At 31.4% G+C, this 92,160-nt stretch carries 89 protein-coding genes, 2 pseudogenes, 1 riboswitch and 3 other annotated features; of the genes and pseudogenes, 19 read left to right on the top strand and 72 right to left on the bottom strand.

Annotation, left to right across the window (positions count from 1 at the left end):
• The 17 genes from B5E75_RS02240 to B5E75_RS02320 form a co-directional block, all read right to left on the bottom strand.
• The coding region (locus B5E75_RS02240) for a DUF1848 family protein (protein ID WP_143746935.1) at positions 1-225 on the bottom strand (225 nt) is incomplete at its 3' end.
• Positions 226-228: 3 nt separating this feature from the next.
• On the bottom strand, positions 229-903 hold the full coding sequence (locus tag B5E75_RS02245) for a TIGR00266 family protein (RefSeq protein ID WP_087357170.1): 675 nt from the start codon (positions 901-903) through the stop codon (positions 229-231).
• Position 904: 1 nt separating this feature from the next.
• Complete coding sequence (gene mgsA, locus B5E75_RS02250; protein ID WP_087357171.1) at positions 905-1,279, bottom strand: methylglyoxal synthase; 375 nt, start codon at positions 1,277-1,279, stop codon at positions 905-907.
• Between the two features lie 57 nt (positions 1,280-1,336).
• The gene (locus tag B5E75_RS02255; RefSeq protein ID WP_087357172.1) at positions 1,337-2,143 is read right to left on the bottom strand and encodes a Cof-type HAD-IIB family hydrolase; all 807 of its coding nucleotides are present in this window, start codon (positions 2,141-2,143) and stop codon (positions 1,337-1,339) included.
• A gap of 11 nt (positions 2,144-2,154) precedes the next feature.
• Positions 2,155-2,907 (bottom strand): MurR/RpiR family transcriptional regulator, encoded by a 753-nt coding sequence (locus B5E75_RS02260; RefSeq protein ID WP_087357173.1) that lies wholly within the window; start codon positions 2,905-2,907, stop codon positions 2,155-2,157.
• A 226-nt stretch (positions 2,908-3,133) separates the two neighbouring features.
• A complete protein-coding gene (locus B5E75_RS02265; RefSeq protein WP_087357174.1) occupies positions 3,134-3,976 on the bottom strand; it encodes a Cof-type HAD-IIB family hydrolase in 843 nt (280 codons plus the stop codon).
• A gap of 72 nt (positions 3,977-4,048) precedes the next feature.
• Positions 4,049-5,350: a pyrimidine-nucleoside phosphorylase gene (locus B5E75_RS02270; protein ID WP_087357175.1), complete on the bottom strand. Its 1,302-nt coding sequence runs from the start codon at positions 5,348-5,350 to the stop codon at positions 4,049-4,051.
• Positions 5,351-5,353: 3 nt separating this feature from the next.
• Complete coding sequence (locus tag B5E75_RS02275; RefSeq protein WP_087357176.1) at positions 5,354-5,995, bottom strand: helix-turn-helix domain-containing protein; 642 nt, start codon at positions 5,993-5,995, stop codon at positions 5,354-5,356.
• Between the two features lie 118 nt (positions 5,996-6,113).
• Positions 6,114-6,611: a GyrI-like domain-containing protein gene (locus B5E75_RS02280; protein ID WP_087357177.1), complete on the bottom strand. Its 498-nt coding sequence runs from the start codon at positions 6,609-6,611 to the stop codon at positions 6,114-6,116.
• A 251-nt stretch (positions 6,612-6,862) separates the two neighbouring features.
• Positions 6,863-7,813, bottom strand: a complete 951-nt coding sequence (gene fmt, locus B5E75_RS02285) for a methionyl-tRNA formyltransferase (protein WP_087357178.1) — start codon at positions 7,811-7,813, stop codon at positions 6,863-6,865.
• Positions 7,814-7,875: 62 nt separating this feature from the next.
• Entirely contained in the window at positions 7,876-9,288 is a 1,413-nt protein-coding gene (locus B5E75_RS02290) for an ROK family protein (protein ID WP_087357179.1), read from the bottom strand.
• A gap of 256 nt (positions 9,289-9,544) precedes the next feature.
• Positions 9,545-10,372 carry an Abi family protein gene (locus B5E75_RS02295; RefSeq protein ID WP_087357180.1) on the bottom strand — a complete coding sequence of 276 codons (828 nt, stop codon included), beginning with the start codon at positions 10,370-10,372 and terminating at the stop codon, positions 9,545-9,547.
• 211 nt (positions 10,373-10,583) lie between these two features.
• Entirely contained in the window at positions 10,584-11,594 is a 1,011-nt protein-coding gene (locus tag B5E75_RS02300) for a CapA family protein (RefSeq protein WP_087357181.1), read from the bottom strand.
• Positions 11,595-11,605: 11 nt separating this feature from the next.
• Entirely contained in the window at positions 11,606-12,367 is a 762-nt protein-coding gene (locus B5E75_RS02305; RefSeq protein WP_087357182.1) for a MurR/RpiR family transcriptional regulator, read from the bottom strand.
• 106 nt (positions 12,368-12,473) lie between these two features.
• Positions 12,474-14,417, bottom strand: coding sequence for an NAD(P)/FAD-dependent oxidoreductase (locus B5E75_RS02310; protein ID WP_241146606.1), 1,944 nt, complete (start codon positions 14,415-14,417; stop codon positions 12,474-12,476).
• A gap of 13 nt (positions 14,418-14,430) precedes the next feature.
• Entirely contained in the window at positions 14,431-16,365 is a 1,935-nt protein-coding gene (bilR, locus tag B5E75_RS02315; RefSeq protein WP_087357184.1) for a bilirubin reductase, long form, read from the bottom strand.
• A 100-nt stretch (positions 16,366-16,465) separates the two neighbouring features.
• Positions 16,466-17,353, bottom strand: a complete 888-nt coding sequence (locus B5E75_RS02320) for a helix-turn-helix domain-containing protein (protein WP_241146607.1) — start codon at positions 17,351-17,353, stop codon at positions 16,466-16,468.
• A gap of 171 nt (positions 17,354-17,524) precedes the next feature.
• Here B5E75_RS02320 and B5E75_RS02325 point away from each other — a divergent pair.
• From B5E75_RS02325 to B5E75_RS02335, 3 genes and pseudogenes are all read left to right on the top strand, one after another.
• Positions 17,525-18,373: pseudogene (locus tag B5E75_RS02325) on the top strand (HAD family hydrolase).
• Between the two features lie 139 nt (positions 18,374-18,512).
• Complete coding sequence (locus B5E75_RS02330) at positions 18,513-18,956, top strand: HTH domain-containing protein (protein ID WP_087357186.1); 444 nt, start codon at positions 18,513-18,515, stop codon at positions 18,954-18,956.
• Positions 18,914-19,846 carry an IS3 family transposase gene (locus tag B5E75_RS02335; RefSeq protein WP_087357187.1) on the top strand — a complete coding sequence of 311 codons (933 nt, stop codon included), beginning with the start codon at positions 18,914-18,916 and terminating at the stop codon, positions 19,844-19,846. Before B5E75_RS02330 ends, B5E75_RS02335 begins: the two co-directional genes overlap by 43 nt.
• A gap of 2 nt (positions 19,847-19,848) precedes the next feature.
• On the opposite strand, the gene B5E75_RS02340 is transcribed toward B5E75_RS02335, so the two are convergent.
• From B5E75_RS02340 to ppk1, 3 genes are all read right to left on the bottom strand, one after another.
• A complete protein-coding gene (locus B5E75_RS02340) occupies positions 19,849-20,358 on the bottom strand; it encodes a DUF6618 family protein (RefSeq protein ID WP_087357188.1) in 510 nt (169 codons plus the stop codon).
• 149 nt (positions 20,359-20,507) lie between these two features.
• Complete coding sequence (locus tag B5E75_RS02345; protein WP_206413953.1) at positions 20,508-21,578, bottom strand: 6-phosphofructokinase; 1,071 nt, start codon at positions 21,576-21,578, stop codon at positions 20,508-20,510.
• A 4-nt stretch (positions 21,579-21,582) separates the two neighbouring features.
• Positions 21,583-23,634 carry a polyphosphate kinase 1 gene (gene ppk1 / locus B5E75_RS02350; RefSeq protein ID WP_087357190.1) on the bottom strand — a complete coding sequence of 684 codons (2,052 nt, stop codon included), beginning with the start codon at positions 23,632-23,634 and terminating at the stop codon, positions 21,583-21,585.
• A 221-nt stretch (positions 23,635-23,855) separates the two neighbouring features.
• Here ppk1 and B5E75_RS02355 point away from each other — a divergent pair, with 221 nt between their 5' ends.
• Positions 23,856-25,646 carry a flavin reductase gene (locus B5E75_RS02355; protein WP_087357191.1) on the top strand — a complete coding sequence of 597 codons (1,791 nt, stop codon included), beginning with the start codon at positions 23,856-23,858 and terminating at the stop codon, positions 25,644-25,646.
• A 99-nt stretch (positions 25,647-25,745) separates the two neighbouring features.
• Here B5E75_RS02355 and B5E75_RS02360 read toward each other — a convergent pair whose 3' ends face one another.
• From B5E75_RS02360 to B5E75_RS02400, 9 genes are all read right to left on the bottom strand, one after another.
• On the bottom strand, positions 25,746-26,066 hold the full coding sequence (locus tag B5E75_RS02360) for a transcriptional regulator (protein WP_087357192.1): 321 nt from the start codon (positions 26,064-26,066) through the stop codon (positions 25,746-25,748).
• Between the two features lie 772 nt (positions 26,067-26,838).
• The gene (locus tag B5E75_RS14515) at positions 26,839-26,988 is read right to left on the bottom strand and encodes a hypothetical protein (protein WP_162607620.1); all 150 of its coding nucleotides are present in this window, start codon (positions 26,986-26,988) and stop codon (positions 26,839-26,841) included.
• Between the two features lie 764 nt (positions 26,989-27,752).
• A complete protein-coding gene (locus B5E75_RS02370; protein WP_087357194.1) occupies positions 27,753-28,019 on the bottom strand; it encodes a type II toxin-antitoxin system RelE family toxin in 267 nt (88 codons plus the stop codon).
• Positions 28,016-28,234: a type II toxin-antitoxin system RelB family antitoxin gene (relB, locus tag B5E75_RS02375; RefSeq protein WP_087357195.1), complete on the bottom strand. Its 219-nt coding sequence runs from the start codon at positions 28,232-28,234 to the stop codon at positions 28,016-28,018. Before relB ends, B5E75_RS02370 begins: the two co-directional genes overlap by 4 nt.
• Positions 28,235-28,420: 186 nt before the next feature.
• Entirely contained in the window at positions 28,421-29,233 is an 813-nt protein-coding gene (locus tag B5E75_RS02380; protein ID WP_087357196.1) for a MetQ/NlpA family ABC transporter substrate-binding protein, read from the bottom strand.
• 12 nt (positions 29,234-29,245) lie between these two features.
• Positions 29,246-29,911 carry a methionine ABC transporter permease gene (locus tag B5E75_RS02385; RefSeq protein WP_087357197.1) on the bottom strand — a complete coding sequence of 222 codons (666 nt, stop codon included), beginning with the start codon at positions 29,909-29,911 and terminating at the stop codon, positions 29,246-29,248.
• 1 nt (position 29,912) lies between these two features.
• Complete coding sequence (locus B5E75_RS02390; RefSeq protein WP_087357198.1) at positions 29,913-30,932, bottom strand: methionine ABC transporter ATP-binding protein; 1,020 nt, start codon at positions 30,930-30,932, stop codon at positions 29,913-29,915.
• 33 nt (positions 30,933-30,965) lie between these two features.
• Positions 30,966-31,197, bottom strand: a binding site (T-box leader).
• Positions 31,198-31,237: 40 nt separating this feature from the next.
• Positions 31,238-32,404: a cation diffusion facilitator family transporter gene (locus B5E75_RS02395; RefSeq protein WP_087357199.1), complete on the bottom strand. Its 1,167-nt coding sequence runs from the start codon at positions 32,402-32,404 to the stop codon at positions 31,238-31,240.
• A gap of 9 nt (positions 32,405-32,413) precedes the next feature.
• Complete coding sequence (locus B5E75_RS02400) at positions 32,414-32,764, bottom strand: hypothetical protein (protein ID WP_087357200.1); 351 nt, start codon at positions 32,762-32,764, stop codon at positions 32,414-32,416.
• Between the two features lie 150 nt (positions 32,765-32,914).
• Between B5E75_RS02400 and cysK the strand changes: the two genes are divergently transcribed.
• Positions 32,915-33,841, top strand: a complete 927-nt coding sequence (gene cysK, locus B5E75_RS02405; protein WP_087357201.1) for a cysteine synthase A — start codon at positions 32,915-32,917, stop codon at positions 33,839-33,841.
• Positions 33,842-33,914: 73 nt separating this feature from the next.
• Here cysK and thrS read toward each other — a convergent pair whose 3' ends face one another.
• The 32 genes from thrS to B5E75_RS02570 form a co-directional block, all read right to left on the bottom strand.
• The gene (gene thrS / locus B5E75_RS02410) at positions 33,915-35,648 is read right to left on the bottom strand and encodes a threonine--tRNA ligase (protein WP_087357202.1); all 1,734 of its coding nucleotides are present in this window, start codon (positions 35,646-35,648) and stop codon (positions 33,915-33,917) included.
• Complete coding sequence (locus B5E75_RS02415) at positions 35,635-36,162, bottom strand: GNAT family N-acetyltransferase (protein WP_087357203.1); 528 nt, start codon at positions 36,160-36,162, stop codon at positions 35,635-35,637. The genes thrS and B5E75_RS02415 overlap by 14 nt, the downstream gene beginning before the upstream one ends.
• Before the next feature lie 229 nt (positions 36,163-36,391).
• A complete protein-coding gene (locus B5E75_RS02420) occupies positions 36,392-36,670 on the bottom strand; it encodes a hypothetical protein (RefSeq protein ID WP_087357204.1) in 279 nt (92 codons plus the stop codon).
• 35 nt (positions 36,671-36,705) lie between these two features.
• Entirely contained in the window at positions 36,706-36,921 is a 216-nt protein-coding gene (locus B5E75_RS02425) for a hypothetical protein (RefSeq protein WP_087357205.1), read from the bottom strand.
• Positions 36,922-37,093: 172 nt separating this feature from the next.
• Entirely contained in the window at positions 37,094-38,518 is a 1,425-nt protein-coding gene (pyk, locus tag B5E75_RS02430) for a pyruvate kinase (protein ID WP_087357206.1), read from the bottom strand.
• A 32-nt stretch (positions 38,519-38,550) separates the two neighbouring features.
• Positions 38,551-39,510 carry a 6-phosphofructokinase gene (pfkA, locus tag B5E75_RS02435; RefSeq protein WP_087357207.1) on the bottom strand — a complete coding sequence of 320 codons (960 nt, stop codon included), beginning with the start codon at positions 39,508-39,510 and terminating at the stop codon, positions 38,551-38,553.
• 93 nt (positions 39,511-39,603) lie between these two features.
• Positions 39,604-40,500, bottom strand: coding sequence for an ATP-binding protein (locus tag B5E75_RS02440; protein ID WP_087357208.1), 897 nt, complete (start codon positions 40,498-40,500; stop codon positions 39,604-39,606).
• Positions 40,497-41,732 carry a DnaD domain protein gene (locus tag B5E75_RS02445; protein ID WP_087357209.1) on the bottom strand — a complete coding sequence of 412 codons (1,236 nt, stop codon included), beginning with the start codon at positions 41,730-41,732 and terminating at the stop codon, positions 40,497-40,499. Before B5E75_RS02445 ends, B5E75_RS02440 begins: the two co-directional genes overlap by 4 nt.
• Positions 41,713-42,309, bottom strand: a complete 597-nt coding sequence (gene coaE, locus B5E75_RS02450; RefSeq protein ID WP_087357210.1) for a dephospho-CoA kinase — start codon at positions 42,307-42,309, stop codon at positions 41,713-41,715. Before coaE ends, B5E75_RS02445 begins: the two co-directional genes overlap by 20 nt.
• An 11-nt stretch (positions 42,310-42,320) precedes the next feature.
• Complete coding sequence (gene mutM / locus B5E75_RS02455; RefSeq protein WP_087357211.1) at positions 42,321-43,133, bottom strand: bifunctional DNA-formamidopyrimidine glycosylase/DNA-(apurinic or apyrimidinic site) lyase; 813 nt, start codon at positions 43,131-43,133, stop codon at positions 42,321-42,323.
• Positions 43,134-43,140: 7 nt separating this feature from the next.
• Positions 43,141-45,750 carry a DNA polymerase I gene (gene polA, locus B5E75_RS02460; RefSeq protein ID WP_087357212.1) on the bottom strand — a complete coding sequence of 870 codons (2,610 nt, stop codon included), beginning with the start codon at positions 45,748-45,750 and terminating at the stop codon, positions 43,141-43,143.
• Between the two features lie 2 nt (positions 45,751-45,752).
• Positions 45,753-48,809 carry a DNA polymerase III subunit alpha gene (gene dnaE, locus B5E75_RS02465; RefSeq protein ID WP_087357213.1) on the bottom strand — a complete coding sequence of 1,019 codons (3,057 nt, stop codon included), beginning with the start codon at positions 48,807-48,809 and terminating at the stop codon, positions 45,753-45,755.
• A 43-nt stretch (positions 48,810-48,852) separates the two neighbouring features.
• Positions 48,853-49,161 (bottom strand): hypothetical protein, encoded by a 309-nt coding sequence (locus B5E75_RS02470; RefSeq protein ID WP_087357214.1) that lies wholly within the window; start codon positions 49,159-49,161, stop codon positions 48,853-48,855.
• A gap of 68 nt (positions 49,162-49,229) precedes the next feature.
• Positions 49,230-49,469, bottom strand: coding sequence for a TIGR03905 family TSCPD domain-containing protein (locus tag B5E75_RS02475; protein ID WP_087357215.1), 240 nt, complete (start codon positions 49,467-49,469; stop codon positions 49,230-49,232).
• Between the two features lie 11 nt (positions 49,470-49,480).
• Positions 49,481-50,611, bottom strand: coding sequence for an FAD:protein FMN transferase (locus B5E75_RS02480; protein WP_087357216.1), 1,131 nt, complete (start codon positions 50,609-50,611; stop codon positions 49,481-49,483).
• Positions 50,612-50,678: 67 nt separating this feature from the next.
• Positions 50,679-51,614 (bottom strand): hypothetical protein, encoded by a 936-nt coding sequence (locus B5E75_RS02485; protein ID WP_087357217.1) that lies wholly within the window; start codon positions 51,612-51,614, stop codon positions 50,679-50,681.
• A 188-nt stretch (positions 51,615-51,802) separates the two neighbouring features.
• Positions 51,803-52,522, bottom strand: coding sequence for a lysophospholipid acyltransferase family protein (locus B5E75_RS02490; protein WP_087357218.1), 720 nt, complete (start codon positions 52,520-52,522; stop codon positions 51,803-51,805).
• Positions 52,519-52,995 (bottom strand): dihydrofolate reductase, encoded by a 477-nt coding sequence (locus B5E75_RS02495; protein ID WP_087357219.1) that lies wholly within the window; start codon positions 52,993-52,995, stop codon positions 52,519-52,521. Before B5E75_RS02495 ends, B5E75_RS02490 begins: the two co-directional genes overlap by 4 nt.
• Positions 52,995-53,882 (bottom strand): thymidylate synthase, encoded by an 888-nt coding sequence (gene thyA / locus B5E75_RS02500; protein ID WP_087357220.1) that lies wholly within the window; start codon positions 53,880-53,882, stop codon positions 52,995-52,997. The genes B5E75_RS02495 and thyA overlap by 1 nt, the downstream gene beginning before the upstream one ends.
• 913 nt (positions 53,883-54,795) lie before the next feature.
• Positions 54,796-55,476, bottom strand: a complete 681-nt coding sequence (locus B5E75_RS02510; RefSeq protein ID WP_087357221.1) for a hydrolase — start codon at positions 55,474-55,476, stop codon at positions 54,796-54,798.
• Positions 55,477-55,508: 32 nt separating this feature from the next.
• A complete protein-coding gene (locus B5E75_RS02515) occupies positions 55,509-56,396 on the bottom strand; it encodes an ROK family protein (RefSeq protein WP_087357222.1) in 888 nt (295 codons plus the stop codon).
• Between the two features lie 562 nt (positions 56,397-56,958).
• The gene (locus tag B5E75_RS02520; protein ID WP_087357223.1) at positions 56,959-57,465 is read right to left on the bottom strand and encodes a shikimate kinase; all 507 of its coding nucleotides are present in this window, start codon (positions 57,463-57,465) and stop codon (positions 56,959-56,961) included.
• Positions 57,452-58,567, bottom strand: coding sequence for a chorismate mutase (locus B5E75_RS02525; protein ID WP_087357224.1), 1,116 nt, complete (start codon positions 58,565-58,567; stop codon positions 57,452-57,454). Before B5E75_RS02525 ends, B5E75_RS02520 begins: the two co-directional genes overlap by 14 nt.
• A 1-nt stretch (position 58,568) precedes the next feature.
• Positions 58,569-59,636, bottom strand: coding sequence for a chorismate synthase (gene aroC, locus B5E75_RS02530; RefSeq protein ID WP_087357225.1), 1,068 nt, complete (start codon positions 59,634-59,636; stop codon positions 58,569-58,571).
• Positions 59,614-60,891: a 3-phosphoshikimate 1-carboxyvinyltransferase gene (gene aroA / locus B5E75_RS02535; RefSeq protein ID WP_087357226.1), complete on the bottom strand. Its 1,278-nt coding sequence runs from the start codon at positions 60,889-60,891 to the stop codon at positions 59,614-59,616. The genes aroC and aroA overlap by 23 nt, the downstream gene beginning before the upstream one ends.
• 1 nt (position 60,892) lies before the next feature.
• Positions 60,893-61,951 (bottom strand): 3-dehydroquinate synthase, encoded by a 1,059-nt coding sequence (gene aroB / locus B5E75_RS02540; RefSeq protein ID WP_087357227.1) that lies wholly within the window; start codon positions 61,949-61,951, stop codon positions 60,893-60,895.
• A 10-nt stretch (positions 61,952-61,961) separates the two neighbouring features.
• Positions 61,962-62,978, bottom strand: coding sequence for a 3-deoxy-7-phosphoheptulonate synthase (gene aroF / locus B5E75_RS02545; protein WP_087357228.1), 1,017 nt, complete (start codon positions 62,976-62,978; stop codon positions 61,962-61,964).
• 45 nt (positions 62,979-63,023) lie between these two features.
• Positions 63,024-63,272: a binding site (T-box leader), on the bottom strand.
• 89 nt (positions 63,273-63,361) lie between these two features.
• Complete coding sequence (aroF, locus tag B5E75_RS02550) at positions 63,362-64,381, bottom strand: 3-deoxy-7-phosphoheptulonate synthase (RefSeq protein WP_087357229.1); 1,020 nt, start codon at positions 64,379-64,381, stop codon at positions 63,362-63,364.
• A gap of 36 nt (positions 64,382-64,417) precedes the next feature.
• Positions 64,418-64,665: a binding site (T-box leader), on the bottom strand.
• 29 nt (positions 64,666-64,694) lie between these two features.
• A complete protein-coding gene (locus B5E75_RS02555) occupies positions 64,695-66,242 on the bottom strand; it encodes an LCP family protein (RefSeq protein WP_087357230.1) in 1,548 nt (515 codons plus the stop codon).
• Positions 66,243-66,366: 124 nt separating this feature from the next.
• Complete coding sequence (locus B5E75_RS02560; RefSeq protein ID WP_087357231.1) at positions 66,367-66,843, bottom strand: pyridoxamine 5'-phosphate oxidase family protein; 477 nt, start codon at positions 66,841-66,843, stop codon at positions 66,367-66,369.
• Positions 66,844-66,853: 10 nt separating this feature from the next.
• Positions 66,854-67,495: an ECF transporter S component gene (locus tag B5E75_RS02565; protein ID WP_087357232.1), complete on the bottom strand. Its 642-nt coding sequence runs from the start codon at positions 67,493-67,495 to the stop codon at positions 66,854-66,856.
• 10 nt (positions 67,496-67,505) lie between these two features.
• A complete protein-coding gene (locus B5E75_RS02570; RefSeq protein WP_087357233.1) occupies positions 67,506-68,114 on the bottom strand; it encodes an ECF transporter S component in 609 nt (202 codons plus the stop codon).
• A gap of 63 nt (positions 68,115-68,177) precedes the next feature.
• Positions 68,178-68,298, bottom strand: a riboswitch (FMN riboswitch).
• A gap of 144 nt (positions 68,299-68,442) precedes the next feature.
• On the opposite strand from B5E75_RS02570, the gene B5E75_RS02575 reads away from it, so the two are divergent.
• Positions 68,443-68,943: a DNA-deoxyinosine glycosylase gene (locus B5E75_RS02575; RefSeq protein ID WP_087357234.1), complete on the top strand. Its 501-nt coding sequence runs from the start codon at positions 68,443-68,445 to the stop codon at positions 68,941-68,943.
• On the top strand, positions 68,940-69,641 hold the full coding sequence (locus B5E75_RS02580; protein WP_087357235.1) for a DUF2238 domain-containing protein: 702 nt from the start codon (positions 68,940-68,942) through the stop codon (positions 69,639-69,641). The genes B5E75_RS02575 and B5E75_RS02580 overlap by 4 nt, the downstream gene beginning before the upstream one ends.
• Positions 69,642-69,649: 8 nt before the next feature.
• Here B5E75_RS02580 and B5E75_RS14520 read toward each other — a convergent pair whose 3' ends face one another.
• The 4 genes from B5E75_RS14520 to B5E75_RS02595 form a co-directional block, all read right to left on the bottom strand.
• A complete protein-coding gene (locus B5E75_RS14520) occupies positions 69,650-69,826 on the bottom strand; it encodes a hypothetical protein (protein ID WP_162607621.1) in 177 nt (58 codons plus the stop codon).
• A gap of 72 nt (positions 69,827-69,898) precedes the next feature.
• The gene (locus B5E75_RS02585; protein ID WP_087357236.1) at positions 69,899-71,503 is read right to left on the bottom strand and encodes an FAD-dependent oxidoreductase; all 1,605 of its coding nucleotides are present in this window, start codon (positions 71,501-71,503) and stop codon (positions 69,899-69,901) included.
• A complete protein-coding gene (gene ahpC / locus B5E75_RS02590) occupies positions 71,503-72,066 on the bottom strand; it encodes an alkyl hydroperoxide reductase subunit C (protein WP_087357237.1) in 564 nt (187 codons plus the stop codon). The genes B5E75_RS02585 and ahpC overlap by 1 nt, the downstream gene beginning before the upstream one ends.
• A gap of 148 nt (positions 72,067-72,214) precedes the next feature.
• The gene (locus B5E75_RS02595) at positions 72,215-73,066 is read right to left on the bottom strand and encodes a YitT family protein (protein ID WP_087357238.1); all 852 of its coding nucleotides are present in this window, start codon (positions 73,064-73,066) and stop codon (positions 72,215-72,217) included.
• Positions 73,067-73,153: 87 nt separating this feature from the next.
• Between B5E75_RS02595 and B5E75_RS02600 the strand changes: the two genes are divergently transcribed.
• Positions 73,154-73,777, top strand: coding sequence for a Crp/Fnr family transcriptional regulator (locus B5E75_RS02600; protein ID WP_087357239.1), 624 nt, complete (start codon positions 73,154-73,156; stop codon positions 73,775-73,777).
• Between the two features lie 6 nt (positions 73,778-73,783).
• Here B5E75_RS02600 and B5E75_RS02605 read toward each other — a convergent pair whose 3' ends face one another.
• The 7 genes from B5E75_RS02605 to B5E75_RS02635 form a co-directional block, all read right to left on the bottom strand.
• Complete coding sequence (locus B5E75_RS02605; RefSeq protein ID WP_087357240.1) at positions 73,784-75,379, bottom strand: ABC1 kinase family protein; 1,596 nt, start codon at positions 75,377-75,379, stop codon at positions 73,784-73,786.
• Complete coding sequence (locus B5E75_RS02610) at positions 75,363-75,662, bottom strand: phasin family protein (RefSeq protein WP_087357241.1); 300 nt, start codon at positions 75,660-75,662, stop codon at positions 75,363-75,365. The genes B5E75_RS02605 and B5E75_RS02610 overlap by 17 nt, the downstream gene beginning before the upstream one ends.
• A gap of 126 nt (positions 75,663-75,788) precedes the next feature.
• A complete protein-coding gene (locus B5E75_RS02615; RefSeq protein ID WP_087357242.1) occupies positions 75,789-77,645 on the bottom strand; it encodes a hypothetical protein in 1,857 nt (618 codons plus the stop codon).
• A gap of 229 nt (positions 77,646-77,874) precedes the next feature.
• Positions 77,875-78,288: an IS1096 element passenger TnpR family protein gene (locus B5E75_RS02620; protein ID WP_087357243.1), complete on the bottom strand. Its 414-nt coding sequence runs from the start codon at positions 78,286-78,288 to the stop codon at positions 77,875-77,877.
• A 38-nt stretch (positions 78,289-78,326) separates the two neighbouring features.
• On the bottom strand, positions 78,327-79,223 hold the full coding sequence (locus tag B5E75_RS02625) for a nucleotidyltransferase family protein (protein ID WP_087357244.1): 897 nt from the start codon (positions 79,221-79,223) through the stop codon (positions 78,327-78,329).
• Between the two features lie 130 nt (positions 79,224-79,353).
• Positions 79,354-80,844: an LCP family protein gene (locus B5E75_RS02630; RefSeq protein WP_087357245.1), complete on the bottom strand. Its 1,491-nt coding sequence runs from the start codon at positions 80,842-80,844 to the stop codon at positions 79,354-79,356.
• A 70-nt stretch (positions 80,845-80,914) separates the two neighbouring features.
• The gene (locus B5E75_RS02635; RefSeq protein WP_162607622.1) at positions 80,915-81,802 is read right to left on the bottom strand and encodes a site-specific integrase; all 888 of its coding nucleotides are present in this window, start codon (positions 81,800-81,802) and stop codon (positions 80,915-80,917) included.
• A 75-nt stretch (positions 81,803-81,877) separates the two neighbouring features.
• Between B5E75_RS02635 and cps2T the strand changes: the two genes are divergently transcribed.
• The 11 genes and pseudogenes from cps2T (at position 81,878) to B5E75_RS02690 (ending at position 92,081) form a co-directional block, all read left to right on the top strand.
• Positions 81,878-83,032 carry a beta 1-4 rhamnosyltransferase Cps2T gene (gene cps2T, locus B5E75_RS02640; protein ID WP_087357247.1) on the top strand — a complete coding sequence of 385 codons (1,155 nt, stop codon included), beginning with the start codon at positions 81,878-81,880 and terminating at the stop codon, positions 83,030-83,032.
• Positions 83,025-84,005 carry a glycosyltransferase family 2 protein gene (locus B5E75_RS02645; protein WP_162607623.1) on the top strand — a complete coding sequence of 327 codons (981 nt, stop codon included), beginning with the start codon at positions 83,025-83,027 and terminating at the stop codon, positions 84,003-84,005. Before cps2T ends, B5E75_RS02645 begins: the two co-directional genes overlap by 8 nt.
• A 4-nt stretch (positions 84,006-84,009) precedes the next feature.
• Positions 84,010-85,188, top strand: a complete 1,179-nt coding sequence (locus B5E75_RS02650) for a hypothetical protein (RefSeq protein ID WP_087357249.1) — start codon at positions 84,010-84,012, stop codon at positions 85,186-85,188.
• Positions 85,185-86,099 (top strand): glycosyltransferase family 2 protein, encoded by a 915-nt coding sequence (locus B5E75_RS02655; protein ID WP_087357250.1) that lies wholly within the window; start codon positions 85,185-85,187, stop codon positions 86,097-86,099. Before B5E75_RS02650 ends, B5E75_RS02655 begins: the two co-directional genes overlap by 4 nt.
• A 3-nt stretch (positions 86,100-86,102) precedes the next feature.
• Positions 86,103-86,954 (top strand): beta-1,6-N-acetylglucosaminyltransferase, encoded by an 852-nt coding sequence (locus B5E75_RS02660; RefSeq protein ID WP_087357251.1) that lies wholly within the window; start codon positions 86,103-86,105, stop codon positions 86,952-86,954.
• Positions 86,951-87,820 (top strand): glycosyltransferase family 2 protein, encoded by an 870-nt coding sequence (locus B5E75_RS02665; protein ID WP_087357252.1) that lies wholly within the window; start codon positions 86,951-86,953, stop codon positions 87,818-87,820. The genes B5E75_RS02660 and B5E75_RS02665 overlap by 4 nt, the downstream gene beginning before the upstream one ends.
• Complete coding sequence (locus tag B5E75_RS02670) at positions 87,820-89,292, top strand: flippase (protein WP_087357253.1); 1,473 nt, start codon at positions 87,820-87,822, stop codon at positions 89,290-89,292. Before B5E75_RS02665 ends, B5E75_RS02670 begins: the two co-directional genes overlap by 1 nt.
• A gap of 686 nt (positions 89,293-89,978) precedes the next feature.
• Positions 89,979-90,299: pseudogene (locus B5E75_RS02675) on the top strand (ATP-binding protein); the annotation flags it as partial.
• A 353-nt stretch (positions 90,300-90,652) separates the two neighbouring features.
• A complete protein-coding gene (gene tnpA / locus B5E75_RS02680; RefSeq protein WP_087357255.1) occupies positions 90,653-90,988 on the top strand; it encodes an IS66 family insertion sequence element accessory protein TnpA in 336 nt (111 codons plus the stop codon).
• Positions 90,985-91,161, top strand: a complete 177-nt coding sequence (gene tnpB, locus B5E75_RS15035) for an IS66 family insertion sequence element accessory protein TnpB (protein ID WP_087357256.1) — start codon at positions 90,985-90,987, stop codon at positions 91,159-91,161. Before tnpA ends, tnpB begins: the two co-directional genes overlap by 4 nt.
• A 155-nt stretch (positions 91,162-91,316) precedes the next feature.
• Complete coding sequence (locus B5E75_RS02690; RefSeq protein ID WP_241146608.1) at positions 91,317-92,081, top strand: hypothetical protein; 765 nt, start codon at positions 91,317-91,319, stop codon at positions 92,079-92,081.
• The last annotated feature ends 79 nt before the right edge of the window (positions 92,082-92,160 follow it).

The raw sequence follows: 92,160 nt of genomic DNA on the forward strand, positions 1-92,160 counted from the left end.
AAAAGAAGGATATGGTTTGAGTTCATCTAAACGTGATAATATGGGGCGAGGATTCTTTGTACAGAATACAAAACAATCTACAACATCTTCATTGATCAAATATTTAGTAATCTGTGTCGGATAATAAGGATTTCTGACATAGACATATCCTTCTTTTAAACGATGAAAAAACCAGTCACTATAAAAAGCAATGATATCGCTACGGCCACTGATATTGAAGATCATAATTTATTTTCCTGTTGGAATAAAAGGAATAATACTTTGAGCAATTGTTGAAATCGGCATCGTTTGTAAAACAACACGACCTGGTCCTGTAATGACTGTATGAAATAAACCTTCGCCACCTAATAATTTATTCTTCATACCTGGTACACTTTGTGTTGTCAATTGACAAGTCGCATCCATTAAAGCCAAATTACCTGAATCAACAATGAGCTTTTGCCCAGCTTCTAGCTGATATTCCACAGTTGCACCATCAATTTCAATAAAAGCAACACCATGTCCAGATAAACGGCTCATGACAAAACCTTCACCACCAAAAAGTCCTGTTGATATCTTTTTATGAAAGAAAACACTTCTTTCAACCGTTTCTTCACAAGCTAAAACAGATGATTTTTGAACAACAATTTCCTTACCAGGTGCTATATCATATTTTTTGATTTCACCAGGAAATGAAGAACCAAAAGCAATTTTACCAGTTTCTCTTGCCTGATAGACATTTAAAAACATTGTTTCTCCTGAAAACATTCTCCCAAAGGCTTTACCAATACCACCACTCGTTGTTTCCATTGTCATACATGGATCCATCCAAGCCATGGCACCACTATCACTCACCATTTTTTCACCTTTTTCTAATTCACAAATGACAACTGGAAAAGGTGTTCCCTGAATTTCATACTGCATTTTACTTTCCCTCACTTTCTAAAGTTTTTATAATGAATTCTGCTGTTTTTTGATGTGATGCCAAAGGAACTTGATGCACATCACAAACACGCATTAAAGCATTGATATCTGGCTCGTGGGGTTGGGCTGTCAAAGGATCTCTAAAGAAAATCACAAAATCCATTTTTCCCTCACCAACATATCCCCCTATCTGCTGATCACCACCATAAGGTCCAGACAAACAACGATGAATCATCAAATCTGTATTTTCCATAATTTTTAATCCTGTTGTCCCTGTCGCAAACAATGTATGTTGTTTAAAAAATTCTTCATGCTTTTTCACAAAAGCAATCATTTCTTGTTTTTTAGAATCATGAGCTATCAAAGCTATATTCATATCCACCACTCCTTTGTTTTATTATACATGAAAAAAAGCTCTCATCAAAATGAAAGCTTACAAAATATATTTTTCAATAAATTTTCCAATACCATCATGGTCATGATCATCTGTAATATAATCAGCCACACTCTTTGTTTTTTCACTACCATTAGCCATCACAACACCAATACCTGCATGAAGGGTCATATCATAATCATTATCAGCATCACCAAATGTACAAAGCTGTTTCATATCAATGCCATGCATATCCATGACTTCCTGTAAGCCATGTGTTTTTGTAACTCTTGGATCCATATATTCAAACAGTTCACTGGATGTTTTCAAAGAAGCTGATTTATATTTTTCATTAGAAAAAGTCTGACTTCTTTCTACAACTGAATCCATATCTTCAGGATGACAAATAATAATTAATTTTGCGCGTGGTTCTTTTAAAAATTCATCAAAATTGGCCACTTGATAAGGGACTTTATCTGCCTTTGATAACATTTGAATATGTTCATCATCTTTAGGAGCATATAAAATTCCTTGATCAGGAATCGCAAAATTGACATTCATATCTTCAAAATGACGAATCACATCTTGAATCAAAGCACCATCTAATGGAAAGCTTGATTTTTCAACCTGCAATGTATAATCATTAATTTCTGCTCCACCAGTTCCTACAATTGCATCAACCAATCCATCAATTCCCCATGATTTTAAAAGGGTTTTGACACTATGCACATCTCTACCTGTGGATAAACCAAATAAAATTCCTTTTTCTCTTGCTTTTTTTATCATTTCTACTGTCATTGGTGAAACAATTCCTTGACTATTTAATAATGTTCCATCAACATCACACATAATTGCTTTTACATCCATTTTAAAACTCCTTAAATATAATATTTTGTATAATAATAAATACGTAAAATATCAAAGACCATCATGATCTGATAGTTAAATTGGATCCCATCAAAACGTCCCGGTACCTGTACCACATAATCTGCACCTAAATCATTTTTCTTTTTATATTTCACATTCTGTGTTAATAAAACAATCTTAGCATCATGAATGTTTTGATCGGCACTTTCTTTTAAATAATCATGCAAAGTTCTTCCTGTTGCACTAATAAAGATCACAACATCATCTTTTTGAAATTGAAAATCTTTCACAAAATGGTGATATTGAATCACTTCTTTACCAAAAGTAATAAAGTCTGTTTGAAATTCAACCGCAATACTTGTTGGATATAATGCTCCAATGATAATGACACGTTTCTTTTTAAAAATCAATTCACAAATTTGTTCAAGTTCTTTGATAAATGTGTCTTTATCATAAGAAGCATCCAGCTGTTCAATCAACTGTGAAGCAGAGATTCCTAACATACGTGCACGAATCTGTGATACACGTAACATATAATCGGCTACTAATTCGCTTTGAAATTCTTCATAAGTCTGAAAACCTAAATGTTGACAAAAATCTAAAATCTCATCTTCTTGAAAACCACCTTCATCCATCACTCTTTGTAAAGAATAATCTTCCATCTCAACATAATGATGAACAATAAACAATCCAATACGATACATATGATCATCATCTAAACAACCATTTAAATATTTTAAAATTCTTGATAAAACAATGTCCATAAAGAAGCCTCCTTATCTGATAATTTTATTATAATCCTTTTTTATCAAAAAACATGTTTTTTCTCAAATAGATAGAAGACATAATGATTGTATCAAAAATAATAATCAAATACTTATTTTTCTATGAAATAAATCATTTTTATCATCAAAAAGCTTCTTTTAAAGAAAAGAATGACAAATTTTTTTCATTGAAAAAGGCTTGATTCCATTCAAGCCTGATATTGTATTATCCTATTAAATCCATTTCTTTCATAACCTTATAAATACCATCTTGATCTGGATCAGTAAAGAAATATTTTCCTAACGCTTTTAAATTATCTGATGCTCCTTCATAAACAACACCTGTTTCGACTTCTTGAAGCATCTGATAATCATTCATACTATCACCAAAACCAATAGTATCTTTCATTTGACCATGAAAATGATTAACAACTTTTAAAATACCATCTGCTTTTGTACAATATTTTAATATAATTTCTCCATTAATAAAATCATCCTCTTCTTTAGAAAAAGTCACAATATTAAAGAATTCTTCTAAAAATGGTACACAATCATAAAAGCTTTGTTTATTTGGTGCAATAAAACAAACCTTTGTAACACCTGTAGTTAAAATATTAAAATCTTTGATAGGTAAACGATTTTCCCCCATACGTCTTAACTGGAAAAAACGCATTAATTCTAAGTTATTTTCACAGTCTTTTTGATGTTTTTGATCAAAGAACTCATTGACACCAGGTGTCTGATATAAAGCTTTTTTCGTTTCCAATGTAAACAAAATATGATTATTGATAAATAAAGTCATGACTTCTGATAAGATATACTGATTCATAAAATTTTCAAATATATACTCACCATCAACAATCACAAATCCACCAGCACTACAAATTGCCCCATCAAACTCAATATTCTTGATATCTCCTACAATAGAAGTAGGAGCACGACCCGTACATAAAAATGCACGATGTCCATTTTGTCTTGCCTGTTGAATAGCCATTTTTGTTTTCTCTGTGACCATTTTAGATTTGCCTACTAATGTCCCATCAATATCAAAAAATAAAAATTTTCCCATAATTTCACCACCGATTATCATTATACATCAAATTTTGATATCAGATATAAAAATATCATTTTTTGAAAATAATTATGATAAAACTTCATCAATCAATATAGGTTTATTTACAAATTCATTTGAAAACTCATAGGCATCCAAAATATCTTTTTGTAATTCTTTAGAAAGTCCAGTATTTGTATGAACTTCAACTAATACATCTCCTTTTTTGACAAAGTCACCTATTTTTTTATGCAAGATCAAACCAACACTATAATCAATCTCATCATCCGTTGTTTCACGTCCTCCACCTAATTTCATACTGACAATTCCCAGTGGTTTTGCCTTTAAATCCTTAACATATCCGGTTGTCTGACTGTAAACAGGAATGACTTCTTTAGCTTTTGGAAACATTTCTGGATGACGAACGTAAGCATCATCTCCTCCTTGTGCTTTCACCATTGCACAAAAAGTTCTCAATGCCTGTTTACTATCAATAGCCTCCTGCAACATCTTTCTGGCTGAAAGTAATGAATCTGCCTTTTGAGCTTGAATTAACATATGACTTCCGGCCTGTAAACAAAGCTCTAATAAATCTTCTGGCCCATGCCCATTTAAAGTATCAATAGCTTCTTTAACTTCCAGACTATTTCCAATAGCATAACCTAACGGCTGACTCATATTAGAAATGGTTGCTCTGGTATCTTTGCCAAGCGAATCACCAATTTCAATCATTGTACGTGCCAATTCTTTTGCTTCTTCAATGGTATTCATAAAGGCACCATCACCATATTTGACATCTAACAATATCGCATCACTGCCGGCCGCCAGTTTTTTTGACATAATAGAAGATGCAATTAATGGAATACAGGAAACAGTTGCGGTAACATCACGTAAAGCATACATTTTTTTATCAGCTGGATCTAAATGACCACTCTGTCCAATAATCGCCAATCCACAATCATTAACCTGCTTCACAAAATCTTCTTCATCAATCATAATATGAAGTCCTGGTATAGATTCTAATTTATCCAATGTTCCACCAGTATGTCCTAATCCTCTTCCGCTCATTTTAGCTACTGGTACTCCACAGGCTGCCACAATCGGTCCTAAAACCAAAGATGTTTTATCACCAACACCGCCAGTGCTATGTTTATCAACTTTGATTCCTTGAATACGACTTAAATCAATGACATCACCACTATGCATCATTTCTTTGGTTAAAATAGCTGTTTCTTCTTTATCTAAGCCTTGAAAACAAACGGCCATCAACCATGCACTCATCTGATAATCAGGTATATCACCTTTTGTATAACCTGCTACAATAAAGTGAATCTCTTCTGGAGTATGTTTGAATCCATCTTTTTTCTTTTCAATCAAATCAACCATTCGCATATTTTATTCCTCACTTTTCTTTTTTAAAAGATTACGAAATCTTATATCTCCATTATACACTCCCCAGATTGTGAATGCACTATTTATCCAAAAATCAATATGATTTAACATAACATCAAAAGCATATCCCCAGTTTGCTATAATACCACTTACTAAAATCAAATAAATGATCCACATCAAAACATATCCAAACTTTTTTCTTCTAAATATAAGATAATAAGCCAACCAATATCCATATGACAAATAATACATATTCGTAAATGGAGCCAAATGTTCTTCCAACATTAACCATCCTAAATCCCAGTGCCACGTAAAAGATATCCAAAATACACTAAGCATTGATACGATAAATAAAACCATATTCCATCTTTCATTGCGTTGCATCTTATGATAATCTTCTTTTAAAACTTGTGGAACAACTTCATGATGTTCTGTTTCATATTCTCCTAAGAAAAATTCACTTATAGTTATTCCTAATATTTCACATAAAGGGATATAAAGCGAAGCATCAGGAAGATGAATGCCCCTTTCCCATTTAGATACGGATTTATCTGTAACAGAAAGTTTTTCAGCCAATTGTTTTTGAGTCAATCCTTTTTTCTTACGACAAGTTGCTATGAATAATCCTATTTTCTTTTGATCCATAATGATTCCTCCTGCCTTCATTATAACGAAAACAGATAAAAAGGACACCACGTAAAAGTAGAATCATATAAAAAAGCAGTTCATCATTCCAATAAACTGCTTAAACTTTTCTATTTTCTTATTTTTTCAATTGAACAGGAATCCAAACCTCACTGTAGGCATAATGATCTTGATGTTCATCCATTTTTGTAAAAGAAAATGATAATGAATATGCTAGTTCATAATCAGAAGTTGGAAGCCACTTAGCATAAATACTTGCCATTGTGTTTTGTAAAGTTGATGGGAATGGTCCTTCATTTGGAAATACTGCCCATGTAAGTGGAGGAACTGAAAGTTGATCAAATTGATCACTAATATCAACACATGTCGTTAAGACACCAATCATATGTGTCAGTTGTCCTTTTTCTTCCAGAAAATCAGTATCAGAATCATAAGATACATTCACGATTTCATACGGTTCCATACTTTGTAGTTGATGCAACTCTCTTTTTTGTTCCTCTGTTATTTCACTTGCTAATTGTACAATTTCATTATTCACACCTTCAAATTGAAGTGATACACGTTTACTGACTCCTACAAAACGAAATGCTTCTTTTTGAATGATTTTATAATCCATATGTTAGCTCCTTGAATGATTATTATTAAAACATTGTTACCTTCTTATGCAATAACTTCTCTTAAAAAGAGAATATCATAAAAATGGAATAAAAAATAGAAAGTTCACTATTGATTTAAAAAGTTTACTACTATTGAATCACACAGCTATGAAAAATCTACATATGGATATATTTTAAATCAAAATAATCTCCGTTTCCTTTTTATGATTTTTATTAATATACAAGCTCTTTATAAAGAAAATACAAAGTTTTATTCAAACTTTGTATCGACTTCAAAAATGCAATGTCCATTTAAATAATCTTTAACAGACATTCTTTTTTTACCTTCTAATTGTAATTCTGTAATCAGATAAACGCCATCATTCACTTTAACTCCAATAGCATCTTTAAAAATCTTGACAATTGTTCCATTGTCCTGATGAGCATGATGTTTCATCGCATTTTCACATTGATGAACCTGTCCTGCCCAGATTTTAACAGTCTTTCCCTGATAAGTTGTATAACTTCCTGGCCATGGATTTGTTCCACGAACTTTATTATAAACTTGTCGAGCAGACATATTCCAGTCAAGACGTTCATCTTCTCTAGAAAGAGTGGGCGCATAAGTCACTAGATTTTCATCTTGAGGTATACGTTGATTTATTCCCTTTAAAATATCTGGTAATGTTTCTTTTAATAATTCTGCACCTAAATCACTTAAACGATCATATAAAATACCTACTGTATCTTCTTCTAAGATAGGTGTTTCTTTTTGGGCAATCATATCTCCAGCATCCATTTTTTTGACCATATACATAATTGTGACACCTGTTTTCTCTTGTCCATCAATAATAGCCTGATGTACTGGTGCACCCCCACGATATAATGGTAACAATGATGCATGAACATTAATACATCCTAAACGAGGAATATCCAAAACAGCCTGTGGTACAATCTGACCATACGCTGCTGTAATAATCAAATCAGGTTTTAAATCTGCAACTGCCTGGTAATCTTCTTTAATACGTGCAGGTTGAATAACAGGAATATCATATTTTAAAGCTTCTACTTTTACATCTGGCATTGTCAAAACTTTTTTTCTACCCACATAACGATCAGGCTGAGTGACAACACCAACAATATTGTAATCCTCTTCTATCAGCATTTTCAAAACAGCCAACGAAAATGATGCTGTTCCCATAAATACAATTCTTTCTTTCATTTTATTCACTCACTTTCACTATCTTATAATATTAGGCTATTTTTCCATTTTATACAATCTTTTTAATTCTTTTTTAAATCATTGACACATAGTTTTGTAAGACCATCTAGCATATATGGACTCATTTCTTTAATTGAATAAAGCTCTGGCATATAATCTTCAGGAATAAATGATAAGAGTTTATTTCTGACTTCATTCATATCATTTGTCATAGGCGAGTACACGGCAATTGCTTCAGGTCCCATAATACATATTGAAGGTAATAATGATTTTGTTACAAGCTCTAATACACCTTCTTGCGTCCATGCCAGTTTTGCACATTCATCAGAAAATTGCATACGATGAATAAAATAACGAACTTCTCCAGCAACCCCATTTCTTCCTGTCACAATCTGACCATGAGAAATAATACCTTGTCCTCCTACACCAAAACCAAATGGTTGTGAGTGAAAGATAATATTTTGATATTCAGGATGTTCTAATGCAAATCCCACAACTGCAGCATTGGCATTATTACATACTAAAACTTTAATTCCATATTTCTTTTCAAATTCATTTTTTATATCCAGAATTTTTTCATCAGGTGAATTTCTTAACTGTTGATCATCTTTAACAATCCCTGGTGTTGCAATACCAATCATATCCACATATTGATGTTTTAATAAAACAGTATCAATAATATCATAAAGATCATAAACATTTAAAGAAGGTTTGATAATCATATTATGATCAATAATTTCACAATGATCACTCAAACGATAATAAATTCTTGTTTGTGCCTTATTATTAGAAATCACAATAGATAAAATACGATTTTCATATTCTATACAATGCGTATGATGTTTTTGCGCTTCCTGTGTTTTGTTAGTATAATACTCTTCAAGTTCATTTTGTAGAAATCTTAAAGCCCCTGGCGCATCATATGAAGCAAAAACAGTTGTGGGAATCTGAAGGACTAATTTATCTGTTAAACTTTCTTTTAAACGATTCAACATATAACCAATCTGTGGTGCAATGAATACAACATCATATTTATCAACTTCTTCATAAATACTTAAATAAGAAACAGCATCAAAATGATAATCCAACCCTAACATTCCTGCCACACTATTTAAGTTCTCTGCAAACATAGACGTTGTCAAACCAGATGAGCATGATAAAAGAACTTGTAAAGTTTTTTCATTTTTTAAGCCAACTAATGTTTCTACCATTTCATCAAATAATTGTTTTGCATGATCTTCATCATTCAACTCAAAATGAAGATAGAATTTCACTGAATCATCTTTTTTAGAAACAATAGAGAACTCTACAATTGTGCTTTGTTCAATAACAGTAAAACGAATAGAAGCCTCTCCATAATCCGTAACTAATCTGATTAAAGATTCATTATCTTCTACAATCTGATAATCATCATTATATTGTTCTTTAATCCATGATTGAAAATCAAAATCCAATTCCTTTTTCTTAGTATCCATATATTTTCCTCACTTTGATATTTGTTAATCATATTGTATCATTCACCATTATCAAATAAAACCCTTAAATAAAAAAAGTAGAACAATGCTGGCATTGTTCTACATAAAACTTTCGTTTTTGTCCTTCTACTTATTATATGCATTTTTCGTATAAATAATCAACTATTTTTTTTACAAATTCATAATGAGATACGAGTATATTGTCTTTAATAAAATAATCCCTATGTTTAATAAATCTGACATGAATTAAATCTTTTCATCTGTTAAATTGTTTTTCTTTTAAGACAGAACTAGTACAAACTTCATTAAATAAAAATAAAGTTGCTATAAAATCATGGATTACTGGATTCATAATTTTTTTTCGTCTAGAATTTTTACTGATGTTTGGTATTTTTGTTAATAAAAGAACTAATTCTTTGCTTGGTTCAATTATATTTTTTGTATTATTGTATAAATGTGTGTGAGTATAGGGCTTTCTTAAAGTGTTTAATAAGCAATTATTATGAGCTGATGCATTTCTAATAAATTTTAAAGGCCATAACAAATGATTGATTGTTCTGGACTTATTTTCTGGATAAAGTTCGTAATATAATTCAAAAAGTTTAATAAAATCACCAAATGAAAGGACTTCTACAATGTTCCATATAGCCCAATTATTTTGGTATTTATGAATCAAATCAGCACATGCAGAATCATTCTTTTTATGATTTATATTTTGTTTAATATATGGATATTTTATAAAAAGTTTATCAATAATATGATATCCATCTTCTTGATCATTGTGAGTTAAATCATTAATTAATTTTACTTTTAAAAAATGCTCTGTATCTAAAGATAGTTTGATAATATATTCCCTTAAATACATATCAAGTTTTGATAATTCCACTAAATAGGCAAAATCTAAGTTAATATATACATTTTTTACTTCATTGTATTCAAAAGATTTAGCGAAAGATTTTAACTTAAAGTAATATGTATGGTGTGTCAAATATTGTATAGCAGATTGCTCATTGATAATATTAAACTTAATATTTTTACTCTTTAGATTTATAATTTGTTGTGAAACTGAACACTTTGTGCGCATGATTATTCACCTCCAATTTATTTTAGCATTATTCCATCAGATAATGTCAATGAAAGAATTATCTCATTCTTCAAAAAAATAAAATCTTATACCTTTACAAAACATAAAATTGACTTTTTCAATTGACTAAATTTATATATCTTAAACATCATATAAAAAAGCTGTTGACTCTATATACTTTATCAACAGCTTAAAGCAGCATGAATTCATGCTATTTGATTTCATTCACTTTTTCTAAAACACGTGATGCATCTTCTCCCTCAACAGGAGTTGGCTGATAATTATTACGTGATGCTGTCGAAGAAATCATACATGGAATGATTTGATTATCTTCTTTTACCAATTGATCATTTTCAAAAGAAAATGTGTGCTGATAAATCATTGTATCCTTATCACTAGGATTCTTATTACCACCAAAACAGAAATTACCTAAACTATAAACAATCTTCTTTCCTTTATATGTTTCAATTCCCTGTAAAACATGAGGATGTGAACCTATAATCAAATCTGCCCCTGCATCAATGCTTTCCTTTGCAATACGACGTTGTGAATCCATAGGTGCTTCATCACGCTCAATTCCCCAATGATAATAAATAATAACTAAATCACTTTTTGTTTTTAAATCTGTAATTGCTTTTTTCATTTCTGCAGTAAATTCATATGGAAAAGAATATCCTAAAAAACCAATCTTGATACCTTTGACATCTACAATACAACTTTCATCATAACCAAAATGCTTAATATTCTTTTGATCCAAGACCTCTTTTGTGTCTTCCATTCCTTGTTCAAAATGATCACGAGAATGATTATTAGCTAAAGTAACAGCTTCCACACTTCCCTCTGTTAAAATATCAACATATTCTGGTTTTCCTTTAAAAGCAAAAGTCTTTTCAGCATAATCTTGACTTGTTGTTAGAGGACCTTCTAAATTGGCTATAGTTAAATCATCTTTTTCAAAAACTGATTTTACATTCTTTAAAAAATAACGACAATCCTTTCCCTGCTTTTCATATTCCTGATCAAAAGACCCCTCATAGCCTTGACCAGCATAATTACCTAAAGTAATATCTCCTACAAAAGATAACGTGATTTCTGTTTTTTTCACTTCTGGTTCTTTTTCAACTTGTTTTTCTTCTTTCACTTCTTCTTTCTTTTCACTTTGACATCCCATCAATGTCAAAGCAAAACACATCACCAATAAAAACTGTATTCCCTTCTTCATATAACCACCTATTATTCTTCTTCTAAATAAAACTTTTCATAATAACGAATTCTCATTAAATCTAAAATCATCATCGTCTGATAACTAAATTCCAAGCCATCAAATGTTCCTAAAACATGAACAACATAATCCGGACAAACATTTTCAAATTGAATATATTTCATATTTTGTGTAACCAATACAACATAAGCATCACAAAGATTTTGTTTCACCATCTTTTTGGCATTATATTCCATTGTACGACCTGTAGCTGTAATAAATAAAACAACATCATCCTCATTAAATTGAAATGATTTATCAAAATGATGATACTCAATAACTTCTTTTCCTAGAGTAATTAAATCTGTCTGAAAATCAACAGCAATACTACTTGGATAAAGTGCTCCCACAATAACAACTCTTTTCTTTTGAAAAATCAAATCACAAATTTCATCAATTGTGTTTAAAAATTCTTCTTTTGAAAATTTAATATTTAAATGTGATAAAAACTTATCTACATGTGTATGTAACATTCTGGCTTTGATTTGATCTAAACGTAATTGTTTATCTAAATTCATTTGTTCATGAAATTCTTCATAAGAATGAAGTCCTAAATGTTTAAAAAATGATAATGCTTCTTCTTGTGTACAATGGGCTTTGGCTATAAACTTTGAAAAATCATAACAACAAATCTGATGATAATTTTTCACAACAAAACTTCCAATACGATACATATAATCGTCATCTAAACATCCATTTAAATATTTTAAAATACGCGATATTAATATTTCCATCATTGACCCTCCTTTATTACCATTATATCGCAAAACATCAAAGAAAACGAATATTTTCCTCATCTATACAAAAACTGTAACGAAAACATTTCGCTACAGTCCTTATTTAAATACTCTTTGTGACTTGATATCCTTCACTGATGGTATCTTTGATATTTCCTACCTGATGGGCATCGCCAATGATATGATAAGTTATATTCGCTTGTTTCAACATATCTTCTATAGATGAATCTGGTCGATAGCCACAGGCAAAAACCAATGTATCTGCATCATCAATTGTATAAGATTGTTGATTTTGTACATAAATGATTTGATTATTTGTCACTTGTTCCACTTTCGCATTCACAATCATCTTGACACCTTTTTTCATGAGTCTTTGGACAAGCAATGAACGACCTGGTCCAGATTCATTCAACATGACCTCCTGTCCCATTTCAATGATTGTTATATCACGATTTCGAGGGAAATGATCATTCACTAATGGTGCCAGATAGTCTGCCAGTTCACAGCCTACTGAACCACCACCGACAATGACAATTTTACGTCCTGGAAAAGCACGTCCATTCAAGATATCATCACCTGTCATCCACTGTTTAAATGATGTCATAGATTGAGGGATAATAGCTTTGGCTCCCGTTGATGCGATGACTTCATAATCATGGAATTCATTTTGTAACATCTCTAAAGTCACCATTGTTTTTGTTCGTATATCAACACCTGATTGAACAAGGCGATGACGCATCCATTTGATCACTTGGCATAAATCTTGCTTTCCAATAGGAACACTGGCAGCTTTTAAAGCACCACCAACATCATCTTCTTTTTCACAGAGGACAACATCATGTCCTCGTTTTTTCGCAACATAGGCAGCTTCCATTCCAGCTGGACCAGCACCAATAACTAAGATTTTCTTTTTCATCAAAGATGGTTGTAATGTATCTTCGTTTTCTAAAGCAAATGAAGGATTCATTGTACAGGCAACAGGCTTACCAAACATAATGCCATTTAAACAACGTAAGCACCCAATACATGGACGAATATCTTCAATGCGTCCATCTTTTGCTTTATTAGCAAATTCAGGATCACAGAGATTGGCACGTCCAATCATACAGGCATCAGCTTTACCATTGGCAATAATTTCTTCTGCCACCCAAGGTTCAACAATACGTCCCACTGTCGCAACAGGAATAGAAACATGTTTTTTAATTTCAGCTGCCAGGGCGACATGTGAACCCATTGGTGTTCCCGGTGCTGGAATAGAACTTCCTCTGGCAATCGTTGTTCCCCCAGATACATGAAGCATATCGACACCATGAGCTTCTAATTGTTTGGCAACATAAACCATATCCGTTAAATTTAACCCACCATCACTATATTCATCACCAGAAATACGTACATCAATAATAAAGTCTTTTCCACAGGCATTTCTAATGGCTTCAATAACTTCTAAAGTCAATTTCAAACGTGCATCAATATTGCCACCATATTCATCAGTTCGTTTATTATACAGTGGTGATAAGAAACCACCTAACAATCCATGCGCATGAGCCGCATGAACTTCAACACCATCTCCACCAGCCTTTTGTACTCTCAAAGCTGCATCAGCAAATTGTTGAATAATCACTTTCAGTTCTTCTTTTGTGACAGGACGAGGTGCTTCTTTGGCATAATAAGGCCCAACATGCGATGGGGCAATCAACTGTGGTGTTCCCGGAATAGGAAAGGCCATATAGGCAGGATGAAATAATTGAGGTAAGATTTTAGCACCATATTCATGAACACCTTCAACCAGCTTTTTCCATCCTGCAATAAAGGAATCATCATGAATCGACATATCACCAGGCAAATAAACATAGGTTGGTTCCACTGTCACAACTTCCGTTACAAATAATCCAACACCACCCTTTGCTCGAGCTTTATAATGTTCAACAAGTTCATCTGTCACATAACCCTTATCACCTAAATTAGTTGATAAAGGTGGCATAAATAAACGATTCTTGACTGTTTGCGTTCCTATTTGAATAGGTTCAAATAAATGGGGATATTTCACTTCATTCAACTCCTTAAATTTGATTAGCAGCTAAATAGCCTTCTTCAATCGCACGATTAATATCTGCTGCTTTTTCATGGCAGTCACCCACAACATAAACTGGGATACCTTTTTCTTCTAATAGTGATGTATCAAAAGTATTTGGTTTGGCTCCAACAGCTAAAACAACATAATCACAATCTAATGATATTGTTCCATTTTCATTTTGGGCTTCCACTGTTGAAGATGTAATGGCAGTGACTTTCGTATTAACATATTGTTGTACACCATGTTTTTCAAAATCAGCCATCATTGTTGGTCGAACAGTTGTTGATTCTTCTTTAGCAATCGTATCCATCATTTCAACAATAGACACCTGAGCACCCATTTGTGCTAACATTTCAGCTGTTTCTGCACCAACTAAACCTCCACCAATCACAACAACACGACCATTAGCTAATTGTTCATGATTTAAGACTTTCCATGCATCATAGACATGTGGTAAATCACTTCCTGGAATAGCTGGAATCACATTAGAAGCACCTACTGCCACAATCACTGCATCAGGATTTTCATCTAAAATACATTGAGCACAGACTGTATGTCCTAATCTTAAATCAACATCTAATTCTTTCATTTCATTTGTTAAATAATGGATACCACGATTCATTTCATATTTTCTAGGTGGTACAGCTGCAATATTCAGTTGTCCTCCTAATGTTGTTTCTTTTTCAAATAACACAACATCATGTCCTTTTGTTTTCGCAACTCTGGCAGCTTCCATACCTGCTGGTCCACCGCCCACAACAACAACTTTTTTCTTATCTTTAGCTGGTGTAATCACACGTTCATATTCATAACCATTTTCAGCATTTAATACACAGCTTAAGAACTTTCTGTTTTGAATAGAATCTGTACACCCTTTATTACACATCATACAATGACGAATACGAGAACCTTGCCCTGCTTCTAATTTTTTCACATAGTCTGGATCTGTCAATAAAGAACGTCCTAGACCGATTATATCACAAACACCATTTTCAATAAGGGCTTCACCATTCTCTGGAGTAATAATTCGTCCAACTGCAGAAACTGGAATAGACACAGCATCCTTAATCTGTTTTGTATAAGAAGCCATGAAACAATATGGTGTTGTTCCCATTGCTGGAATTGTATCATTCATATTTCCTGTATGATTGGCTTGTCCTACATGAATCATATCTACGCCTTTTTCTTCCAAGATTTTCGCAAACTTCACAGCTTCTTCAATGAGTAAGCCACCTTTTCCTCTTAAACTTCCATCTGGATTGACAGTCACAACTGGTAACTTATAGTCAATACAAATATCTGGAGCGTATTCTTTAATTGTTTTCACAACATCTAATGCAAAACGAATTCTATTTTCAAAAGAACCACCATATTGATCTTGACGATGATTTAAAATTGTTGAACATAAAGACCCAACCAATCGATCTCCATGAACCTCAATCACATCCACACCTGCCTGATAGGCACGTTTAACACAATCACCCATTTTTCTTAAAATATCATTTAATTGTTCTTCTGTTACTTCATCAATATAATGTAACATATCATGATGCAATTTCGCACGTGCTCCCTGCATATCTCCCTTTTTAAATAATTCAGCCAAAGCATCAACATCATATTCTGGATGAAATAACTGAATCCCTAGTTTACAGTCATAAACATGTAAAGCCTCTGCCAGTTTTTGATAAGCTTCAATTTGTCCATCATGAAATAATTTAGGTGTTGGTGATACAGTATTGACGGGTGCTACATCACCAAGAACAATATAAGCCACTCCCCCTTGAGCAATTCTTTTATAAAAATTGTAACTTTGTTGTCCAATGCTTCCATCTCTTTCTTCATATCCTGTCGTCATTGGTGGAAACATAATCCTATTTTTTAATGTGATTTTTCCAACTTGAATTGGTTCTAATAATTTCATCTTTTTTCCTCCTATTCATAACTACGCATATGATAGCACTTACACATATATAAAACATACTCTTTTAGAATAAAAACATATACTTTTTCGTATATGTTTTTTATTTCACAAAGTTTTTATTCAAAATCATTTTCTTTTTATAATCACGAGGACTCATGCCTGTGATTTTTTTAAAAGCTTTTGACAGATGATAAGCCGAAGAATATCCCAGTTCCTGTGCCAATATATTTACATTTTTTCCCAACAGTAACTGCTTTTGAACATAAGCTATTTTTTGTTGTTGAATATAAGAGGCTGGTGGTACCTGTAAAATTTGCATAAACGCCTTATATAATACACTTGTTGACACCCCTAAAGATTGTGCCATGACCTGTAAACGAATAGGCTCATAGAGATGATCTTGGATATAATGAATACTTTCGTTCATTAAACTCGTATATGAGGATTGATGAATCTTATAATGTAAGTCACTGCCTCTTTTCATCTGGGCTCTTATTATAGCAACAATGATTCGCATTAAAGCGGAAGTAATCACACTTGAATAACCAATTTCTTTTTCCTTAGCTTCTATTAATAATCTTTCCAGCATCACCTGAAAATCAATCACTTCATCTGGATAAATCAAATGACCATGATCTGTCAACAAAGATAAAAACTGAGGTTTTAAATAAAGTGGTTCAATATCAAAGTGAAAATAATAATAAGCATAATGATCATATCCATGATTAATGGATGTATTTAACTGAAAAGGCTCTAAAATCAAAAAACTTCCTTGTGGGCATTCATATTGACGATTACCAATAATGGTTGTAGAACCCCCTTCTCGATAATAAACAATTTCTATATCGTCTGAAATATAACTGGCTTTTGTATCATGATCACTTTGCCATAATCCAAAATTATTGATTTGAAATGTCATTTGCCCTAATAAATCTGTTAATTCATCACCTTCAAATTGTGAATACTGTTGCTTTGTTTCAATATACATACACATCACCTATCTCTATTGTATTAAAATTTTCTCTTGAATAAAATGACAAATTTTTTTCATTCATGTCTTCTTTTTAATCTTTCTTTTGACTATTTTGTTCTTATTTTATACAACATCATCCATTCTTTTCATTATGTCTTATAATATAAACAAAGGAGAGTGAAAAGGATGAGTAAAATTATATTTATTGATGTGGATGGAACACTATTAGATTATGAAAACAAGTTACCTCAATCAGCTGTCATAGCGATTCAACAAGCACGTGCCAATGGTCATAAGGTTTATATCTGTACTGGAAGAAGTAAGGCAGAAGTTTATGATTATATCTGGGATATTGGATGAGATGGAATGATTGGTGGAAATGGCAGCTATGTTGAACATCAAGGGCAAGTGATCATGCATCAACTCATCACAAAAGAACAATGTCGTCATATCGTGGATTGGTTAAAAGAAAGACATTTAGAATTTTATTTAGAGAGTAATAGTGGGCTATTTGCAAGTGAAAATTTTGAAGAAAAAGGAAATCCTGTGATTAAAGAATATTGTAAAAGAAAAGGAAAAAATCATGCTGAACAATTCACTGTTCGTGATGTTTTTCCAGAGATGATTTATGGTGGAGAATTATATCGTGATGATGTTAATAAGGTCAGTTTTATTTTAAACAGTTATCAAGATCATTTAGATTCCATTCAAGAATTTCCTGATTTAAAAGCAGGAACTTGGGGTGGCAAAGGTGAAATTGCTTTATTTGGTGATTTAGGTGTAAAAGATATAACGAAAGCTCATGCGATTGATGTATTGTTAAATCATCTTGGGGCAAAGATTGAAGACACTTTTGCCTTTGGTGATGCGAAAGTTGATATTCCGATGTTAGAATACTGCCATGTTGGTGTCGCTATGAAAAGTGGTGGAGATGAAATCAAAGCAATGGCTGATTATGTCACTGATGATGTTGATCAGGATGGATTATATAAGGCCTTTGTCCATTTTGGAATCATTAATGAAAAAGACTCTTAAAAATAAACTGTACCCTGTAAAATGGACAGTTAAATAAAAAGGTATCACTCTAAAATGTGATGCTGAATATTTAACCGACTCTGTTTTACAGGGTCTTTTATTTTGCTTATAATATGATTTGATGAAAGGATTGATTGGAATGGGTGTAAACTATTTTACTGATGAACAAATTAAAATACTCAAGGATAATCCATATATTGAAAAAATATCTTACAAAAGCATTAAATACTCCCAAAAGTTTAAAATGGAGTTCTGGTCACGCTATTCACAAGGAGAAGCCCCTTCTTCCATACTTTCTTCCTTTGATATTGATCCACATATTCTTGGACCAAAACGCATAAGTAATATTGTTCAACGAATAAAGAAGGAAGCAGAACGCTTAGAAGGATTTGAAGATACCAGAAAACACAATGCAGGTCGCCCTAGAACAAGAGACATGTCCCCCGAAGAAAAGATTGCTTATCTTGAACATAAGATTGCCTATCAAAAACAGGAAATAGAGTTTCTAAAAAAAATAAGATCACTGGAGAGGGAAGCCTATTGGAAACTGCAGAAGAAAAATACAAAATCATCGAAGAAATGATTTCTCGAGATGACAATCTTCTCAACATTACCAGATTATGTGAAATTGCAGAAGTTTCCAGAAGTGGCTTCTACAACTGGAAAAATAACTGCAATAAGCGTCAGCAGAAAGAACAGCGGGACAAGAACGATTTTGAACTCATATTGAAGGCATATCAGTACAGAGGATATGATAAAGGAGCAAGAAGCATTCACATGCATCTGCTGCACATGGGAGTAAGGATGAATATCAAAAAAATAAGGAGGCTCATGAAAAAATATGGACTTTTCTGCAAAATAAGAAAAGCCAATCCATATAGAAGAATGGCAAAAGCAATAAAAACAAATAATATTGCCCCCAATGTTGTCAATCGTGATTTCATACAGGAGCCAAGAATAGTCATATTAACCGATATTACATATCTCTTTTATGGGAAAGAAAAAAGAAAAGCATATCTATCGGTCATGAAGGATGCATTTACCAATGAGATACTATCATATGTTGTCAGCGAATCATTGGAGATTGACTTTGTGTTAATGACTGTAAAACAACTGTTTGAAAAGCATGGAGCGACAATCAAAACAAACAAGACGATATGCCATAGCGACCAGGGCATTCATTACACCAGTATAGATTTTCAAAAGCTGCTCAAGGACAAAGGATTGAGGCAATCAATGTCAAGAAGGGGCAACTGCTGGGATAATGCACCACAGGAATCCTTTTTTGGTCATATGAAAGATGAAATAGATATAAGCAGGTGCAACACTTTCAATGACCTTAAAGCAGTTATAGATGATTATATAGATTACTACAATAACGAAAGGTATCAGTGGGACCTGGCAAAACTGTCACCTTCAGAATATTATCAGTACTGGCTGTCAGATATATATCCAATAGATATAAAAAAATGATACTATTCAAAAATAGTATCATCATATTGAAAACGCATCATATCATGATATTGGTTTCTTTCATCCAAGAGTTCTTCTTCAAGGTCAATATTAAGCTGAGATTCAAAACGGGTCTGCATATCAATCATCTGATAGGATAAGACTTCACATTGATTTTCAAGCCAGAAGATATATTCGCGAGTGGACATGAACTTATAACCATCAGTGTAGGACTGATAGTCCTGACTGAAAAGATCCTTAAGCTCACTAATGGTCATAAGCACAGTTGACACATCGAAATCATTGTGGAAAACATTGAAAAGCTGTTCCTCGTTCCAAAAGGAATCTGAGAAATCGGCGAGTTGACAGGACGTGTTAAGTGAAGGAAAAGCAATCCAGTTATAATAGACACCTTTAGAAAGGATTCCTTCAATAACATTACCATTTCTGTTGACCTTAAATTCAATACAGTTGTCATACTTGACACAAACAAGTTTAAACTTTTTAGAATCATTAAAAATATACATAATCATCTTAAACACAAAGCCACTGATCTTGACCAGTGGCTTAAGACTGTGTCATTCCTCCTTGACACAATCATATAAGATAATATTCGTTAAAAATATACCTTTTTATTTAATTGTCCTTGACATAGGGTACACTTTAAAACAAGAGTCTTTTTTTATTCATCACCAAATGAAATTCCCATTAAACGGGCATTTTGCACAGTATCTCCATGAACATCCACATATTTTAATTTTCCTGCTGTTTCTTCTAATGGAATAGCTGTTAAATGATGATCTACAAAAACAACCAATTGCCCATAGTTTTTATCAAGAATCAATTTTGCGCCTTCGACCCCCATTAATGTCGCCATTTCACGATCATAGGCACATGGACTTCCCCCACGTTGGGCATGTCCAGCAAGTGAAACGCGAATTTCTTTATCAATATAATGTGATAATTTTTGAGCAATTTCATAAACAACAGAATGACCTTCACGACTGGCAACTTTTAATTTGTATTGTTTTTTAGAAAGCATGGATTCTTCTTTAGATAAAGCTCCCTCTGCACAGGCAATCAAAATAGATTTTTGTCCTGCTTGTACTTTCTTTTGAATATCTTGAGCTATAACTTCGATATCATAAGGAATTTCTGGTAAAAGAATGATATCTGCCCCAGCCGCAATTCCTGCTGATAAACAAATATGTCCAACCTTATGTCCCATAATTTCAACAATAAAGACACGACTATGACTATAAGCCGTTGTTTGAATTTCATCTAAATATCTTGATGCAATATCAACAGCTGATTGAAATCCAAAAGTATAATCCGTTCCCCATGTATCATTATCAATGGTTTTAGGTAAACCAATGACATTCATTCCTTCCTGTGATAACAAATGTGCTGTTTTTAATGAACCATTTCCACCAAGAACAGCTAAACAATCTAGCTTTAATTTTTGATATGTTTTTTTCATGGCAGCCACTTTATCAAAACCATTTTCAATCACACGCATTTTTTTAAAAGGACATCGAGAAGTTCCTAAAATCGTTCCCCCTAAATTTAAAATGCCTTCAAAATCAGATGGTTGCATGATACGATAATTTTCATACATAAGTCCTTTATAACCATCTATAAACCCAATAATTTCAATATCTTTTCTTTGTTGATAGAGTGTTTTCGCAATGCCACGCATTGTCGCATTCAATGCCTGACAATCACCTCCACTTGTTAAAAAGCCAACCCTCACAATCTCACTCCTTTACATCAATTCCCTTTTTGAAAAAATATTCCTGACTATTCATAGGGGTCTGTTTATTTTTAATATGCTTATAACTTCCATCACCTAATAATTCACAAGCCTTGACATTATCATTCAACATCGTATGGAACATTGAACAAATGATTCTTTGAATCTTCTTATCATAGATAGGTGTTGCAACTTCCACACGTCTTTCCAAATTTCTTGTCATTAAATCAGCTGAAGAAATATAAACCTTTTTATCTTCACCCGTTCCAAAAATATAAATACGTGAGTGTTCCAGATAACGTCCAACAATAGAAATTACTCGAATATTATCAGTATAACCTTCAACATGAGGAATAATACAACAAATACCTCTGACAATCATATCTATCTTGACTCCAGCCTGACTGGCTTCAATCAGTTTATTAATCATTGTTTTTGATGTCACAGAATTACACTTAAATCCAACATAAGCTTCTTTCCCTTGTTTAGCTAAAGCAATCTGTTCATCAATATATTCACAGATTTTTGATAACATACAATGAGGTGCAACCATTAAATGCTCTGTATGTGACATTGTTTCACCTAAACTCAAATGATTAAAAACATCATTAATTTCTTCACCTAATTCATGATTATGTGTCATTAAAGATAAATCTGTATAAAGCTTCGCTGTGTTTTCATTATAATTTCCAGTTCCAATCTGAGAAACATATTGAACACCTTGATTATTTTTATAAGTAATTAAACACAATTTAGAATGAACCTTATAACCATCCAATCCATAAATCACACGACATCCAGCTGCCTCTAAACGTTTTGACCAATCAATATTATTTTCCTCATCAAAACGAGCTCTTAATTCCACTAAAACGACAACTTCTTTACCATTATCGGCAGCTCTAATTAATGATTTGACAATCTTTGAATTTTTAGCCACACGATAAAGTGTCATCTTGATACTAGCCACATGAGGATCACGACTGGCTTCATCTAAAAGTCTTAAAAATGGTGACATAGATTCAAAAGGATAAGCCAGTAAAATATCTTTTTTACTGATTTGTTTAATCATTGGCACAGCATTTTCTACCATTGGGCTATTTCTTGGTTCTAATCGTTTATAAAACAATTGTGGATGTAACATACGTAAATGATCACGCAAAGTTCCAATGAATCCTAAATCCAATGGTGCTTGAGATAAGAACACTTGATTTTTCTTTAAATTCAAGAAATTCATCAACATCATAATTTCCAGTTCTTCCAATCCTTCAGATATTTCCAGACGGATTGGACATAATTTACGACGCTGTTTGATTAATGTTTCCATCATTTCACGATAATCTTCATGCCCTTCTAAAGAATGATCATCTTCATCAATATCAGCACTTCTTGTCACACGAATAAATCCTTTATTTTTAATCGTATACTTACTAAACACTTTTGATACAAAATGTAAAATAATATCTTCAACCAAAATAAATTGTCCCTGCATACTTGGTACTGCCAGCATTCTTTCATCAATCGCATTCCCACAAGAAACAATCCCCATTTTGCGTTTTCCTTTTTTTGATTCTAATTGAACAATAATGTATAACTCCTTATTATTCAAAAAAGGAAATGGCTGTCTTTTAGATACCACCTGTGGTGAAATCAATGGTAAGATTTCTGAATCAAAGTATTTTTCAAAATACTTACGATCTTCTTTATTTTTTAATTGATGATATTTCACAATGCCCCAACCGTATTCTTTTAAATCATCCATAATACGTGCATAAATACGATCTTTTTTACGATTTAAAAATCCTACTCTCATTAAACAGGCTTTTAATTGTTCTTCTCCTGTCATTTGTGTTTTATTATCTTTAGATGATGGATAAAATAACATTTGATCATACAATGTTCCAATGCGAACCATAAAAAATTCATCCATATTAGATTGAAAGATAGACACAAAATTCAACTGTTCTCCTAACGGTACTTTTTTATCCTTTGCCTGCATTAAAACACGATCATTAAACTTTAACCACGATAACTCTCTATTTTCTCTACAACCTTTCATATTAACCTCCTCTATTTATTACTAAAAAAATAATATGTCTTGTATAGATTATCAAGACTATTTTCTTTGTTTTACAAAAACTTAAGGTTTTCTTTACATGAGCTTCATATATTTATTTTACACTTTTTTGACTTGAAAATAAACCATTTTATGTTGAAGTCATTAGATTGATTTTTTATAGAGATATGTCTATAATTATAAAGGAAATGGAGGAATAAAAAATGTTAATAACAAACGATATCAAATACGTTGGTGTCAATGATCATCAAGTTGATTTATTTGAAGGACAATATCATGTCCCTCATGGTATGTCTTATAACTCATATGTCATTTTAGATGAAAAGATTGCAGTTATGGATACAGTTGATATTCATTTTACTCATGAATGGTTAGATCAGATTGCTGAAGTGTTAGATGGAAAACAGCCAGATTATTTAATTATTCAGCATATGGAACCTGATCATTCAGCAAATATTTTAAACTTCATGAAAGTTTATCCTCAAACAACAATTGTCGGTAATGCAAAAACATTTATGATGATGGATCAGTTCTTTTCTTTAGATCCAAATTATCAACGATTAGTTGTCAAAAATGGTGAAGAACTATGTTTAGGAAAACATACTTTATCATTTGTCTTTGCTCCAATGGTACACTGGCCAGAAGTTATGATGACTTATGATCAAAAAGAAAAAGTTTTGTTCTCTGCTGATGGTTTTGGTAAATTTGGGGCTAATGATGTAAATGAAGATTGGGATGATGAAGCACGTCGTTATTATATTGGTATTGTTGGAAAATATGGAGCACAGGTACAGGCAGTGCTTAAAAAAGCTGCTGGTTTAGACATTCAAACGATTTGTCCATTACATGGACCTGTTCTTAAAGATAATCTTTCACACTATATCAACTTATACCAGACTTGGTCATCATATAGTGTAGAAACTGATGGTATTATGATTGCTTACAGTTCTATTTATGGTCATACCAAAAAAGCTGTTGATTTACTGGCATCAAAATTAACTGAAAAAGGATGTCCAAAAGTTGTTGTTCATGATTTAGCACGTGAGGATATGGCATTATGTGTCAGTGATGCTTTTCGCTATGGTAAACTTGTTTTAGCTTCTGTCACATATAATGCTGATGTTTTCCCATTCATGAAAGACTTTATTCATCATTTAACAGAAAGAAACTTCCAGAATCGTACTGTTGCCTTAATGGAAAATGGTTCATGGGCACCAATGGCATGTAAAGTCATGAAAGCCATGTTAGAAAACTGTAAGAATATCACTTGGGCAGAAAATCATATCACTGTTAAATCTGCATTAAATAGTGAAAGCAGTGAAGCAATTGAAAAATTAAGCGATGAATTATGTCGTGATTACATTGCGAAATCTAATGATAAAGCAAATAAACATGACATGACTGCTTTATTTAAGATTGGTTATGGATTATATGTTGTGACAAGCAATGATGGAAAACAAGATAATGGTTTAATTGTCAATACTGTGACACAATTAACAGATAATCCAAATAGAGTTGCGGTCAATATCAATAAACAAAACTATTCTCATCATGTCATTAAACAAACAGGAAAATTAAATGTGAACTGTCTATCAGTAGATGCTCCATTTAGTATCTTTGAAAGATTTGGTTTCCAAAGTGGTCGTACTGTTAATAAATTTGAAGGTTTTGAACCATTACATTCTGATAATGGTCTTGCATTCTTACCTCGTTATATTAATGCATTTATGTCTTTAGAAGTTGAAGATTATGTAGATTTACAAACACATGGTATGTTCATTTGTAAAGTCACTGAAGCCCGTGTGATTTCTGATTTAGATACAATGACTTATACATATTATCAAAATCATGTCAAACCAAAACCTCAAACAGAAGGTAAAAAAGGTTATGTATGTAAAATCTGTGGTTATATCTACGAAGGTGATGTTCTTCCAGAAGATTTCATCTGTCCATTATGTAAACATGGTGTTGTAGATTTTGAACCTATTCAATAAAGAAAGAGGCATCAACCAAAATAGAGTCATTTCACTCTATAGAGGTTACAGCCTCTTTTTATTGACAAAAAATCATTAAATTGAAAATGGATTAGCAGCTCACTGATCATGGTTGGTATTCTCTTCTTCCGTCACTGGTTCAATAGCTTTTTGCAATACAGCAACATATTTTTGAAACTCATCTTTACCAAAATTAGTTAAATGATATGTCGTTAAAGGTTTGTCATTATATATGACTTTATGCTTTAAAATAAATTGATTTTGAATAAGTTTATTTAAATGCGTTGCCATATTTCCATCAGTACAATGACAAATTTCTTTTAATTTTTTATAGGAAAGATCTCCTTGATATAAACTAGCAATAATTTGTAATCTTATATTTGATTCAAACATCTTTGATAAATGAGTTATGTTATTCATCGTTATCGCCTCCTATACAACTCAAGACATAAAAATTGTTGTGTTTTTTCTCATTTAAAAGATCATCTGCATCATTTTATGATTGTTCTATCAATAACCATTTTTCTAAGACTTTCATCAATGTATTTCTCTTTATTATTTAAATTCTTACTTTATTTTAGCATAATATAACTATTATAAGAACTTTTTTATTATTATATAATCTCAATTATTCATGAGTTTATAATATAATTATGAAATTTCTTTATTTCATGGACATTTTCTTGTCTTATTTACCCATTGAGTGAATCGTTTTTTATATACAATAAAAGCTCCTGTATAATATAGGTGTTCAAACTATAATACAATGAGCACTAATGTGCTACTATCTATTTTCAATTTTGATACCATAAATTTTAACGGTGACGACATTTCCTATGATAGTGACAATATCTTACTTCTTTCTGCTTTTAAAAAGTGCAATCTCTTTTTTTAACTAGATTCCATTTCTTTCCATGATACAAGAAGATTGCTTAAATATTCCAATTATGACACTGTAAGCTAAATTTTTTAGGTTATTTCAATCAAGTTAATCAAAGTCCGATATAAAAATCATCCTTTCTAAAAAAACAATCTTTAAAATGAATTAACTCTATGATATCATTTCAATAATCAAATTATGTTTTATATATTTTTTATCATTAACCCTCAACGTCATGATTATCTGTTTTTTCATTTATATCTGACTCACCAATAATTCTATTTTTAAAATATAAGTCCCAGCTTCTTTTCTTCACTTTATAGAGATTGTTGTTGGAAAAGCTAAAAATAAATCTTTATCAATAGTATTTACTAAAACACAATAATATTTCATTCCAAATTCAGGATTAACATTACCTTTTAAATCAATTAAATAAATACCCCCATTTCTTATTTTATTCACAATACATTTCTTCCCATAAAAAAAGGATACCTTTGTATCCATGTCTTCGTAAATCATATCAAATATGATTTATATTTGCAGAATGTGACCACTTCAAGCAGTAATCATACTTAATGTATGATCACTAGGTGTTGTTCTAGACAACTCTTCAAGAGATATATTTCTCTTTCTACTAAAACTTTACATTAGGTATCCAATTTTGTCAATAAATGATTAACAATATATTGTAGATCATATCTACACTTCATAATATGATCATCATCTTATGAAATATACCAGAAAACAAGAAAATGTTATTATATAGTTTATAAATATATTTCATCTCTAATTATGTATGAGCTTGTAATATAATCATGAAATATCTTTATGTTATGGATACTTTCTTCTTTTATTCATTCTTTTTCTATTTACCTATCAGATGAATAGTTTTTTATATACAATTATAACGAGTAATAAAATCAGTAATATAGGTTGGCCATGTCAAGGCATGTTAAACCTAACATATCAATAATATCATTGACATACTTTTCACCTACCATCTTCTTAAAAGTATTAAGCATTTATCATTCATATCCTATAATAACCTTCTTGTAAATAACTTTTTCAGGTATCATTAAAACAGCTATAATATGTAATAATTTACTTTTTCCACTACTAACTGATAGATTTCTACGTTAATCTATTTTATGTTCGGCTTTTGTTATGCTCCTTTTAATTTTCCTCTATCTCTTTTGATTTTTTTTAATCAAAACAAAAGAGAGATTCTATTTGTAAATCTCTCTTCTATGTCCAACATTAATAACAAGAATAATAAGCTTATCATCTTCTATGTCACATAAAATACGATAATGACCTACTCTATATCTCCATTGGTTTTTTAGATTTCCTTTTAACCCCTTTCCATGTACTCGTGGATCAGTGCAGCCAACAAGATTTTTTGTTATCCACCTCATAATCATGACTTGCGTATATCGATCCATTTTCTTAATTTGCTTTTGAGCAGCTTTTGAATATTCAACTTTGTAGCTCATAAACCAAGTTCCTTCATGAAATTTTCATGTGATATTGTTTCAGGATCTTTTAAATATTCCTCATGTGCCTGCTGGGCAATCACTATATCATATTCTTCCTCAATTTTTTCTAATAATGCAGTTTTCATTGCTTCACTTAAAGAAATTCCATGAAAATTAGCATAGTTCTTAAACAGTTTCTCTTCCTCTGCATTAAGTCTGATTGAAAAACTCATAAAACCACCTCTTTCGTAATACATTGTACTACATAAATAATATACTGTCAACTTTATTATATACATTTTTATGGATTTCATTGCATATCTTAATGATAATTTCACCTAAAATATTCAATAATTAAAAAAAGCATAAACCTAAGATTATATCTTAAATTTATGCTATGAAATGAGATTTCTCCACTATTAATCTACCATCACAACAGCACCTTTATATTCATCTTCTACAAATTGCTTGATTTCATCAGATTTTAAAACTTCAATAAGTGCTTGAATCTTTTCATCTTTTTCATGTCCTTCTTGAACAGCCACGATATTGACATATGGATTACTTGCATCAACTTCTTCAATAATTAAAGCATCATTCATTGGATTTAATCCAGCTTGAAGGGCATAATTCCCATTAATCGCAACCAAATCTCCTTCGCCATTTTGGAAAGTTGTTCCTAATAATTCTGGTTTAATTTCTGTAAATTTTAAGTTCTTAGGATTAGAAACAATATCTTTTGTTGTGGCTTCAAGACGATCTACATCATTGCTTAATTCAATCACTCCAGCATCTTCTAAGATACCTAAAATTCTTCCATGATCAGCAACAGAATTAGAAATAATGACTTCTGCATTGTCTGGAATATTTTGAATACTATCAATTGTCTTTGAATAGAATCCAAATGGTTCTAAATGAATACCTGCAGCTTCTACAATTTTATAGCCATGTTCTTCAACTTCTCCTTCAAAGAAAGGACGATGTTGGAAGTAATTGGCATCCACTTCTCCTGCATCTAATGCTTTATTAAAAATATAATAATCATCCAATACTTTAATTTCTAAATCAATATCATATTTTTCTTTTAAAATCGGTTTTGCTTCCTCTAAAATTTTAGAATGAGGATCTAATGTAGCTGAAACAGTTAAAGTGTTTTCACTCTCTGTTGATCCACAACCTGTTAATCCAATAGCTAAAAATAATGCGAAAATTCCAGTTAATAATCTTTTCATATGTTTTCCTCCCTATCTCTTATCTATTTTTTTCACAATCAGATCACCTATAATCTGAATCATAAACACAATCACCAAAACAAAGAATGTTGCTGTATACATGACTGGCATATTCTGTCTGACATAACCATACATATAGGCTAAGTTTCCAAGTCCTCCAGCACCAATACATCCTGCCATAGCAGTATAACCAACCAGTGATATTCCCATCACTGTAATACTTGATACCAAAGCAGGTTTGGCTTCAGGAATTAAGACTTTCATAATAATCTGCCAGTTACTGGCTCCCATAGCTTTACTGGCTTCAATCGTTCCTTTATCAATTTCACTTAAGGCAATCATACACATTCTGGCATAGAATGGGGCACTGGAAACAATCAATGCTGGTAAAGCCCCTTTCACACCTAACATTGTTCCCATTGTCATCAAAGTGACTTCCAAAAGTAAGAAAATCAGAATAATGAATGGAATTGCTCTAAATAAATTGACAATAAAATCAAGGATACGATGTACAATTTTTTGAGGATAAAGTCCATCTTCTTTTGTGATATAGAGAATAATTCCTAATATAAAACCTAATATAACTGCAATGACCAAAGAAATAATAGTCATGATGAATGTTTCTTGAATCGCAACAAGCATAGCCTCCCAATCAATTTGACTGAAAAATTCACTCATCTTATATCACCTCCACAATCACATGATAGTCTTGAAATTTTTGAATAATGTTTTCATAATCCTGTTTTGTTCCTCCTAAAACATTGACAATCAATACGCCAAAAGAACTATCAATTGTATTTGTGAGATTTCCAGAAACAATACTGATATCTAATGTTGTTTCTTTCATCACACGAGAAACAATCGGCTGTCTAGAAATATCTTCATCAAATGTTAATCTTAATAAAATACCATTTGGATAAATCTTTTTTAAGTTTTCATTTTGTTTATCATCATCAATCTTACTTGATATATCTCTCACAAAACGTTTTGTCACAGTATGTTGAGGATGTTCAAAGATATCTTTGACACGTCCTACTTCAACAACTTTTCCTTCACTCATCACAGCGACACGATGACAGATTTTTTGTACGACTTCCATTTGATGGGTAATCATAATAATGGTAATTCCTAACTTATGATTAATATCTTTTAATAAATCTAAAATCTGTTCCGTTGTATCTGGATCTAATGCACTCGTGGCTTCATCACACAACAAAAGACTGGGATCATTAGCCAATGCTCTGGCAATACCTACACGTTGTTTCTGTCCTCCAGACAATTCACTTGGATATGCATTTTCACGTCCCTGTAAACCAACCAGTTCAATCAATTCTCTCGTTTTCTTTTTTCTAATCTCTTTATCAACACCAGCAATTTCTAATGGCAATTCAATATTCTTTTGAACAGTTCTTGACCACAATAAATTAAAATGCTGAAAAATCATTCCCATCTTTGTTCTTTTCTTTCTTAAATCCTTTGGATTCAATAAAGAAATATCTTCTCCATCAATCATCACTTCACCACTTGTCTGCTTTTCAAGCTGATTGATTATACGAACAAGTGTTGATTTTCCTGCTCCACTATAACCAATGACACCAAAGATTTCCCCTGTTTGAATGGTTAAATTCACATCCTGACAGGCATGAATATCTCCTTTAGGTGTATGGAAAACTTTTTGTATATGTCTTAATTCAATCATCCAATCCCTCCTATCAACAAAAAAACTCGTCCTACTAAGGACGAGTTATAACCCGTGTTACCACCTTAATTCATTGTTATATCACTACAACAACCTTTTCGAGTACCAACATACTCTAGTACGATAACGGGTACACCCGCCATTAGCTAACGATTCACTAATGAAACTCCAAGACCATCTTCATTTATGCCTCATCATTCTTTTCCACCAGCCAAGAACTCTCTATTGAATCATCATAAACTACTCTTCTTTTCACTGTTGTTAATAATATCTTATCGTGTTTATAAAGATTTGTCAAATATTTTTTATAAAAATGCATGATCAATTTGAATTACACAAAAATAATGTTTATTCATTTTTTGCACAGCTTCAATAATCTGCTTTTTAATATCATGATGTGAAACCTCATCATCAGCTGGTAATAACACATCAAAAATAAGATTGATATGTGTTGGTCCTTTCACTAGACGAAAATCATGAATACTATATTGTTCATTGATATTTTTTACAATCTTTTCTACCTGTTGTTTTAAATCATTCGTTAAAGCATCATGAGTATCAATAGGATCCATATGGATTGTTGTTAAAATATTGTACTTCTCTAATAAAGATCTTTCAATCACATCAATTTGATCATGAACTTCCATCATATTTTCATGACTATCCACTTCAGCATGAAAAGTCATATATTGACGACCAGGGCCATAATCATGTAACATAAAATCATGAATACCTAAAACCTTATCAAAAGACAAAACATATTGATAAATATCATCAACTAAATCCTTATCCGGTGCCTTTCCAAGCAAAGGATCAACCGTATCTTTAAAGATTTCAATTCCAGATTTAAACACAACCACTGAAACAATGACACCAATCACACCATCCACAGGTAAATCAGTGACTAAGCTTAAACATAATGAAATCAATGTAGCGAGTGTAGCACATACATCATTTAAACTATCTTGAGAAGCAGCTTTTAATGATGTTGAATCAATCAAATGTCCCGCTTTTTTATTAAAGCTTGCCATCCATAATTTCATCATGATAGATACAATCAAAACAATCACTGCACCCCATGTAAAAGACAATGTTTCTGGTTCAAAAATTTTCATCACAGATTCTTTCAAGGAAGAAAAAGCCACTAAAAGAATCAAAAAAGAAATAATTAAACCCGCAATATATTCATAACGTCCATGTCCATAAGGATGGTCACTATCTGGGTGTTTTCCTGCCAGTTTAAAACCAAATAACGTCGCTAAATTACTTCCCATATCAGAAAGATTATTCAATCCATCAGCCTGAATGGCCACCGAATGTGTTATCCAGCCAAACAATAATTTAAAGATAACCATAATACAGTTACATATAATAGAAAGAACACTGCAAAGTGTTCCATATTTTTCTCTAACTTCTGGTGTTTGTGTTGATTGATAATTAGGAATCGTTTTTTTCACTATCAACTGAAACATAACAACCTCCTAGAAAATGTTTGAAATTTTTTTCAAATAAATATTTTTACCTTCTTTTTGAAGCAATCCACAATCTTCTAATTCTTGAAGATATCCATCAATTTTGGCTTGATCAACATTTTTATGTGCCAAATCTTTTAAAACTTCAATAACTTGAGGATGATCATCACGAATATAAGCATTTCCATTATTATCATATAATGGACTTTTCAACATGACATTTAAACAGGCAACATAAGCCCATTTTACTTCTAAACGTACCATTTTATACTGCATTGTATCAAATAATGCACTTGGCATGTAGTATTGATCTTCATGATTTCTTAAATCCTTGATATCATTTTTATCATAACAAATCATTTTTATTCCTCCCTCTATGTTTTTTCATTATAACATAGAATAATCTCTTTTGGTAAAGAATATTCCATTTTCCATGATAAAACTTTTATCATATTCTTTGCTTTTTTTGACTATACTTTTTATAATGAAACAAAATAAAGGAGTGATCTCATGAAAATTTATCATAGTATTCAAGATATGGTTGGACAAACACCTATCTTACAATTACATCATATTGAAAAGTTAGAAGATACACAGGCTCATCTTTTCGCAAAACTAGAATATTATAATCCAGCCGGCAGTGTGAAAGATCGTGTTGCTAAAAGAATGTTATTGGATGCGTTAGAAGCGGGTCAAATTCATTTAGACTCAACAATTATTGAGCCTACAAGTGGAAATACAGGCATTGGTTTATGCGCTATTGGTAGTGCTTTAGGTTTAAAAGTGATCATCGTTATGCCTGATACCATGAGTGAAGAAAGAAGAAAATTAATGAAAGCTTATGGAGCAAAGCTTGTTTTAACACCGGGTAAAGAGGGAATGAGTGGGGCGATTGCGAAGGCTGAAGCATTAGCAAAAGATATTCCTCACAGTTTTATTCCAAGCCAATTTACCAATTTAAGCAATCCTAAAGCCCATTATCTTTCTACTGGTCCAGAAATCGATCAGCAGATGGATGGCCAGATTGATATCTTTGTGGCAGGTATAGGAACTGGTGGTACAATCAGTGGTGTTGGTCACTATTTAAAAGAAAAATATCCTCAAGTTCAGATTGTTGCTGTAGAACCGGCTGATTCCCCACTTCTTTCCAAAGGACAAGCTGGACCTCATCAAATTCAAGGTATTGGTGCTAATTTTGTTCCAGAAACATTAGATACGCATATTTATGATCAAATTATCACAGTATCTACTGATGAAGCTTTTCAAGCTGCTCGTCAACTCGCAAAAAAAGAAGGTATACTGACAGGTATTTCTTCTGGTGCAGCTTTATTTGCAGCACAAAAACTGGCAAAAGAACCTCAAAACAAAGATAAAAATATTGTTGTTTTATTACCTGATGGTGGCGATCGTTATTTATCAACAGCTTTATATGAATAAAAAATGAAAGTTATTTCATATTGTCATGAAATAACTTTTTCTTTTCAATCAAAAAGCGAGTCATTCCACTCGCTTATCTTGATTTGTCTTCAATTTGTTTTAAAACCATATCAACAAATTCATCTAATGATATAGTTGTCTGTTTTTGTTCTCCATACTGACGATAAGTCACTGTTCTTTCATCACGTTCATTATTTCCTAATACTAACTGATATGGAATCTTTTTCATTTGTGCTTCACGAATACGATAACCTAATTTTTCTTCACGATCATCTAATTCCACACGAATACCTTTAGCTTCTAAAAGTTGATAAACTTCTTTTGCATAATCTAAATGATATTCATTTTTAACTGGAATCACTTTGACTTGTGTAGGTGCTAACCATAATGGGAATGCTCCTGCAAAGTGTTCAATTAAAATACCAATAAATCTTTCAATAGATCCAAAGATGACACGGTGCAACATAACTGGTCTGACTTTTTCACCATGATGATCAACATAAGTTAAATCAAATCTTTCTGGTAAATTCATATCCAATTGGATTGTTCCACATTGCCAGACTCTACCTAAAGAATCTCTGACATGGAAATCAAGTTTTGGACCATAGAAAGCTCCATCTCCAGGATTAACTTTAAAATCTTTCCCAGCTGCTTTACATGCAGCTGCTAAAGCAGCTTCACTCTTTTCCCAAATTTCTAAATCTCCAATATATTTTTCTTCTGGACGAGTTGATAATTCAATATCATATGGTAAGCCTAAATTTGAATAAACACGATCAATAAATGAAATCAAACGTACGACTTCACTTTCAATCTGATCAGGTGTCATAAAGATATGGGCATCATCTTGTGTAAATGTACGCACTCTAAATAAACCATTTAAAGCTCCACTGGCTTCATGTCTATGCACTTGTCCAAGTTCTCCCATACGTAACGGTAAATCTTTATACGAATGTAAACTATTTTTATAAACAAGCATACTTCCCGGACAGTTCATTGGTTTAATCGCAAATTCACGTTCATCAACTTCACTTGTATACATGTTTTCTTTATAGTTATCCCAATGTCCAGAAACTTCCCATAATTCTCTTGACATCATGATTGGTGTTTTAATGAACTGATATCCTTCTTTGGCATGTTCTTCATACCAGTACTGTTCCAATGTATTTCTTAATAACATACCATGTGGTAAGAAAAATGGCATTCCAGGAGCATATTCACTCATCATAAATAAATCAAGTTCTTTTCCTAATTTTTTATGATCTCTTTTTTTCGCTTCTTCTAAGAAATCCAGATGTTCCTGTAATTCTTCAGCAGTAGGGAAACAAACACCATAAATTCTTTGTAAGACTTTGTTATTCTTGTCACCTTTCCAATAAGCTCCAGAATGTTTTAATAATTTAAAATTCTTACAAAGCTTCACTGTTTCTACATGTGGTCCTCTACATAAGTCAACAAAATCTCCTTGACGATAACAGCTAATTTGTCCATCTTCTAATCCTTCAATAAGATCTAATTTATAAGGATCATCTTTAAACATTTCTAAAGCTTCAGCTTTAGAAATATCTTCTCTGACAATTCTTTTTCCGTCTTTACAGATTTTTTTCATTTCTTTTTCAATTTTAGGTAAATCTTCATCCGTAATCACCTGATCTCCTAAATCCATATCATAATAAAATCCTTCACTCACAACTGGCCCTACCCAGAATTTTGCCTGTGGATATAAATGTTTAACAGCCTGTGCTAAAACATGAGCACAAGAGTGATTTAATGTATTGAGTGCTTCTTCGTTTTTAAAATCTCTCATTTTCTTTTCCTCCAATCCAAAATCTTAATATATCATCACACTGATTTTCAAACTGTCCACCACATTTTTCAATTGTTTTTCGAGATGCTATGTTATCTTTATGGCAGGTGACTAAAACTGGGAAAATATCCCATTGCTTACAATACTTTAAAGCTTCCTGCAACATCATTGTCGCATGTCCTTGACAACGATAAGAGGGATGAATGGAGTAACCAATATGCCCTCCATGACGCAAGAGTTCTTCATTTAAACAATGCCGAATATTGATACATCCCACTACCACACCATCAACAATATAAAGAAACTCTGTTGCCGGGACATAACCATTTTGCAGTTCAATCCCTAAATGATTCTTTTTCTCTCTGGCAATCCATTGTTGATAAGTGTTCTCCATTCCATAAGAACCAGCACCATTGATACCAAAGGGATTGTTTTCATCTTTCATCGCTTGAATGAAATCCTTCATAGATACTTCATGTTTAATAGCAGGAAATTCTAAATGCCCCTTCATCATATTGTCACCTCCTCATAAAAAAGAGATTTCATCCAAAGGACGAAATCTCGTGGTACCACCTTTATTCATTATCGACAGATAACCTCAAAACTTTAACGCAGTTATACGACCATCTCTTTCGAGCGTAGCTATTAGGGAGTATTTTTATAAGCTATCCAAGATTTTCACCAGCCATCTTCTCTCTAACCAATCACTTATAAAAACATATCCTAAATCATCGCTTGTAAAATTATTTTACATCATTATTCTGATTTGTCAAGACATCTGTTTCTTTTGTTTTCATGAGTTCATAATATTCTACAATTTCAGCAAATCCATAAATAACAAACGAAAGCAATAGAGAGATAAAACAAGACCACAACATCATTAACATTGATTGAACTCCCATCAATTGTCCTGTATTTAAATAAGATGTATTTGCCGCTATCGAATATCCTTGTTGAACAATACTTCCAATCAAAAAGATATAAGCACATATTTTCAAAATTTTAGATACTTTACAAGTCACGATTTTTACCCCCCTCCCCGTCAATTTTGACACTTTTATAAAACCTTTCGATTTTCAAATAACTGAATAACCAATCCACAGCCATAAATAACCAAAGCAATCACTACAGCAAAAATAAAATCAAAAAACAAAACCATCATACTTTGTAATGACCACATAAACTGGAATTGAAAACATATGGATTTAAAAACATAAAAAACGATGAATATATAAGCACAAATCTTTAATTTTTTTCCAACATCATGAAACATGATTATCATACCTTTCTTTTGATGAAAGAATATCTTTTTTCTCAAAAAGAAAATATTCTTTCCTCAATATTTAAAATAGCATAAAATTGTGTATAAATGATGACTATTTTTATATTTTGAAAAAAAAGTATCACTTTCAAAGTGATACTTTCAATAGAAATTGATTGAAAATTTATTTAACAGTGATTAATTGTAAGTAGCTTGTTGTTCCACGAACACCAGGAGTTCCTCCTGTCACAAGGATTGTTTCCCCAGCATTTACACCATTTTCTTTAGCAATCACTTCAGCTAAGTTTAATAAACCTTCAGTCGTATCCATGTGTTTACATGTTACTGATTTAACACCCCAGTTGATTGCTAATTTCTTAGTTGTTTTTTCATATGGAGTTGCCGCAATGATTGGACATTCTGGTCTATATCTAGACATTTTCTTTGCTGTAAATCCAGATTCAGTGAAAGCTACAATAGCAGCCACATTGAATTTTGTTGCGATTTCAGCAACTGACATACAGATAGCTTCTGAAGTATCATTAGAAGCTGTTCTGATTGCTTTTCTATGTAATGAAGCATAATCTAATGTAGATTCTGTTTTAATAGCAATTTTATTCATAACCATAACGGCTTCTTCTGGATATTTTCCTTGTGCAGATTCCCCAGATAACATGATTGCATCTGTTCCATCATAGATGGCATTGGCAACATCACTCACTTCAGCACGAGTTGGTCTTGGGTTTTCTTGCATAGATTCAAGCATTTGTGTTGCTGTAATAACAACTTTACCAGCTGCTTTACATTTTCTGATTAATTCTTTTTGAATTAATGGTACATCTTCAGCAGGAACTTCAACACCTAAATCCCCACGTGCAACCATGATACCATCAGCAACTTTGATAATATCATCCATTTTTTCAACACCTTCGCTATTTTCAATTTTAGCGATGATTTGAATATCAGGTTTTCCATTTTCAACTAATATTTTTTTAACATCTAAAACGTCTTGAGGACGACGCACAAATGATGCAGCAATGTAATCTACATCTTGTTGACATCCAAATTCTAAGTCAGCTCTATCTTTTTCAGAAATGAAATCAAATCCAAGTTCGATACCAGGAACATTGATTCCACGTTTATTTTTTACTTTACCATCATTTGCACAAACACAAACGATATCAGTTCCTTCAACATGATCAACTAATAATTCCACTTGACCATCATTAACTAAGATAAATCCACCAGGTTTAACATCTTTATACAAATCTTTATATGTGATTGTAAAACGATCAGCAGTCCCTACAATATCTTCTACACAGATTGTAGACACTTGTCCTTTTTTAAATTCAGTAAATCCACCTTCAAAATCACCAGTTCTAATTTCTGGACCTTTTGTGTCTAATAAAATAGCACAATTTGTTCCAAGTTCAGCATTGACATCACGCATTGTCTGCATCTTTTTACCATGTTCTTCATGATCTCCATGAGAGAAGTTACAACGCATAACATTCATACCTGCTAAAACTAATTTTTTTAACATTTTTGGATCTTCAGAAGCAGGTCCAATTGTACAAATAATCTTTGTTTTCTTCATCTTATCTTTCATTCTCAATTAATCTCCTATAGCTTAGTTTATATTTAACGAAGTTTTAATACATCTTCGTAAATACCTTGATTGACTTGACGTTTATGTCCTAAGACTTCTTGAATTGGTAGTCCAACAATTTCACCTTTAACATCACTAATACAAAGTCCACCTTTACCTTCTTCAAGTAATTCAACAGCTTTAATTCCCATACGTGTAGCTAAAACACGATCTCTGGCAGATGGACGTCCACCTCTTTGCATATGTCCTAAAACATTGGCACGTGTTTCAAATCCTGTGGCTTCTTCAACACGTTTTGCAAGTTCATGAACATCTGTAATATGTTCAGTAATAACAACCAACGCATGTTTTTTATCAGAAGCTTTAGAACGTTTTAATGTTTCAATGACTTCTTCTTCATCAAAACCACTTTCACTTGTGACAATCATTTCAGCACCACATGCAAGTCCAGCATGAACAGCTAAATCACCACATCTTCTTCCCATAACTTCCAAGATTGTACATCTTTGATGAGAACTAGATGTATCTCTTAGTTTATCCAATGCATCAACAATTGTATTTAAAGCTGTATCAAAACCAATTGTAAAATCAGTATCAGGGATATCATTATCTATTGTTCCAGGAATACCAATACAGTTAATTCCCATTTCTGTTAATTTCAAAGCACCATTATAGCTTCCATCTCCCCCAATAACAACCAAAGCTTCCATTCCAACTTTTTTCATTTGTTCAATGGCTTCTTCTCTGACTTTAGGGTCTTTAAATTCTGGGAAACGAGCAGATTTTAAGAATGTTCCACCAATATTAATAATATTACGTGTACTATGACTATCAAATTCAATAAATTCCCCATCATGAAGTCCTTTATATCCAAGTCTAACTCCATAAATTTTAATTCCTCTGTTTAAACAAGTTCTTGTGACAGCACGAATCGCTGCGTTCATTCCTGGTGCATCTCCACCAGAAGTTAATACTCCAATGCATTTAACCATAACTTTTCTCCTCTCGCTTTATTACTTATTATTTTATCATAAAATGGTGTTGTGTTCTACACTTTCGAGTACATTCTATATCGTCAAATTCGTTCAGTCAAGCATTATTTCAATGCTTAACGCTTTCAATTTTGAAATAATTGTATTTGCACGAATTTCATCACCTTTTTTTAAAGTATACACCTTTTTTAGTTCGTTATAACCATATAAACTTGTAAAAAAAGTAGGCAAATGATTCAATAAACGATATGATAAAATCGTTAATAAAATTTCATCTCTAGACCACGCTGTAATATTTTCTTCACCAATTTCATCCAACAATAAATAATCCACTTTCAATAATTTATCCATTGCATAAGCATTATCCCCCGAAGAAAAACTCGCCTTTAAATCAATCAGATAAGTTGGAAAATGAATAAATCCAATCTGTTTATCCTTTTTAGCTAATGAATTCATTAATCCAGCCAATAATGTTGTTTTCCCACTTCCCATAGGTCCATGTAAAAACAAACCTTGTGAAGTTGGTGTTTGCGAATATTTTAAGATTTGTACCAAAGCATCTTGACAGGCTGGTGTAAGATGCTGTGTATCTTGAACCAGCTTTAAAGAAGATAAATCCGTCAACATTAACTCTTGAGAAACATTGCTCATCACAAAATGATCTAACAGTTGTCTTTTGGCTTCAATCGCTTTTCCATAAGGGCAACTCTGTAATTCTAAAATGATTTGTCCATCATTGTAAGAAAGCATCTTTTGCATACCTATTGTTTCTTTAGGACAATAGTCTAATCCCTGACAGGATTGGCAAATATGAAAATCATCATTGTAATCTAAAAACTCCACCCAGTAATCTTCCATCACTGAAGCATCTAAATGGTTCTGTTTTAAGAAATGCTGAATATTTTTTTCTTTGAGTAAAGCATATTGACTTTCTGATTTGATTTTTTGAATATCATCATTTTGAAAAATCATATCTGCTACGCTTTTCATAATTGTCCCTCCTTCAATTGATTCAATAAGTCCTGTAATTCCTCAGAAGATACTTGTCTTGCAGGTTCTTTTTTATCTTCCACTACTTCTTCATCTGGTGCATCCATTAATTCACGATAAGCATCCATAGCTGTCATAATTTTTTTACGGGCCCATGAAGCTCCAATCGCCTCACAATAACGCTTTGATAAACGATTATTATTTTTCCCTAATACATACTCAATCAAGACATTAACAACTGCTGGTTTTAAACCCAACTGCACCATCAATGTTTCCACAATCATTAAATCATGATAGACTGGCTCTTTTCCACCCTGTTTTTCCTTCAACAATTCATAAGGTGTAATCGTATCCAGATATTTCATATGTAAGATGAGAGGTGAAACACTGGCTTCCTGTGTTTGAAACTGCAAGGGTTGTTTATGATAGATTTCCTGTAACGAAGATGATTGTTGGATATCAAAGTACTTTTGTATAGATTGTTTTATGCGTTGACGATTCAATCCCTGTGATTCCATTGCATCTTTTATCAAACCAGCCAGAGTCAAAGCATCCACACTATAAACATATCCTAACTCCACAGCATAGTCCAAATCTTCTTGACTTAATAAAGAACGATTAACCTGATAATCTGCTAAACTTTGATACAACAAATCACGATCATATTGAACTTTTACATTTTGTGATTCCTGTTGTACAAATTCTTCTTGATACTTTAATAAACGTGTTCCTTTATGGAGATGTTCAATTGTAAACACATCTTGAAATTTAGCTGTCACATCTTCATAACCCTCTAAATTTTCTAAAGATATTTTAAAATATTGTAATGTTTTTTGAAAATCTTCTTGTGATAATGAAAACTGAAGCAATGATGATAAAATCTGATTCTTAAAGAAAGCCTTCAATGATAAAGGAGCATAGATACGATATATATATTGGGTGATATCCTGTTCATGTTTAACATAGCTTTTTAATAAGCCAATCGCTTCAAGTGAACGCAAAGCTTTTTCCAGTTCCATAATATTGATAGATACAAAAGATAGTAAGCGAGAAAGAGGACAAGGTGCAATAAAACGTCGCATACGTTTTCCTTCCATCACCAGCATCATATAAACCTGCAAGGCTGTTGAACCAATGAAAGGCTGATACAAATAATAAAGTGTATCTATTTGGACTTCATCCAATGGATAACGCATTTCTACACGATAAAGATCAGTGACGTACAATTTCATTTTTTAAAACCTCTAAAACTCTTTCTATTTGAACATATAAATCTTCAAAATTCTGACGATTATCAATAATATAATCCCCCATCTCTTTTTTCTTTTCAATTGAAATCTGTTGACTCATCAACAATCTTGCCTGTTTTTCATCTATCTGATTACGTTTCATTAAACGCTTTAACTGTGTTTTTTCATCAACATAAACAACCATCACATCATCACACATCGTATCCATATGTGTTTCATATAACAAAGGAACATCTAAAAAAACAAGCGGTTCTTGACATTGTTCGATTCCTTTTTTTAACATTTCTTGAACATAGGGATGAATAATACTTTCTAATAAGGCTTTTTGTTGAGGATCATGAAAAACAATTTGTCCTAATTTTTGACGAGAAATATTTTGATTGTCATCCAGACAATCAAAACATTCTACAATTTGATGATAACAGTGACTTTCTTTTTCTAAAGCCTGATGAGAAATCTCATCAGCATCCAAGACACAATAACCATGTGTTTTTAAATATTGTGTCACTGTACTTTTTCCAACTGCAATAGACCCTGTAATTCCAATAACTCGACTCATTAATAACACCTCTAATAACGTTTCTTTTGACAATGGGGACAAAAATAAGTTCCACGCTGATGTACCATCACTTTCTTAATAGGATGATGACAAACAGAACATTCTTTTTGTCCATGTACCTTTAATTGAACTTGAAATAGTCCATGAATCCCATTAGCATCAAAGGAATGAATTGTTGTTCCTCCTTGACGAATGGCATCATTTAAAACATTGATAGCCACCTCTTTTAATTCAGCGACTCTTTTTTTCGATAAGCGTGAAGCACGTGTACGTGGATCCATATGCATATAAAAACAAATCTCATTAGCATAAATGTTTCCAATACCACACATAATACTTTGATCTAATAAAGCTGTTTTGATAGGTAAGGAACAATGATGTAAACGTTGATACAAATCTTCAACTGTAATATCAAAAGGTTCTGGACCTAATTTCTTTAAAGGCATCTGTTCACGATAATGATGCAAATCGACACATTCCATGCGACCAAACTTTCTGGTATCAATATATCTTAAATCTTGATGATGATCCATATGAAACACAACATGGGTATGTTTATTAACTGGTTCATCCGAATCAACGATATGAAACTTTCCTTCCATACGCAAATGGGAAACAAAGGCATGTTCTTGACATTGAAAGATCAGATACTTTCCAACACGGTCAATATCACAAAAAACTTCCCCTGTGAAAGCTTCAATAAATTGTTTGACATCGCCCACTATTATACGTGAGTAATAAACATCTATTCCTAGAATTGGACGTCCTATAATAAAATTCTTTAATGTTCGTCTGACAGTTTCAACTTCTGGTAGTTCTGGCATAAGTCACCTATTTTAAATCATACCAATTGGATGCATAAGCTCCATCGACCTTTAAAGGGACTTCCATTTGAAAAGCATTTTCCATCGCTGTTTTAATCATTGTCATCATATCTTCTAATTCATCTTTATACACATCAAAAATCAATTCATCGTGAACCTGTAAAATCATTTGAGATTTCATATGTTTTTCTTTCATTAAACGATCGACTTGAATCATCGCCAGTTTTAAAATATCAGCACCACTTCCTTGAATTGGTGAATTCATCGCAAAACGCTTCGCCTGTTCACGAACCATAAAGTTTTTATCATGAATTGTAGGAATATAACGTTTACGATTTAAAACTGTGGAAACATAACCATCACGTTTACAATCTTCTACAACACGTTCCATATATTGTTTGATTTCTGGATATTCTTCAAAATAACGACGAATAAATTCTCTCGCTTCACTGAGTGTCACACCAATTTGCTTAGATAATCTAAATTCACCCATACCATAAATAATACCAAAATTCACAGCTTTTGCCTGACGACGCATTTGTGGTGTCACATCTTCATCTTTCACTTTAAATACCAAAGCTGCCGTATGGGTATGAATATCTTTATTTTGATGGAAAGCTTCAATCAATGATTTAACCTTCGCCAGATGAGCTAAAATACGTAACTCAATTTGTGAATAATCAAAGGAAACCAAATAATCATGACTAGCAACAAAAGCCTGTCGAATCAGTTTACCTTCTTCCTGACGTACAGGAATATTTTGTAAATTTGGATCAATAGAAGATAAACGACCCGTCTGTGTTAAAGCCTGATTAAAAATTGTATGTATTTTTCCATCCGCAAAAACCTGTTCCTGTAAACCTTTAACATAAGTAGATGATAATTTTGTTAACATACGATATTGTTGAATCAAAGGAACAATGGGATGTAAATCTTCAATCTTTTCTAAAATATCCTGTGATGTGGAATAACCACTCTTAGTTTTTTTACCATTTGGTAAACCCAGTTTACCAAATAAAATATCTCCTAACTGTTTAGGTGAAGCAATATTAAATTTTTCATCAGCCAAAGTATAAATATCTTCTTCAATCTCTTTAATTTGAGCATCAAAAGTCTGTTCCAGCTTCTTTAAAACATTGACATCAACCTTCGCTCCAACATATTCCATATCCGCCAATATATAAGTAACAGGTAATTCTAAATTCTGATACAAATCATATTGATCTTCCTGTTTCAATTTTTCAATAGCTAAATCTTTCAATTCATAAATCGCTTTAGCTTTAGAAATTGTATGTTTCGCAAGTAAATCCATCTCTGGAATATGTTTCTTCGTATTTTTACCAAAAACTTCTTCTTCATATTGTAAAGATGTATAACCATAATAATCTCCAATATATTTCATCTCATCTTTTAGACTTGGATTTAAAATATATGAAGCTAACTGTAAATCAAAATCCATACCTTGAATTTCAATCCCATTCCATTTTGCTGATAAAATCTGTGCTTTGATATTATAGCTATATTTATGATATTGAGGATTTTTTAAATAATCCAAGAATTGCTGATCTTTTAAAGCATCTTCATAACTTATAAAATAAGCTTGATGAGCATTATAAAGAGCATAACCTAAGACAATAGATTTATGATAATTTTGATCATAGATAGCACCTAATATACTGCTGTCTTCTTGAATCAATGGCATCGTATGAACCACTTCATATTGAAAATCTGTCTTTTGTTCTTTTCTTGATTCTACGGAAATCTTTTTTAAAAGTGAATTCATATCATAATGAGTATAAAAAGCTTTTAATTTTTCAAAATCATAACCATTATATCTGGCTTGATTTAAATCGAGTGTCATAGGAATATCACGAAGAATTGTCGCAATCTTTTTTGATTGAAGACCTAAGTCAATATTTTCACGAATTTTTTCTCCCATCTTTCCTTTGATTTCATTCATATGTTCCTTTAAATTTTCAATTGTTCCATACTCATGAAGCAGTTTTAAAGCGGTCTTTTCACCAACCCCCTTAATACCAGGAATATTATCAGCACTATCACCCATTAAACCAAGAAAATCACGAATCTGATCAGGCTTTAAACCATATTTTTCATCCAATGTGGCAGGAGTATACACATCTAATTGCGTCACTCCTTTAACCGTTCGATAAACTGTTGTCTGATTGGAAACAAGCTGAAAAGCATCTTTATCTCCTGTAAAGATAGAAACTGTTAATCCCTGTTCTTCCCCTAATTTGGATAATGTTCCAATCAAATCATCACCCTCATATCCTTCCATTTCATAGTAAGGAATCTGATAAGCTTCTAAAAACTCACGCACCATCGCAAATTGACATTTTAATTCATCCGGTGTTTCCTTTCGTGTCGCTTTATACTGATCTAATAAATCATTTCTAAAAGTCTTTTTCCCATAATCAAAAGCGACCACAACATAAGCACTTTCACGCTCTAATATCTTTTGTAACATATTGGCAAAACCAAACACAGCATTCGTTGGAATTCCATCTTTATTCACCATTAAATTTCCCATTGATGCTGTTGCATAATAGGCTTTAAATAACAATGAATTTCCATCAATCAAAACTAATTCTTCCATATCTATTCAATCACCCTTGCCTTATCCACAATAAAAGACAATTTATCTTTCATATCCACTCTTCCTTGAATAAGACAAATATTTCCTTTCTTTAACATCATTCCTATGTCCTTATACCTTGAAGCAAAAACAACACCATCCAAACTTCCTGTTTCATCCATTGCTTCAATAAAACACATTTCCTGACCTTTACGATCTGTTATATTTTTCACACGTTGTAATTGTACGACAACATTCACTGTCCTATGCACATATTCATCTAAACTGGACACATTAACATAGGACACTTTGATTTTTTGTTTTTTTAACTCTAAAGGATGCATGGATAAATAAACACCTAATACAGCCTTTTCACGATTTAATTTTTCTTCAAGCTGATCTTGATAAATCGTTAAAACAGGTTTTTCTTCAATCCCCAGATTTTCTTTTAAATGACCATAATCCCTAATCGCATCGAGATTCTTTAAAATCGTCTGACGTGATAAACCAAATTCATCCAAAGCCCCTGCATCTACTAACGATTCTAACATTTTTTTAGAAAGATGTGAATTTTCCATACGCATCATAAAATCATAAATATCTTTAAACAAACCTTTTTGACGTTCTTCAATAATAGCCTTATAACCAGCATATCCCACATTTTTAATTGCCAATAAGGAATAACGAATATGCCCATCTTCCACCATAAAACGTGCCTGTGACTGATTCACAGAAGGTGGTAAGAGGCGAACATGATAAGCTTTACACTCTTGAATACAATGCACTTTTGTATTTTCACTTGATAATTCATTCGATAAAATCGATGCAAAGAAATACAAAGGATAATTGGCTTTTAAATAAGCTAACTGATAAGCCACATAAGCATAGGCAACACTATGAGATTTATTAAAACCATAATCTGCAAACTTTTCTATTAATCCAAATACTTCTTCAGCTTTTTCTTGAGAAAATCCATTTTTCAGACAACCTGCTATAAATTCTTCTTTCATAGAATGCATCAATTCTGTTTCTTTTTTAGAAGTGGCCTTCCTTAGTATATCAGCTTTCGCAAGTGAAAAACCTGCCATTTTTTGGGCAACCTGCATCATCTGTTCCTGATACACCATAATCCCATAAGTTGATTTTAAAATAGGTTCTAATTCTTTTAAAGGATATACAACTTTTTCTTGATATGAACGACGTTTTAAATAAGTCGGGATATTTTCCATTGGACCCGGTCTAAACAAGGCAATAGCTGCCACAATATCATCAAAACAATAGGGTTTCATCTGTCTTAGTAAATGACGCATACCATAAGATTCTAATTGAAAAACACCAAAAGTATCTGCTTTAGAAATCAAACGATAAGTTTTTTGATCATCTAAAGGCATCTCATTTAAAACAATTTTTATCTTTTGATTATGTTCAATATCCTTACAAATATAATCAAGCATTGTCAAGTTTTTCAATGCTAAAAAATCCATTTTCAAAAAACCAGCTGTTTCAATATAATCCTTAGAATATTGACACATTAATGTAGAAGTTGGACCAACAACCAAAGGGACAACTTCATGTAAAATACGCTTTGATAAAATAACCCCTGCCGCATGGGTAGAAATATTACGTGGTAAATGTTCAATAATGCTTGTTGCTCCTACAATTTTCTTTAAACGCTGATCTTGATTAATCAAAGATTGAAACTGAGCAGATGACTGATACATCTGTGTAATGGTCTTTTTGTTCTTTGGTGAAGTCGGTATCATCTTTGCGATGAGTTCTAAACGAGGCAAAGGGACACCCATAACCTTTCCCATTTCCTTCATCGCCACACGAGGACCATATGTATTGAATGTAACAATTTGTGCCGCATGATCCTTACCATATTTATCAATGACATAACGAATCACTTCATCACGACGATCATCTTGAAAATCTATATCAATATCGGGCATAGATACACGTTCTGGATTCAAGAAACGTTCAAACAATAAATCATAGCGCAAAGGATCAATATTGGTAATTCCTAAAACATAAGCAACCAGACTTCCAGCTGCACTTCCTCTGCCCGGTCCTACTTGTATTTTTTGAACCTTTGCCCAGCGTACATAATCCCAGACAATCAAAAAATAATCATCAAAACCCATTTCATGAATAATTTTCAATTCATAGAGTAAACGTTTTTGATATGTCACAGGAATTTCTTGATTTTGAAAACGTTTCTTTAATCCTACATGGCATAAACTTCTTAAATAATCTACCGCTTTCCCCTGATGAGGAACAGGATAAGTTGGTAAATATTTCTCATTCAAAGGAATTGTCGCCTTACATGTCGTACAGACATGTCTTGTTTCTTCAATGATTTCTGGAGGGAACAATCTTTCCATTTCCTTTTCATCTTTTAAATACTTTTCCTGTGTCAAAGGCTGATATTGTGCGTCCAGTGTAATTCCTTGAGCCGAAGCCTGTAATAAATCCACAGCTAAAGCATCCTGTTTTTTTAAATAACGCACTTCATTAGAACAAATCACTTTGACTTTGACATAACGTGCCAAAGACATCATTCTTTCATTGCCTTTTTCCTGCATTTTCAAATGATGATTTTGTAACATAATATAATAATGATCATGAAAAAGCTTTTGAAACAAACGCATATACTTAATCGCTTCATCTTCCATTTCCTTAGCCACATGACGTTCTACAATTCCATCTTCTAATCCCGAAATCACATAGAGATGTTCATGATATAAAGCCAGTTGATCTAAAGCAATCGCACGATCACTACTTAAATTCACTTCGCAACAAATATGCACGAGATCAAAATAGCCTTGATCATCAATAGCTAAAAGAATAAAAGGATAAATCTGACCATCTATAAGAACACTGGCTTCCATTCCTAAAATAGGTTTAATCCCATTTTGAAGACAGGCTTCACTAAACTCCATCGCACCAAACATATTATTTTTATCTGTTAGAGCTAAGGCATCTAAATGTTTTTCTTTTGCAGCTAAAACTAGATCTTTAATTAATATTGTACTTTGTTGAAAACTGTAACCACTATAAACCTGCAAATGTCCAAACATACAATCGCCTCCTCTTTATGCTACATTATAACAAAAAAAATCATTATAAGATACAATGAAAAGAGAAAAGAATCAACATAATCGCAATATACAAACAAAAGACAACATAAATCAAATCTAAAAAATAAAAACTTTCTATACTTAAAATCCATAAACGATAAAAATATAACACAATCAAATAAAAATGATATTGCAGTTGAATCACCTTAAACCATCTTTGATTCATAATAATAATGATACTCACTAAAACTGCCAACAAATGAAAAGGTATGATCCATTGAAAACAGACAAGTTGCAATATCAAAAACACACCACATAACAACTGCATTTTTTTCATTCTACGTATCATCATAGACATCACCTAATTTATCATATGATAAAAATGTCTAGAAAAGACAAAAAAAGTAGAACTTTTCTGTTCTACTGTGCTTGTTTTAATGCTTGAGCTAATTGATCTGGACAAGATGTTGGTTTTGCACCACAGCGAATCCCTTCCAATCTGGCAATGGCTTCTTCCTTACTCATTCCTTCCACAAGTTTAGCAACACCCTGTGTATTTCCAGAACATCCCCCAATAAATTTCACACCTGTGACCTTTCCATCTACAACATCAAAATCAATACGACTTGAACAAGTCCCTTTTGTCTTATAACTTTGCATCATATTTCCTCCTAATTTAATCTAGATTTTTCAATAATATAAACATTATCATTATCCTTAAGACCATCTGACATTTTGATTTTACCATCTTCCAATAACCAGATAGCCTCAACACCATCCAATGAATTGACCAGCTTCAATCCTTCTTCATATTCCATTAAAAAAACTGCCGAACTCAAGAAATCAGCCAAACCACTATCTTCTGTAATAATGCTGACACTTCTAAAATGAACAGCTGGATATAATGTTTCTGGATCAATCAAATGATGGTATCTAACACCATTCACATCTTGATAAAAACGTTGATAATCCCCACTTGTCACAATGGACTCACCCTGTACAACCAATACAGCTTCATTTTCACTATCTGGGTCATCTGCACTCGCTGCATAATTACCATCTTGTGGTGATTCAATACCGACACAGAATTTATCTGCACAATCATCCAGATAAAATTCTCCCTCTTTTTGAATCTTTCTTTGCCCATGACTGGCCACATTACCACCACCACTTAACAAGAAATTATCAACACCCATTTCAATTAATCCATCTTTAATCAGTTCAATTGCATAACCCTTAGCAGTCGCACCTACATCAATAGACGCCAAAGCATCATTGATATAAACTGTTTTCTTCTTTTCATCAATTTCAATACTATCAATACTTGTATGCTGATTGGCATTTTCTAATTCCTCATCACTTGGCACCGTACCAACACCATCATGACTTTCTGCTTCTTCACGATAATCATGCCAGATATTGATAACACTTCCAAAAGCAATATTCACTTTAGAAGAAATCTTTTGATTTCTTTCAATACTTAAATTCAATAAATCAATCAAAGGTTGATCTACTTCAATGGCTTTCTTTCCTGCATTATCATTAACTGTCTTTAAATTATTCATACCATTATATGTATTATATTTATCAAACAACTGATCATAATAATTCAACTGTTCTTCAATATAATCACATTGTTCATTAAACTCATCTTCACTACTGACATAAGACATATATGTTGTAATGGTATCAAAAGGCCCTGTAATATAATGATTCATCAATTCATATTTTTTTGAACACCCCGTCATGATCATCATCATTGACAAAGATAATAAACTTAAGACTAATTTCTTCAATTTCATCACCGTTTTTCATTATAACAATAAACATCAAAAAAAACCATGAATTTTTTCATGGTTTTCATCATTTTTATTGAGCATTAGTGAATGCTTCAGCTACAGCTTCTAAGAATGCTCCAATATCCATTGTACATCCAGCAGCTAAATCAGAACCAGTTTTTGGAACTGTTGTATGTTCTTCATCACGTTTTTCTGTTTCAGTTTTAGCAATTTCATCAGCTGTTTTACCTTTGCAGTATTCTTCAAATGCAATTGCTTGTTCATACCATTCTTTACCGATTCCAGAAACACCTTTCATTCCATAGTCTTCTTTTCTTTCTGATTTTGTATCAGTAGTTTTTTCATTGATTTGAGCTACATCAATTTTTGAATAAACAACTTTACCATCAGCATCAGTAGCAACTAAAGCGATAGTTGTATCTAATTGTTTAGCTTCACCATCGTTAGCCATAACTTCACCAACACCAATTTTATCAGCATTAGCATCTTGAGCATTTGCGATTGCTTTAGCAACTGCTTCTTTAAATTCACCGATGTCCATTGTACATCCAGCAGCTAAATCAGAACCAGATTTTGGAACTGTTGTATGTTCTTCATCACGTTTTTCTGTTTCGATTCCAGCAATTTCATCAGCTGTTTTACCTTTACAGAATTGTTCAAAGAACTGTGCTTGTTCATACCATTCTTTACCGATTGGAGAAACACCTTTCATTCCATATTCTTCTTTTAATTCTTTTTTAGTTTTTGTTTTTTCAGCATCCCCACCTGGAGTAGATTGAGCTACGTCAATATCAATATATTGAACTTTTCCATCAGCATCTAATCCAACAGCAGCAATAGTTGAGTTCACTTGACCGTCAGAATAAGAACTTACAACTCCTAAACCAGCTTTTGCATATTTAGCACCTTCAGCAGCTGCTCCAGTATCTTCACCTTTCTTACCACATCCTACTAAAACAGTAGCTACTAAAGCAGATGCAGCTAAAACTTTTAATAATTTGTTCATAAAAAAATTCTCCTTCCCATTCCTTTTTTGAACTACATATATTATAGCTTGAAAGCGTTTATATATCAAGGTTTTTTCGTTGCTTTTGCACTCATTTTTAGGTTCAAAAAAAAGAAAAATACAAATTATTTTGAATTTATCAATGCTTTTGTGAAAAAATTCATAAGAAAAAAAAGAATAAATTCTTTTTAAAATTCATTCTCATTTTCGTTGATACACTTTTCTATTCTTGATTGTACCATACTTGCAACTTCTGTACTGCTCATATCTTTATATTCATCATAATAAATAGGTGTTAAATAATGAATCTGAGCATCTACTTTTTCAATGGAATTATTGTCAAACACTTTATAACAATCAATCAATGCAACAGGAACGATTGGTTTTTTTGCATTCATAACTGATTTAAAGGTTCCCCCTTTAAATTCCAGCATTTTATTTTGTTGACGACATCTTGTCCCTTCTGGAAAAATGACATAACTTGTTCCAGCTGCCATATCTTTTGAAGCTTGTCTAATCACTTTGACTGAAGCACGAATATTTTCACGATCAATCGCTAATGCATCAACCATATGTAATACATTTTTTAAGACAAAGACATGCATTAATTCTTTTTTCACAATGAATTTAAAAGGTTGATCATGTGTTCCAAACAAAATAAGTGCATCAAATAATCCCTGATGATTAGGAGCCATTAAATATCCCTGTTCTTCTGGTAAATTTTCTTTACCAAAGCAATGAATATTGACTCTTGATTTTTCATTCACTTTTCTAATTAATCTTTGTGTAAAATCAAATCTTGTTTCAAAACTGACATCTTCTTTATGTTTATTATAACGATGAATCGTTAATAACCATCCCGGTATTCTATATAATAATCTTATAACTAAAAATATAATTCTTTTCATTGGGCACCTCTTTGATAGATTTCTAAATCAAATGTTTCAAATGGTTTGACTTCTTTTAAAACAAAACCATAATCTTCAAAATCTGGGAAATATGTTTCACCAACATGTGTTCCTTTAATTTTAGAAATCAATAATTGATCAACAAAAGGTAAAGACTGTTTATAAATAGAAGCTCCTCCAGATATAAACAAATCTTTTCCACTTTCTTTATATTCTTGAATCACTTCTTCTAAAGATGTTCTCACTTCTACACGTTCATCTTCAAAAGGTTCAAAACTCACAACAATGGTATGACGATGAGGTAATGGTCTACCAATCGCTTGATATGTTGTATAACCCATTAATATCGTTTGATGTATCGTTGTGTCTTTAAAATGCTTTAAGTCTTCTTTATTATCCCAAGGCATACCATTAGATGAATCTTTCTTTCCAATTAAACGATTATCATCCATAGCTACAATAATACTAATCATTAGACACTCACCTTTCCATATAATCTTCCATGACTTTGATAGTTTTCAATAGAAATATCATCAATCGTAAAATCAAATAAAGATTTAATTTCTGGATTTAACTTTAATTGACATAATGGTAATGGCTCTCTTGATATTTGTTCTTTAACAACATCAAAATGATCTTTATAAATATGAGCATCTCCAATTGTATGAATAAATTCTTTCGCTTCATATCCACAGACTTGTGCTAACATTGCTGTCATTAAAGCATAAGAAGCAATATTAAATGGCACTCCTAAGAATGTATCAGCACTTCTTTGATATAATTGACAAGATAAATATTTTTTATCAGCTGACACATAAAACTGTAAAAAAGCATGACATGGTGGTAAAGCCATCTGATCTACTTCAACTGGATTCCATGCACTCACAATATGTCTTCTTGAAAAAGGATTATTTTTTAAACCATCAATTAAAATAGATAACTGATCAACCCCTTGTTCATTAAAATTACGCCATTGTCTACCATAGACTGGTCCTAATTCCCCATATTTTAAAACAAACGGATCATCAGCAGGTAATTCTTTTATTTTAGCAACAAATTCTTCTAAACTCTCACCATGAAAATCTTCAGACTTCTTAAAGTTTTCATAAGGCCATTCATTCCATATTTTGACATTTCTATCAACCAGATATTTAATATTTGTATCTCCCTTAATAAACCATAATAATTCTTCTGCAATTGGTCTTAAAAACATTTTTTTCGTTGTTAATAAAGGAAAACCAACACGTAAATCATAACGTGTCTGATAACCAAAAACACTACGTGTCCCTGTTCCTGTACGATCATCACGATCTTCCCCATGTTCTAATATATATTGACACATTTCTAAATACTGTTTCACATTCTTCACCTCTCGCTTATTATAGCGAATAAACAAGGAAAAGTCATTATTTTTCATTGAAATAAACTCTTATAGTAAAAGAGCCGTTAATATTTACAGTCAAGCAAAGATATTCTAACAATAACTATAGATGCTTTTACATCATTTTTATAGTTGCATTCGATAGAATAGAAAACAAATAACAAGAATATATGTCTGTTTGTTGTTGAAGTCTATTTTTGTTATAATGCATATAGACAAAGCAGAAAGGATCATATGAATATGGATACTCACAAATTGGCTAAAGAACTTATTGAACAAATGAATTCCAAAATGAAAGGAAATCTCTATCGGTTCATTTTTCTTACAATTCCAACAAAATAGAAGGATGCAGGTTGACAGAAGAACAGACTGAGATGATATTTGAAACAAATTCTTTATGATCTCATTCAACAATATTGTTATACATAGCGATATATTTAAATGACTTCTTTTATGCTATAACATAACAAAATATTATAAGAATTGCTGACATCAAGGCTATCGAATTTTTAAACAAAAAGAAATTTATTGCGATTTTTGGAGGTTTAAGTAGAAATTAAAGTGCGATTTTTGGGTATAACGAATGATTTGGAGAAAACTCTCAATATTTAAATGTAAAATTCATAAAAAACATAATAGTAGAAAAGAAGCAAACGTAAAATCATTTTACTTATAAAAGTAATATCACACGCTAAAATATTGTAAAGATTTACATAAAACCAAGTGTATCCTATTGCTCACAAATAACAAAATTGCCTGCAATTAAATTCAAAAGTCATAAAACAAAAAAAACAGATGAAACGTATACAATCGTATCATATTTCATCTGTTTTTCTTTATCATTTATAACTTATAAGTATCATAAAAGAAAAAGAGAATCTTGAAATTCTCTTTAATCATCATGGTGAGAACATTGTATACGATAACGTTCCATCATTTCTTTAAATATTTCTCCATTTGTAGGTGGTGTATAAGTCACTGCATTTGCACCTGCTTTGATGACTTCTCTTATCGTTTCATCACTAGGACCACCTGTCGCAATAATAGGAAAATCTTTATCTATTTCACGTAATGCTTTTATAATTTCAACAGTCTTTTTACCACCTGATACATTAATAATACTTGCTCCAGAATGAAGCATTCTTTCTTCTAAAGGTTCATCAGTTGAAACAACAGTTAAAACAATAGGAATATCAATAATAGATGCTAATTCCTGCACAAACTTTGTTTTTGTTGGTGCATTCAATACAACTGCTGATGCTCCATGTAATTCTGCATCTAAAGCAATTTTATTAACTCTTGGTCCAGCTGTTGTTCCTCCTCCAACACCTGCAAAGACAGGTTTTTGAGCCACTTCTATAATCGCATTTGTAATCTGCATTGTCGGTGTAAAAGGATATACAGCAATCACTGCATCAGCATTGCAATTAGAAATAATCGCAACATCTGTTGAAAAGATTAATGATTTAATTCTTCTTCCATTAATTGTAATCCCAGAAACATCATAAATACATTGAGGGACTTTTACAATATGTCTTAATTTAGAATCAACAATAGGTGTTGTTTTTTCCATTTATTATCACCCCATTCAAGTATAATCTTTTTTTATGAATTGACTGTGAAGAAATGATAGAGTGCTCCTAATAAATTAGCATCATTATGATATTGACAAGTTAAAACAACAGGACGTATTTTCGCATGTGTAAAACGACTAAAAATGACATCCAAACGCTGATTCACTTCATCTAATAAATCTTCTCTAATACTAATTCCTCCACCAATGACAATCTTTTGTGGATCATAGGCATATTGCAAATTATAAATACCATTTGCTAAAACATAATAATACTTATCCACATATTTTTCATAAATAGGATCATCATGATAATGATCAAAAATTTCCTTACCATCCAAAGAAGATACATCAACACCTTTTTCTCTAGCAACCCCTCTAACAACTGCCATAGTAGAACCCACATCTGACCATGTATACATTTCATGTGTATCAAAATCAAACTGTGCAATCATATAACCAAATTCTCCACCATGTAAATGTTCACCTTTATGAATACGACGATCCTTAACAACAGCTCCACCAATACCTGTTCCACTGACAATAAAACAACAATCTTGAACATCACTTGCTGCTCCTTTCCAGACTTCAGCTAAAGCAGCACAATTGGCATCATTTTCCATTTCAACAGGAACATTTAATCTCTTTTCTAGGTCTTCTTTAATATGTGGTCCATGTATATAATCAATCGCACTTGAACCACCAATCACACCTTTTTCACTATCAACAGCACCAGGCATACTTAAAGCTACACCTTTTAAACTTTGATGACTAGAAAATTCATCAACAATCACTTGATACATATCTTCTATCGTTGGAGGCACTTTAACCTTCTTTGCTTCATAAATTTGACCATCTTCATCTAAAACAGCCATTTTAATAGATGTTCCACCAACATCCACACATAAATATTTCTTCATTTCATTCACCTTTCTTTTTTTATTTCATTGCTATTATATCATTAAACAAACTTCTCTGTGAATACCTAAAAATTCCTTTTCATTATATATCCAAGTCACACCATATATCTCATAAAATAACCCATCTTTTTTAACAAAAAAACCAATAATAACTATCTTATCACAAGCTATTACGTATTTAAAAACGAAAATAAAACAATAAACCCATTATCAATACATCATCACAAACAAATGATAACATAGAAATAAGTGGTTGGATTTTTATGATGATACTTGCTGTAGGTGGAATAACAGGTTTAGCTATAACTAGAAAACATCATAAAGCAAACATCTAAAAACTTGAGTATCAACAATAATCCTTATTGATACTCTTTTTGATTCCTATTTTATGGAATCAATCAATTTGATTCCGTATATAAGGAATCATTTTATTTACAATATCAGTCAATTAATATAAAACAAATACATAAAAACAAATTCTACCTACAAGAGAGGTGAAAATATGGCTGCCAATTCAAAAAATAAAAAACAGAAATGAAGTAAACAAAAAAGCTATAGTCATTTATAGCTTCTTCAATAAATCAATAATTTTATGACAAACATCTTCTAATGTCCCATCATTATCAACATGATAATCACAGGCTTGTAAATAAAGAGGATGTCTAACTTGATATAAATCATAGAGTTTTTGAGCACCCTCTTTTAATAAAGGGCGAGATGATGTATCAACATCTTCTAAAATAAGAGGAATGGGGCGATCAATATAAATAATATACCCACTTTGTTTCAAGGCTTCGATATTTTCATAACGCTGAATAACCCCACCACCTGTAGAAATAATACAATGTTTTTGTTGGGCAATCTCTAAACAACATGCTGTTTCTCTTTCTCTAAAATAGTCCTCTGATATATCAAACATTTGAGATATGGACATTTGATATTTATCTTCAATATACTGATCCATATCAATCCATTGTTTATGAAGTTTATCTTTCAATAGTTTCGCAATTGTGGTTTTCCCACATCCCATCATTCCTATCAAAACAACATTTGTTTTATCTTTTCGCATAATTTCCTAATATCCTCATCGTTTTGGTATGAGCTTTAATATCTTCTAATGCCTGTAAAAATGAAGGTTGTTTTAAACTTCCTTCTAAATCTACATAAAAATAATATTCCCATGTTGTTTCTAGTAATGGACGAGATTCAATACGCAACATATTGATTGAATAATCATTAATAATCTTTGTGATTTGATATAAAGTACCTATTTGATGTGGTAATGTAAACACAATACTGATACAAGAGGCATCATCAGAAATTTCTAAATGTTTTCCAAAAATAATAAATCTTGTTGAATTATTAGAAACATTTTGAATATTTTCTTGAATCACATCTAAATCATAAAGCTTAGCAGCTTGTAAAGATGCAATAGCACCGATATGAGGATCATTTAAAGAAGAAACATATTGAGCTGCCATTGCAGTATTTTCATAAGCACGTGGTTGAATATGATGTTTATCTAAAAACAAGGAAGTTTGTAGTAATCCTTGAGGGTGAGAATAAACAGCTTGTATATCTTCCAGTTTTGTACCTTTGATACCTAATAAGTGTTGTGACACCGCCAGACTTTGTTCCCCTACAATATAAAAATCATAATCTCTCATAGCATCATAATTATCATTAATAGCCCCTGTCGATGAGTTTTCTAAAGGTACAATCCCATAATCAATTTCATCATGTTTTAATGCTTCAAACACATCTTTAAAATGTGGATAATTCTGTCTTTGAACATCATCTCCAAAGTAAGTTTTCAAAGCTTTTTCAGAAAAAGAACCAGGCACACCTTGAAAACCAACCGTAATATTTTGTGTTTGTGGTTGCGGAAAATGAGGACAAGAATAAGATAAAAATGTAGATTGATATGTTTTAGAAATATTCATTAAAGATGTAAGAAACAGTTTTGCATAAGGTTCGAGTGTTTCCTGATGAATACGTGAGATATTTTTTTGAATCACTTGTGCTTCACGTTCACTTTGAAATATTTCCATATCATGAACCATTTTATAATGCACAACATCTTTAGCAACATTCATTCTTTTTTCAAATAAAGCCATCAATTGTTCATCAATAGCATCTATTTCTTCTCGACATTGTTTTAAATCTTTCATATTAACCTAACAGATCCAAGACTCCCAGTGCTGCCATTGATTCCACTACCACAACAGCACGAGGGACAATACATGGATCATGCCTTCCTTTCACTTGAATTTGTGTATTGGTATGTGTCTGAACATTAATTGTTTCTTGAATTTGAGAAATAGAAGGTGTTGGTTTAATACCAACTTGAAAAACAATCGGCATTCCATTCGTAATACCTCCAGTGATACCCCCATTATGATTGGTTTTGGTTTTGACTTGATCCCCTTGATAGTAATAAGCATCATTGGCTTCATGACCATACATCTGATGAATAGATTCACTTCCAAAGCTCACACTTTTTACAGCCGGGATACTAAATAATAATGGAGATAAATGAGATTCTACTGAATCAAAGAAAGGATTACCTATTCCTGCTGGAACATGAGCTATTGCACATTCAATGATACCTCCAACTGAATCCTGTGACATACGTGCTTTTTCTATTTCTTCCTGCATTTTTATAAAAACTTGATCATCTAATGTTGGATACATTTGATGTGATAATTGTTTTAATAGTTCATCATCTATATCCACTGGAAACGAACAATCTTGAATATGATGAATCTGTTTCATATGAGCACCAATTATAATTCCTTTTTCTAATAAAATCTGTCTGGCAATACTTCCAGCCAATACAATAGGTGCTGTTAAACGTCCAGAAAAATGTCCTCCCCCACGTACATCATTATATCCATGATATTTGATGTAAGCTGGATAATCACTATGTCCTGGTCGCATATTGACTTTTAACTCACTATAATCCTTTGAATGAGTATTTGTATTTTCAATCATTGCACATAGCGGAGCACCTGTTGTCACGCCATCTCGTATTCCACTGACTATTTGAAATTCATCTTTTTCCTTTCGTGGTGTAGACATCTGATTTTGTCCTGGTGCACGTCGTTTCATAAACCAGCGAATTTCATCCATATCTAGTTTCATTCCGGCTGGTAAGCCCCCTATCACAATACCTATAGCTGGTCCATGACTTTCTCCAAATATAGATAATTCAATATTATTCCCCCAGTTTGCACTCATCAAAGACACCTCCTAATTGTTGAAAATCTTCCCAGAAACGAGGATAAGATTTTTCTACACATTGTTCATCATCAATGATGACTGGTTCTAAACAAACAGTAGAAGCAATAGCTTCCATCATAGCCATACGATGATCATGATAAGAAGATACTTGACCACCTTGAAGTTTTTCTACACCTGTGATTTCCATCGCATCTTCCATTTCAATAGCCTGTCCTCCCAGCTGATTGATGACTTCTACTGTGGCTTTTAAACGATCACATTCTTTGATACGTAAACGTCCAATATGATGAATATATGATGTTCCTGAACTTAAAGCACAGGCTAGTGCCATAACTGGAATGATATCAGGACATTGTGAACCATCAATAGAGATAGCTTTTAAACCATTTGACTGCATACACATTCCTGATGTTGTTTCTGTATATTGACATCCCATCTGACACAATAAATCTACGACAACCTTATCACCCTGATAAGATTCATTGTTTAAATCTTGCAGACAGACTTGGTTATTTAAAGCTCCTGCCACAAGATAAAAAGCAGCTTGTGAAAAATCAGCTTCTACACGATAATCACATGGTTGATAACGTTGTCCTCCTTTAATCATGAATTCTTGATAATCATGATTTTCAATTTGAATACCAAACATGTCTAACATCTGTAAAGTGAGATCAATATATCCTTTTGATTGCACAGGTGAAGTCATCACAATACGTGAATCTTCATCCATCAATGGTAAAGCAAATAATAATCCACTAATAAACTGTGAAGAAACATCTCCCGGTAAATGAAATTCTCCCCCATGCATTCTTCCTCTCACATATAAATCTAAGACATTTTCACGATACAAATAAGAAATCCCCTGTTGATCAAAAATATCATAATATACCTGCATTGGTCTTTTTCCTAATCTTCCTTCACCAGTAAAATGAAGATTATTTTCACAAACCAAAGCAATGGGAACCATAAAACGTAAAGTTGAACCTGATTCAAAACAATTGATTTCACATTGATTTTTCATAAAAGTTGTTGTGCCATCAATCTCAAGATAATCTTCATGTTCAAAAATCATTGTTCCTAAACTTTTCATAGCTCCAATCGTCGCTTCTATATCTTTAGAATATTCAATATTCGTAATAACACTTCTTCCTTGTGCTAAAGAAGCACAAATGATTGCACGATGTGCCATACTTTTTGAAGGAGGAACTGCAATTCCTCCTGATAGTTGATGTGGTGTAATTTTGATTGCCATTTTATACCTCCTGACTTTCATCTATCAATGATAAATCACTTGGATAAATAAAGCAATTCCCAATCTCTTTTAATAAGACAAAATTCAATTTTTGATTGATGTTCTTTTTATCTAAAGCCATTGCTTTTTTTAAATCTTTAACAGGAACATGAGCCATGCTAGGTAAATGATATAAATCCAATGCTTTTTTAATTTGATTGGCTGTTCCTTCTTTTGTCAGTCCCAATTTTTGAGATATTAAACTCAACTGATACATACCGATTCCAACTGCTTCTCCATGTGAATAAGTCTGATAATGATAATATTGTTCAATCGCATGTCCTAAAGTATGACCAAAATTCAATGCCAGACGATCCCCAAAATCCAACAAATCTTTTTCAACAACAATACGTTTTAAATCGACACAACGATAAATGATATCATCTATATCTTGATATAAATCATCAAAGGATGTATAGGAAACTAATTTTTGAAACAAATCTTTATCAAAAATACATCCATATTTAATCACTTCTCCCATACCATCATTGATATACCTTTGATCCAATGTTTTCAGTGTCAATGGATCAATCAAGACACATGAAGGATGTTTAAATGCCCCTACCAGATTCTTTCCTTCTGGTAAATCTACAGCGACTTTTCCTCCTACACTTGAATCAACCTGTGCCAAAAGAGAAGTAGGAATTTGAATAAACTGTATACCTCTTAGAAATGTACTGGCAACAAATCCAGCCAAATCACCAATGACACCACCACCTAATGCGATGATGGTATCTGTTCTGGTTAAATGGAAATCAAGTAACTGATGATAAATCTCAGGTAAGATATCAAAACGTTTAGATTGTTCCCCATGCTTTACAATGACATGTCCAACATGATATTGAGATTGTAATTGTTTTTCTAACTTTTCGCCATAATATGAAAACACCAGATCATCAGATATAATCATGATTTTTTGTCCATGACATAATGGTGAAAGTTTATCCAAAACATGATCTAATAGTCCCTGCTGAATATAAATATGATAACTGTCTTTTTGTAAATTGACTTTTAAATCCATTTTCTCGCTCCTAAATCTTCTTTCCAACAATTTCTCCAATGCCTTTAATCTGTCTTAACAGTTCTGTATATTTTTGAGGTTTTAATGATTGTGGTCCATCACATAAAGCATGTTCTGGATCATTATGCACTTCTATCATCAATCCATCACATCCTGCAGCTACAGCAGCTTTCGCCATTGGCTCTACCAGCCACCATTTCCCTCCGGCATGAGATGGATCAATAATAATAGGTAAGTGTGTCAATCGCTTAATGACTGGAATAGCCTGCAAATCCAATGTGTTTCTTGTATAGCTTTCAAACGTTCTGATTCCTCTTTCACATAAAATCACATTAGGATTTCCACTTGCCATGATATATTCTGCACTCATGATCCATTCTTCATATGTTGCACTTAATCCTCTTTTTAATAATATTGGTTTCGTACATCTCTTTCCTACTTCTTTTAACAGATCAAAGTTTTGCATATTTCTGGCTCCAATCTGAACCAGATCAACTTTTTCATTAAATTCATCAATATAATCAGCACTCATCAATTCAGATACAATTGGTAATCCTGTTTCCTTTTTCGCTGCCACTAAGATATCCAATCCTGCTGTTCCCATTCCCTGAAAGGCATATGGTGATGTTCTAGGCTTGAACGCTCCCCCTCTTAACATATTCGCTCCAGCAGCTTTGGCTTCTCTGGCAATCGCAATGACCTGTTCCTTTGATTCAACTGAACATGGACCCGCTATCAACGCCAGATGATCTCCACCAACCTTAACACCACTGACATCTATAATGGAATCTTCAGGGTGAAAGGCACGATTTGCCAACTTATAAGGTTCGCTGACACGCATCACATGATCAACAACAGGTGACACTTCCAGTTGTTTAGGATCAACCTTTGTAACATCTCCAATAATTCCACAAATGGTTGTTTCTGTTCCCACAACAATATGTGTTGTTAATCCTTCATCTTCTACTTGTTTTACTATTTTTTGTACATCTTCATCTTTTGTTTTTGGTTTAAATACAATAATCATTTTTTATCCCCTTTCTCTACTGTATAAATAAAAAATCTCCCATCCTATAAGGACGAGAGAAAATCTTCCGTGTTACCACCTTACTTCACTTATATATCACTATATAAGCCTTATCAAGTACGCCTGTCAACAGGTTCATACTCTGATGCTGTAACGGGCATTCCCGTGTAAGCCTACTTTTCTTTCAGCCACCTACTCCAAGAGGAATTCAATGAGTTCACTTGATTCTTTTTCACCAGCCAAGAACTCTCTACGCAAGCTCACTTATCTACTCTTTCTTTTCACAGTATTTATAACAGTAGTTTTTATATGCTTATATATTATGCGATAAAAACAAAAAAGTCAATCTTTTTTCTATATTTCCTTAATTTTATCTTTTTATTCTATTGTACATGTTTTCCAACAATTTCTCCAATGCCTTTAACCTGTCTTAACAGTTCTGTATATTTTTTTGGTTTTAATGATTGTGGTCCATCACATAAAGCATGTTCTGGGTCATTATGCACTTCTATCATCAATCCATCGCATCCTGCAGCTACCGCAGCTTTCGCCATTGGCTCTACCAGCCACCATTTCCCTCCGGCATGAGATGGATCAATAATAATAGGTAAGTGTGTCAATCGCTTGATAACTGGAATCGCCTGTAAATCCAATGTGTTTCTTGTATAGCTTTCAAATGTTCTGATTCCTCTTTCACATAAAATCACATTGGGATTTCCACTTGCCATGATATATTCTGCACTCATGATCCATTCTTCATATGTTGCACTTAATCCTCTTTTTAATAATATCGGTTTCGTACATCTTCTTCCTACTTCTTTTAACAGATCAAAGTTTTGCATATTTCTGGCTCCAATCTGAACCAGATCAACTTTTTCATTAAATTCATCAATATAATCAGCACTCATCAATTCAGATACAATTGGCAATCCTGTTTCCTTTTTCGCTGCCACTAAGATATCCAATCCTGCTGTTCCCATTCCCTGAAAGGCATAAGGTGATGTTCTAGGCTTGAACGCTCCCCCTCTTAACATATTCGCTCCAGCAGCTTTGGCTTCTCTGGCAATCGCAATGACCTGTTCCTTTGATTCAACTGAACATGGACCCGCTATCAACGCCAGATGATCTCCACCAACTTTGACTCCACTGACATCAATAATGGAATCTTCAGGATGGAAGGCACGATTTGCCAACTTATAAGGTTCGCTGACACGCATCACATGATCAACAACGGGTGACACTTCTAGTTGTTTAGGATCAACCTTTGTAACATCTCCTACCATTCCAATGACAGTTGTTTCTTCTCCTTTGGAAACATGAGCAACCAATCCAAAACTTTCAACCTTATTTACTAATTCTTTCACATCTTTTTCATTTGTATCTGGTTTTAAAACAATAATCATCTTTCTTCCTCCTTATAATCAAAAAGTTCCTCCCATCATAAGGACGAGAGGAACGATCGTGTTACCACCTTACTTCACTTATATATCACTATATAAGCCTTATCAAGTACGCCTGTCAACAGGTTCATACTCTGATGCTGTAACGGGCATTCCCGTGTAAGCCTACTTTTCTTTCAGCCACCTACTCCAAGATGTATTCAATGGTGCCTTGATTTCTTTTTCACCAGCCAAGAACTCTCTACGTCTAAGACTCTCCATTTACTCTTTCTTTTCCTTGTATTTGTTATATCATAACATACTTTTTAATATAAATCTATTCATTTGTTGTATTTGTTTCTGTTTGCTTAGTTGTTTCACTTTCGACTTTAACAATTTCATTATTCATAACCTTTTGAATATACTCTCTTGCCTTAGCAATTGACTGTTCATCTGGTTGTGTGACATAAACACCATTTGGATTAACAGATGTCACATCACCTACTGTTGCCAGTTCTAATGTACGCTGCGAAGCATCTCCTGTCAAACGGAAAGATTGAACATCCCATGATGCCATATCACTAATTTGCATATTAATTAAAGATTTAATATCACTGGCACTTAAATTTGTTTCAAAACTATCTGATAATGATTCAAATACACTATCCATACTTGTAATTAAACTTGGTGAACAACATTTCTTGATAATCGCCTTCAACATCAACATCTGATTTTTCCCACGAATTTCATCGCCATCCACAAAAGCATATCTTTCACGTACAAAAGATAAAGCATGTTTAGAATCAAATGTCTGTTTTCCCGGTTTAATTGTATACTTATCTAAACGTGTCACAAAGACACCATCATCTCTACCAATAACATCATATTGAGGAACATCAATTTCAATACCACCTAAAGCATCAATGACATTTAAAAATGAAGTAAAATTGAATTTCGCATAATAATTCATTTTGATATCCATTAGATTTTCTACAGTCTGAATTGTCGCATCAATACCACCTTTTGCACTATGTGTCAACTTATCTTTTCCCATGACACCATCAATTCCTTGAATATCAACATAATAATCACGAGGAATACTAACTAATAAAATTTGTTTTGTTGTAGGGTTAATCGTTGCAATCATATTAACATCAGATAATGAGAATGTATTAATAGGTCCTTTTTGATCACGTCCACTAATAAAGACAATAAAAGGTTCTTGTGTCACTTTTGCACTATTGGCAGTCACTTTAGGTAACTTGATTTCATATTTTTGAATAATTCTTATTTTTTCATTGAAGTTTTCTTCAATGGAATCAAAAGTTTTTAAATCTACATTTTTAACAATAATAGCACTCATTTCCTCTGTCATTAAAGCTTCAATCAATTCATTATTACTTGCATAATTTGTCACTGTAATATCACCGATATCATCTTCAATCATTGTTTCCGTCTTATTAATATTAACAGCATCTCCATGAAGGGCACCAAATGACTGCCCTTTTAAATCATCAATCGTATCATAGAATGAATCTTTTAATACAACAACATCCATCTCAATAATTTCTTCACTTCCACCCGTAATAGCAGAAATAAAGTTTGAACCTTTCATTAAAGACCATGATGCAATAATTAACACAATAGCTAAAATAATATTGATCAGTTTCATCACTGCCACTTTTACAGGATGAGAATCATTTTTATCTCTGGATAAACGATATAAAAGAAATGTCATCAAAAAAATAACAATAATCAATGGTATAAAATATTTTAATGGTAGTATACTTAACTCATATGCAACAAACGTAAAAACGATAGCCGCAATGAGCGTAATAATCAATAATAATCTTCTAGAAAGTAATATTTTGAAAAACTTTTTCATTTAATCCCTCTTTTCACTTCAATTCTAACATTACCATTATACACACTATTCCATGAATTACAAAGGAAAACTGCATCATCATTATAGAAAATGCTTGTGAACTTTTCATGAAAAAAAGTAGGTTTTATTTCAACCCACTATTTTTTTCATCATATGGCTTATATTCGACTGTTTCCTTATCAAAATCAATAAAGATCTGAAAAGCCTGATTTTTCTTATCTGTATCCCATATTTCGACAAATGAAGGAGTCACTTTCACAAGAATTTCATCTTGTTCATGACTATAAGCATTATAGCTACCCCATAAATATTTTTGATAAAGTTTTTCAAACTGACGATCTGGCTCATCAATAACTAAGCCTAGTATTTCTGCTCGTCCTTCTACTTGAATACCCCCACAACATAAAGCAACTTGAGGGTTTTCATAAAGTTGTTTTGTCTTTCTAAAGTTTTTATCTGTTTTAAAATAAATCGCATCATTATAAATCAAACAACTGACATTTCTCACCATGACATAATCATGAACACTTGATGCCAGTGCCATAATCTTTGATGGTGCTAATTTATCAAAAAGATATTGTTTTGCTTCTGTAAAGTTCATCGTTTCTCTCCTAAATCATATTTTGCATAGCAAGTATAATACAAAGAATCGTTATCGTCATAAAAAGTCCAACCCAAACAAGAGAATGGGAATGTTGTAAACTTTGTGTTCCCGTTTCTACAAAATTCATTTTTCTTAAAATGGTCACAAGACTTTTATATAAAAGCAAAGTGATTCCAGCATTTAAACCAGCTTTTAATAAATTAAAAGGAATAATACCCGGCAACAACAATGCCACAACAGCCTCTCTAGGCATTCCATAATAGATGGGTGTCACAATATAATTCCAGATGGTCATATTCAAAACAGTGACCATAACTCCTGCAATCAAACCAATCATAGCACCTTGTCTTGTATGTTTATGTTTATAAATAGCAGCTGCCACACAAGCAAAAGAACAAGTTGAAATCATATTCATAACCACATCTAAAATCGTTCCACCTTTGATCATGATTTCTAATACTGAACAAATACCACTCATAATCAGTGATGTTGCTGGTCCATAGATAAATCCTCCAATAACGATAATAATATCTTTAGGATCATAGGTTAACCATGTCACTGTAGGAACAAGCGGAATAAAGGCAAAGAGATTTAAAATCATGGCTAATGCACAAAGAATACCTACGGTTGTTATTTTTTTGGATTTCATAGGGACACCTCTATTCTCTGGCAAATTGTTTTAATGGTGTACTGATTTTCTTATAGACAATAAATGTAATCACTGATGTGACTCCACATTTGATTAAATTAAATGGAACAACACCAAATAATGCAAGTGTCCAAATATTATTGACTAATGGACAAACAGCATGACACATTGAAATAATTGTATCTAATGACCATCCCATCATATTGACATAAAATGGAATAATCATATAAACATTAGATATCACTGCTGTTAATGTACAAATCACTGTCCCAACAAGCATACCTTTTAAAGCAGATTTCTTTTCTTTATGATGATCATAAATCCAGATAGCAGGTAAAACATAGGCACAGCTGACAATAAAGTTAGAAAGTTCTCCAACAAAGGCTGTACTTGTTCCTAAAATAGCCAGCTTCACAAGTAATTTCACTGCCACAATCATCACAGCTGCCAGTGGACCTAATGCAAAACCACCTATAATTTCTGGTAAAGCAGCCAAATCAAAATCCATGAAAGGGGGCATAAAAGGTAGTGGTGTTTTAAACATCATTAAGATGCCACCTAACGCTCCTAACATTCCAATTAAAGCAATTTTTTTGACATTCAATTTTTTTGTTTTCATTCTTCTATCTCCTTTTTTCTAAAAAAAATAACTTAAACACAAAAAATGTCTAAGTCGCATAGAAGTTGTCTTTTCTCATCCGGACTATACCGTCGGTTCTGGAATTGCACCAGATCAGTCGCTGTTAAGCGAGTCATGGACTTTCACCATCGGTAGGGACTTACACCCTGCCACAAAGACGTTTATTCAGTTTTGAAAACCGGTTATAGAATTGACATCATCTATGTATTAATCATATACCTTTTTATCTCCTTTGTAAATAAAGATTGTCAAATATATAAATATGTTTCATAATAGAGATAATCAAAAAAGAAAGCGAGGTCATTTAATGCTTGCACATCATAACATCCAACCTATATATAATCATAATTCAAAAATATTAATTTTAGGATCTTTTCCTTCTGTTAAATCAAGGGAAGCACAGTTTTTTTATCATCATCCACAAAATCGTTTTTGGAAGATTTGCGCCTTATTATATCATCATGCACCTTTATTAACGATTGAGGATAAAAAAGATTTTTTATTAAAGCATCATATTGCTTTATGGGATGTGATACAAAGTTGTGATATACAAGGTTCAAGTGATAGTTCTATTCAAAATGTCAAAGTCAATGATATAACATCACTTTTAAAACAGACACATATTCAATATATTTACACAAATGGAAAAAAAGCACATCAATTATATAGTCAATATTGTTATCCTATAACTGGAATCAAAGATATATGTTTGCCATCCACTTCACCTGCTAATGCTGCATATTCATTAGAAAGATTGTTGGATAGCTGGAAAATCATTTGTCAAGAAGAAGGAAAGGAAGTTTTATGAAAACAAAGTTAAAAGAAAGAAAACCCTATTATTTGATTATCGCAAGAAAATTTATTTTCTGGCTTGTTGTTTTGATGTTAGGAATTGCCTTATATTTATTATTGACCCGTGAAAATAATAAAGGACGTTTAATTTTTACAATTGTTCAATTATTAGCCATGTTATTTGTTTTACGTATTCCTGCTTTTATTCAAGAGATTTATCACTTTAAAATCCCCTATCTTTTAGATTTTGTCTTAATAACATTTGCTTTTAGTGGTTTTATTTTAGGAGATGTTTTTAATTTTTATGGACGTATTCCTTATTGGGATTCTGTTTTACATGCTTTTTCCGGTGTTGTGATTGCTTATGTGGGATTTATTGTGATTGAATATCTTGACAAGGAATTTACCATTCCCCTTTCTGTATCACCTTTATTTATGAGTTTGATTGTTGTGAGTGTTGCATTGGCGATTGGTGCTATCTGGGAGATTGGAGAATATACAGTCGATGATATTTTTCATACAAATAATCAACAATACATGGAATCTACCCGTTCAACATTATATGATGAAGATGATATTCCATTACAGGGACATGATGCTTTAAATGATACAATGAAAGATTTGATGTTAGATTTAGCCGGAGCTATAGGTGTTGCCTGTATTGAGTATAGAAAACTGGAAAAGAAACAAAAAGTATCACAAAAAGGCACATAAGTGCCTTTTTACATATATTCTCTTGGTTGTGGTCCTGGCGGTGGTCCCGGTGGACGTGGAGGTCTTGGTGGATAAGCTGGTGGCATCATATGGGGTGGAAAAAAGAACCACCAGATATAAGGATGAAAGACTACACGTTGATAATTGGGATCATACATTTCATACTGATTATCATTCCAATTCAATTTTCTTCACCTCATCATAATCTATGTTTTCAATCAAATATTGTCTAGGGCATTCAACTAAAAAAACTTCAATTAATGAAGTTTTTTTAATATTTCAATCATATCTTCAATCTTTTTCTTTCCAAAGAAAACATGTTGTTGATCAATGACCATACATGGAACACTCATGATTTTATACTGTTCCTTATATTGAGGAAAATGAGATAAATCATAAATAGATGTTTGAATGTTGTGATTGAGTAAAGCTATGCGTTGTGTGGCTTGAACAAGTTCTGGGCACATAGTACATGATAAAGATACAAAAACTTGAATAGAATGACGATCAAGAGTTTTGATTTGATGAATGATTTGTTCATCCAATGGTTGTCCTTGACTTCCGGCATTATAAATAGCTAAGATAAAGGAATTAAATTCATGACCACCAGGTACCATATAGTAATGCACACCTGTATCTTGTTTATTGACATCACATAAAATCATACAAGGTTGAGCATTCGTTTCTTGATAGGATATATGAATCTTATCACTTAAAGAAGCTATTTCTTCCATGAAATTTTTGATTTCTAAAGAAAAATCATCTTTTTTCAGTTGTCCTCTAATGTAAACATCTTTTGTTAATCTTTCTAGAACAGGTTTTAACTGTTGACGGATATCATGACTGATAAACAAAGATGTGTCTTGTGGTGTTTTTGATTCTTGATAAGATAAATGTTTTTGATAAGCGATTGTTTCAATCCCATGTTTTTCTTTTGTAGCTGTGATATATTTTTCTAAAGATGTTGCAGCAATTGCCCCATCACTAACAGCAGTAACAACTTGACGTAAATCTTTTTCACAAATATCTCCAGCTCCATAAACACCGTCTAAACTTGTTTTTTGATGACGATCAGTCATTAAATATCCTTGTGAGTTTAAAGTTAACTGGTCTTGAAACAAAGCATTTTCAGGGACATATCCAGCAAAAATAAAGATTCCAAAGCGTTCCTGTTTGTTATCATATCGCCAAATCGATTGATCTTTGTTATTTCTAAAAACAGCATATTCCAAAGTTTCATTTCCACCAGCTTCAATGATTTCTGTTTCAAAAATAACATCTATTTTCTCATGGACACGGACTTCATCTGCAATTGTCTTGGCACATGTAAAATCTTCTTCTCTGACAATCATTGTCACTTTTGAAGCATACTGTGTTAAAAAGATAGCTTCCTCACATGCCGCAAAGCCTCCACCAATAACAAATAATGGACATCCTTCAAAAAATTCTCCATCACATGTGGCACAATAAGCAATACCTCTGCCTTGAAATTCTTTTTCACCCGGAAAACCTAATTGACGTGGATGGGCTCCTGTGGCTAAAACTAAACCAACTGATTCAAAAGCGCCTTGAGAGGTTTCAATCTTTTTGATAGGTTGATCTAATATCAGCTTTTTTACTGTTGCTTTTTGAAAAGAGGCTCCAAATCTTTCAGCCTGTTGACGCATTTTTTGAGTCAGTCCTTCACCAGAATCTTCTAAAACGCCCGGATAATTGACAATATCTGATGTAATAGTGATTTGTCCACCTATTTTTTCTTTTTCTAAGACAAGAACACTATATTTTGCTCGAGCAAGATAGATTGCTGCAGAAAGCCCAGCTGGGCCTCCTCCAACAACAATTGCATCATAAACTTTTGCCATTATAACATTCCTACTAAGTCTAGTGATGGTTTCAATGTTTCTTCACCTGGTTGCCATTTAGCAGGGCAAACTTCATCTCCATGTTCAGCAACAAATTGTGAAGCTTGAACACGTCTTAATAATTCATCACTATTACGTCCTACATTTCCTGCAATCACTTCATAAGCCACAACTTTTCCTTCTGGATTTAAAATAAATGTTCCTCTCTCAGCCAATCCATCAGCTTCAATATAAACATCCAAATCTTTTGCTAAAGTGGCTGTTGGATCAGCTAACATTGGATATTGAATTTTTTGAATACGTTTAGATGTATCGTGCCATGCTTTATGAACAAAGTGTGTATCACATGATACTGAATAAATTTCACAATTGATTTTCTTAAATTCTTCATATTTATCTGCTAAATCTTCTAATTCTGTTGGACATACAAAAGTAAAATCGGCAGGATAGAAAAATAAAACATTCCATTTTCCTAAAAGATTTTCTTTTGTAATTTCTTTAAATTCTCCATTTTGATAAGCTTGTGCTTTAAATTCTTTGATTTCTTTTCCAATTAATGACATCGTTTCTACCTCCTATTGTATTTTAAACATTTTTATCTTTTTTATACGATTCATTATAGTTAGCTTTAACTAACTATATGCAGTTTAACATACAACTTTTTTTTATGCAAACAATATGCACTATAAACAAAAAAAGCTCATTTGAGCTTTAAGCATTTCTTTTTTCTAATGTAAAACCTTTTCCTCCTACTTCTTCTACATGAGATACAATCACAAAGGCAACGGGATCAATTTCATGAATTTTTGCTTTAATGGCAGGTAGCTTACGATAAGGTAAAACAGATAATAATAATTTAGAATTTTCTTGTGTAAAACCTTTTTCACTGGCAAGGAGTGTGACTCCTGCATCAAATTCATGTAAAATAGATTGTTTAATATCTTCATAATGATCACTAATAACAGTCAATTGAACTAAACTTGTTCCCTGCGTCAATGTTTTATTTAACACGACAGCTGTAATCATGACAATCATAATTCCATAAATCACATGTGTTGTATCATTAAACGTAAATTGTAAAACAAGAATAGATAAATCAATACAATTTAAGACAATATGTACAGGAAAACCAAATTTCTTATTAAGAAGAATGGCTAAAATATCAACCCCACCTGTAGAAGCATTAGCTTTTAAAATGAGTCCAATACCAACGCCAACCAGACAGGCTGCTAAAATAGCTGCCAATAAAGGATCTTCTAAATAATGGTGAAACATTGAGTGTGTTTCAAAGAATTGTAAAATAATTGGAAAGAGGAATGTGGAAAGCAATGTTGTCATGGCGAATTTTTTTCCAATGAAAAAGAGTCCAACTAAAAACAAACAGACATTTAAACATCCAACACTTAATGAAACAGGAATATTGAAATAATGATTTAATACATTTCCTATTCCAGAAGTTCCTCCAACGATAATATGATTTTCTAAAATGAGTGTATTGACTGCGAGAGCAATAAAAATATTTCCAATAATGATATAAACCAGATTTAAGATTTTTTGTTTCATATTCTTCACCCCGAACAAGACTTTATCATATCTTCTTTTTTTAAAATGTAATCTATGTTACAATTAGAAAGAAAAGTGGTGAAGTCAATGGAATTAAAAAAAGAATGTTACCTTTATTTTAAAAAAGCAGGTCAAATACAAAACTATCAAAAAACAGACTTAATTTATATGCAAGAAGACGATGCTGATCTTATTTACTTGATTATTAAAGGAAAAGTCAGAGTCTATGTGATGAATTCTAATGGCAAGGAAGTCACTGTTGATATTTTAAAAAGTGGTGAAATTTTTGGTGAATCTGCTTTGATTCCTCATTCCAAACGTCCTACAACAGTAGAAGCTTTACAGGATGTTCAACTCATTGCCTGTTATCCTGAAAAACTCTATCTCTATTGTCAGCAATCCCAAGAATTAATGATTTTTATTATGCAATCCATGTCTAAAACATGTGATTATTTAACGGCTATGATGAAAAGATCCTATACTTATAATCGTTATGAAAAGGTAGCGGCTTTCCTATTAGATCAAATACAATACGATCAGCAACAGGAAATTTCTTATACTCATGAGGAAATGGCTTCATTACTGGGATTATCACGTGTTACAGTGACAAAAGTCTTAAATGAATTTGAAAAAGAAAAAATGATTTTATTACAATATAAAACCATAGTGATTAAAGATAAAAATAAACTGTATTCGCTTTTACATAAGTGAATACAGTTATTTCTTTTGTTTTCTTTCTTTTAAAACCGTCAATAATAACCAGATGCCTAATCCAACAGCTGTCATATAACCAATAAAACCTAAGGCTGGAATTCCAAAAACTTTTGGTGTCATTTGTGTTGTACACAATAAACTACTTGCCATCAATAAACCTGCACTGACAATACCGACGACAAGTTTATTAACCATATGGTTAATAGCATTCATAGGTACACTTGATTCCATCATATCAAGATTAACTTTGAGTCGCCCTTTCATGATCATACGCATGACATCGGATAATTGAGCAGGAATATGTAACATATTTTGTGAAGCACTATAAAGATTTTTTATCGCATTGGTCAATTCTTTTTGATAATCTAAATGACAAGAAAGATGATTTGCAACATGATTAGCCGCAATTTCTATAATACTAATATGGGGATCAATGAGCATGACAGTGCTTTCTATAGTGACTAACCCTCTTGCTAACATACTGACACCTTTTGGCATAGAGATACGATGTTTATGAGCAATCACAAAGATTTCTTGTACAACATCTCCTAAGTTGATATCTGTTAAATCAACTGTTACATAATGTTTCATAAAAGTTTCTATATTATCATAAAACAAAGCATAATCAATACGATTATCATGTTCACCTAAAGTCAAAATCACATCAACCAGTTTTTGCGTATCATTTTGTCCAATCGCTAAAACAGCGTCCTTCATCAAATCTTTATCAGCACGATTCAAAATACCCATCATACCAAAATCAATCCAGACAATCTTTCCATCACGAACTCTTAAATTACCTGGATGAGGATCAGCATGAAAAAATCCATCATCTACAATCTGCTTAATATAATTTTCAGCTAGTTTTGCAGCAATTTCTCTTAAATCATATCCTGCTTCCATTAAATGAATACGATCATCTATTTCAAAACCATCAATATATTCCATCACTAAAACCTTGCTCGTGCTATATTCATCAATAATCAGCGGTGCTTCAATATATTGAATATCTTGATGTAAATAAGCAAATTTTCTGGCATAGTGAGCCTCATTTAAAAAATCCATTTCTTCCTTAGCAGTATGCCAGAATTCATCTAAAACAATATTTAAATCCACAACACTTCCAAGTACATCATTTAACTTAAGAATCTTTACAGCTTTACGAATCAAGGAAATATCTCTTTCCATCATTTCGTAAATATCAGGACGTTGAACTTTCACAACAATATGTCGACCATCTTTTAATGTTGCTTTATGAACTTGAGCAATCGAAGCACTTCCTAAAGGAATCTCATCAAATTCTAAAAAAACATCACTTAATTTTTGATGATATTCATTTTTAATAACACTTTTGACTGTTTCTATACTCATTGAAGCAACATTATCTCTTAATTTCACCAGCTCTCGACAATAACGTTGAGAAAACATATCCTGTCTGGAAGCCATAATTTGACCTATCTTAACAAATGTTGGACCTAAATCTTCTAAAATCATTCTAAATTTAACAGGATCAATGCCTTTAGCCAGATGATGTTTTCTCAGTATTGCCAGAATTTGAGCAAGTCGACGTTTTGTACTTAAACTATTCTTTTGTTTCATTCTTTGCTTTTTGTAATGCCTCAATTTTTGCTTTTAAGGCTTCTAAATCTTCTACGTCCATTTCCTGTAAATCTTTTTCTACTGTTTCTACAGTTATAGGTTTTCTTAGTTTTTGAGCAACATTATGTTTTAATTCTTCATTTAAAACTTTTCCTTGTTCAACAGTTAATTCACCTTTTTTTACTAAATCTTCTACAACTTCTTTAGATTTTTCAGCTGTCACTGCCACAGCACCAATACCAGCTAATAATACTTTTTTTAAATCTTCACTCCAATTATTCATAACAAAATTCCTCCTTTGATATCTCTATTTTACTACGAATTTCTACAAATGTGTAGTTTAACAAAACGTGAAATAAAAAAGGCGATACAAATCATATCTCATGATTATATATCGCCCATAAACTCATTATTTATTTAATAATTTTTCTCTTTTTTTATTAAGAACGACAATTCCAGCTCCTACAACAGATAAAGAAAGCATTAAACCATATAAAATAGTTTGTGAATTATCATCTGTCTTCACTGTTTTATCACTTTCAGCAGGTTTTTGTTCTGGTTTGTTTGTTGTATCTTGAACTGGTTTATCTGTATCTTCTGGATTTGGAGTTACAGTTACATCAATATTTTTATCCCAAATCATATAAATTGTTGTATCTTCATTAAATGGTACATTTGCTTTTAAAACTTGTGTTCCTTCAACATCTAAGAAGAATCCTTTAAATGTATATCCTTCAAAGTTGAAACCATCTTTCATTGAATCTAATTCTTTTAAATCAGCTTCACTTAAAACTGATCCTTTTGCAATTCCTTTAATTTGAGTATCTTCTAATGTTAAACCTAATTCTTCTAAGTTGACTTCTTTACCATCAACAATAGCTTTCATTGTAATTGTAATTGTTTCTTGTTCTGGTTTTGAATCTTCGACTGGAGTCGTTGGATCAGTTGGTTGTGTTGGTTCTGTAATCACACCATTATTAACAGTCACTTCTTTATTATTCATAGTAACTGTAACAGTTTCTGGTAAATTCACTACATTTTCTAATAAAATTGAATCTTGTTTATCAGCATCAACATAATATAATCCTACAGAATTTTTTGGTGATGTAATAACGATTGATGCGTTTTTTGCAACCGTTAATGTTGGTTCTGTTCCAAATCTGTTATCAATATTAATTCCACCCCAAGAGTTTTCCCCTAATTGTAATATTGTCAACGCATTTAATTCAAGTTTTCCACCATTCAATACAATAGCAGCTCCACCTGCAGTCTTTCTGTTATCAATCTCTAATCCATCAGTTTTAACATCGACACCATAAATATGTAAACCACTCTTTGTTGATTCATCAGTGACAATCTTGAGAGTATTTAATTCAACACCATCTGAAGTCACAGTGATAACATTATCTTTTGTCGTGAAATTATCAGCAACAAATGCACCGCCCTCACCATAGATTGCCATTGGTTCATTAATGTTAAACGTTTCTTTTAATTGAATATCTTCTCTGAGACGAACAACCGTTACATCTTGACCTTGATTATGTTTTGCATTGACAAAATCAACCAAATCATTTGCATTAACAAATGCATGTTGTTCTTTTCCATTTTTATCTATTGTTTCTACAACAGATAACTTCAATGAAGAAACTAAAGCATTATTTTCACTGCATACGACTGATTGAGTAGGGTTGTTGTCAAGTGTTTGACAATCAATTGTTCCATCACTAAAATAAGCCTTTGCAAGATTTCCATCAACATTAATACCATACCAAGAATTTTGTCCTAAAGACATCTTATTAACACCAGTAAAAGATGCTTCGGATTGATTAATAATCACTGGTGCTCCAGCACTCGCTTCTTCATGATCAAATGTAGAATTACTAATAGTCACGTTCGCTCCACCATTAATTGATAGTAAGTTTTTTGTCTTAGTATTCGCTACAAAAGTGACATCATTAAATTCATACTCTTCTTGACTATCAATATTTATCAGATTAGCCAAATAACCCGTACCTGGATTTGCCCTTTCATCAATAATTGTCTTTGGTATTGGATTAGTTTCCATAGGTTCAGTAATAGTAAAAGAACCCGTTATTCGAATTTCACCATCTGTCTCGTTTTCAAATGCCTCTTTAAATGCTTCAGCAGTAGAAACTTCCTTAAAAGCAACATCACCTGCTGCATATGCAGTTCCAGCAGTTAGACAAAGTCCAAGCATCATGACAAATGACAAACCTAATGCTAAAATTTTTCTTGTCTTTTTCATTGTATATCCTCCCATAATATTCAGTAAAATAAAAACTAACAAAGCACCAGAACCATTCTTTATTATTGTTTGTATTCTACTATAAATATAGTACCCCCCCCCTCGTGTATTTTTGTCAATGAAATTTCATTTTTAAAAAAATAATCTTCATTGATCGTATTCATTTGAAATATAATCTACAACAAAATAAAAGCAAGATAAATCTCATATCTTGCTCTCATCATAAATTTTATTCATACCAATCATCATAATCAGGGTATTGAGAAATATATCCCTTAGATTTGATAATACGTGGCTCAAAACTTTCCTTGACTTCAATAATATTTAACACTCTAATATGAAATATCCAGTCATCCCCAAAATCATAATGAAGTAAAAATTTCTGACCATTATAAAGTCCAAGCTCATCAAGAGCGATATCCGTTGATGGTTCTTGCTCCATCATAGTTGCATAATATGCATCAGTACTATGTTGATGATTATCCATACAAAATTCATATAAATGCTCATCTATGAAATCAAAAGCATCTAAGATAGTCTTACATAATTGATCTAATGTTTCATCCCCACAGATTTCAATATTTCGATAGACATCACGTCCTTTACCTTCAGGATAGACCTTTATAGAATATTGTGTACTCATCATATACCTCTTTTCTATAAAATAGCAACACTATGGTTTTAAAGTTTTTGTGGATATAATCCTTTCTCCACTAATAATTGTATATTGTCTTTGACATAATCTTTATCTTCTTTATATGTTACACCAAACCATTCATCATGTGATTTTAATGCTGTGACTTTGGCTTTATTGTTATGTAATAAATCACCTATGATCGTTGGTAACAAATATTCAGCTTTAAGATTATCAGATACTGTTTCTGCTAGAAAATCATCAAATCCCTTTTCTAGAATATCAAAGAATTCTGGATATAACCCCCACATATTCATTGATACTGCTGAATCCAAATCTATCTCTTTTCCTTCTACTATTGCTTTTCCATCAATCTTTTCAATATTATGTGTTTCAACAATATCTACCAATTGGTCATCTTTGACTTGACATACACCTCTTGTCACTCCACCATTATCGCTTAATGTATTTTTCAAGATAAATCCAACCATACATATTGGCATTGGATCTTTAGGATGTTCCTGTGTCAAATAACGATAAGCTTCCTGATAAGCTTCTCTACCATAATAGTCATCTGCATTAATGACAAGAAACGGTTCATGAACAAGTTCTTTACAAGCTAAAATGGCTTGTCCAGTTCCCCAAGGTTTTGTACGTCCTGTAAATTTATCCTTATATTGTTCAGGAATATCGTCTATTTCTTGAAAGGCATATTCAACATGTACTTTTTTCTTCATTCTTTGACCAATGATTTCATCAAAATCTTTTTCTAAATCTTTTCTAATGACAAAGACAACTTTATTGAATCCAGCTTCTAAAGCATCATAAATAGAATAATCCATGATGATTTCTCCATTTGGTCCTACTGGTTCTAACTGTTTGATTCCACCTCCAAATCGACTTCCTATTCCTGCCGCCATTACGACAAGTGTAACATTATTCATATTATTCAACTCCTTAAATTATTTCTCGAAAATAATTATATCAATTTATTGACTTTATCACAACAAAATAAACATAATTTAACAAAAACTAAACAAAAAGAGGCATCAGAAGACACCCCTTTCAATAATTTTATTCACTTTGTTCAACACTTATTTTTTCACCATTCATCATTTGTTTAATAAGTGATGCACATTCATTTACACTGTTTTCATTAGGAATCATATAGTACAGTCTATTGTTAGGCATATAAGCTCCACCTGTCATCATTTGACCATTTCCTGTTAATTGAATTTGATATATATCCCATGATGCCATATCATTCAACTGCATTTTAATTAAGTCAGTAATCTCTCCAGCAGACATATTTGTTTCAAATGAACCTTCAATAGAACTTAATACACTTGAATAATTTGTTAAAATTGCAGGTGACATAGCTTTCTTTAACATACCTGTTAAAACACGTTGCTGATTTTTAACACGATCATTATCACCACCAGATAAACCATAACGCTCTCTTACAAATCCTAATGCTTTATCTCCATCCATTTCATTATTTCCTTTATGAATCTGATAACCACCATGTAATGTTGTAAAGGCAACAGGAGAATAAACTGTAATTCCTCCTAAAGCATCAACCATTTCAATAAGTGATGTAAAATTAACTCTTGCATAATAGTTAATATCAATGCCCATAAAGTTTTCAATTGTTGATACTGAATTTTCAACTCCACCTAATCCAGCATGTGTTAATTTATCTTTCTTTCCTTTATTTGTTAATGTAACATAATAATCTCTAGGAATACTTGTCATTAAAATTTGTTTTGTTTCAGGATTTACTGTCACTAACATATTTACATCACTACGTGAAACCGTTGAAACTGGTCCTGTCGTATCAATTCCACTAATAAAAATCGTAAAGACTTCTTTTGTAACATTGACATTTTTAGAAATATCTTTTGTCTGTTCTACAATATCATAAGACCAAATGATTCTTGTATCATTTTTAAACGTATCATGTTCTTCTTCCAGCATCCCATAGTTTGCTTCATTAATATATATAGCTTTTGTTTTTCCATCATACAAATCATTAGCCATATCTACATAACTTGATGCATTATTAACCTGAATAGTTGATTCTTCTTTATTTAATGCTTCAATTGCTTCATTCATATATTTAGCATTATCTTCATCATCTAAATTAGCTTCAATTGTTTGATTTTTTAAATCAGAAACTTCTTGATAATCACTATCAGCCATAACAACTAAAGAAATTCTTGTTGTTTTTGTATTAGCACCAGAAATTGCATCAATCACTGAATTTCCTTGTGCTATGTATAAAGATCCTAGCATTAAAAAAACAGATAATAATAAACTAATCACTTTTCCAATAATATTTCTAATCTTTCCTTTACCCTGAATTTTTGATGGCTTCATCAATAAAAACGTTATGAGAGCCAACAAAACAACAATACCAATTAATACCATTGTATATAATAATGGTAAAGCATTGAGTTTAAAAACAAGTCCAATCAATAATAAAGAAGCAATAGCTTGAATTCCTAATATAACTTGCCATGAAGTAATTTTAGAAACAAGACTACCTTTTGAATGTTTTGCCATTTTATCCCTCTTTTCTTCATCTTTCACATGGTAGCATATTCATGTGAACTTTTCAAGAATATGTCAATCTTTAAAATAATTTATACTTGACCATTTCCGTTTTTTTCATTTCAAAAGATGAATGGACATATGTATTTAAAGTAATTGTTACTGATGAATGACCTAATATTTCACTTAAACTTTTCACATCAATTTGACACTGTACACATTTTGTCGCAAAAGTATGTCTTAAAACATGGAATTTATAATCCTGAATATTTAGTTCTTTAAGTATCTTCTTAAAATAATATTGATAGCTACGTGGATCTAAGTATTTTTCATTTCCAGTGAGTATAAAGCCCTTCTCTTTTTTTGATTGATTTAAAAATTGTAAAAGTATTGGATTAATAGGAATCACACGATAAGAATATTTTGTTTTAGGTGCTCCTATTATAGTATAGCTTTTTCCATTATCATTAATTCTTTGAATTGTTTTATTAACCTTTATTTTCTGATTTTTCAAATCAATATCTTCCCACTTTAAAGCACATATTTCACCTAATCTCATACCAGTATATAAACATATAATTAAACCAGTCTTTTTTTCATCTAAATTATGAAAAATATATTTTTCTATTAATTCTAATTCATAATCTTTTAATATTTGAACTTCTCTTTTAGAATATTTAATATTAGGAATCCCTTCTATAGGAATTTGACAATATCCTAACATATTTCCATATTTAATAATTCCTTTTAAGGCTACAATATTATCTTGTAAAGTTTTACAAGATAAATGTATTTTCATTTTTTCAATACATTCTAATATATCTTGAATAGTAAAATAATATACATTCATCTCACCAAGATATACATTCAAATAGTTTTCAATGATTCGTTTATATTGGATAAACGATGTTTTTTTTATTGTATAGCTCTTATATGTCAGCCAAATCATACTTAACTCACTAAACGTCATTTTCACTTTCCTCCTTTTTACTATCATATCTCTACCTTTTCGTAAAGTATATTCATTTAGGAAAGGGAGATCATTTTGAAAAATGTATTCATTATAGGTTCAAAAGGGATACCAGCCAACTATGGTGGCTTTGAAACATTCGTAGACGAGCTAGTCAGCAGACAGCAAAATACAGAAATTAAATACCATGTCGCATGTCTTAGTGACAATGATAACGAAACTGAATATCATGGTGCACATTGTTTCAATGTCAAGGTTCCGAATATTGGACCAGCAAAAGCTGTCTACTATGATTTGGCTGCATTGAAATACTGTGTCAAATATATCAAGGATAACAATATTGATGATGCTGTAGTTTATATTCTAGCATGTCGAATTGGACCATTTGTTGGCAAATATGTCAAGCAGTTACATAAACTCAATTGTAAAGTTTATGTCAATCCAGATGGTCATGAATGGAAACGAGCAAAATGGAATTATTTTATCAGAAAATATTGGAAACTATCAGAAAAACTGATGGTTAAACATGCTGATTTATTGATTTGTGATTCTAGGAATATTGAAAAATATATTCAGGAAGATTATAAACAGTATTCTCCAAAGACAACATTCATTGCCTATGGAGCTGATACATCAAAATCAATATTGCAAGATGATGATGAGAAGCTACTTAACTGGTATAAGGAAAAAGGTGTACAAGCAAAAGAATATTATTTAGTTGTTGGACGTTTCGTACCAGAAAACAACTACGAAACAATGATTAAAGAATTTATGAAGTCTAATACAAAAAAAGATTTTGTATTAATTACCAATGTTGAACAGAATAAATTCTATGAAACATTGAAGAACGAAACACATTTTGATCAGGATAAAAGAATCAAGTTTGTTGGAACAGTCTATGACCAACAACTTTTAAAGAAAATAAGAGAGAACGCATATGGATATCTACATGGACATGAAGTAGGAGGAACAAATCCATCCCTACTTGAAGCCTTAGCAACGACAGATTTAAATCTATTACTAGATGTAGGATTCAATAAAGAGGTAGGAGAAGATGGTGCAGTCTATTGGAATAAGGAAGAAGGAAATTTAGCCAATTTAATCAATAGACTAGAAAATATCAACAATGATCAATTAAAAGAACTATCTATTAAAGCTAAACAGAGAATTGATAGCGAATATAGTTGGGATTATATTGTTAGAAAGTATGAGGAAGTTATTTATGGCTGAACATAATAATTTAATATCAGTTATTGTCCCTGTGTATAATGTTGAATTATACTTAGCTGAATGTATTAATAGTATTTTAAAACAATCATTTAGTAACTTTGAATTATTATTAATTGATGATGGATCTACTGATCACTCGTCTTTAATATGCCAAGAATATGTTTTAAAAGATTCAAGAATCAAATACTATAAAAAAAGTAATGGTGGTTTATCAGATGCCAGAAATTATGGTATTAAAAAATCTATAGGAAAATATATTACTTTTATTGATAGTGATGATTATATTGATGAAAATTATTTAAAAATTTTATTTGATTCATTAATTTCAAATAATGCTGATATATCGATAGCTAATTATAGACGAATTGATGAATTAGGAAATATTTCTTATGATTTATTACCTGGAAAAAAAATGATACTTTCTCCTATTGAAGCTATGGAATATATCTTATACCAAAAATATATTTCAATTTCTGTAACTGCCAAACTATATAAAGCCAATCTTTTTTGTAAAATAAACTTTCCATATGGAAAGTTATATGAAGATATTATTACATTACCTCAATTAATTTTTAATTCAGATAAAATAGTATATTTACCAGACGTATTACTAAATTATAGAATTAGAACTGGTAGTATAACTGAATCAAATTTCAAGGAAAAAGATATGGATATGCTTTATAATGCATTAGATATATTAAAATATGTTAAAGAACATAATTTTTCAAGCTTAATTAAACCTATTCAATCATATATATATAGTAAATGTAGTACATTGGTGATTTTAATTAGTAAAACTAATGTGAAGAATAATAAAAAATATCTTTATTTTGTGTGGAAATATATTAGAAAATATAGAATAAAAGTACTTTTAGATACAAAAGCACGTAAATTGAATAGATTAGGTTCTCTTGTTTCTTTTTTTGGATATAGAGTTTATATTTTTATATATAATTTATTTAAGAAAAGGTGATTAAATGTTAAAAAGAATATTTTTTTCAAAAAAAATACTTATAACTATATTTTTCATTGCATTTTTTTATTCTATTTTCACTAAAATTTTTAATTTTACAAACTCAATTGATAATTTAAAATACATATTATTTTTATTAAATTTACTGTTAGATTGTATTTATATATATTACAATAAAATACAACTTAAATTAAAAAGAGAATATTTATATATATTACTATTATCAATTCTACTATTTTTTGTGTCGTTGATAATTGCTATAATGAACCATAGCTTTATTTCTTTTAGAACAATTATAGAAATTATCTATATATTATTACCAGCTTCTTGTGCATTTTGTATTATTAATATTTTTACATTAAATGAAATAATTAGTTATATAAAGTTGTTGTTATTCTTTTCTTTGATAGCCTATTTCATTGAATTAGCTATTTCTAATATATCAGTAAATGATGTACTAAAGATTAGTTTTTTAAACTCATATTCTCCTTTTGAATCATATATTTTTGCAGATGTATCTGTTTTTTGTTTTTGCTTTTTTTCTTACTTTAAAGAATCAGACCAAAAAAACAATTTTATTGTAACAACAAATCAGTGTTATTATATTAGTTTTTTATTTGTAATAATGACTTTTAAAAGGATACTCGTACTCTTTGCAATTTGTTTGTTTATTTTTAATTTACTTAAAATTAAAGATTTAGTAATACCAAAAAAAATTATATATATACTTCTTGCTATTTTATTTGTTTCAACAGTTTTTTATACATGGTTATTAGAAGGACATAACTCTAAAATATTAATGGACCTTTTTTCTATTAATTTAGAAAAGTTCACTGTTGGTAGACAATGGTATTTTTCTATCGTTGAAGCCAATAGTCATTTTTTAAATGGATATGGAAGTAGTACAAATATATTATCTAATGTTTTAGGAGAGGGTAAATACCTTGAGATGGATCTTGTCAAAATTTATATTGAAACTGGTCCAATTGTTTTAGCATTTTTTATTTATGCATACTGGAGACAGATTTATAATAATTTATTTTCATTGATTGTATTTTTTTTCTTATTTATAAATATGTTATTTTCTCATAGTTTAACAACATTTTATGCGTGGATTTTATTTTTCTTACTTTTTTACACTATTAAGATTAATTTTCAAATGAAAAAGGGTGAAACAAAGTGATATCCGTAATTGTACCAATATATAACAAAGATAAATATATTAAAAGGTGTATTGATTCAATCAAAAAACAATCATTTAATGATTTTGAATGTATTCTTGTTGATGATGGATCAACAGATAATTCTGCTAACATCGTTTTAAAATCAATCCAAAATGATAGCAGATTCAAATATATATATCAGAAAAATATGGGGGTTTCTTCGGCAAGAAATACTGGAATAAAAGCTAGTATAGGTGAATGGATTTGTTTCATAGATGCAGATGATTTTATTGAATTAGATTATCTAGAAGATTTTATGAGAGAACTTAACAAACATAATTGCGATGTAATATTTTCTACTAATGAAAATATAAAAGAAAACATTGTAATAATTCAAGAATTAATTTCTAATTTTAATTCATGGTATAAATATGAAATCTTTAATCCTCCATGGGGCAAAATATACAAAAAAGCATTAATTAAAACGTATTTTCATCATGATTTATCAATTGGTGAAGATTTATTATTTAATATAAATTATTTGCTAGATAATCAAGATAAAAAAATTGCTTTTATGACTTCAAACAAGTATAAATATAGCAATATAGAAGATAGTCTAAGTAACACTGTAAGCAAAAAAATAATTACTCAATCAATACAATTAATTTATTTAATCAGTAAGTTATCACAAATTCAAACATCCGAAATATTAACAATACAAAGTAATAGTCTATCAAATAAAATACTCTCTTTTTATGAAATAACCAAAAGTTTTGATTGGTTTTTATCAAATCCTAATAAGGAACAATTCAAATCAATTTTATCAAATTGTAGTTTAAGATTAAAAATAATGTTAATTTTATGGTTTAAACAAAGGTATACATTTCTAAAAATTTATTTTATTTTTCTCAAATATTTGAAAGGATATTAAACAATGAATAAACATGCATATTTGATTATCGCACATAACCAATTTGAAATATTAAAATTATTATTAAAAAAACTTGATTTTAAGTATCATGATTTTTACATTTTAATAGATAAAAAAGTTGATTTTCCCTTTTCAAAATTCAAAAATATAACTAAGTATTCTAATATCTATTGGATTAATCGAATTAATATATCTTGGGGTGATTACTCCCAAATTCAAGCAGAAATTAATCTTATAAAACAAGCACTAAAAAAAGATTATACTTTTTTTCACCTCTTAAGCGGAGTTGATTTACCATTAAAAAATGCTCAAGATATATATAATTTCTTTGAGAAAAATTTAGATACTGAGTTTATAGAGATAGTGCAAGAACCTTGTAGTAATTTTGAAGATAGATATAAATATTATTATTTATTACAAAAATATTCTAAAAATAAAATAATCTATTTTTTAAATAAATGTATTGTAAAACTGCAAATAATTTTTAAAATTAATAGAATTAATTCTAATTATATATATGCTAAAGGGGCAAACTGGTTTAGCATAAGTCATAAATTAGCTAATTATATAGTTGAGCAAGAAAAACAAATACAAAAAAATTTTAAATTTGGTTATTGTGTTGATGAAATATTTTTACAGACAATAATATTAAACTCAAATTATCAATTTAATGTTATAAATAATAATCTTAGATTTACAATTTGGGATGAGAACCATATTTCTTCGCCTAAAGTACTTACTTTAGAAGATTATCACTTGGTTATAAAATCCAAAGCATTGTTTGCGAGAAAATTTGATGATTACAAAAGTAAAGAATTAATTAAAATGTTATATAAAGAAGGAAAATATTTATGAATTGCACTTTAATAGTACTTAATTACATGGATAAAGAGAGAGCATTAAGTTTAGCACAGAAATGTAAAAATTTTGATTGTATAAATCATATTATTATTGTTGATAATTGTAGTCCAGACGAGTCATATAATTGGTTAACTAATCATTTAAATTGCGATGATACAATTATTGTTTTAAAAAGTAAAAAAAATGGAGGATTTTCATATGGAAATAATTATGGTGCGAAATTTGCAATACATAAATATAATCCTGAGTATATCTTATTTGCTAATACAGATACAATTTTTGATGAACAATCACTCCAAATGTGTTTATATGCTCTAAAAGACAATCAAAATTTAGGATTGATTTCGTTAAGAATGAAAAACATTGATGGCTATGAAGAAATATCCTGTTGGAAAGAAAAAAATTATCTTCAATCAACTTTATATTGTCTTTGGTTATATAGAAGAAAAAAATATGATTTTTTCCATTATGAGTTTAACGATTCTTCAATCAATATGAAGTATGTAGATGTGGTAAGGGGTAGTTTTATGTGTTTTAAATCTCAAGCATTAATAGATATCAATTATTTTGATGAAAATACTTTCCTTTATTACGAGGAGGATATTATATCAAAACGTTTGAAAAATCATCATTATAAAATTGCTATTTTAACAAATTATTATTATATTCATGATCATAAATATGAAAAAAATTTCAATGAAGTAAAAATGAAGCACAATTTAGATAATTCAATGTATTATTTATTAAAGACATACTATCACATAAATATTTTACAAAAAATATTTACAAAGCTTGTTATTTACTATTCGATTATTGAATTCTCAATTCTAGACTTTTTTAAAAAAAGGAGAAAAAAATAATGTCATCAAAATATAAGATTCATTCTACTAAATATAATTTTCTAATGAATATTATTTTAAAAATGTCCTCATTTATCTTTCCAATGATTACCTTTCCATATATTTCAAGGGTTTTATTAGCTACGGGAAATGGAAAAGTCGCATTTGCAACATCTGTAATTAATTATTTTGTACTTATTGCGACATTAGGCATTCCAACATATGGAGTAAAAGCTTGTGCTGAAATTAGAGATGATAATGAACAATTAAATAAAACGGTACATGAGTTATTATTTATAAATATCATTTGTATGTGTATCTCTTATATTTTATTTGTAATTTTAATGTTTTTAGTTCCTGAATTTCAAGAAGATAGAATATTATTATGGATTACATCTATAAGCATATTTTTGGGATCATTAGGTGTAGAATGGTTCTATCAAGCAATTGAACAATACGATTATATAACATTCAGAAATATAGCTTTCAAAATAATATCGATAATTCTTATGTTTGCTTTTGTACATACTAAAGAAGATTTTATTATTTATGGGGCTATTAATGTTATAGGAACATATGGTTCAAATATTTTAAACATTATTAGGCTTCCCAGATGTATATCATTTCACAGATATAATAACTATAATATTCGAAAACATTTACAACCTATTATTATGCTATTTTTATATTCTGCTGCTACAACAATCTATACAAATTTAGATGTCGTAATGCTTGGTTTTATGAGCGGTGATATTCAAGTTGGTTATTATAATGCTGCGGTTAAATTAAAGAATGTCTTAGTAAGTATTGTAACGGCTTTAGGGAGTGTCATGATGCCTAGAGTTGCTTATTATCTAAAAAATAAGTTACAAATAGAATTTCAAAATATAATTAAGAAATCCTTTTCTTTTATTTTTTTAATATCTATGCCACTCGCAATATACTTTACATCTGAATCTGATGCTATTATTAATTTTTTGGCAGGAGATGGTTATAATAATGCAATTTTAACAATGCAAATAATAACTCCTTCAATAGTATTTATTGGTATTAGCAGTATTACCGCTTGGCAATTATTAATTCCTTTAGGGAATAATAAATATACTGTTATAGGTGCAATATTAGGTGCAATTATTGACTTAATACTAAACTCATTACTAATTCCATATATGGGATCTGCAGGTGCAGCAATTGGAACTCTTGTTGCTGAAATAACTGTTGTCATAGTACATTTTAAAGTTTTATATAAAATTGTTAAACCATGTATTATAAATAAAAACATTATTAAAATATTATTATCTTCAATAATAGCATATTTACCATATATGTTGATATCATCCTTAGAATATCAATTGATCATTTTAAGATTGATTTATACATCTATAGCATATTTTGGTATATATCTTTTGTTATTGTTGATATTTAAAGAAAAAATAGTTGTTGAAAATGTTAATAATATTAAAACATTAATGATTAAAAAACATAAATCATAAACTTATGAAAAATATAACCTATTTTTTACTTATAGAATATTATTAAAAGATATTTTTATAAAGAAAAAACATTCAAAATTGAAATAACAATGAAATCAATTCATGTTGACTAGCTCTCTTGACAAATTGAGTATTTCACTAAGAAGATGATGTATATGGTGGGTGGCGAGAGCCACTATGTTCGCTATATGAGAGCCACATCATCCGTTAAGAGAGCCAATCCATGCAGATTGGCTTCTTAGCAATTTGAGTTTTGAATATTCTTCTCTCATGGAAGTACCTTCCAGTAATATTTTATAAGAACTATTGATGATTCAATCTAATATTGAATCTGTTATTCGTTCACCACCAAGTTTTTAAACCATCCATCTGGTGCGAATTGTGAAGCAATAATTATTGTATGATTATCATTTCTTAATTCTAACAGTTTAAAAATATCGCACTGTTGTTCCTAAGTTGTTAGATTAAGTAGAAATTTATCAATAATAAGAACTTCATCTCTTGTATATAATCTTAATTTTGGCTTATATTTTCCATTTCGTATTGCTTGATCCAATTCAAACAATAAAAAAAGCAACCTTATATACTTTACAACTTTTGCTTTCTTGTATATGGCATTTCCTAATGTGCAAACAATATCTGCATTACCATAACATAAAGCTTTACACTAGAGGAAAACATTTTTAGCAAACTGTCTAGGTAAAGCAGCTTGTCGTGATGGAATAACTACACGTTATATAAGAATATCTGATTTGTTTGTCCAGTTAGAAGAAGCAGAACTAAAAAGAGGACGAAATAAGCTCATCAATAAATATGCTAAGTGTCCTTTGCTTATCTTAGATGAATGGCTCATAAACTCTATGAATGAACAAGAAATAGAATTTATTTTTGAACTTGTGGAAAGAAGATATCAAAATAAATCAACTATATTTTGTACGCAATTCAAAATAGAATCTTGGCATACACGATTAGGTGGAGGGGTACATGCAGATGTAATCAAGGATTGAATTATTCATAACTCTATTATGATTAATGTAGGTGACGTCAATATGAGAGAAGTTACTTCAAATATGAACAGAGAATAAAAACGGGCACCGCCTTTGAGCGGTGCTATTCATTTGCACAGGTGGTGCTACAATTATCTACTACTGGTGCTGATGTTGTGAATTAAGTGGTTGAAGAACGTGAAATAATCAATAGCTGAGCTGATCAAAGAATATTGATTATTCGTAAGCGCCAAATAAAATAGTGGATAAAAATATAGAACTCAATGAACTATAATATGGAATATGGAGACTACCAAAACTATATTATAGTTTTTATATTCTCTAAGAATTATAAAGAAAGGAAGAGAGACTATATGACAATCCATGAATTAAACCAAAATGAAAAATATAAGTTCTGGTGTTTGAAAATCAAGGAATGTAAAGAGAGTGATTTGTCTGTTCAAGATTTTTGCGAAAGAAACAATATTAAGGTATCAACTTATTACAGATATCAGCAAAAGATTAAAATGATTTTGTGTGATCATATAAACAATGAAACTGAACTTAAAAATGAGGTTGCTTTTATCCCTGTTGACAAACAGGAATGTCATAATGAAAGAATATTGATTATCAAAGGTGGTATTAAAATAGAACTTGATTCCAATACTCCCTATTCATCTGTTGAACCTCTTTTGAAATCATTATTATGATTGGAGATATTTCAAAAGCTGAACATATCTACATAGCTGTTGGCTATACAGATATGCGTAAACAAATCGATGGTTTATCTGCCATTGTTCAACACAATTTTAATCTTGATCCCTTTTCTAATTCTGTATTCCTTTTTTGTGTGATTATTTGCAATGAACTGCACCATCAATAGCATAAAGTGCACCACCAATTTTAACAACTACACCACTGAGATGATATTATTGAATATACGCAACTGCACCACCTTTTATATTATAGGTGGTCTTTTTTATATTATTATAATGTTGGAGACTTTGTCTCTAATATTATATGAAAGGAGCTTTTATTATGGCTGTAAAATTCAATTTGAGACTATGTTTACAATTGATTGATCGAGGCATATCCCTCAATACGATATCCAAACAATATCATATTAGTAAACATACCTCATCCAAAACAAAACATAGAATGGAGGTGCTTCAATTTGATGTCAGTACTATTGATCAGTACTCAGATGATGAGTTGGGTAAATTATTTTTCCCTGAAATGTACGAATCTGAAAACATTTATTTAGCAGTGGATTATGACTATGTTCATAAAGAATTGTCTAAGCCTGGTGTTAACTTAAAACTATTATGGAAAGAATATTGCTTGAGTGCTAAGGATGGTAAATATCCAGTAAGTTACTCAAAATATTGTAGAGGTTATGCTCAACATGTCGAAAGACACAACTATACCAACCACATTGAACACAAACCCGGGATTCGTACAGAAATTGATTGGTCCGGGCCTACAATGCATTACATGGTTCCTTCTACTGGTGAATTGGTTAAAGTTTATCTGTTTGTCGCAACTTTACCATTTTCTCAATATTCTTATGTGGAACCTACCAAGGATATGAAAATGAATACATGGATTAACTGTAATAAACATATGTTTGAATACTTCGGTGGTTCAACAGTCAGAATTGTATGTGACAATCTTAAAACAGGTGTTGTCAGTCATCCTAAAGAAGGAGAAATCATTCTCACAGATATGTATTCTGATTTTGGAAATCATTATATGACAGCTATTATGCCTGCACAAGTCAGAAAACCTAAGCATTATCTCTAAAAAAAGATTATCTTCAAAATAGAGAAGATAACCTCTTATTTAGGATGTTTTTTGTTTTATTTTTGAAGATAATGTTTTT

Origin of the sequence: Massiliimicrobium timonense (assembly GCF_002160865.1) — a bacterium.
Taxonomy (GTDB): domain Bacteria; phylum Bacillota_I; class Bacilli_A; order Erysipelotrichales; family Coprobacillaceae; genus Allocoprobacillus.

Bases quoted from the DNA above. Each gene is read 5' to 3' on its own strand.
- B5E75_RS02415 (WP_087357203.1), bottom strand. From the start codon at position 36,162: ATGATGAAGGGGCATTTAGAATTTCCTGCTATTAAACATGAAGTATCT.
- B5E75_RS02340 (WP_087357188.1), bottom strand. From the start codon at position 20,358: ATGATTATGTATATTTTTAATGATTCTAAAAAGTTTAAACTTGTTTGT.
- B5E75_RS02670 (WP_087357253.1), top strand. From the start codon at position 87,820: ATGTCATCAAAATATAAGATTCATTCTACTAAATATAATTTTCTAATG.
- B5E75_RS02570 (WP_087357233.1), bottom strand. From the start codon at position 68,114: ATGAAAACAAAAAAATTGAATGTCAAAAAAATTGCTTTAATTGGAATG.
- pyk (WP_087357206.1), bottom strand. From the start codon at position 38,518: ATGAAAGATAAGATGAAGAAAACAAAGATTATTTGTACAATTGGACCT.
- pfkA (WP_087357207.1), bottom strand. From the start codon at position 39,510: ATGGTTAAATGCATTGGAGTATTAACTTCTGGTGGAGATGCACCAGGA.
- B5E75_RS02560 (WP_087357231.1), bottom strand. From the start codon at position 66,843: ATGAACTTTACAGAAGCAAAACAATATCTTTTTGATAAATTAGCACCA.
- B5E75_RS02490 (WP_087357218.1), bottom strand. From the start codon at position 52,522: ATGAAAAGAATTATATTTTTAGTTATAAGATTATTATATAGAATACCG.
- B5E75_RS02630 (WP_087357245.1), bottom strand. From the start codon at position 80,844: ATGGCAAAACATTCAAAAGGTAGTCTTGTTTCTAAAATTACTTCATGG.
- B5E75_RS02275 (WP_087357176.1), bottom strand. From the start codon at position 5,995: ATGGATCAAAAGAAAATAGGATTATTCATAGCAACTTGTCGTAAGAAA.
- B5E75_RS02445 (WP_087357209.1), bottom strand. From the start codon at position 41,732: ATGAAATTGTACGTCACTGATCTTTATCGTGTAGAAATGCGTTATCCA.
- B5E75_RS02385 (WP_087357197.1), bottom strand. From the start codon at position 29,911: ATGAGTGAATTTTTCAGTCAAATTGATTGGGAGGCTATGCTTGTTGCG.
- B5E75_RS02615 (WP_087357242.1), bottom strand. From the start codon at position 77,645: ATGAAAAAGACAAGAAAAATTTTAGCATTAGGTTTGTCATTTGTCATG.
- B5E75_RS02355 (WP_087357191.1), top strand. From the start codon at position 23,856: ATGTTAATAACAAACGATATCAAATACGTTGGTGTCAATGATCATCAA.
- B5E75_RS02360 (WP_087357192.1), bottom strand. From the start codon at position 26,066: ATGAATAACATAACTCATTTATCAAAGATGTTTGAATCAAATATAAGA.
- B5E75_RS02605 (WP_087357240.1), bottom strand. From the start codon at position 75,379: ATGAAACAAAAGAATAGTTTAAGTACAAAACGTCGACTTGCTCAAATT.
- B5E75_RS02575 (WP_087357234.1), top strand. From the start codon at position 68,443: ATGCTTGCACATCATAACATCCAACCTATATATAATCATAATTCAAAA.
- dnaE (WP_087357213.1), bottom strand. From the start codon at position 48,809: ATGTTTGGACATTTGCAGGTTTATAGTGGTTACAGTTTTCAACAAAGT.
- B5E75_RS02255 (WP_087357172.1), bottom strand. From the start codon at position 2,143: ATGGATGTAAAAGCAATTATGTGTGATGTTGATGGAACATTATTAAAT.
- relB (WP_087357195.1), bottom strand. From the start codon at position 28,234: ATGAGTTTTTCAATCAGACTTAATGCAGAGGAAGAGAAACTGTTTAAG.
- mgsA (WP_087357171.1), bottom strand. From the start codon at position 1,279: ATGAATATAGCTTTGATAGCTCATGATTCTAAAAAACAAGAAATGATT.
- B5E75_RS02265 (WP_087357174.1), bottom strand. From the start codon at position 3,976: ATGGGAAAATTTTTATTTTTTGATATTGATGGGACATTAGTAGGCAAA.
- aroA (WP_087357226.1), bottom strand. From the start codon at position 60,891: ATGGCAATCAAAATTACACCACATCAACTATCAGGAGGAATTGCAGTT.
- B5E75_RS02620 (WP_087357243.1), bottom strand. From the start codon at position 78,288: ATGAGTACACAATATTCTATAAAGGTCTATCCTGAAGGTAAAGGACGT.
- B5E75_RS02395 (WP_087357199.1), bottom strand. From the start codon at position 32,404: ATGTTTCAGTTGATAGTGAAAAAAACGATTCCTAATTATCAATCAACA.
- B5E75_RS02485 (WP_087357217.1), bottom strand. From the start codon at position 51,614: ATGAACAAATTATTAAAAGTTTTAGCTGCATCTGCTTTAGTAGCTACT.
- B5E75_RS02525 (WP_087357224.1), bottom strand. From the start codon at position 58,567: ATGAAAGATTTAAAACAATGTCGAGAAGAAATAGATGCTATTGATGAA.
- aroB (WP_087357227.1), bottom strand. From the start codon at position 61,951: ATGGATTTAAAAGTCAATTTACAAAAAGACAGTTATCATATTTATATT.
- B5E75_RS02610 (WP_087357241.1), bottom strand. From the start codon at position 75,662: ATGAATAATTGGAGTGAAGATTTAAAAAAAGTATTATTAGCTGGTATT.
- B5E75_RS02625 (WP_087357244.1), bottom strand. From the start codon at position 79,223: ATGAATAATGTTACACTTGTCGTAATGGCGGCAGGAATAGGAAGTCGA.
- B5E75_RS02440 (WP_087357208.1), bottom strand. From the start codon at position 40,500: ATGAAAAGCGTAGCAGATATGATTTTTCAAAATGATGATATTCAAAAA.
- bilR (WP_087357184.1), bottom strand. From the start codon at position 16,365: ATGAAATTATTAGAACCAATTCAAGTTGGAAAAATCACATTAAAAAAT.
- B5E75_RS02270 (WP_087357175.1), bottom strand. From the start codon at position 5,350: ATGCGAATGGTTGATTTGATTGAAAAGAAAAAAGATGGATTCAAACAT.
- B5E75_RS02635 (WP_162607622.1), bottom strand. From the start codon at position 81,802: ATGACGTTTAGTGAGTTAAGTATGATTTGGCTGACATATAAGAGCTAT.
- B5E75_RS02330 (WP_087357186.1), top strand. From the start codon at position 18,513: ATGGGTGTAAACTATTTTACTGATGAACAAATTAAAATACTCAAGGAT.
- B5E75_RS02400 (WP_087357200.1), bottom strand. From the start codon at position 32,764: ATGATTTGTTATGATAAAAATGATATCAAGGATTTAAGAAATCATGAA.
- ppk1 (WP_087357190.1), bottom strand. From the start codon at position 23,634: ATGAAAGGTTGTAGAGAAAATAGAGAGTTATCGTGGTTAAAGTTTAAT.
- B5E75_RS02425 (WP_087357205.1), bottom strand. From the start codon at position 36,921: ATGTTTCATGATGTTGGAAAAAAATTAAAGATTTGTGCTTATATATTC.
- mutM (WP_087357211.1), bottom strand. From the start codon at position 43,133: ATGCCAGAACTACCAGAAGTTGAAACTGTCAGACGAACATTAAAGAAT.
- B5E75_RS02245 (WP_087357170.1), bottom strand. From the start codon at position 903: ATGCAGTATGAAATTCAGGGAACACCTTTTCCAGTTGTCATTTGTGAA.
- B5E75_RS02380 (WP_087357196.1), bottom strand. From the start codon at position 29,233: ATGAAAAGATTATTAACTGGAATTTTCGCATTATTTTTAGCTATTGGA.
- B5E75_RS02390 (WP_087357198.1), bottom strand. From the start codon at position 30,932: ATGATTGAATTAAGACATATACAAAAAGTTTTCCATACACCTAAAGGA.
- B5E75_RS02475 (WP_087357215.1), bottom strand. From the start codon at position 49,469: ATGCAAAGTTATAAGACAAAAGGGACTTGTTCAAGTCGTATTGATTTT.
- B5E75_RS02260 (WP_087357173.1), bottom strand. From the start codon at position 2,907: ATGGACATTGTTTTATCAAGAATTTTAAAATATTTAAATGGTTGTTTA.
- B5E75_RS02290 (WP_087357179.1), bottom strand. From the start codon at position 9,288: ATGGATACTAAGAAAAAGGAATTGGATTTTGATTTTCAATCATGGATT.
- B5E75_RS02495 (WP_087357219.1), bottom strand. From the start codon at position 52,995: ATGATTAGTATTATTGTAGCTATGGATGATAATCGTTTAATTGGAAAG.
- B5E75_RS02690 (WP_241146608.1), top strand. From the start codon at position 91,317: ATGGCTGTAAAATTCAATTTGAGACTATGTTTACAATTGATTGATCGA.
- B5E75_RS02300 (WP_087357181.1), bottom strand. From the start codon at position 11,594: ATGAAGAAGGGAATACAGTTTTTATTGGTGATGTGTTTTGCTTTGACA.
- B5E75_RS02645 (WP_162607623.1), top strand. From the start codon at position 83,025: ATGGCTGAACATAATAATTTAATATCAGTTATTGTCCCTGTGTATAAT.
- B5E75_RS02565 (WP_087357232.1), bottom strand. From the start codon at position 67,495: ATGAAATCCAAAAAAATAACAACCGTAGGTATTCTTTGTGCATTAGCC.
- B5E75_RS02515 (WP_087357222.1), bottom strand. From the start codon at position 56,396: ATGAAGAAATATTTATGTGTGGATGTTGGTGGAACATCTATTAAAATG.
- polA (WP_087357212.1), bottom strand. From the start codon at position 45,750: ATGGAAGAATTAGTTTTGATTGATGGAAATTCATTGTTATTTAAAGCC.
- ahpC (WP_087357237.1), bottom strand. From the start codon at position 72,066: ATGTCATTAATTGGAAAAGAAATCAAAGAATTTAAAGCACAAGCTTAT.
- thrS (WP_087357202.1), bottom strand. From the start codon at position 35,648: ATGAGAGATTTTAAAAACGAAGAAGCACTCAATACATTAAATCACTCT.
- B5E75_RS02510 (WP_087357221.1), bottom strand. From the start codon at position 55,476: ATGGAAAAAACAACACCTATTGTTGATTCTAAATTAAGACATATTGTA.
- B5E75_RS02470 (WP_087357214.1), bottom strand. From the start codon at position 49,161: ATGATGATACGTAGAATGAAAAAAATGCAGTTGTTATGTGGTGTGTTT.
- B5E75_RS02660 (WP_087357251.1), top strand. From the start codon at position 86,103: ATGAATAAACATGCATATTTGATTATCGCACATAACCAATTTGAAATA.
- cysK (WP_087357201.1), top strand. From the start codon at position 32,915: ATGAAAATTTATCATAGTATTCAAGATATGGTTGGACAAACACCTATC.
- B5E75_RS02480 (WP_087357216.1), bottom strand. From the start codon at position 50,611: ATGAAATTGAAGAAATTAGTCTTAAGTTTATTATCTTTGTCAATGATG.
- B5E75_RS02600 (WP_087357239.1), top strand. From the start codon at position 73,154: ATGGAATTAAAAAAAGAATGTTACCTTTATTTTAAAAAAGCAGGTCAA.
- B5E75_RS02595 (WP_087357238.1), bottom strand. From the start codon at position 73,066: ATGAAACAAAAAATCTTAAATCTGGTTTATATCATTATTGGAAATATT.
- aroF (WP_087357228.1), bottom strand. From the start codon at position 62,978: ATGATTATTGTATTTAAACCAAAAACAAAAGATGAAGATGTACAAAAA.
- tnpB (WP_087357256.1), top strand. From the start codon at position 90,985: ATGATTGGAGATATTTCAAAAGCTGAACATATCTACATAGCTGTTGGC.
- B5E75_RS02295 (WP_087357180.1), bottom strand. From the start codon at position 10,372: ATGCGCACAAAGTGTTCAGTTTCACAACAAATTATAAATCTAAAGAGT.
- B5E75_RS02370 (WP_087357194.1), bottom strand. From the start codon at position 28,019: ATGAGCTACAAAGTTGAATATTCAAAAGCTGCTCAAAAGCAAATTAAG.
- B5E75_RS02305 (WP_087357182.1), bottom strand. From the start codon at position 12,367: ATGGAAATATTAATATCGCGTATTTTAAAATATTTAAATGGATGTTTA.
- B5E75_RS02650 (WP_087357249.1), top strand. From the start codon at position 84,010: ATGTTAAAAAGAATATTTTTTTCAAAAAAAATACTTATAACTATATTT.
- aroF (WP_087357229.1), bottom strand. From the start codon at position 64,381: ATGATTATTGTTTTAAAACCAGATACAAATGAAAAAGATGTGAAAGAA.
- B5E75_RS02320 (WP_241146607.1), bottom strand. From the start codon at position 17,353: ATGTATATTGAAACAAAGCAACAGTATTCACAATTTGAAGGTGATGAA.
- tnpA (WP_087357255.1), top strand. From the start codon at position 90,653: ATGACAATCCATGAATTAAACCAAAATGAAAAATATAAGTTCTGGTGT.
- B5E75_RS02580 (WP_087357235.1), top strand. From the start codon at position 68,940: ATGAAAACAAAGTTAAAAGAAAGAAAACCCTATTATTTGATTATCGCA.
- B5E75_RS02280 (WP_087357177.1), bottom strand. From the start codon at position 6,611: ATGGATTATAAAATCATTCAAAAAGAAGCATTTCGTTTTGTAGGAGTC.
- B5E75_RS02555 (WP_087357230.1), bottom strand. From the start codon at position 66,242: ATGAAAAAGTTTTTCAAAATATTACTTTCTAGAAGATTATTATTGATT.
- fmt (WP_087357178.1), bottom strand. From the start codon at position 7,813: ATGAAAGAAAGAATTGTATTTATGGGAACAGCATCATTTTCGTTGGCT.
- B5E75_RS02520 (WP_087357223.1), bottom strand. From the start codon at position 57,465: ATGCGAAAAGATAAAACAAATGTTGTTTTGATAGGAATGATGGGATGT.
- B5E75_RS02665 (WP_087357252.1), top strand. From the start codon at position 86,951: ATGAATTGCACTTTAATAGTACTTAATTACATGGATAAAGAGAGAGCA.
- aroC (WP_087357225.1), bottom strand. From the start codon at position 59,636: ATGAGTGCAAACTGGGGGAATAATATTGAATTATCTATATTTGGAGAA.
- B5E75_RS02585 (WP_087357236.1), bottom strand. From the start codon at position 71,503: ATGGCAAAAGTTTATGATGCAATTGTTGTTGGAGGAGGCCCAGCTGGG.
- coaE (WP_087357210.1), bottom strand. From the start codon at position 42,309: ATGAGTCGAGTTATTGGAATTACAGGGTCTATTGCAGTTGGAAAAAGT.